117 protein-coding genes and 2 tRNA genes (2 of these 119 running past the window's edge) are annotated in these 111,198 nt (G+C 62.4%); 66 read left to right on the top strand and 53 right to left on the bottom strand.

Annotated elements, in window-relative coordinates; all coding sequences use genetic code 11:
- From P9217_RS22940 to P9217_RS22885, 12 genes are all read left to right on the top strand, one after another.
- On the top strand, positions 1–327 hold the 3' portion of the coding sequence (locus P9217_RS22940) for a PRC-barrel domain-containing protein (RefSeq protein ID WP_066989666.1). Its footprint begins 39 nt before the window's first position; only the last 327 of its 366 coding nucleotides appear in the window; its start codon lies beyond the left edge, outside the window; it ends in the stop codon at positions 325–327.
- Positions 328–718: 391 nt separating this feature from the next.
- Positions 719–1,993 carry a phosphopyruvate hydratase gene (gene eno / locus P9217_RS22935; RefSeq protein WP_066989668.1) on the top strand — a complete coding sequence of 425 codons (1,275 nt, stop codon included), beginning with the start codon at positions 719–721 and terminating at the stop codon, positions 1,991–1,993.
- A gap of 167 nt (positions 1,994–2,160) precedes the next feature.
- Positions 2,161–2,484, top strand: a complete 324-nt coding sequence (locus P9217_RS22930; RefSeq protein WP_066989670.1) for a septum formation initiator family protein — start codon at positions 2,161–2,163, stop codon at positions 2,482–2,484.
- A 178-nt stretch (positions 2,485–2,662) separates the two neighbouring features.
- On the top strand, positions 2,663–3,709 hold the full coding sequence (pdhA, locus tag P9217_RS22925) for a pyruvate dehydrogenase (acetyl-transferring) E1 component subunit alpha (protein ID WP_095800695.1): 1,047 nt from the start codon (positions 2,663–2,665) through the stop codon (positions 3,707–3,709).
- Positions 3,710–3,722: 13 nt separating this feature from the next.
- Positions 3,723–5,114, top strand: a complete 1,392-nt coding sequence (locus P9217_RS22920) for a pyruvate dehydrogenase complex E1 component subunit beta (RefSeq protein ID WP_067321383.1) — start codon at positions 3,723–3,725, stop codon at positions 5,112–5,114.
- Between the two features lie 18 nt (positions 5,115–5,132).
- On the top strand, positions 5,133–6,497 hold the full coding sequence (locus P9217_RS22915) for a pyruvate dehydrogenase complex dihydrolipoamide acetyltransferase (protein ID WP_278087598.1): 1,365 nt from the start codon (positions 5,133–5,135) through the stop codon (positions 6,495–6,497).
- A gap of 16 nt (positions 6,498–6,513) precedes the next feature.
- Entirely contained in the window at positions 6,514–6,933 is a 420-nt protein-coding gene (locus tag P9217_RS22910) for a hypothetical protein (protein ID WP_095825433.1), read from the top strand.
- Positions 6,930–7,568 (top strand): SGNH/GDSL hydrolase family protein, encoded by a 639-nt coding sequence (locus P9217_RS22905; RefSeq protein WP_127248196.1) that lies wholly within the window; start codon positions 6,930–6,932, stop codon positions 7,566–7,568. Before P9217_RS22910 ends, P9217_RS22905 begins: the two co-directional genes overlap by 4 nt.
- A 26-nt stretch (positions 7,569–7,594) precedes the next feature.
- Positions 7,595–9,040: a dihydrolipoyl dehydrogenase gene (gene lpdA / locus P9217_RS22900; RefSeq protein WP_278087597.1), complete on the top strand. Its 1,446-nt coding sequence runs from the start codon at positions 7,595–7,597 to the stop codon at positions 9,038–9,040.
- 102 nt (positions 9,041–9,142) lie between these two features.
- Positions 9,143–9,400, top strand: a complete 258-nt coding sequence (locus P9217_RS22895) for a GlsB/YeaQ/YmgE family stress response membrane protein (RefSeq protein ID WP_067321367.1) — start codon at positions 9,143–9,145, stop codon at positions 9,398–9,400.
- 130 nt (positions 9,401–9,530) lie between these two features.
- Positions 9,531–10,496 carry a lipoyl synthase gene (gene lipA, locus P9217_RS22890; RefSeq protein ID WP_066989925.1) on the top strand — a complete coding sequence of 322 codons (966 nt, stop codon included), beginning with the start codon at positions 9,531–9,533 and terminating at the stop codon, positions 10,494–10,496.
- Positions 10,497–10,503: 7 nt separating this feature from the next.
- A complete protein-coding gene (locus tag P9217_RS22885; RefSeq protein WP_066989693.1) occupies positions 10,504–10,980 on the top strand; it encodes a type II toxin-antitoxin system RatA family toxin in 477 nt (158 codons plus the stop codon).
- Here P9217_RS22885 and P9217_RS22880 read toward each other — a convergent pair.
- Positions 10,977–11,459 (bottom strand): CinA family protein, encoded by a 483-nt coding sequence (locus P9217_RS22880; RefSeq protein ID WP_278087596.1) that lies wholly within the window; start codon positions 11,457–11,459, stop codon positions 10,977–10,979. The two genes, P9217_RS22885 and P9217_RS22880, sit on opposite strands and share 4 nt — an antisense overlap.
- The gene (locus P9217_RS22875) at positions 11,456–12,673 is read right to left on the bottom strand and encodes a bifunctional 2-C-methyl-D-erythritol 4-phosphate cytidylyltransferase/2-C-methyl-D-erythritol 2,4-cyclodiphosphate synthase (protein ID WP_278087595.1); all 1,218 of its coding nucleotides are present in this window, start codon (positions 12,671–12,673) and stop codon (positions 11,456–11,458) included. The genes P9217_RS22880 and P9217_RS22875 overlap by 4 nt, the downstream gene beginning before the upstream one ends.
- A gap of 139 nt (positions 12,674–12,812) precedes the next feature.
- Here P9217_RS22875 and dusB point away from each other — a divergent pair, with 139 nt between their 5' ends.
- The 8 genes from dusB (at position 12,813) to hflX (ending at position 22,997) form a co-directional block, all read left to right on the top strand.
- Positions 12,813–13,841, top strand: a complete 1,029-nt coding sequence (gene dusB / locus P9217_RS22870; RefSeq protein ID WP_278087594.1) for a tRNA dihydrouridine synthase DusB — start codon at positions 12,813–12,815, stop codon at positions 13,839–13,841.
- Positions 13,838–14,980, top strand: a complete 1,143-nt coding sequence (locus tag P9217_RS22865; protein ID WP_066989706.1) for a nitrogen regulation protein NR(II) — start codon at positions 13,838–13,840, stop codon at positions 14,978–14,980. Before dusB ends, P9217_RS22865 begins: the two co-directional genes overlap by 4 nt.
- Positions 14,977–16,437, top strand: coding sequence for a nitrogen regulation protein NR(I) (ntrC, locus tag P9217_RS22860; RefSeq protein ID WP_066989709.1), 1,461 nt, complete (start codon positions 14,977–14,979; stop codon positions 16,435–16,437). The genes P9217_RS22865 and ntrC overlap by 4 nt, the downstream gene beginning before the upstream one ends.
- A 119-nt stretch (positions 16,438–16,556) precedes the next feature.
- The gene (locus P9217_RS22855; protein WP_127324963.1) at positions 16,557–18,848 is read left to right on the top strand and encodes a PAS domain-containing sensor histidine kinase; all 2,292 of its coding nucleotides are present in this window, start codon (positions 16,557–16,559) and stop codon (positions 18,846–18,848) included.
- A complete protein-coding gene (locus tag P9217_RS22850; protein ID WP_066989715.1) occupies positions 18,838–20,199 on the top strand; it encodes a sigma-54 dependent transcriptional regulator in 1,362 nt (453 codons plus the stop codon). Before P9217_RS22855 ends, P9217_RS22850 begins: the two co-directional genes overlap by 11 nt.
- Positions 20,200–20,355: 156 nt before the next feature.
- Positions 20,356–21,219 carry a D-amino-acid transaminase gene (locus tag P9217_RS22845; RefSeq protein WP_278087593.1) on the top strand — a complete coding sequence of 288 codons (864 nt, stop codon included), beginning with the start codon at positions 20,356–20,358 and terminating at the stop codon, positions 21,217–21,219.
- Positions 21,220–21,362: 143 nt separating this feature from the next.
- Positions 21,363–21,608 carry an RNA chaperone Hfq gene (gene hfq / locus P9217_RS22840; protein WP_066989720.1) on the top strand — a complete coding sequence of 82 codons (246 nt, stop codon included), beginning with the start codon at positions 21,363–21,365 and terminating at the stop codon, positions 21,606–21,608.
- Positions 21,609–22,997, top strand: coding sequence for a GTPase HflX (hflX, locus tag P9217_RS22835; protein WP_278087592.1), 1,389 nt, complete (start codon positions 21,609–21,611; stop codon positions 22,995–22,997).
- An 8-nt stretch (positions 22,998–23,005) separates the two neighbouring features.
- On the opposite strand, the gene mazG is transcribed toward hflX, so the two are convergent.
- On the bottom strand, positions 23,006–23,830 hold the full coding sequence (mazG, locus tag P9217_RS22830) for a nucleoside triphosphate pyrophosphohydrolase (protein WP_278087591.1): 825 nt from the start codon (positions 23,828–23,830) through the stop codon (positions 23,006–23,008).
- An 82-nt stretch (positions 23,831–23,912) separates the two neighbouring features.
- Positions 23,913–25,097, bottom strand: a complete 1,185-nt coding sequence (locus tag P9217_RS22825; protein ID WP_278087590.1) for an amino acid aminotransferase — start codon at positions 25,095–25,097, stop codon at positions 23,913–23,915.
- A 187-nt stretch (positions 25,098–25,284) separates the two neighbouring features.
- Here P9217_RS22825 and P9217_RS22820 point away from each other — a divergent pair, with 187 nt between their 5' ends.
- The 6 genes from P9217_RS22820 (at position 25,285) to P9217_RS22795 (ending at position 29,353) form a co-directional block, all read left to right on the top strand.
- Entirely contained in the window at positions 25,285–25,806 is a 522-nt protein-coding gene (locus P9217_RS22820; RefSeq protein WP_245430608.1) for a sigma-70 family RNA polymerase sigma factor, read from the top strand.
- On the top strand, positions 25,803–26,576 hold the full coding sequence (locus P9217_RS22815) for an anti-sigma factor (protein ID WP_278087589.1): 774 nt from the start codon (positions 25,803–25,805) through the stop codon (positions 26,574–26,576). The genes P9217_RS22820 and P9217_RS22815 overlap by 4 nt, the downstream gene beginning before the upstream one ends.
- Positions 26,577–26,614: 38 nt before the next feature.
- Complete coding sequence (locus tag P9217_RS22810; RefSeq protein ID WP_067321335.1) at positions 26,615–27,331, top strand: Bax inhibitor-1/YccA family protein; 717 nt, start codon at positions 26,615–26,617, stop codon at positions 27,329–27,331.
- A 203-nt stretch (positions 27,332–27,534) separates the two neighbouring features.
- Positions 27,535–28,410: an aldose 1-epimerase family protein gene (locus P9217_RS22805; protein ID WP_278087588.1), complete on the top strand. Its 876-nt coding sequence runs from the start codon at positions 27,535–27,537 to the stop codon at positions 28,408–28,410.
- Between the two features lie 3 nt (positions 28,411–28,413).
- The gene (locus tag P9217_RS22800; RefSeq protein ID WP_127240453.1) at positions 28,414–28,824 is read left to right on the top strand and encodes a hypothetical protein; all 411 of its coding nucleotides are present in this window, start codon (positions 28,414–28,416) and stop codon (positions 28,822–28,824) included.
- A gap of 136 nt (positions 28,825–28,960) precedes the next feature.
- Positions 28,961–29,353: a GFA family protein gene (locus tag P9217_RS22795; protein ID WP_095825420.1), complete on the top strand. Its 393-nt coding sequence runs from the start codon at positions 28,961–28,963 to the stop codon at positions 29,351–29,353.
- 23 nt (positions 29,354–29,376) lie between these two features.
- Here P9217_RS22795 and P9217_RS22790 read toward each other — a convergent pair whose 3' ends face one another.
- Positions 29,377–30,894 carry a winged helix-turn-helix domain-containing protein gene (locus P9217_RS22790; RefSeq protein WP_245430610.1) on the bottom strand — a complete coding sequence of 506 codons (1,518 nt, stop codon included), beginning with the start codon at positions 30,892–30,894 and terminating at the stop codon, positions 29,377–29,379.
- A 202-nt stretch (positions 30,895–31,096) separates the two neighbouring features.
- Here P9217_RS22790 and P9217_RS22785 point away from each other — a divergent pair, with 202 nt between their 5' ends.
- Positions 31,097–31,333: a DUF1127 domain-containing protein gene (locus P9217_RS22785; protein WP_278087587.1), complete on the top strand. Its 237-nt coding sequence runs from the start codon at positions 31,097–31,099 to the stop codon at positions 31,331–31,333.
- 127 nt (positions 31,334–31,460) lie between these two features.
- Here the strand turns inward: P9217_RS22785 and P9217_RS22780 are convergent, their stop codons facing one another.
- From P9217_RS22780 to P9217_RS22740, 9 genes are all read right to left on the bottom strand, one after another.
- Positions 31,461–32,309, bottom strand: a complete 849-nt coding sequence (locus P9217_RS22780; RefSeq protein WP_278087586.1) for an agmatinase — start codon at positions 32,307–32,309, stop codon at positions 31,461–31,463.
- Between the two features lie 201 nt (positions 32,310–32,510).
- On the bottom strand, positions 32,511–33,119 hold the full coding sequence (locus tag P9217_RS22775) for a chloramphenicol phosphotransferase (RefSeq protein ID WP_278087585.1): 609 nt from the start codon (positions 33,117–33,119) through the stop codon (positions 32,511–32,513).
- Positions 33,120–33,185: 66 nt separating this feature from the next.
- Entirely contained in the window at positions 33,186–34,007 is an 822-nt protein-coding gene (locus P9217_RS22770) for an MBL fold metallo-hydrolase (protein WP_278087584.1), read from the bottom strand.
- Between the two features lies 1 nt (position 34,008).
- A complete protein-coding gene (locus P9217_RS22765; RefSeq protein WP_278087583.1) occupies positions 34,009–34,803 on the bottom strand; it encodes a TatD family hydrolase in 795 nt (264 codons plus the stop codon).
- Complete coding sequence (gene metG, locus P9217_RS22760) at positions 34,803–36,350, bottom strand: methionine--tRNA ligase (RefSeq protein ID WP_278087582.1); 1,548 nt, start codon at positions 36,348–36,350, stop codon at positions 34,803–34,805. Before metG ends, P9217_RS22765 begins: the two co-directional genes overlap by 1 nt.
- A 134-nt stretch (positions 36,351–36,484) precedes the next feature.
- A complete protein-coding gene (locus tag P9217_RS22755) occupies positions 36,485–37,540 on the bottom strand; it encodes a DNA polymerase III subunit delta' (protein ID WP_278087581.1) in 1,056 nt (351 codons plus the stop codon).
- A complete protein-coding gene (tmk, locus tag P9217_RS22750) occupies positions 37,537–38,211 on the bottom strand; it encodes a dTMP kinase (RefSeq protein WP_278087580.1) in 675 nt (224 codons plus the stop codon). Before tmk ends, P9217_RS22755 begins: the two co-directional genes overlap by 4 nt.
- 71 nt (positions 38,212–38,282) lie before the next feature.
- Positions 38,283–39,461, bottom strand: coding sequence for a D-alanyl-D-alanine carboxypeptidase family protein (locus P9217_RS22745; RefSeq protein ID WP_278088312.1), 1,179 nt, complete (start codon positions 39,459–39,461; stop codon positions 38,283–38,285).
- Positions 39,462–39,544: 83 nt separating this feature from the next.
- On the bottom strand, positions 39,545–40,813 hold the full coding sequence (locus P9217_RS22740; protein ID WP_127241294.1) for a septal ring lytic transglycosylase RlpA family protein: 1,269 nt from the start codon (positions 40,811–40,813) through the stop codon (positions 39,545–39,547).
- A 795-nt stretch (positions 40,814–41,608) separates the two neighbouring features.
- On the opposite strand from P9217_RS22740, the gene P9217_RS22735 reads away from it, so the two are divergent.
- Positions 41,609–41,698 (top strand) — tRNA-Ser (locus tag P9217_RS22735).
- A gap of 879 nt (positions 41,699–42,577) precedes the next feature.
- On the opposite strand, the gene P9217_RS22730 is transcribed toward P9217_RS22735, so the two are convergent.
- On the bottom strand, positions 42,578–42,832 hold the full coding sequence (locus tag P9217_RS22730) for a hypothetical protein (RefSeq protein ID WP_278087579.1): 255 nt from the start codon (positions 42,830–42,832) through the stop codon (positions 42,578–42,580).
- A complete protein-coding gene (locus tag P9217_RS22725) occupies positions 42,829–43,242 on the bottom strand; it encodes a hypothetical protein (protein WP_278087578.1) in 414 nt (137 codons plus the stop codon). Before P9217_RS22725 ends, P9217_RS22730 begins: the two co-directional genes overlap by 4 nt.
- Before the next feature lie 126 nt (positions 43,243–43,368).
- On the opposite strand from P9217_RS22725, the gene P9217_RS22720 reads away from it, so the two are divergent.
- Positions 43,369–43,614, top strand: a complete 246-nt coding sequence (locus P9217_RS22720) for a helix-turn-helix transcriptional regulator (protein ID WP_278087577.1) — start codon at positions 43,369–43,371, stop codon at positions 43,612–43,614.
- Here P9217_RS22720 and P9217_RS22715 read toward each other — a convergent pair.
- Positions 43,611–44,162: a hypothetical protein gene (locus tag P9217_RS22715; protein ID WP_278088311.1), complete on the bottom strand. Its 552-nt coding sequence runs from the start codon at positions 44,160–44,162 to the stop codon at positions 43,611–43,613. The genes P9217_RS22720 and P9217_RS22715 overlap by 4 nt on opposite strands.
- A gap of 59 nt (positions 44,163–44,221) precedes the next feature.
- The gene (locus P9217_RS22710; protein WP_278087575.1) at positions 44,222–44,473 is read right to left on the bottom strand and encodes a hypothetical protein; all 252 of its coding nucleotides are present in this window, start codon (positions 44,471–44,473) and stop codon (positions 44,222–44,224) included.
- An 85-nt stretch (positions 44,474–44,558) separates the two neighbouring features.
- On the opposite strand from P9217_RS22710, the gene P9217_RS22705 reads away from it, so the two are divergent.
- Both P9217_RS22705 and P9217_RS22700 read left to right on the top strand, forming a co-directional pair.
- Entirely contained in the window at positions 44,559–44,939 is a 381-nt protein-coding gene (locus P9217_RS22705; RefSeq protein WP_278055101.1) for a MucR family transcriptional regulator, read from the top strand.
- A gap of 386 nt (positions 44,940–45,325) precedes the next feature.
- On the top strand, positions 45,326–46,558 hold the full coding sequence (locus P9217_RS22700) for a pilus assembly protein TadG-related protein (protein WP_347404370.1): 1,233 nt from the start codon (positions 45,326–45,328) through the stop codon (positions 46,556–46,558).
- A gap of 876 nt (positions 46,559–47,434) precedes the next feature.
- Here the strand turns inward: P9217_RS22700 and P9217_RS22695 are convergent.
- Positions 47,435–47,860 (bottom strand): hypothetical protein, encoded by a 426-nt coding sequence (locus P9217_RS22695; protein WP_278087574.1) that lies wholly within the window; start codon positions 47,858–47,860, stop codon positions 47,435–47,437.
- Positions 47,861–48,224: 364 nt separating this feature from the next.
- On the opposite strand from P9217_RS22695, the gene P9217_RS22690 reads away from it, so the two are divergent.
- On the top strand, positions 48,225–48,428 hold the full coding sequence (locus tag P9217_RS22690; protein ID WP_278087573.1) for a hypothetical protein: 204 nt from the start codon (positions 48,225–48,227) through the stop codon (positions 48,426–48,428).
- A gap of 4 nt (positions 48,429–48,432) precedes the next feature.
- Here P9217_RS22690 and P9217_RS22685 read toward each other — a convergent pair whose 3' ends face one another.
- The gene (locus P9217_RS22685) at positions 48,433–49,320 is read right to left on the bottom strand and encodes an RNA ligase family protein (protein WP_278087572.1); all 888 of its coding nucleotides are present in this window, start codon (positions 49,318–49,320) and stop codon (positions 48,433–48,435) included.
- Between the two features lie 166 nt (positions 49,321–49,486).
- Here P9217_RS22685 and P9217_RS22680 point away from each other — a divergent pair, with 166 nt between their 5' ends.
- From P9217_RS22680 to P9217_RS22670, 3 genes are all read left to right on the top strand, one after another.
- Positions 49,487–49,780, top strand: a complete 294-nt coding sequence (locus P9217_RS22680) for a hypothetical protein (protein WP_278087571.1) — start codon at positions 49,487–49,489, stop codon at positions 49,778–49,780.
- Positions 49,781–49,806: 26 nt separating this feature from the next.
- A complete protein-coding gene (locus P9217_RS22675; protein ID WP_278087570.1) occupies positions 49,807–50,136 on the top strand; it encodes a hypothetical protein in 330 nt (109 codons plus the stop codon).
- Between the two features lie 66 nt (positions 50,137–50,202).
- A complete protein-coding gene (locus P9217_RS22670) occupies positions 50,203–50,877 on the top strand; it encodes a hypothetical protein (protein WP_278087569.1) in 675 nt (224 codons plus the stop codon).
- A 153-nt stretch (positions 50,878–51,030) separates the two neighbouring features.
- On the opposite strand, the gene P9217_RS22665 is transcribed toward P9217_RS22670, so the two are convergent.
- Positions 51,031–51,300 carry a hypothetical protein gene (locus tag P9217_RS22665; protein WP_278087568.1) on the bottom strand — a complete coding sequence of 90 codons (270 nt, stop codon included), beginning with the start codon at positions 51,298–51,300 and terminating at the stop codon, positions 51,031–51,033.
- Between the two features lie 101 nt (positions 51,301–51,401).
- On the opposite strand from P9217_RS22665, the gene P9217_RS22660 reads away from it, so the two are divergent.
- The 4 genes from P9217_RS22660 (at position 51,402) to P9217_RS22645 (ending at position 53,572) form a co-directional block, all read left to right on the top strand.
- Positions 51,402–51,587, top strand: coding sequence for a hypothetical protein (locus tag P9217_RS22660; RefSeq protein ID WP_278087567.1), 186 nt, complete (start codon positions 51,402–51,404; stop codon positions 51,585–51,587).
- A 346-nt stretch (positions 51,588–51,933) separates the two neighbouring features.
- Positions 51,934–52,239, top strand: coding sequence for a hypothetical protein (locus tag P9217_RS22655; RefSeq protein WP_278087566.1), 306 nt, complete (start codon positions 51,934–51,936; stop codon positions 52,237–52,239).
- 258 nt (positions 52,240–52,497) lie between these two features.
- Positions 52,498–52,656 carry a hypothetical protein gene (locus P9217_RS22650; protein ID WP_278087565.1) on the top strand — a complete coding sequence of 53 codons (159 nt, stop codon included), beginning with the start codon at positions 52,498–52,500 and terminating at the stop codon, positions 52,654–52,656.
- A gap of 229 nt (positions 52,657–52,885) precedes the next feature.
- Positions 52,886–53,572 carry a hypothetical protein gene (locus P9217_RS22645; protein WP_278087564.1) on the top strand — a complete coding sequence of 229 codons (687 nt, stop codon included), beginning with the start codon at positions 52,886–52,888 and terminating at the stop codon, positions 53,570–53,572.
- A gap of 57 nt (positions 53,573–53,629) precedes the next feature.
- Here P9217_RS22645 and P9217_RS22640 read toward each other — a convergent pair whose 3' ends face one another.
- The 7 genes from P9217_RS22640 to P9217_RS22610 all read right to left on the bottom strand — a co-directional run bounded on the left by P9217_RS22640 (position 53,630) and on the right by P9217_RS22610 (position 59,265).
- Positions 53,630–55,174 (bottom strand): Ig domain-containing protein, encoded by a 1,545-nt coding sequence (locus P9217_RS22640; protein ID WP_278087563.1) that lies wholly within the window; start codon positions 55,172–55,174, stop codon positions 53,630–53,632.
- 13 nt (positions 55,175–55,187) lie between these two features.
- Positions 55,188–55,805, bottom strand: a complete 618-nt coding sequence (locus P9217_RS22635) for a hypothetical protein (RefSeq protein WP_278087562.1) — start codon at positions 55,803–55,805, stop codon at positions 55,188–55,190.
- An 83-nt stretch (positions 55,806–55,888) separates the two neighbouring features.
- A complete protein-coding gene (locus tag P9217_RS22630; RefSeq protein ID WP_278087561.1) occupies positions 55,889–56,143 on the bottom strand; it encodes a hypothetical protein in 255 nt (84 codons plus the stop codon).
- 67 nt (positions 56,144–56,210) lie between these two features.
- Positions 56,211–56,621 carry a hypothetical protein gene (locus P9217_RS22625; protein ID WP_278087560.1) on the bottom strand — a complete coding sequence of 137 codons (411 nt, stop codon included), beginning with the start codon at positions 56,619–56,621 and terminating at the stop codon, positions 56,211–56,213.
- Positions 56,622–56,639: 18 nt separating this feature from the next.
- Positions 56,640–57,257 carry a hypothetical protein gene (locus P9217_RS22620; RefSeq protein ID WP_278087559.1) on the bottom strand — a complete coding sequence of 206 codons (618 nt, stop codon included), beginning with the start codon at positions 57,255–57,257 and terminating at the stop codon, positions 56,640–56,642.
- Positions 57,258–57,685: 428 nt separating this feature from the next.
- A complete protein-coding gene (locus tag P9217_RS22615) occupies positions 57,686–58,846 on the bottom strand; it encodes a hypothetical protein (RefSeq protein WP_278087558.1) in 1,161 nt (386 codons plus the stop codon).
- Between the two features lie 98 nt (positions 58,847–58,944).
- Positions 58,945–59,265, bottom strand: coding sequence for a hypothetical protein (locus P9217_RS22610; RefSeq protein ID WP_278087557.1), 321 nt, complete (start codon positions 59,263–59,265; stop codon positions 58,945–58,947).
- Between the two features lie 317 nt (positions 59,266–59,582).
- Here P9217_RS22610 and P9217_RS22605 point away from each other — a divergent pair, with 317 nt between their 5' ends.
- Positions 59,583–59,804, top strand: a complete 222-nt coding sequence (locus tag P9217_RS22605) for a hypothetical protein (protein ID WP_278087556.1) — start codon at positions 59,583–59,585, stop codon at positions 59,802–59,804.
- 260 nt (positions 59,805–60,064) lie between these two features.
- Here P9217_RS22605 and P9217_RS22600 read toward each other — a convergent pair whose 3' ends face one another.
- From P9217_RS22600 to P9217_RS22575, 6 genes are all read right to left on the bottom strand, one after another.
- Positions 60,065–60,583, bottom strand: a complete 519-nt coding sequence (locus P9217_RS22600; RefSeq protein ID WP_278087555.1) for a hypothetical protein — start codon at positions 60,581–60,583, stop codon at positions 60,065–60,067.
- Positions 60,573–60,785, bottom strand: a complete 213-nt coding sequence (locus P9217_RS22595; protein WP_278087554.1) for a hypothetical protein — start codon at positions 60,783–60,785, stop codon at positions 60,573–60,575. Before P9217_RS22595 ends, P9217_RS22600 begins: the two co-directional genes overlap by 11 nt.
- 192 nt (positions 60,786–60,977) lie before the next feature.
- Positions 60,978–61,274 carry a GIY-YIG nuclease family protein gene (locus P9217_RS22590; protein ID WP_278087553.1) on the bottom strand — a complete coding sequence of 99 codons (297 nt, stop codon included), beginning with the start codon at positions 61,272–61,274 and terminating at the stop codon, positions 60,978–60,980.
- Positions 61,274–61,474: an AlpA family phage regulatory protein gene (locus tag P9217_RS22585; RefSeq protein ID WP_278087552.1), complete on the bottom strand. Its 201-nt coding sequence runs from the start codon at positions 61,472–61,474 to the stop codon at positions 61,274–61,276. The genes P9217_RS22590 and P9217_RS22585 overlap by 1 nt, the downstream gene beginning before the upstream one ends.
- Positions 61,475–61,580: 106 nt before the next feature.
- Positions 61,581–62,333 carry a hypothetical protein gene (locus P9217_RS22580; protein ID WP_278087551.1) on the bottom strand — a complete coding sequence of 251 codons (753 nt, stop codon included), beginning with the start codon at positions 62,331–62,333 and terminating at the stop codon, positions 61,581–61,583.
- 3 nt (positions 62,334–62,336) lie between these two features.
- Positions 62,337–63,521: a site-specific integrase gene (locus P9217_RS22575; RefSeq protein ID WP_278087550.1), complete on the bottom strand. Its 1,185-nt coding sequence runs from the start codon at positions 63,519–63,521 to the stop codon at positions 62,337–62,339.
- Between the two features lie 271 nt (positions 63,522–63,792).
- On the opposite strand from P9217_RS22575, the gene P9217_RS22570 reads away from it, so the two are divergent.
- From P9217_RS22570 to rimO, 4 genes are all read left to right on the top strand, one after another.
- Positions 63,793–64,191 (top strand): hypothetical protein, encoded by a 399-nt coding sequence (locus P9217_RS22570; protein WP_127216839.1) that lies wholly within the window; start codon positions 63,793–63,795, stop codon positions 64,189–64,191.
- 1,643 nt (positions 64,192–65,834) lie between these two features.
- Positions 65,835–66,242: a DUF930 domain-containing protein gene (locus tag P9217_RS22565; protein ID WP_066989790.1), complete on the top strand. Its 408-nt coding sequence runs from the start codon at positions 65,835–65,837 to the stop codon at positions 66,240–66,242.
- Positions 66,243–66,518: 276 nt separating this feature from the next.
- Positions 66,519–67,178, top strand: a complete 660-nt coding sequence (locus P9217_RS22560) for a TerC family protein (RefSeq protein WP_067320072.1) — start codon at positions 66,519–66,521, stop codon at positions 67,176–67,178.
- A 139-nt stretch (positions 67,179–67,317) separates the two neighbouring features.
- Positions 67,318–68,631: a 30S ribosomal protein S12 methylthiotransferase RimO gene (gene rimO, locus P9217_RS22555; protein ID WP_278087549.1), complete on the top strand. Its 1,314-nt coding sequence runs from the start codon at positions 67,318–67,320 to the stop codon at positions 68,629–68,631.
- Positions 68,632–68,701: 70 nt separating this feature from the next.
- Here the strand turns inward: rimO and P9217_RS22550 are convergent, their stop codons facing one another.
- The 8 genes from P9217_RS22550 to P9217_RS22515 all read right to left on the bottom strand — a co-directional run bounded on the left by P9217_RS22550 (position 68,702) and on the right by P9217_RS22515 (position 76,990).
- The gene (locus tag P9217_RS22550) at positions 68,702–69,769 is read right to left on the bottom strand and encodes a BMP family ABC transporter substrate-binding protein (RefSeq protein ID WP_066989795.1); all 1,068 of its coding nucleotides are present in this window, start codon (positions 69,767–69,769) and stop codon (positions 68,702–68,704) included.
- Positions 69,770–69,820: 51 nt separating this feature from the next.
- The gene (locus P9217_RS22545; protein ID WP_127403538.1) at positions 69,821–70,741 is read right to left on the bottom strand and encodes an ABC transporter permease; all 921 of its coding nucleotides are present in this window, start codon (positions 70,739–70,741) and stop codon (positions 69,821–69,823) included.
- Positions 70,741–71,853 carry an ABC transporter permease gene (locus tag P9217_RS22540; RefSeq protein WP_127248240.1) on the bottom strand — a complete coding sequence of 371 codons (1,113 nt, stop codon included), beginning with the start codon at positions 71,851–71,853 and terminating at the stop codon, positions 70,741–70,743. Before P9217_RS22540 ends, P9217_RS22545 begins: the two co-directional genes overlap by 1 nt.
- The gene (locus P9217_RS22535) at positions 71,850–73,427 is read right to left on the bottom strand and encodes an ABC transporter ATP-binding protein (protein WP_164763833.1); all 1,578 of its coding nucleotides are present in this window, start codon (positions 73,425–73,427) and stop codon (positions 71,850–71,852) included. Before P9217_RS22535 ends, P9217_RS22540 begins: the two co-directional genes overlap by 4 nt.
- A 215-nt stretch (positions 73,428–73,642) precedes the next feature.
- Positions 73,643–74,620, bottom strand: coding sequence for a quinone oxidoreductase (locus P9217_RS22530; protein WP_278087548.1), 978 nt, complete (start codon positions 74,618–74,620; stop codon positions 73,643–73,645).
- A 41-nt stretch (positions 74,621–74,661) separates the two neighbouring features.
- Positions 74,662–75,480: a phosphatidylcholine synthase gene (gene pcsA, locus P9217_RS22525; protein WP_066989933.1), complete on the bottom strand. Its 819-nt coding sequence runs from the start codon at positions 75,478–75,480 to the stop codon at positions 74,662–74,664.
- Positions 75,477–76,091, bottom strand: coding sequence for a DUF1326 domain-containing protein (locus P9217_RS22520; RefSeq protein WP_066989810.1), 615 nt, complete (start codon positions 76,089–76,091; stop codon positions 75,477–75,479). Before P9217_RS22520 ends, pcsA begins: the two co-directional genes overlap by 4 nt.
- A gap of 11 nt (positions 76,092–76,102) precedes the next feature.
- Positions 76,103–76,990, bottom strand: a complete 888-nt coding sequence (locus tag P9217_RS22515) for a DUF2182 domain-containing protein (protein ID WP_278087547.1) — start codon at positions 76,988–76,990, stop codon at positions 76,103–76,105.
- 98 nt (positions 76,991–77,088) lie between these two features.
- On the opposite strand from P9217_RS22515, the gene P9217_RS22510 reads away from it, so the two are divergent.
- The gene (locus tag P9217_RS22510; RefSeq protein WP_164749303.1) at positions 77,089–78,300 is read left to right on the top strand and encodes a UbiH/UbiF family hydroxylase; all 1,212 of its coding nucleotides are present in this window, start codon (positions 77,089–77,091) and stop codon (positions 78,298–78,300) included.
- 225 nt (positions 78,301–78,525) lie between these two features.
- The gene (hspQ, locus tag P9217_RS22505; RefSeq protein ID WP_066989816.1) at positions 78,526–78,849 is read left to right on the top strand and encodes a heat shock protein HspQ; all 324 of its coding nucleotides are present in this window, start codon (positions 78,526–78,528) and stop codon (positions 78,847–78,849) included.
- Between the two features lie 78 nt (positions 78,850–78,927).
- Here the strand turns inward: hspQ and P9217_RS22500 are convergent, their stop codons facing one another.
- Positions 78,928–79,557, bottom strand: coding sequence for an invasion associated locus B family protein (locus tag P9217_RS22500; RefSeq protein ID WP_095777677.1), 630 nt, complete (start codon positions 79,555–79,557; stop codon positions 78,928–78,930).
- A gap of 284 nt (positions 79,558–79,841) precedes the next feature.
- On the opposite strand from P9217_RS22500, the gene P9217_RS22495 reads away from it, so the two are divergent.
- From P9217_RS22495 to mgtE, 4 genes are all read left to right on the top strand, one after another.
- Positions 79,842–81,662, top strand: a complete 1,821-nt coding sequence (locus P9217_RS22495) for an extracellular solute-binding protein (RefSeq protein WP_278087546.1) — start codon at positions 79,842–79,844, stop codon at positions 81,660–81,662.
- 41 nt (positions 81,663–81,703) lie between these two features.
- Entirely contained in the window at positions 81,704–82,384 is a 681-nt protein-coding gene (locus tag P9217_RS22490; RefSeq protein ID WP_278054413.1) for a DsbA family protein, read from the top strand.
- Positions 82,385–82,884: 500 nt separating this feature from the next.
- Positions 82,885–84,774, top strand: coding sequence for an ABC transporter ATP-binding protein/permease (locus tag P9217_RS22485; RefSeq protein ID WP_164746761.1), 1,890 nt, complete (start codon positions 82,885–82,887; stop codon positions 84,772–84,774).
- A gap of 376 nt (positions 84,775–85,150) precedes the next feature.
- On the top strand, positions 85,151–86,515 hold the full coding sequence (mgtE, locus tag P9217_RS22480) for a magnesium transporter (RefSeq protein WP_278087545.1): 1,365 nt from the start codon (positions 85,151–85,153) through the stop codon (positions 86,513–86,515).
- 52 nt (positions 86,516–86,567) lie between these two features.
- Here mgtE and gor read toward each other — a convergent pair whose 3' ends face one another.
- From gor to rpiA, 3 genes are all read right to left on the bottom strand, one after another.
- Positions 86,568–87,956 (bottom strand): glutathione-disulfide reductase, encoded by a 1,389-nt coding sequence (gene gor / locus P9217_RS22475; protein WP_278087544.1) that lies wholly within the window; start codon positions 87,954–87,956, stop codon positions 86,568–86,570.
- A gap of 115 nt (positions 87,957–88,071) precedes the next feature.
- Positions 88,072–88,689 (bottom strand): DUF2059 domain-containing protein, encoded by a 618-nt coding sequence (locus P9217_RS22470; RefSeq protein WP_278087543.1) that lies wholly within the window; start codon positions 88,687–88,689, stop codon positions 88,072–88,074.
- Positions 88,676–89,407, bottom strand: coding sequence for a ribose-5-phosphate isomerase RpiA (gene rpiA, locus P9217_RS22465; RefSeq protein WP_278087618.1), 732 nt, complete (start codon positions 89,405–89,407; stop codon positions 88,676–88,678). The genes P9217_RS22470 and rpiA overlap by 14 nt, the downstream gene beginning before the upstream one ends.
- A 153-nt stretch (positions 89,408–89,560) precedes the next feature.
- Between rpiA and P9217_RS22460 the strand changes: the two genes are divergently transcribed.
- Together P9217_RS22460 and P9217_RS22455 are read left to right on the top strand one after the other, a co-directional pair.
- The gene (locus P9217_RS22460) at positions 89,561–90,241 is read left to right on the top strand and encodes a phosphoglycolate phosphatase (protein ID WP_278087542.1); all 681 of its coding nucleotides are present in this window, start codon (positions 89,561–89,563) and stop codon (positions 90,239–90,241) included.
- 126 nt (positions 90,242–90,367) lie between these two features.
- Positions 90,368–90,442, top strand: a tRNA-Val gene (locus tag P9217_RS22455).
- Positions 90,443–90,527: 85 nt separating this feature from the next.
- Here the strand turns inward: P9217_RS22455 and P9217_RS22450 are convergent.
- Positions 90,528–90,698, bottom strand: coding sequence for a hypothetical protein (locus P9217_RS22450; RefSeq protein ID WP_164750822.1), 171 nt, complete (start codon positions 90,696–90,698; stop codon positions 90,528–90,530).
- Between the two features lie 643 nt (positions 90,699–91,341).
- On the opposite strand from P9217_RS22450, the gene P9217_RS22445 reads away from it, so the two are divergent.
- Positions 91,342–92,028, top strand: a complete 687-nt coding sequence (locus tag P9217_RS22445) for a Crp/Fnr family transcriptional regulator (RefSeq protein ID WP_095830188.1) — start codon at positions 91,342–91,344, stop codon at positions 92,026–92,028.
- 16 nt (positions 92,029–92,044) lie between these two features.
- On the opposite strand, the gene P9217_RS22440 is transcribed toward P9217_RS22445, so the two are convergent.
- Positions 92,045–96,319, bottom strand: a complete 4,275-nt coding sequence (locus P9217_RS22440) for a cytochrome P450 (RefSeq protein ID WP_278087541.1) — start codon at positions 96,317–96,319, stop codon at positions 92,045–92,047.
- Between the two features lie 119 nt (positions 96,320–96,438).
- The gene (locus tag P9217_RS22435; RefSeq protein WP_067320029.1) at positions 96,439–98,223 is read right to left on the bottom strand and encodes an adenylate/guanylate cyclase domain-containing protein; all 1,785 of its coding nucleotides are present in this window, start codon (positions 98,221–98,223) and stop codon (positions 96,439–96,441) included.
- Between the two features lie 409 nt (positions 98,224–98,632).
- On the opposite strand from P9217_RS22435, the gene P9217_RS22430 reads away from it, so the two are divergent.
- Both P9217_RS22430 and P9217_RS22425 read left to right on the top strand, forming a co-directional pair.
- The gene (locus tag P9217_RS22430; RefSeq protein ID WP_066989847.1) at positions 98,633–98,890 is read left to right on the top strand and encodes a PepSY domain-containing protein; all 258 of its coding nucleotides are present in this window, start codon (positions 98,633–98,635) and stop codon (positions 98,888–98,890) included.
- A 113-nt stretch (positions 98,891–99,003) separates the two neighbouring features.
- Complete coding sequence (locus P9217_RS22425; RefSeq protein ID WP_127248248.1) at positions 99,004–99,474, top strand: hypothetical protein; 471 nt, start codon at positions 99,004–99,006, stop codon at positions 99,472–99,474.
- Here P9217_RS22425 and P9217_RS22420 read toward each other — a convergent pair.
- Positions 99,466–101,340, bottom strand: coding sequence for a murein L,D-transpeptidase (locus tag P9217_RS22420; protein ID WP_278087540.1), 1,875 nt, complete (start codon positions 101,338–101,340; stop codon positions 99,466–99,468). The two genes, P9217_RS22425 and P9217_RS22420, sit on opposite strands and share 9 nt — an antisense overlap.
- A gap of 344 nt (positions 101,341–101,684) precedes the next feature.
- Here P9217_RS22420 and P9217_RS22415 point away from each other — a divergent pair, with 344 nt between their 5' ends.
- A complete protein-coding gene (locus P9217_RS22415; RefSeq protein ID WP_066989852.1) occupies positions 101,685–102,086 on the top strand; it encodes a rhodanese-like domain-containing protein in 402 nt (133 codons plus the stop codon).
- Positions 102,087–102,139: 53 nt separating this feature from the next.
- On the opposite strand, the gene P9217_RS22410 is transcribed toward P9217_RS22415, so the two are convergent.
- On the bottom strand, positions 102,140–103,048 hold the full coding sequence (locus tag P9217_RS22410; protein WP_127325324.1) for an alpha/beta hydrolase: 909 nt from the start codon (positions 103,046–103,048) through the stop codon (positions 102,140–102,142).
- A gap of 47 nt (positions 103,049–103,095) precedes the next feature.
- Between P9217_RS22410 and P9217_RS22405 the strand changes: the two genes are divergently transcribed.
- Positions 103,096–103,548 (top strand): MarR family transcriptional regulator, encoded by a 453-nt coding sequence (locus P9217_RS22405; RefSeq protein ID WP_067320018.1) that lies wholly within the window; start codon positions 103,096–103,098, stop codon positions 103,546–103,548.
- Between the two features lie 19 nt (positions 103,549–103,567).
- Here the strand turns inward: P9217_RS22405 and P9217_RS22400 are convergent, their stop codons facing one another.
- Together P9217_RS22400 and P9217_RS22395 are read right to left on the bottom strand one after the other, a co-directional pair.
- Complete coding sequence (locus tag P9217_RS22400) at positions 103,568–104,179, bottom strand: pyridoxamine 5'-phosphate oxidase family protein (RefSeq protein ID WP_278054402.1); 612 nt, start codon at positions 104,177–104,179, stop codon at positions 103,568–103,570.
- Positions 104,180–104,263: 84 nt separating this feature from the next.
- Positions 104,264–104,617 carry a DUF971 domain-containing protein gene (locus P9217_RS22395; protein WP_278087539.1) on the bottom strand — a complete coding sequence of 118 codons (354 nt, stop codon included), beginning with the start codon at positions 104,615–104,617 and terminating at the stop codon, positions 104,264–104,266.
- Between the two features lie 193 nt (positions 104,618–104,810).
- On the opposite strand from P9217_RS22395, the gene moaA reads away from it, so the two are divergent.
- From moaA to P9217_RS22350, 9 genes are all read left to right on the top strand, one after another.
- Positions 104,811–105,806 carry a GTP 3',8-cyclase MoaA gene (gene moaA, locus P9217_RS22390; RefSeq protein WP_095825398.1) on the top strand — a complete coding sequence of 332 codons (996 nt, stop codon included), beginning with the start codon at positions 104,811–104,813 and terminating at the stop codon, positions 105,804–105,806.
- Positions 105,807–105,860: 54 nt separating this feature from the next.
- Positions 105,861–106,355 (top strand): hypothetical protein, encoded by a 495-nt coding sequence (locus P9217_RS22385; RefSeq protein WP_278087538.1) that lies wholly within the window; start codon positions 105,861–105,863, stop codon positions 106,353–106,355.
- A 113-nt stretch (positions 106,356–106,468) separates the two neighbouring features.
- Entirely contained in the window at positions 106,469–106,825 is a 357-nt protein-coding gene (locus P9217_RS22380) for a hypothetical protein (RefSeq protein ID WP_067320009.1), read from the top strand.
- 122 nt (positions 106,826–106,947) lie between these two features.
- Positions 106,948–107,868: a DMT family transporter gene (locus P9217_RS22375; RefSeq protein ID WP_278088310.1), complete on the top strand. Its 921-nt coding sequence runs from the start codon at positions 106,948–106,950 to the stop codon at positions 107,866–107,868.
- Positions 107,869–107,873: 5 nt separating this feature from the next.
- A complete protein-coding gene (gene mobA, locus P9217_RS22370; RefSeq protein WP_278087536.1) occupies positions 107,874–108,506 on the top strand; it encodes a molybdenum cofactor guanylyltransferase MobA in 633 nt (210 codons plus the stop codon).
- On the top strand, positions 108,503–109,018 hold the full coding sequence (mobB, locus tag P9217_RS22365; RefSeq protein WP_278087535.1) for a molybdopterin-guanine dinucleotide biosynthesis protein B: 516 nt from the start codon (positions 108,503–108,505) through the stop codon (positions 109,016–109,018). Before mobA ends, mobB begins: the two co-directional genes overlap by 4 nt.
- A 153-nt stretch (positions 109,019–109,171) precedes the next feature.
- Positions 109,172–109,957: an ABC transporter substrate-binding protein gene (locus tag P9217_RS22360; RefSeq protein ID WP_066992755.1), complete on the top strand. Its 786-nt coding sequence runs from the start codon at positions 109,172–109,174 to the stop codon at positions 109,955–109,957.
- Positions 109,958–110,036: 79 nt separating this feature from the next.
- A complete protein-coding gene (locus tag P9217_RS22355; RefSeq protein ID WP_066992752.1) occupies positions 110,037–110,753 on the top strand; it encodes an ABC transporter permease in 717 nt (238 codons plus the stop codon).
- Positions 110,750–111,198 carry the 5' portion of an ABC transporter permease gene (locus P9217_RS22350; RefSeq protein ID WP_066992749.1) on the top strand. 376 nt of this gene lie beyond the right edge of the window, so only the first 449 of its 825 coding nucleotides appear in the window; the start codon lies at positions 110,750–110,752; the stop codon falls past the right edge of the window. The genes P9217_RS22355 and P9217_RS22350 overlap by 4 nt, the downstream gene beginning before the upstream one ends.

Genomic DNA, 111,198 nt, shown 5'->3' with positions numbered 1-111,198 from the left:
TCACGCGTCATCGGCACCTCGGTCTACAACACCGCCGGCGACAGCATCGGCAGCATTGAGGACGTGATGCTCGACAAGATGTCGAACGGGATCATGTTCGCGGTTATCGGCTTCGGCGGCTTCCTCGGCATGGGCGAGAAGTATCACGCCATTCCGTGGGCAAGCCTCGACTATGATGAAAACATGGGCGGCTACGTCGTGCCTTTCACGAAGGAACAGCTCAAGGCGGCACCGGCCTACTCGATCGAGGAATTGACCGGCGCCGATGGTGAAGCGGCCCGCGACGCATCCTTCGAATACTACCACGTGAAGCCTTACTGGCACTGATCGGCCTGAGCGGCTGCTTCCAGAATCGAGAAGGCCCCCGGGTCCGGGGGCCTTCGAGCGTTGAGGAACCTATTCAGCGGTCCGAAGGGTGGATAGCTCCGTGGAGTTCTGCTGAGGCTTCTGGGTTTCGCAGGACGTTAGGAACGCCGCCGCGATCAGGAACAAACTCACGATACCGCTCAACTGAGACATGGCGAAACTCCTCGTGTTTCGCCCCGCGCAAACACGACCATAAATCAGAAGGGCGAGTCGCGCGCATGACTAATGATGACAAAGATTTGCGCTTCGTGAATCTTGTCGCCGGCAATTATTACGGACCGCCCAATTGCCTTTTGCCGGGCTTTGGCTAAGAGGGGCGCGACGCTTCAATCGATCAATCGGGGACATCGCAATGACCGCCATCATCGACATTGTCGGGCGTGAAATCCTGGACAGCCGTGGAAATCCGACCGTCGAGGTCGACGTGGTGCTGGAAGACGGCTCGATGGGCCGCGCCGCCGTTCCGTCGGGCGCCTCGACCGGCGCGCATGAGGCGGTCGAGCTGCGCGACGGCGGGCCGCGCTATCTCGGCAAGGGAGTCCAGGGCGCCGTCGAGGCGGTGAACGGCGAGTTATTCGAGGCGATCGGCGGCATGGAAGCCGAGAACCAGATCCATATCGACCAGACGATGATCGAGCTCGACGGCACTCCGAACAAGAGCCGGCTCGGCGCCAACGCCATCCTCGGCGTGTCGCTGGCGGTGGCCAAGGCCGCCGCCGAGGCCGCCGGGCTGCCGCTCTACCGCTATGTCGGCGGCGCCAAGGCGCACATCCTGCCGGTGCCGATGATGAACATCATCAATGGCGGCGCTCATGCCGACAACCCGATCGACTTTCAGGAATTCATGATCCTGCCGGTCGGCGCGCCGACGCTGCGCGACGGCGTGCGTTGGGGCTCTGAAATCTTCCATACGCTGAGAAAGAAGCTGAAGGATGCCGGCCACAACACCAATGTCGGCGACGAGGGCGGTTTCGCCCCCAACCTGAAGAGCGCGCCGTCGGCCCTCGATTTCATCATGGAATCGATCGAGAAGGCCGGCTTCAAGCCGGGCGAGGACGTGGCGCTCGGCCTCGACTGCGCGGCGACCGAGTTCTTCAAGGACGGCAACTACGTCTATGAGGGCGAGAAGAAGACCCGCGATCCGAAGGCGCAGGCCAAATACCTCGCCAAGCTCGCTTCCGATTATCCGATCGTCACCATCGAGGACGGCCTTGCCGAGGACGATTGGGAGGGCTGGAAATACCTGACCGATCTGATCGGCAAGAAGACCCAATTGGTCGGCGACGATCTGTTCGTCACCAACACGGCGCGACTGCGCGACGGTATCCGCATGGGCGTCGCCAACTCGATCCTGGTCAAGGTCAACCAGATCGGCTCGCTCACCGAAACGCTCGACGCGGTCGAGACCGCGCACAAGGCCGGCTACACCGCCGTCATGTCGCACCGCTCGGGCGAGACCGAGGATTCGACCATTGCCGACCTCGCCGTCGCCACCAACTGCGGGCAGATCAAGACCGGCTCGCTGTCGCGCTCAGACCGCATGGCCAAGTACAACCAGCTCATCCGGATCGAGGAAGAGCTCGGCCGGCAGGCGCGCTACGCCGGCAAGTCGGTGGTCAAGGGCTGATCCGGACAAACTGTCTTGGTTGTTGAAAGAGGCGGAGAGGCGGGTTTCCCCGCCTCTTTTTGTTTCGGCAGGTCTCAGTCCAGCCAGCCGTAACCGTCCATTAAGCACAATCGGGCAAAAAAAGACTCGAACAGCCGCTTGCGCTCGCGGCCGAAAGGGGTCGGGTCATGTGGACACGTCAGCACAAGCAGAGAAACACCGGCAAGCTGATCGTTCCGTCGCTCTGCGTGCTGTTTCTCGCCTATTTCGGCTTCCATGCCTATCACGGTGAGTTCGGCATCTACTCCAAATATCGGCTGCAGGCCCAGGCGGCCGAACTCCAGACTCAGCTCGACGCGGTCAAGGCGCGCCGGATCGACTTCGAACGTCGTGTCCAGCTCATGCATGAAGGCACGCTGGAAAAGGACATGCTTGACGAGCAGGCCCGAAAGGCGCTCAATCTGTCCCATCCAGACGAAATCACCATCATGCTGCCGGCTTCGGCAAAATAACCGAATTTCGGTTAATCAAACTTATTTGCAATGATTCTAATCGCTTAGGATGCATGTCAGCCATGCATTTTTCAGCATGGCGCATTGCACTCTTGCGTGTTAGCCTCGCTCAAATCGGTGGGGAGACGGGTCGCTCTCCCTTGAATGTCCGCGAAGAGACGCCAACAGGGAGTGATGTATGGCCACCGCCGCCAGAAAAGCGCCTGCCAAGTCCAAATCCAGATCCGAGGGCAAATCGTCGGCCCTTTCCACCCCCAAGCCAGCCGACTTCACCAAAGAAGAAGAGCTCTCCGCCTACCGGCACATGCTGCTCATTCGCCGCTTCGAGGAGAAGGCGGGCCAGCTTTACGGCATGGGCTTTATCGGCGGCTTCTGCCACCTCTATATCGGCCAGGAGGCCGTCGTTACCGGCATGAAGATGGCGCTGATCGAGGGCGACCAGATGATCACCGCCTATCGCGACCATGGCCACATGCTGGCGATGGATCTGTCGCCGCGCGGCGTCATGGCCGAGCTCACCGGGCGCCGTGGCGGCCTGTCGAAAGGCAAGGGCGGCTCCATGCACATGTTCTCCAAGGAGAAGCATTTCTATGGCGGCCACGGCATCGTGGGCGCGCAGGTGTCGCTGGGCACAGGCCTGGCCTTCGCCAACCGCTACCGCGACAACAAGAATGTCTCGCTGACCTATTTCGGCGACGGCGCCGCCAACCAGGGCCAGGTCTATGAAAGCTTCAACATGGCCTCGCTGTGGAAGCTGCCGGTAATCTACATCATCGAGAACAATCGCTACGCCATGGGCACATCGGTGTCGCGCTCATCCGCCGAGACCGACTTCTCCAACCGCGGCGCTTCCTTCAAGATTCCCGGCATGCAGGTCGACGGCATGGACGTTCGCGCGGTCAAGGCAGCCGGCGACGTCGCCGCCGAATGGTGCCGCGCCGGCAACGGCCCGCTGATCCTCGAGATGCAGACCTATCGCTATCGCGGGCATTCGATGTCCGACCCGGCGAAGTATCGCTCCAAGGAAGAAGTGCAGAAGATGCGCTCGGAGCACGACCCAATCGAACAGGTCAAGGCGCGCCTGATCGATAAGAGGTGGGCGAGCGAAGACGATCTCAAGGCCATCGACAAGGAGGTCCGCGACATCGTCGCCGACGCCGCCGAATTTGCCCAGCACGACGCCGAGCCGGATCCGTCCGAGCTCTGGACCGACATCGTACTCTAAGGAGGGCACGGACATGCCGATCGAAATTCTCATGCCCGCTCTCTCGCCGACGATGGAAGAGGGCAATCTTTCCAAGTGGTTGAAGAACGAAGGCGACAAGGTCGTCGCCGGCGACGTCATCGCCGAGATCGAGACCGACAAGGCGACGATGGAGGTCGAAGCCGTCGATGAAGGCACGCTCGCCAAGATCGTGGTTCCGGCCGGCACCGAAGGCGTCAAGGTCAACGCGTTGATCGCCGTGCTTGCGGTCGACGGCGAAGACGTCGACAAGGCCGGCGAAGGCATCGGCGAAGAAGAGCCCAAGGCTGAAGCGGCCGCGCCGGCACCGGCGCCCGCCGCGGCCAAAAGCGAGGCGGCTGCGCCTGTCGCCGCCGCGCCGAAGGCGGAAGTCGCGGCCGATCCGGACATCCCTGCCGGCACCGAAATGGTCTCGACCACGGTGCGCGAGGCGCTGCGTGACGCGATGGCCGAGGAAATGCGCCGCGACGGCGATGTCTTCGTCATGGGCGAGGAAGTTGCCGAATACCAGGGCGCCTACAAGATCACGCAAGGCCTGCTGCAGGAGTTCGGGCCGCGCCGCGTCGTCGATACCCCGATCACCGAGCATGGCTTTGCCGGCGTCGGTGTGGGCGCGGCGATGGCAGGCCTGAAGCCGATCGTCGAGTTCATGACCTTCAACTTCGCCATGCAGGCGATCGATCAGATCATCAATTCGGCCGCCAAGACACTCTATATGTCCGGCGGCCAGATGGGCGCGCCGATCGTCTTCCGCGGCCCGAACGGCGCCGCGGCCCGTGTCGCCGCCCAGCACTCGCAGTGCTACGCCGCCTGGTACAGCCACATCCCCGGCCTGAAAGTGGTGATGCCTTACACGGCCGCCGACGCCAAGGGCCTGCTCAAGGCCGCGATCCGCGATCCGAACCCGGTCATCTTCCTCGAGAACGAGATTCTCTACGGCCAGTCCTTCGACGTGCCGAAGCTCGACGATTTCGTGCTGCCGATCGGCAAGGCGCGTGTGCACAAGCAGGGCAGGGACGTCACCCTCGTCTCCTTCGGCATCGGCATGACCTATGCGGTCAAGGCCGAGGCCGAACTGCGCGGCATGGGCCTTGACGCCGAGATCATCGATTTGAGAACCGTCCGTCCGCTCGACTTCGATACCATCATCGCCTCGGTCAAGAAGACCAACCGGCTGGTCGTGGTGGAGGAAGGCTTCCCGCAGAGCTCGGTCGGCGACCACATCGCCAGCCAGGTCTCGCAGCGCGCCTTCGACTTCCTCGATGCGCCGGTCATCACCATCGCCGGCAAGGATGTGCCGATGCCTTACGCGGCGAACCTCGAAAAGCTGGCGTTGCCCAATGTCGGCGAGGTCGTCGAGGCGGTCAAAGCCGTCACCTATCGCTGAGCCGGTCGGGAGGACAACATGCCAATCAACATCACCATGCCGGCTCTCTCGCCCACCATGGAAGAGGGCAATCTCGCCAAGTGGCTGGTCAAGGAAGGCGATCATGTTGCGCCCGGTGACGTGATCGCGGAGATCGAGACCGACAAGGCGACGATGGAAGTCGAAGCGGTCGATGAGGGCACAGTCGCTAAGCTGGTCGTTCCGGCAGGCACCGAAGGCGTCAAGGTCAATGCGGTGATCGCCATTCTGGCAGGCGAAGGCGAGGACGCCGGTGCTGCCGCAAAGAGCGATGGCGGTGCGGCGCCCAAGGCGGAGGCTCCGAAAGCGGACCCTGCGAAGGCCGAGGCGCCCAAGGAAGCGCCGAAGACGGCGGCCGCGCCGGCGAAGGCCGAGCCTGCACCGGTCGCCAACGGCCACGCCGGAGGCGAGCGCGTGTTTGCCTCGCCGCTCGCCCGCCGCATCGCGAAGGATGCCGGCGTCGACGTTTCAGCGCTGGCCGGTTCCGGCCCGCATGGCCGCGTGGTGAAGGCCGATGTCGAGGCGGCGATCGCCTCGGGCGGCGCCAAGGCTGCGCCTGCCGCCAAGGCTCCTGCCGGTGCGCCCGCAGGCGCTCCTGCCCCCGCGCCGAAGCCGATGTCAGACGATCAGGTGCTGAAGCTGTTCGCGGAAGGCTCTTACGAACTCGTTCCGCACGACAATATGCGCAAGACCATTGCGCGCCGGCTGGTCGAGGCCAAGAGCACCATTCCGCATTTCTATCTGACGCTCGACTGCGAGCTCGATGCGCTGCTCGCGCTGCGCACGCAGCTCAACGCCGCGGCCCCAATGCGGAAAACCGAGAAGGGCGAGGTCCCGGCCTACAAGCTCTCGGTCAACGACATGGTGATCAAGGCGATGGCGATGGCGCTGATGGCGGTGCCGGACGCCAACGCCTCCTGGACCGAAAACGCCATGGTCAAGCACAAGCACGCCGATGTCGGCGTCGCCGTGTCGATACCCGGCGGCCTGATCACGCCGATCATCCGCCATGCCGACGAAAAGACGCTGTCCGTCATCTCCAACGAGATGAAGGATCTGGCAAGCCGCGCACGCGGCCGCAAACTGAAGCCCGAAGAGTACCAGGGCGGCACCACGGCCGTGTCCAATCTCGGCATGTTCGGCGTCAAGGATTTTGCCGCCGTTATCAACCCGCCGCACGCCACGATCCTTGCGGTCGGCGCCGGCGAGGAGCGCGCCATCGTGAAGAAAGGCGAGATCAAGATCGCGACCATAATGTCGGTGACGCTGTCGACCGATCACCGCGCCGTCGACGGCGCGCTCGGTGCGGAGCTGCTCAGCGCCTTCAAGCGCATGATCGAAAACCCGATGGGCATGCTGGTGTAAGGAAGGGAAAAAGGCGGTGCGGAATTTCTTCACCAGCCTTTTCGCCTTCATTCTTTCCGGTCTGGCCGGCGTACTTGTCGTTCAAGAGCTGGCGGTCATCACCGGCGCGACAGAGGAATGCATTCTGGTCTTCGCGGCCACGGTGATGATCGTCGTTGTGGTCACGGTCGCCTTCTTCCTCGTTCAATTCCGAGGCAAGCCGGTGCGGGCGCTCGATGGGATGCTGTGGCTGCTGCTTGCGCTTTTCTGTCTCGGGCTGCTGGCGCTGGTGGGCTGGACGTTTTCGGTGCCGGCCGAGAGCCGGGCGACCGCAAATGACCTTTCGATCGTTGCCGGGCTGATCCTGCCGGGCGCAGCGGCGATCATCGTGCAATGGCCGCGCTGGCAACTCAAGCGCTCGTCGGCGGGGTTCGGCAGGGGTGGGGCAAGCGCATGAAGACTATTCTCTGTTACGGCGACTCGCTGACCTGGGGCTACGACGCTGGCAGCCTCGGGCGCCTTGCGCTGGAGGACCGCTGGCCAAGCGTGCTCAAGACGGCGCTGGGCGACGGCATCGAGGTCATCGCCGAAGGGCTGAACGGCCGCACCACTGCCTTTGACGATCACCTCGCCGGTGCCGACCGCAACGGCGCGAGAATGCTGCCGACGATCCTCACGACGCACGCGCCGCTCGACCTGATCATCATCATGTTGGGCGCCAACGACATGAAGCCGTGGATCCACGGCAATCCCGTTGCCGCCAAGCAGGGCATGCAGCGCCTGATCGATATCGTGCGCGGTCACGACTATCCGTTCGACTGGCCGGCTCCGCAGATACTCATTGTCGCGCCGCCCGCGGTGACGCGCACCGAGAATGCCGAATTCAAGGAAATGTTCGCCGGCGGCGATGACGCCTCGAAGCGGCTGGCGCCGCAATATTCCTCGCTTGCCGACGAGGCCGGCTGCGGCTTCTTCGACGCCGGCTCCGTCGCCGTCACCACGCCGCTCGACGGCGTCCATCTCGATGCCGAAAACACGCGGCGGATCGGTCAGGCGCTGGCGCCCCTCGTGCGTGTGATGCTTTCCTTCTAACCCCGAGAAAAATCAGGGAGAAACCCGTGGCTGAGAACTACGACGTCATTATCATCGGCTCAGGCCCCGGCGGCTATGTCACCGCTGTGCGTTCCGCCCAGCTCGGCTTCAAGACGGCGATCGTCGAGCGCGAGCATCTCGGCGGCATCTGCCTCAACTGGGGTTGCATCCCGACCAAGGCGCTGCTGCGCTCGGCGGAGATCATGCACTATTCCGATCACCTCAAGGATTACGGCCTTAAGCTCGACGGCAAGGTCAGCCCCGACACCGCAGCCGTCGTCGACCGCTCGCGAAAGGTGTCTCTCAGGCTGAATGGCGGTGTCGCCTTCCTGATGAAGAAGAACAAGGTCGACGTCATCTGGGGTGAGGCGAAGCTTTCCAAGCCCGGCGAGGTCGTCGTCGCCAAGACCGCCAAGAAGCCGATGGAGCCGCAGCCGCCGGTGCCGAAAGGCGTCAAGAGCGAGGGAACCTATACCGCCAAGCACATTATCCTGGCGACCGGCGCCAGGCCGCGTGCGCTGCCCGGCATCGAGCCGGACGGCAAGCTGATCTGGACCTATTTCGAGGCGATGGTTCCTAAGGAGATGCCGAAATCGCTGCTGGTGATGGGCTCAGGGGCCATCGGCATAGAGTTCGCCTCCTTCTACCGCACCATGGGCGCCGATGTGACCGTGGTCGAGCTTTTGCCGGCGGTGATGCCGGTCGAGGATGCCGAGGTCTCGAAATTCGCGCAGAAACAGTTCGAGAAGCAGGGCATGAAGATCATCCTGGAAGCCAAGGTGACCAAGGTCGAGAAATCAGCCAATTCGGTCACCGCGCATGTCGAGATGAAGGACGGCAAGGTCGAGAAGATCACCGTCGACCGCATGATCTCGGCCGTCGGCGTGCAAGGCAATATCGAGGGCCTCGGCCTCGAGGCGCTTGGCGTCAAGACGGATCGCGGCTGTGTCGTGGTCGACGGCTACGGCAGGACGAACGTGCCGGGCATCTACGCCATCGGCGATGTGGCCGGGCCGCCGATGCTCGCCCACAAGGCCGAGCACGAGGGCGTGATCTGCGTCGAGAAGATCGCCAATATCCCGGGCGTGCACGCCATCGACAAGCTAAAGATCCCGGGCTGCACCTATTGCAGCCCGCAGGTCGCCTCGGTCGGCCTGACCGAAGCGAAGGCCAAGGCCGAGGGCAAGGACATCCGCGTCGGCCGCTTCCAGTTCGGCGCCAACGGCAAAGCCATCGCGCTCGGCGAGGACCAGGGCTTCATCAAGACCATCTTCGACAAGAAGACCGGGCAACTGCTGGGCGCGCATATGATCGGCGCCGAGGTGACCGAGCTCATCCAGGGTTTCGTCGTGGCGATGAACCTGGAGACCACAGAGGAAGAGCTGATGCACACGATCTTCCCGCATCCGACCCTGTCGGAGATGATGAAGGAAAGCGTGCTCGACGCCTATGGCCGCGCTTTGAACGCATGATAGACTGCTCGCGCGAGACTCAGACGCGGCAGCCGGAGGATTCTGAGGGCAAAGCAGTTCGTATCCGGATGCATTTTCACCTGATCAAGGAGGAATTGGCATATGGACGTGAATGGCGTGGGCTGGATAGCAGCCATCATCATCGGAGGCTTGGCCGGATGGCTCGCCGAAATGGTCATGAAGAGCAACACCGGCATCTTCATGAACATCATTTTGGGTATCGTCGGCGCGATCGTTCTGAATGCGATCTTACAGGCTCTCAACATCCAGTCCTTCGGCGCCGGCTGGTTCGCCTATCTCATCACCGGTTTCATCGGCGCCTGCCTGCTGATCTTTGTCGGCCGGCTGGTACGGCGCTGAGCCCCAGCGAAGTCCGTTATGCGAAAATGGCCGTGGCGGCATGCGCCGGCGTAGCCTTTTTCTTTATTCCGAAAAGTCCTAGATGACGCAGACAGGCGGCCGCGACGCGGGCGGCCGCGAAGGGTTCGAAATGGTCACTGTTCTCGACACGATCGCCAATGCGCCGCGCCCGCGGCATCCCGAAAAGGCGCACAGGCCGGACCAGGAAGTGCTGCGCAAGCCGGACTGGATCCGCGTCAAGGCGCCGGTTTCGAAGGGTTACGCCGAGACCCGCGAGATCGTGAAGTCGCACAAGCTGGTAACGGTGTGCGAGGAGGCCGGATGTCCGAACATCGGTGAATGCTGGGACAAGAAGCACGCCACCTTCATGATCATGGGCGAGATCTGCACGCGCGCCTGCGCCTTCTGCAATGTCGCCACCGGCATCCCGACCGCCCTCGACGCGGACGAGCCGGCGCGTGTCGCCCATGCGGTCAAGCAGATGGGCCTCAGCCACGTCGTCATCACATCGGTCGACCGCGACGACCTCGACGACGGCGGCGCGCAGCATTTCGCCGACGTCATCCACGCCATCCGCGCCGCCGCGCCTTCAACGACGATCGAGATCCTGACGCCCGACTTCCTGCGCAAGGACGGCGCGCTTGAGATCGTCGTTGCCGCCAAGCCCGACGTCTTCAACCACAATCTGGAAACCGTGCCGTCGAATTACCTGACGGTGCGGCCCGGCGCCCGCTACTTCCACTCGATCCGGCTGCTGCAGCGCGTGAAAGAACTCGATCCGTCGATCTTCACCAAGTCCGGCATCATGGTTGGCCTCGGCGAGGAGCGGAACGAAGTGCTGCAGCTCATGGATGACCTGCGTTCGGCAAATGTCGACTTCATGACCATCGGCCAATACCTGCAGCCTTCGAAGAAGCACCATCCGGTGATCCGCTTCATCACGCCGGACGAGTTCAAGTCCTTTGAGACGATCGGCAAGACGAAGGGCTTCCTGCTGGTCGCTTCGAGCCCGCTGACGCGCTCCTCGCATCATGCCGGCGAGGATTTCGCCAGGCTGCGCGCGGCGCGCGAGGCGCAGCTCAAGAAGGCCAGCTGACGCTTTCATGCCGAAATTCGAAGCCACCCGCCGCGTCGCCTACACGCCGGAACAGATGTTCGCGCTGGTGGCGGATATCGAGACCTATCCGCAATTCCTGCCGCTCTGCGAGGCGCTGACGGTGCGCTCGCGCAAGGAGCGCGACGGCCGCACCATCCTCGTCGCCGACATGAGCATCGGCTACAAGGCGATCCGCGAGACCTTTACGACCCAGGTGCTGCTCAAGCCCGACGAGAACGCCATCGACGTCAAATACATCGACGGCCCGTTCAAATATCTCAGCAACATCTGGCGCTTCGATCCGGCCGATGGCGGCTGCGAAGTGCATTTCTTCATCGACTACGAATTCAAGAGCCGCATTCTCGGCGCGCTGATGGGCACGATGTTCGATCGCGCCTTCCGCATGTTTTCCGAAGCATTCGAGAAGCGAGCGAACGTGATCTACGGCGCGGCGCAAGGCACGCCTGATCCGCGGATAGCCTAGTCCAGCGCTCGCAGGCCAAGCTGCAGCGCGTGCCGGACCGTCTGGTGGCGGATAAATTCCCGCCCCTTATGACCAAACAGCTGGCGCTCGACGACGACCGGCTGGCCGGCAAATGCTATCCCGAACCAGACGAGACCCACCGGCTTTTCCGACGAGCCGCCGCTCGGGCCGGCAATTCCGGTGACGGCAAGGGAGAGGCTCGCGCGCGAATGCGTCAGCGCGCCCGCCGCCATCTCCCTGACCGTCTCACCAGAGACCGCGCCATGCGCCTCAAGCGTCGCCGCGGAGACGCCGAGCATCTCCATCTTGGCTTCGTTGGAGTAGGTGATGAAACCGCGATCGACCACCGCGGAAGAGCCGGCAATGTCGGTCAGTGCTGCAATGATCAGACCGCCGGTGCAGCTCTCGGCCGTAGCCAGCATGATGCTGCGCTGCTGACAAGCCTGGAGCAGGGCGTTGACTAATTCCGCGTTGCTCATGCCGGCACGTCTCCCGGATAGACGACGCTGGCGGTCGCGATCGCCGCAATGCCTTCGCCGCGCCCGACAAAGCCGAGCTTCTCGTTGGTCGTCGCTTTGATGGAAACGCGTTCCGGCGCAATCCCGAGCATCGCCGCCAGCGCCGCCGTCATCGCCTCGCGATGCGGCCCCACCCGCGGCGCCTCGCAGATCAGCGTGATATCGGCATTGGCGATGCGCCCGCCGCGCTCGCGCACCAGCGTCGCCGCATGCTCGACGAAGATTTTCGAGGCAACGCCCTTCCATTGCGGGTCCGACGGCGGGAAATGCGTGCCGATGTCGCCGGCGCCGCAGGTGGCGAGCAACGCATCGGTGAGCGCATGAAGCCCGACATCGGCGTCCGAATGGCCGGAGAGTTTCCGGTCATAGGGGATAGTGACCCCGCACAGAGTGACATGGTCGCCCGCTTCGAACGCGTGCACATCGTAGCCATTGCCGGTGCGGATGTCCGGAAAGCGCGGCAGCGCATTTGAGAGCCGCTGGTCGGCCATCGCGATATCCCTTGCCCAGGTGAGCTTGATGTTGTCCGGCGAGCCCTGGATGATCTTGACCGGAATATGCGCCCATTCGGCGATCGCCGCGTCGTCGGTGAACTCGCTTTTGCCGAGATGATGCGCCTTCTCGTGCGCGGCCAGCAACGGCCAGAACGGGAAGCCTTGCGGTGTCTGCGCCGCGTGCAGGCCGGCCCTTGACACCGTCTCCTCGATCATGCCCTCGGCCGATTCCCGCTTGAGCGTGTCGGCGACGGGCAGCGCCGGCAGGGCGCCCTGGCGCTCGCCGATGGCCTCGATGGTTCGGTCGATGAGCCCATGATCGACGAACGGGCGCACCGCGTCATGCACCAGCACCTTTGCCGGCCCCTGCTCCCTCAGAGCCAAAAGTCCCAGCCGGACGGAAGCCTGGCGGGACGGACCGCCCGTGACGACGAGGGCGCGCGCGGCATTACCTCTTGCCGCGCGCTCGAACAGCTCGCGGTCGTCGGCATGGATCGCCACCACCACTGGCCCGACGGCTGGATGGGACAGGAATCTTTCCAGCGTATGCGCAATGACGGCGCGTCCGCCGATGCGCTGATACTGCTTCGGCCCCTCGGCCTGTCCGGCACGGGCGCCGCGGCCGGCGGCGACAATGACCACGCCGACCTTGCCGTCCGGTTTTTCACTTGTGTCAGTCATGGCGAGAGGCTTAGTCGCGGCTGGCAGGGAAGGCCAGCATTTTCCAAAATGCGCCTTAATGTGACGTCATTGCGCGTTGCACAATGGCTTGCTTCTGGCTACACAATGTGCAGCAATCGAACATGCTTGGTTTTTGTGCATGCCTGAATTGACCACATTGGCTTCGCCGCTCGACGTCGGCGGCGTAAGGATACGCAACCGCGTGTTCCTGGCGCCGATGTCCGGCATCACCGACGAGCCGTTCCGTCGGCGTGCGCATGCGCATGGTGCCGGGCTGGTGGTGTCGGAAATGGTGGCGAGCGGCGAACTGGCCAAGGGCAGGGCCGGCTGCGATCTGCGCATCCGCCATTCCGGACTGCCCGTCCATATGGTGCAGCTTGCTGGCCGCGAGGCAGCGCACATGGCCGAGGGCGCGCGAATCGCGGCGGGCGAGGGCGCCGACATCATCGACATCAACATGGGCTGCCCGGCAAAGAAGGTGACGGGCGGCTATGCCGGCTCCGCGCTGATGCGCGATCTCGATCACGCGCTCTCGCTGATCGAGGCGGTGGTCGGTGCGGTCTCGGTGCCGGTGACGGTCAAGATGCGGCTCGGCTGGGACGAAAGCGCGCTCAACGCGCCGATGTTGGCGCGCCGCGCCGAGCTGGCTGGCGTGCGCATGGTGACCGTCCACGGCCGCACGCGCTGCCAGTTCTATCAGGGTAAGGCCGATTGGCGTGCCATTGCGCGCGTCAAGGAAGCGGTCTCGATCCCGGTGGTGGCCAATGGCGATGTCGGCTCGCCGGAAGCGGCTGCGACGATCCTGGATCAATCAGGCGCCGACGCGGTGATGATCGGCCGTGCCCATTACGGCGCGCCGTGGACCGCCGGCAGCATCGCGGCAGCCGCCGCTGGCATGTCTGCAACCGATATTCCCGAAACGTCCAAGAGGCTTGCTGACTACGTGGTTGCGCATTACGAGGACATGCTCTCGCTCTACGGCGTCGAAAGCGGGCTCCGCCAGGCGCGCAAGCATCTCGGCTGGTATCTGGACAGGCACGCGACTCGTGCTTCGGCGGAACGGCGCAAGCACATCCTCACTTCCTTCGAGCCGGCTGAAGTGATCGCCGGGCTGCGCCAAACCTTTACCGAAAGCGCGGCATCGCCAGAATTGCGGAGCGCGGCATGAATACGAACCTCCCACAGCCGGCCGACACCGCGGATGCCGCCAATATCGTGCTGAACACCATTCGCCGCCCGGTGATCATGGTCGATGCCGACGGCTTCATCACCTTCGCCAACGCGGATGCAGAGGATTTCTTCCGCTCCAGCGCGACCATGCTGGCGCGCAACACGTTGTCCAAGCTGGTCCCGTTCGGCAGTCCGCTGCTCACCTTGGTCGACCAGGTGCGCGAGCGCCGCGCGCCGGTCAACGAATACCGCGTCGACGTCTCTTCGCCGCGCCTCGGCATCGAGAAGATGGTCGACCTCTACGTCGCCCCGGTGCCGGAGTTTCCCGGCTCGGTCGTGGTGATGTTCCAGGAACGGTCGATGGCCGACAAGATCGACCGGCAGATGACACATCGGGGTGCCGCCCGTTCTGTCACCGGCCTGGCGGCCATGCTGGCGCATGAGATAAAGAACCCGCTCTCCGGCATCCGCGGCGCGGCGCAACTGCTCGAGCTCTCGGCCTCCGACGAGGACCGTGCCCTCACCCGGTTGATAACCGACGAGACCGACCGCATCGTGTCGCTGGTCGACCGCATGGAAGTGTTTTCCGACGAGCGGCCGATCGAGCGCTTTCCCGTCAACATCCATGTCGTTCTGGATCATGTGAAAGCGATCGCCAAGAACGGCTTTGCAAAAAAAATCAAGATCTTGGAGGAATATGATCCATCGCTTCCTCCAGTCTATGCGAACCGTGACCAGCTGATCCAGGTGTTCCTCAACCTAGTCAAGAACGCCGCGGAGGCGATCGGCGCCGACCCGCAGGGCGAGATCGTGCTGTCGACGGCTTTCCGGCCCGGCATCCGCGTTTCCGTGCCGGGAACGCAAGACCGCGTCTCGCTGCCGCTGGAATTCTGCGTGCACGACAACGGCCCCGGTGTTTCCGAGGACATCCTGCCGATCCTCTTCGATCCGTTCATCACCACCAAACCGAACGGCTCGGGCCTCGGGCTGGCGCTGGTCGCCAAAATTGTCGGCGAGCACGGCGGCATCATCGAATGCGATTCGACGCAGCGTGGAACCACTTTCCGCGTCTTGATGCCGGCCTGGAAGGACACTTTGCCCAACGCCGGCGACGAAGCTGAAGGAGACCGCAAATGACCGTTCGCGGCAATATCCTCGTCGCCGACGACGATGCGGCGATCCGAACCGTGCTCAACCAGGCGCTGTCGCGCGTCGGCCATGAAGTGCGCGTGACTTCGAACGCCTCGACGCTGTGGCGCTGGGTGGCTGCCGGCGAGGGCGACCTCGTCATCACCGATGTGGTGATGCCGGACGAGAACGCCTTCGACATGCTGCCGCGCATCAAGAAGGCGCGACCCGAGCTGCCGGTCATCGTCATGAGCGCGCAGAACACTTTCATGACCGCCATCCGCGCCTCCGAGACCGGCGCCTACGAGTATCTGCCGAAGCCCTTCGATCTGACCGAGCTGCTCAACATCGTCAACCGCGCGCTTGCAGAGCCGAAGCGGCCGAAGCTGGATTCCCGCGCCGACGATCAGCCGGAGACGATGCCGCTGGTCGGCCGCTCGGCCGCCATGCAGGACATCTACCGCATGCTGGCCCGCATGATGCAGACCGACCTGACGGTGATGATCAGCGGCGAATCCGGCACCGGCAAGGAGCTGGTAGCGCGCGCGCTGCACGAATACGGCCGCCGCCGCGGCGGGCCTTTCGTGGCCATCAACATGGCCGCGATCCCGCGCGACCTGATCGAATCGGAACTGTTCGGCCATGAGAAGGGCGCCTTCACCGGCGCGCAGAACCGCTCCACCGGCCGCTTCGAGCAGGCCGAAGGCGGCACGCTGTTCCTCGACGAGATCGGCGACATGCCGATGGAGGCGCAGACGCGCCTGCTGCGCGTGCTACAGCAGGGCGAATACACGACCGTCGGCGGCCGCACGCCGATCAAGACCGACGTGCGCATCGTCGCCGCCACCAACAAGGATTTGCGGACCTTGATCAACCAGGGCCTGTTCCGCGAGGACCTGTTCTACCGCCTGAACGTCGTGCCGCTGCGACTTCCGGCGTTGCGAGAGCGTTCTGAAGACGTGCCTGACCTTGTCCGGCATTTCTTCAAGCAGGGCGCCAGCGAAGGCCTGCAGACCAAGCGCATTTCCGCCGGTGGCATCGAGCTGATGAAGCGCTATCCCTGGCCCGGCAATGTGCGCGAGCTGGAAAATCTGGTGCGCAGGCTCGCCGCGCTCTATTCGCAGGACGAGATTTCGGCCGAGATCATCGAGGCCGAACTGAAGACCGGCGAGCGATCTGTCGTGCCGGACGGCGGCGCGCTGATCCCCGACGACCTGTCGATCGGCCAGGCGGTCGAGCATTTCCTGCAGCGCTATTTCGCGTCCTTCGCCGGCGACCTGCCGCCCTCCGGGCTCTACCAGCGCATCCTCGCCGAGGTCGAATATCCGCTGGTGCTGGCTTCGATGACCGCGACACGCGGCAACCAGATCAAGGCGGCCGAGCTTCTGGGCCTCAACCGCAACACGCTGCGCAAGAAGATCCGCGAGCTTGGCGTCAACGTCTACAAGGCCGCCAGGCAGCCCTGACTTTGCCTTCACTTTTGGGGATTAAGTCGGGGAAAGATTTCCGTCCCGGCCACACTTGTTGCATAATCGCCACAATGCGTTGCATACATCCGACGCAATGACCGACTCTAGACGGCGATATGGCTGCTGAGGCTCCGACACTGAACCAACCGCTTTTCAGCCGGGCCGGCGTTCGCGACGGCCGCCGGCTGCTGGCGTTGCCCGGCGTGGTCGCGATCGTCGGCGCCATGATCACCGCAGCGATCTCGTTTGCAATCCTTGTCGGTGCGACCCCGATCGCGCCGAATGCAAACGCCACCTGGGCGTTGATCGCGCTCAACGCCGTCTTCGTCCTCTTCCTGATCGCTCTGATCAGCCGCGAGATCCGCCGCATCGTCATGGCCCGCAGGCACGGCCGTGCAGCATCGCGGCTGCATGTGCGCATCGTCGCCATGTTCGCGCTGGTCGCCGCGATCCCGGCGATCATGGTCGCGATAATCGCCTCGATCACGCTCGATATCGGCCTCGACCGCTGGTTCGAGATCCGCACCAAAACGATCGTCAATTCGTCGCTGTCGATCGCCGATGCCTATGTCCAGGAAAATGCCCGCAACCTGCAGGGCACGACCCTGTCGATGGCCTACGATCTCGATGCCTCGCGCACGCTCTACGGGCTCGACCGCACCGGCTTCCTCGACCTCATGAACAAGGAGGCCGTCGGCCGCGGACTGGCGCATGCGGCGCTGATCAAGCCTGACGGCTCCTTCGTCATGAGCGCCAAAACCGACGCCGACTTCGCCATGCCGGAGCCGCCCCCTGGCGCGGTCAACACGGCCGCCGACGGCAAGCCGGTGCTGATCGAGCCGCGCACCCGCAACATCATGGGCGCCATTGTCAAGTTGCGCGAGATCGAAGGTCTTTATCTCTACACGATCCGGCTCGTCGACCCGGACGTTATCAAGGCGCGGCAGATCGTTCGGTCGAACACCGACGAGTATCGCGGACTGGAAGAGAACCGTCGCACTTCGCAAGTCGCGTTCGCGCTGCCCTATCTGTCGCTGACCCTGATCGTCATCCTGTCGGCGATCTGGACCGGCATCGCCGTGGCGGATCGAATTGTCCGGCCGATCCGCCAGCTGATCGGCGCGGCCGACGAGGTGGCGACGGGCAATCTCGACGTCGCCGTCCCCGTGCGTCAATCGGACGGCGACGTCGCTTCGCTCGGCGAGACCTTCAACAACATGATCCTCGAGCTCAAATCGCAGCGCAACGAGCTGCTGTCGGCCAAAGACCTGATCGACGAGCGGCGGCGGTTCTCGGAGGCGGTGCTGGCCGGCGTGACCGCAGGGGTCATCGGCGTTGATCCCTACGGCGTCATTACCATCGCCAATCGCTCGGCCGAAACGATGCTGGCGATCTCGGCGAGTGCCGCGCTCGGACAGAACCTCTCCGCCATCCTGCCGCATGTCGGTCGCGTCTTCGAGATCGGGCGCCAATCCGGCAAGCCGGTCTATCGCGAGCAGGTGACTTTCTTCCGCGCCGGCATGGAACGGACTTTCAATGTCCAGGTCACCGTCGAGGCCGGAGACGACGGCTCGGAGGAAAAATCCTATGTCGTCACCATCGACGACATCACCGATCTCGTGCAGGCGCAGCGGTCCTCGGCCTGGGCCGATGTGGCGCGGCGCATTGCCCATGAGATCAAGAATCCACTGACGCCCATCCAGCTCTCGGCCGAGCGCATCAGGCGCCGTTACGGCAAGGTCATCACCGAGGACCGTGAAGTCTTCGATCAGTGCACCGACACCATCATCCGTCAGGTCGAGGACATCGGCCGCATGGTCGACGAATTCTCGGCCTTCGCCCGCATGCCGAAGCCGGAGATGAAGGTGATAGACCTGCGCGAGTCGCTGCGCGAGGCTTCGTTCCTGGTGGAAGTCAGCCGCTCCGACATTGCTTTCCAGCGTGATTTCGGCAACGAGCCGCTCAAGGGAACGTTCGACAGCCGCCTGATGGCGCAGGCCTTCGGCAACGTCATCAAAAACGCCGCCGAGGCCATCGACGGACTTGATGCGCAAGACCGTTCCGACGGCACAATCCGGATTCAAGCCGGGCGCCAAGATGGCGCCATAAGAATCGATGTTATCGACAACGGCAAAGGGCTGCCGCGCGAGAATCGGCAGCGACTGCTCGAGCCCTACATGACGACGCGCGAAAAAGGCACTGGCCTTGGCCTCGCTATCGTCAAGAAGATCGTGGAGGACCATGGCGGCCGGCTCGAATTGCACGACGCGCCGCCCGATTTCCACGGCGGCCGGGGCGCGATGATCTCGATCATCCTGCCGCCGGCGGCGGTCGTCGCCGCGCCGCCACGCGGCGAAGGCCGCGACGAACACGAACGAGAAACTGAAAAGGTCGGTAATGGCGTCTGACATTCTCATCGTCGATGACGAGGAAGACATCCGCGAACTGGTCGCCGGTATCCTGAGCGACGAAGGTCACGAAACCCGCACGGCACACGATGCCGACAGCGCGCTGGCGGCGATTGCCGATCGCGCGCCACGGCTGATTTTCCTCGACATCTGGCTGCAGGGCTCGCGCCTCGACGGCCTGGCGCTGCTCGACGAGATCAAGACGATGCATCCGAACATGCCGGTGGTGATGATCTCCGGCCACGGCAACATCGAAACGGCGGTGTCGGCCATCCGGCGTGGCGCCTATGATTTCATCGAGAAGCCGTTCAAGGCCGACCGTCTCATCCTGATCGCCGAGCGCGCGCTGGAAACTTCGAAATTGCGGCGCGAGGTCTCCGACCTCAAGCTGCGCAGCGGCGAGACCTTCGACCTGATCGGCATGTCGTCAGCGATGAGCCAACTGCGGCAGACCATCGAGCGTGTCGCACCCACCAACAGCCGCATCATGATCATCGGTCCGTCGGGTTCCGGCAAGGAACTGACGGCGCGCGCCATCCACGCGCTGTCGGCGCGCAAGAACGGGCCGTTCGTGACGCTGAGCGCCGCCACCATCACGCCGGAACGTATGGAGATCGAGCTGTTCGGCACCGAATCGAACGGCACCGAACGCAAGGTCGGCGCGCTGGAGGAGGCGCATCGCGGCATCCTCTACATCGACGAGGTCGCCGACATGCCGCGCGAGACGCAGAACAAGATTCTGCGCGTGCTGGTCGAGCAGCAGTTCGAGCGGGTAGGGGGCACAAAGCGGGTCAAGGTCGACGTCCGCATCATCTCCTCCACAGCGCAAAACCTGGAGGCCATGATTGCCGATGGCCGCTTCCGCGAGGACCTCTATCATCGCTTGGCGGTGGTCCCCGTCACTGTGCCGGGTCTCGCCGAACGGCGAGAGGATATTCCGTATCTCGTCGACAATTTCATGAAGCAGATCGCGCGTCAGGCCGGTATCAAGCCGCGCCGCATCGGTGACGACGCGCTGGCCGTGCTGCAGGCACACAACTGGCCGGGGAACGTGCGCCAGCTGCGCAACAATGTCGAGCGGCTGATGATCCTGGCGCGAGGCGGAGACGTCGACGCCCCGATCACCGCTGACCTTCTGCCCTCCGAGATCGGCGACGTCATGCCGCGCACCCCCAACCAGTCGGACCAGCACATCATGGCGCTGCCGCTGCGCGAGGCGCGCGAGCAATTCGAGAAGGACTATCTGATCGCCCAGATCAACCGCTTCGGCGGCAACATCTCGAAGACGGCCGAGTTCATCGGCATGGAGCGATCAGCCTTGCACCGCAAGCTGAAGTCGCTGGGCGTGTAAAGGCAATCCAGGAAAAGTGTGCAGCGCCGGTTGGGGTCGGCGGCTTCGCCGTACCATTCCGTCTGGAATTGCCCAACGCCGGCTGGCCCACGCGATTGTTCATTACGGCAGCGGCGGAATCGCTTAAGAGAGCCGGACATTTCCCTGAGGTAGCCCATGCCGCGCATTGCCTATGTGAACGGGCGCTACGTTGCCCATGCCGAAGCCCGCGTCCATATCGAGGATCGCGGCTATCAGTTCGCTGACGGCGTCTATGAGGTCTGCGAGGTGGCGCGCGGCTTTATCGTCGACATGCCGCGCCATCTGGCCCGGCTCAAGCGCTCGCTCAAGGAATTGTCGATCGTATGGCCCGTCTCGGAAGGCGTCCTGCCGATGCTGCTGCGCGAGGTGGTGCGCCGCAACAACGTCGTCAACGGCCTCGTCTATCTCCAGGTGACGCGCGGCGTCGCCAGCCGTGAATTCGTCTTTCCGGCAGCCGGCACCCGTCCGTCCTTGGTTATAACCGCCCGGAAGGCCGACCCCTCTGCTGCCGCCAAGCGGGTTGAGACCGGCATTAAGGTCATCACCGTCCCGGAGAATCGCTGGGACCGTGTCGACATCAAGAGCACCGGCCTGCTTGCCAATGTGCTCGCCAAGCAGAAGGCCAAGGAAGCCGGCGCCCAGGAGGCCTGGTTCGTCGACTCCGACGGCACGGTCAAGGAGGGCGGCTCGTCCAATGCCTGGATCGTCACCCGCGACGGCGTCCTGGTGACGCGGCCGGCCGAACACGGCATCCTGCGCGGCATCACCCGCACGACACTGTTCGACGTCGCCGAAAAGCTCGGTCTGAAGATCGAGGAGCGTGGGTTTTCGATCGCCGAAGCCAAGGCAGCGCGCGAGGCTTTCATCAGTTCCGCGACCACGATCGCCATGCCGGTAGTCGAAATCGACGGCGCGCCGATCGCAAACGGCCACCCCGGTTCCATGACACTTTCGTTGCGGCAGGCATTTTTTGACATTGCGGAAAAAAGTCCAGCCTGATAACCGCAAAGGTGGAATGAATCTCAACTATCTCGTTCTGCTTGTCGTTTAGGCGGCAAGAGGGGGTTTGCGCGCTTGACAGGCGCCTCGTAATTTGGCGCATTGGCCTGCAGACCGAAGGGGATCGGCGAAAGACAAAAACAATGGCGGAACGATCGCAAAACCTTCAGGACCTGTTCCTGAATTCAGTTCGCAAGAGCAAAAATCCACTTACCATCTTTCTCATCAACGGTGTGAAGCTGACCGGCGTGGTCACTTCGTTCGACAATTTCTGTGTGTTGTTGCGGCGCGACGGGCATTCCCAGCTCGTCTACAAGCACGCCATTTCCACGATCATGCCGAGCCAGCCGGTTCAGATGTTTGATGGCGAGGAAGGCCAGGGCGCCTGATTGGCACGTGAGCAGGACGCGGACCGCAGAGTTCGCGGGAAACAAGGACATCAACTCGGGCCGGAAGCCAAGGATCCGACCCGGGCGGTTGTCATTGTGCCGGTGCTTGCGCGCCAGCCGCGCGGCGATGAGGATTCGAGCCGCCCGCGCCTGAGCCGCTCGGCGGATGCCCGCCACGACGAGGCGGTCGGGCTTGCCAGCGCCATCGACTTGGACCCGGTCCACACCGCAGTGGTGACGGTCACCGATCCCCGCCCGGCAACGCTGCTCGGCAGCGGCAAAGTGGCCGAATTCGCCGACATCGTGAAGGGACGCAAGGCGGAATTGGTCATCGTCGACCATCCGCTCACGCCGGTGCAGCAGCGCAATCTCGAGAAGGAACTGAACGCCAAGGTGCTCGACCGCACCGGGCTTATCCTCGAGATCTTCGGTGAGCGCGCCAGGACCAAGGAAGGCACCCTGCAGGTCGAGCTGGCGCATCTCAACTATCAGAAGGGTCGGCTGGTGCGCAGTTGGACCCACCTCGAACGGCAGCGCGGCGGCGCGGGTTTCCTGGGCGGTCCCGGCGAAACGCAGATCGAATCCGACCGGCGGATCCTGCAGGACAAGATCACCAAGCTCAAACATGAGCTGGAAACGGTTCGCCGCACCCGCGACCTGCACCGCGCAAAACGCAAGAAGGTGCCATTTCCGGTAGTTGCGATCGTCGGCTACACCAATGCCGGAAAGTCGACGCTGTTCAACCGGCTGACCGGGGCAGGGGTGCTGGCGGAGGACATGCTGTTCGCCACGCTCGATCCGACGCTGCGCCGCGTGCGCCTGCCGCACGGCACGCCGATCATCCTGTCGGACACGGTCGGCTTCATCTCGGACTTGCCGACTCATCTGGTCGCGGCCTTCCGGGCGACGCTGGAAGAGGTCGTCGAGGCCGATCTCGTGCTGCATCTGCGCGATATCTCTGATCCGGATACGGCAGCGCAGGCCGAGGATGTCGAGCGCATCCTTGGCGATCTCGGCGTCGATGCCGCGGACACCAGCCGCGTGATCGAGGTGTGGAACAAGATCGACCTGCTCGACGAAGGCAATCGCGAGCGCCTGCTTGCCGAGAGCGCCGGCGGCAAGGCGCCGCCGATCGCGATATCGGCAGCGACCGGCGAGGGGATCGATGCGCTCAAGGCGCTAATCGAGGCCAGAGTGTCGGGCGAGCTGGAAACGATGACGGTGACGTTGAGCCCGGCTGAGCTCGGCCAGGTCGACTGGCTCTATCGCAATGGCGATGTCGTCTCGCGGAGCGACAATGAGGACGGCAGCGTCACCATCTCACTGACGGCCACGCACAGCACCCGCCAGGAGATCGAGACCCGGCTGAACCGCAGGAACCACGGCTAGACCGCTGCTTATCTTGCGTTTTTGGCCTGCTGCCAGAGGGTTTCCATCTCGTCCAAAGTCGCCTGTTCCAACGACCTCCCGGAAGCCTCCAACTCCCGCTCGACATAATGGAAGCGCGACCGGAACTTCTCGTTGGTGCCGCTCAGCGCGGCTTCGGCATCAAGTCTCAAATGGCGGCCGAGATTGACGACTGCAAACAGCATGTCGCCGAACTCATCCTTGATGGGTGCCGCGTCGCCCGTGGCCAGCGCCTCGCGCAGCTCGCCGATCTCTTCCTCTATCTTGTCGAGGATGGGTGCTGCCTCGCTCCAGTCGAAGCCGACGCGCGCAGCCTTCTCCTGCAGCTTCAACGCGCGGGTCAGCGCAGGGAGCGCAACCGGCACGCTATCGAGATAGCCCTTGCCGTGATCTTCCGGGTCGAGGCCGCGCGCGATGCGGGCGTTGCGCTTGTCGGCCTTCTCCACCGTCTTGATCTTCTCCCACATGCCCTTGGCCATGCCGGCGCCGCGCGCCTTCTCGTCGCCGAAGACATGCGGGTGACGGCGGATCATCTTGGTGGTGATCGCCTCGACAACGTCGCCGAACGCGAACTCGCCAATCTCCTGCGCCATCTGCGCGTGGTAGACGACCTGCAGCAGAAGGTCGCCCAGCTCCTCGCGCAGATCGTCGAAGTCGCCGCGCGCGATCGCATCCGCCACTTCATAGGCTTCCTCGATCGTGTAGGGGGCGATGGTGGAAAAGTTCTGCTCGATGTCCCAGGGGCAGCCGGTCTTCGGCGCTCTGAGTGCCGCCATGATCTCGATCAGACGGGAGATGTCTTTGGAGGGTTTCACGCAACAAACCCTAGCGCGCGCCGCGGCGGGCGACCAATCCCGCCGGCTGGCAAAAGCCGATTGTCCACAGTTGCGCCGGCACTCAGTCGAGCACCGAAACGATCGCCTTGGCGAGCTCGTCCATGCCGTCCTCAGGCAGACCTGCCACATTGATGCGGCTGTCACCTACCATATAGACGGCGTGCTCGGTGCGCAGACGCTCAACCTGCGCTTCGGTGAGCCCCAGGCGGGAGAACATGCCGCGATGGCTGGCGACGAAATCGAAGCGATCGGAGTTGGATTGCCGGCGCAACGCCTCGGCGAAGGCGACACGCAGCCTGAGCATGCGCAGCCGCATCTCCTCGAGTTCCGTCTCCCAGACCTTCTTCAGATCGGCGTCTTCCAGCACCATGCGTACGGCCGCAGCGCCATGGTCCGGCGGCATCGAATAGAGCGCTCTCGCCGCTGCCAGCATCTGGCTCATCGCCACGTCGGCCTGTGCGCCGTCCTTGGCCATGATCATGGCGGCACCGACGCGGTCGCGATAGACGGCGAAATTTTTCGAGCAGCTCGAGGCGACGACCATCTCGGGCACCTTGCCGGCGAGCAGCCGCAGGCCGGCGGCATCGGCGTCGAGCCCTTCGCCAAAGCCCTGATAGGCGATGTCGACGAAAGGCAGCAGGCCGCGCTCAAGCAGAACGTCGGCAATCTTCGCCCATTGCGCAGCATCCAGATTGGCGCCGGTCGGGTTATGGCAGCAGCCATGCAGCAGCACGACATCCCCGCTAGTGGCGGTCTTGAGCGCCGCCAGCATGTCGTCGAAACGGACAGCGCCGGAAACAGCGTCGAAATAAGGATAGTCGCGCACCTGTAGGCCGGCAGCGCGCATCACCGGCAGGTGGTTCGGCCAGGTCGGATCGGAGAGCCACACCGTCGCGCCTGGGCGCGTGCGCTGCAGAAGCTCGACCACCAGCCTGAGCGCGCCCGATCCGCCCGGCGCCTGCGCTGCGCGGATGCGCGAATGATCGGCCTTCTCGCCGAAGGCAAGCTTGATCATGGCGGCGTTGAAGCCGGTGTCGCCGGCGAGGCCGAGATAGGTCTTGGTGTCCTGGCCCGCGAGCAGCCGCTTCTCGGCCTCGCGCACGGCCCGCATCACCGGCGTCCTGCCGTCACGATCCTTGTAGACGCCGACACCGAGGTCGACTTTGCCGGGGCGCGTGTCGGCGCGGTAAAGGCCGATCAACGCAAGGATCTTGTCGGCGGGCGCGGGCTGCAGGGTCTCGAACATCGATAGGGCTCCAGTGGCGGCGGAGTGATACGCAAATCGGCCGCGCTTCGCCAGCGGTTTCCTCCGTTTGCCCGCTCGTTCCTGGCTCTCCCGAGGCCGGCGCAACTCCTCGCGGGAATCGCAGAAAGAAACGGCAGCCAGGGATTAAAATCCCCACATGCTCCGTAAACAGGGCATGAAACGGTCGATGGCACGCTTCGATATCGTCGGGCAGTTGGGCTCCCTGCGGCGCTACGCACGCTCGCTGACGCGCGACAGCGCCGATGCCGAGGATCTGGTCCACGACGCGCTGGTGCGCGCCTATGAGCGGCGCGGCACCTTTCGTTCGGGCGGCAACCCGCGCGCCTGGCTGCTGGCGATCCTGCACAACATCTTCATCGACCGCATGCGCTCGCGGCGGTCCGAGGCAGCGCGCATCGAGCAGGCAGGCCGTCTCGCCGAGCAAAACATGCCGGCGTCCCAGGACCATTCGGTGCGCCTTTCGCAGGTGCGCGAAGCCTTCCTGTCGCTGCCGGAAGAGCAGCGCGCCGCGCTGCATCTCGTCGCCATCGAAGGGTTGAGCTACGCGGAGGCCGCCGACGTCAGTGGCGTCCCGCTCGGAACCCTGATGTCGCGCATCGGCCGCGCTCGTGCGGCGCTGCGCGAGATGGAGGAGGGCGCTCCGGCCCGCGGCAAAAATCACCTGAGGATCGTGGGAGGTGAATCATGACCGCCATCGTCGATCCGGTGACCGATGCCGATCTCGACGCCTATGTCGACGATCAGCTCGACGTCGCCCGCCGCATCGAGGTCGAGGCGTTCCTGTCCGCTCGTCCCGAAGTGGCTGCGCGTGTGATGTCGGATCTCAGAACGCGCGACGAGTTGCGCGTGGCGCTGGCCGGGCCAGGCGCAATGGCGCGCCCGGCGACGACCGACGCGGCGCGTCGGCTGGAGAGGGTGCTTGTCAGGGACCGTGCCTTTTCCGTGCTGCAGCGCGCCGCGGCCGCCGCCGTGCTGGTGGCGGCAGGGTGGCTTGCGAACGGCGTCTTCGGGCCGATCGCTGTCAGCAAGGTGGTCGCGTCGACGCAGCCGCCCGCCTATGTCGAGGAAGCGGTGAGCGCGCACCGGACGACGCTGGTGCGTGAGACGATGCCGTCCCAGGCCGAAGCGCCAAATTACAATGCCGACGAGATCCGCGCCGCGACCGCGATCGTCATGCCGTCCTTGCCCGACGACTGGCGGATCCGCGATGTTCAGATCTATCCGTCGCGGTTCGGGCCGAGCGTCGAGATGGCACTCGAAACGAAGGACCTCGGGCTGGTGTCGCTGTTTGCGATCAGGCCAGGCACGTTCGACGTCGTGAAGCCCACCGTCGCGCCCTTGGGCGATATTTCGTCCGCCTATTTCCAGATCGGCGAGGTCGCTTACGCCGTCGTCGGACAAGGCGATGCCGGCGATCTCGACCGGGCCGCCGAAAAGCTCGCCCGCACTCTCTATTGAAACAGCCAATCGAACCGACCAAACCAAGGAGAAACGAAATGAACAGCCCTAATCTTGGATACCGAATGGGCACCGGCGTTCGGGCCGGTGCCGTCTATGACGAGGGCCTGCGCCGGCACATGCTGCGCGTCTACAACTATATGGGCCTCGGGCTCGTCGTCACCGGCCTCGTCGCCCTTGTTGTGGCCTCGACGCCGGCGCTCTACGTCCCGATCTTCTCCACGCCGCTGAAATGGGTGGTGATGCTGGCGCCGCTCGCCTTCGTCATGTTCTTCTCCTTCAAGATGCAGACGATGTCAGCGGCGAGCGCGCAGGCGATGTTCTGGGCCTTTTGCGCGGTCATGGGCCTGTCGCTGGCTTCCGTGTTCCTGGTGTTCACCGGCACCAGCATCGCGCGCACCTTCTTCATCGCCGCCACCATGTTCGGCGCCACCAGCCTCTACGGCTACACGACCAAGCGCGACCTGACGCAGTTCTCGTCCTTCCTGATCATGGGCCTGATCGGCGTGGTGATCGCGAGCCTCGTCAACCTGTTCCTCGGCTCGACCGCGCTGCAGTTCGCCATCTCCGTGATCGGCATCGCCGTCTTCATCGGCCTGACCGCCTGGGACACGCAGACGATCAAGGAGCAGTATGCCGAGAATTTCGACGCCGAATCGCAACAGAAGCTCGCCGTCTTCGGCGCCTTCTCGCTGTATCTGAACTTCATCAACATCTTCCAGCTGTTGCTGAATTTTACCGGCGAGCGCGAATAGTCCGGACCGTAGCAGGCAACAGCTTCGAACCGTGGCCGACGGGTAAACCGCTGGCCACGGTTTGTCTTTTGGCGTTGCATCTGGCGTGGCAGTGCTGGTCGTTCACGGCGGCTGCTTGAGGGGCTGCCGCACTGCCTGCTGCCTTGAGTTCAGGGGAGGCCTTTTGCTAGCCTGTCGGCCCGACCAGCCAGTCGCGAGGACGCATGGACCAGCTGACGCTTGACGGTGATGGCATCTCGGCGACCATCGTCGGGCAGGGGGCCGAGCTGGTTTCGTTGCGGAATGCCGAAGGCGCGGAACTTCTGTGGCAGGCGGGGCCTGAATGGCGGCGTCATTCGCCGGTGCTGTTTCCGATAGTCGGCCGGCTGAAAGGCGACCAGTTGCGCCATCGCGGCAAAGCCTATCCAATGACGCAGCATGGCTTCGCCCGCGACAGGCGCTTTGCCTGGGCGAAGCAGGGGCCTTCCTCTTGCACGCTGGTCCTGACCGATGACACCGAGACCCGCACCCGCTACCCATTCGCCTTTCGGCTGGCCATAAGCTACAGCCTCGGCCCCCGCCAGCTTGGCGTGACCTTCGAGGTCGCCAACACAGGCGACGAGGTGCAGCCGGCCTCGGTCGGCGCCCACCCGGCCTTCAACTGGCCTTTGCTGCCGGAATTGCCCAAGGAAGCCTACCGGCTGACCTTTGCCGACGATGAACCCGCTCCGATACGGCGCCTGAAGGACGGGCTCATGCTGGCGACGCCGCAGCCAACGCCCGTCGAGGGCAAGACGCTTGCCCTCTCCGAGCGGCTGTTCGATGACGACGCCGTCATTCTGGACCGGCCCGCCAGCACCAGCGTGCGCTATGCCGCCGGGCGGGGGCCGGCGATCGAAATGTCGTGGCAGGGATTCAACGAATTGGGCATCTGGTCCAAGCCCGGCGGCGCGCCGTTCCTCTGCATCGAGCCCTGGCATGGCGTTGCAAGCCCGGTCGATTTCGACGGCGAATTCGCCGACAAGCCGGGCGTGATGCTGATCCCGCCAGGCGCCAAGCGCAAGTTGACCTACCGGATCACCATCAGCCGGGATGCGTGAGGCATGGCGTTCGCGATCAAGGCCGAGGTCAAGGATCCGCTGGCCGAGACATTCTCATTCGCGGCGCAGAAAACCATGTATGGCGGCAAGCATATCGCCGAAGGCGACACGATCTTTGTGTTCGCCAGCGAAAACGAAGCCGGACAGGGGCTGGTCGCACGGGGCGTTGTCACGTCATCCGAGGCCATTCCCAAAAGATCCGACCGCGAACGGCAGACGCCGCGCGTCAGTGTTGCCATCCGCCGCACCGCATTGGCAACGCGGCGATTGGGTCGGGACGAGCTCAAGCGGTTCAAGGACTGGAGCGATGGCAGGCCTGAGACCGAGCTAAACTTCAAATTCTATCGCCAGGCGACGAACAAGATCGTCAGCCTCTCGCATGGGACGGCGGCTTTTCTCGATGGGTTTTTCTAAGACGGCAAGCCACGGATCAAATCGATCTCTGTGGAATCCGGCTTTTGAGAGCCACGCAAGCGAGACGTCTCAGCCTTGGACGCCTGGGCGAGTTCGCTGCTAACGTTCCACCGCACGGCTTTGAAGGAGACGCAACATGGACCGATTCACCGGCGGCTGCCTGTGTCGCAATGTCCGACTTGTGGCGTCGGGCCGCCCATACAGGGTCTGCATCTGCCATTGTCTCGATTGCCGCAAACATCATGGCGCGCTCTTTTATGCTTCGGCGGTATTCCCTCAGGACGCGGTTACGATCGACGGTGAGACGCGCGACTATGCCGGGCGGTTTTTCTGTCCGCGCTGCGGTTCGTCCGTTTTCGCACGCACCGCGGACGAGATCGAAGTGCATCTCGGGACCCTGGACGCCCCAGACCAGCTAGCCCCGACCTACGAAAGCTGGATCATCCGTCGCGAGTCGTGGCTGCCGCCGTTTCCAGTCAGCAAGCGATACGAGCGCGATCGCGAGGCGACGAGCCGCTTCGAAGAATAGGTCGCGCCATTCCTTTCTGGCCGTCAGTCCGGAAGCCCGGCCTTGCGGAACCCGTCAACGAAATGCTCGAGCATCGCGTCGTCGCGGAACGGCTCGGTCCAGACCCAGTGGCTGGTCGTGAAATGCGGGTTGGCGATAAGGAACATCTCGACCTCCGCGCGCGCCTCTTCGAACCGGCCGAGCTGCGCAAGGCTTGCCGCCAGGAAACGGCGTGAGCTGGTCCGATAGGTCTCGTCCCGGCGCAGCGTCTCGATGGCGGCTTCATAGTCGCGGGCCGCATATTGCGCGGCGCCGAGCGTGAGATAGTACCAACTCGGCGGAAACGGGTTCAGCCGGAACGCCTTGCGAATATGCTCAAGGCCCTCTTCGATCCGCCCGGCTAGGACCTCGATGTCGGACAATGTCGCCCAGGCGTCGGCCTCGTTCGGATCGAGCTCGAACGCTTTGGCGAATTCGGCATCCGCCTCGCCGAAGCGATGCTCATAGGCAAGCAGGTTGGCAAGCACCCAGCGGCAGCCGGCGTCGTTTGGGTCGATTGTCACGGCTTTGCGGGCCAACTCCAAGGCAATGCTCCGGTTGGGGTCGACAGGCTCGCCCCAATGCACCCATCCCATCCAATGGTTCATGGCGAGCCAGCGATAGGCTTCGGCATACTCCGGATCGAGCGAGACCGCGCGCGTCAGCATCAGATGCGCCTCCCGCGCCGTCTGAGGCGAGTCGTCGATCAGTTTTCGCGCCCGCACGCACAGATCGTAGGCCTCGAGATTCTTGGGCCGATTGCGCGGCGGCTGCGTGCGCAGCCGGCCGAGCAGCGCCTCCACGATCTTGGCCGTTACCTCGTCCTGGACCGCAAAAATATCTTCCAGACTGCGATCGAAGCGTTCCGCCCACAGATGTTCACCGCTCACCGCGTCGACAAGCTGCGCGTTGATACGTACACGCCCCGCGGCGCGCCTTGCGCTCCCCTCAAGCAGGTAACGCACGCCAAGGTCCTCGGCGATCGCGCGCACATCCATCGGCTTTCCCTTGTAGACGAAGACCGAGTTGCGCGCGATGACGAACAGTCCCGCGTTCCTGGACAGGTCAGTGATCAGGTCTTCGGTCAACCCGTCCGCGAAGGATTCCTGCTCGGGATCATTGCCGAAATTGACGAAGGGCAGCACGGCTATCGAAGGCTTGCCGGGCAGTGGCAAAGGTTTTCGTTTCGTCTCGCCAAGCTGTTCGATGACCCCCGTGAAGCGATAGCCGACGCGCGGCACCGTAGCGATCCATTCACCGCCGTCGGCGGCGGGGCCGAGCAGCTTTCTGAGCTGCGCGATCTGGACGGTGAGGTTGCCTTCCTCGACGGCCGTGCCCGGCCATGCCGCGTCCATCAGCTCGGCCTTGGCCAGGATTTCGCCGGGACGTTCCACGAGCGCGGCAAGCAGCTTCAGCCCCCGATAGCCGGCGGCCACGGGGACATCGTTCCGAAGCAACGTTCCCGCAGCTGAATCAAGCACGTACGGGCCGAAGGCAAAGCGCGATCCCTGCATGCGGCGCATCTATAGAGCAATTCCAGGAAAAGTGTGAGACGGGTAGAGCAGTTCGTCATGTCCGATGAACCGCTCAGGCCGATTTGGAAGTTTTGAGAACTATTTGGATGCGCTTAATTACGGCGCAGCCCGCATCCTGCAGAATCCAACCTCATTCAGGTGGAAGGCCCCAACTCGAAAAGCATGGGGCCGCAAACCATAGGAGGTTGCCATGAACGACACGTTTGCATCGATCCCGCAGCTGGCAACGCTGGTCGGGCAGGCATCGCGCCGGCGCTACAGCCTGCAGACCCTGCGAGGCATGATCGCAGCCCAGCGCGAGCAGATACGGTTTCGCTGGGATCTGAAGCGGATATCAGAGGCCAACCCGCATCTGATCGACGATATCGGACTGACGAAAGAGCAGGCCGAGGAAGAGATCGCCAAGCTGCCCTTCTGGCAAAGATAAACGCGGATGTGGCGTCAACGCTGATGCCGGCAGCGCAGTCCCACGGGGTAGGGAGGTCCTGCATGAGCTCGAAGCGACATCGGTCGGTCATAACGGGGAATCTCGTCGGGGCATCAGGCCATCTGAGTTAAACCTGCCGGACGACAGTGCCGATGACATTGACGAGAAGCCGGGCTGCAGTCAGCGCCGACAGGCCGTCAAGGTCGGCAGGCGGATAGAATTCGACCAGATCAAATCCTGCGATCCTGGCCCGCTTGCCGAGGCCGGCGATCAGGTCGATCGCCTGGGTGTAGGTGAGGCCGCCTGGCGTGCGCGCCGCCACGCCCGGCATGATGCTGGGATCGAGGCCGTCGCAGTCGAAGCTCACGACGACGCGCGCGCCGTCCGGAATGTGGCTGAGAGCTGCGTCGACGCCCTGGGCATGAAGCTCGCGGGCAGTCACAAAGCGGCTGCCATAGCGCCGCGCCGCTTCGATTTCAGCCAGGCGTGCGCTGCCGACGCTGCGCAGGCCGACTTGCACGAGGCCGGCGATATGCGGCATCTCGCTCGCCCGGCGCATCGGGCTCGAATAGCCGTAGCGTTCGCCATCGACCTCGTCGCGCCAGTCGATATGCGCGTCGATCTGCAGGATCCAGACCGGCCCGTGACCGGCAAAGCCGGCGAGAAAGGGAATTGCCACGGAATCGTCACCGCCGAGCAGGATCGGCACGGCCGACGCGGCCAGGACCTCGCGCGTCTTCGCTTCGATCCGCGCCCGGTTTCCCTCATTGTCGTGCATGACCGTCGAGATGTTGCCGGCATCGACGCAGCAGACCGGCTTGCCGTCGAACAATGGACCGCCGAGATCGAAATCCCAATGCTCGACCAGCGGCGCATCGTCCTGGCTCGCAGCGCGGATGGCGTCGGCGGCCAGAGCATGGCCGCTGCTGTCCTTTCCCGGATAGGTGCTGCCATGACCGGCACCGTAGATCACCATGCGAGGCGCGCGGCCTCCGGCGAGGCAATCGGGAAAGCCAAGAAAGGAAGATGAAGAGGTCCTTGTTCAATAGTCCGAATCTGAGCTCTCGCGGCGAGGGGCACGTCGATAGGATCGCTTTATCGCCTCTACGTGATCCATATCAGGAAGTCGCATAAGATAGATTATGGAACTTACGTATGTAGCACGAAGCTGGTTTTGCTACGCCTCTGAAGCGCGCACGGAAAGCCCAGGAGAACCGTCAACGCGGTCCTTGATGTGTTCGTGAATCCTTGTAGCCGCCTCCGCCGCGCTGATCGCTGTTACGTCGATCGTCAGGCTGTTCGGGTGCTTCGGGTCAAGGACAGCGACTGTCCGGCTGCGGCGGCGCGCCGCTTCCGGATCGATAGACTTGAGACGGTCACGTCGAGTTGGCGACATCACGCGACGAACCAGTTCGGCCTCTTCGCAAAGCAAGCGCACAGGCACGAAGTGAGCGCCTCGTCGATCCGACGCATCTTTCATCTGCTGGTAGGACGCGAGGCTCCTCGCGTCTCCTTGGATGCCGGAGTTCGTGAAGATGAAGTTGGCGGCGGGAGGACAAAGTGTTGCCACGGTGTCCAACACAGCCTGACGGACCTTGGCGGTCTGCTCCCAGACGGCATCAGGCAATGTGCGGCGACCGTCATCGGCAAGCAGTGCCAAAATAGGATTGTTGATCCAGTGATTGTCGATGACCTGGCCGGAAAGTGCCGTTACGAGTTCCCGTGCGATCGTCAGCTTGCCGACGCCAGGGAAACCGAGCAGCAGAACAAACACATTCTGAACCATCGATCAGTTTCCGAAGCACCAAAGAGAATCGGATTGACGACTAAGCGCCAAAGTGAACAGGCGTCTTTATCGCTCTGATTCACAAGGAATTTCGATCGTCATGCCGTCATAGGCCGGCACCACGTGGTCCGGCGTCTCGGCCATCACGGCGGCATAGTCCAGCGGCACATGCATATGCGTCAGCACCGCGTTTTTCGGCGAGAGCTTCTCGATCCAGCCCAGTGCCTCGGCAAGCGACAGATGGCTCGGATGGCTGTTGTACTGCAGCGCGTCGATAACCAGCACGTCAAGGTCTTCAAGGCGTCCCGCGGTGGCAGCTGGAAAGTCGCTGATATCGGGGCAATAGGCGATCCCGCCAATGCGGAAACCGAGCGAAATGATGTCGCCATGGACCTGCGGCAGCGGCTCAAGGGTGAGGGGACCCCCCTCGCCTTCGATCACCACCGGCCTGGCATGGTCTATGAGATGCGGCCTTACGATCGGTGGATAGGAACTGCCCGGGGGCGTCTCGAAGCAGTAGCCGAACGCCTGGCGCAGCCGCAGCATGGTCGGCTGGTCGGCATGGATATCGATACGACGGCGTTGCTCGAGCACGAAGCCGCGCAGATCATCGATGCCGTGAATGTGGTCGGCATGCGGATGGGTATAAACCACCGCGTTGATGTGCTTGACCGAAGCAAGCAGCATCTGGGCACGGAAATCCGGTCCGGTGTCGATGACGACGGTGGTGCGGACGCCATTGCCTGCGATCCGCTCGACAAGAGCAGCCGTGCGCATGCGGCGGTTCTTCGGATTGGCCGGATCGCAATTGCCCCAGTCGCCGGTGATGCGCGGCGTACCGGGCGACGAGCCGCAGCCGAGAATGGTGAGGCGCAGCTGGTCGCTCATGTCAGGCCGCCGTCACGTCCGGTCGCGGCATCTTGGCAAACAGCCGGAAGACATTCTCGGTGGTGATGTCGGCGATCTCCGCCTCGCTGACGCCGATCGTCTCGGCCAGCACCTTCGCCGTATTCGCGACATAGGCGGGCTCATTGCGTTTTCCCCGATGCGGGATTGGCGCAAGATAAGGCGCGTCGGTCTCGACCAGCAGCCGTTCGCGCGGCACATCTGCGGCAATCGCGCGCAACTCGGTCGAGTTCTTGAAGGTCAGGATGCCTGAGAAGGAGACATAGCCGCCCAGCGCCACGCCGACTTCCGCCAGCCGACGCCCGGACGAAAAACAATGCAGGATGAAGGGGAAAGCGCCCTTCCCTGTCTCCTCCTCGAGAATCGCCGCCATGTCGCCGTCGGCGTCGCGCGAATGGATGACCAGCGGCAGGCCGGTCCGGCGCGCGGCGGCGATGTGAGTGCGGAAGCCTTGCGCCTGTGCCTCGCGCGGCGCACGGTCGTAGAAATAGTCCAGGCCGGCTTCGCCGATCGCCACCACCTTGGGATGGTCGGAAAGCCGTACCAGCTCCTCTGCGGTCACATCGAGCTCTTCCGCCGCATTGTGCGGATGAGTACCAACTGAGCAATAGACCTCTCTAAAAGCTTCAGCGATTTCAAGGAGTTGCTGAAAACGCTTCACGCGCGTTGAGATCGTCACCATGCGGCCGATCCCGGCTGCGAGAGCGCGGGCGACGATAGCCGCCCGCTCCTCGGCGAAATCCGGAAAATCGAGATGGCAGTGACTGTCGACAAGCATCAGGCTTTGGTGTCCTGCTCGACGTAGCGGGGAAACACGCCCTCAGGCACCGGCAGCGCCGTGCCGGGCACCAGCGCATGGTCTGCGTGGACATGCGCGAAATTGCGCTTGTCCGCCGGCACCGCCAGCAGGTCGAGCAGCCTCGCTGCCGATCCGGGAATGAATGGCTGGCAAAGCACCGTCACGCGCCGGACAAGCTCGGCCGTCGTCCACAGCACCGTCTCCATGCGCTCCGGATCGGTCTTGCGCAGCGCCCAGGGCTCCTGCGACGCGAAGTAGCGGTCGGCGTCGGCCACCACGCCGAAGATCGCCGCCAGCGCCAGATGGATGCCCTGCTCCGCCATGGCTCTGCGTGCCACCGCAAGCGCCTCCACCGCCTGGTCGAGGATCGCCGCGTCGGCTTCGGTGAGCTCGCCGCGCTTCGGCACCGCCCCGCCGCAGTTCTTGGCAATCATCGACAGCGAGCGCTGCGCCAGATTGCCGAGACCGTTGGCGAGATCGGCATTGGTGCGGTTGACGATCGCTTCGTGACTGTAGCTGCCGTCCTGCCCGAACGGCACCTCGCGCAGGAAGAAATAGCGTACCTGGTCGAGGCCGTAATGCTCGATCATTGCGAACGGATCGACGACATTGCCGACCGATTTGGACATCTTCTCGCCGCGGTTGAACAGGAAGCCGTGGGCGAAGACGCGCTTCGGCAATTCTATGCCGGCCGACATCAGGAAGGCCGGCCAGTAGACCGCGTGGAAGCGCACGATGTCCTTGCCGATGATATGCGTCGCCGGCCAGTAGTGCCATTGCTCGGATTTGGTGTCGGGATAGCCAGCGGCCGTGATGTAGTTGGTCAATGCGTCGACCCAGACATACATCACATGCTTGTCGTTGCCCGGTACAGGCACGCCCCATTTGAACGTGGTGCGCGAGATCGACAGGTCCTTCAAGCCGGACTTGACGAAGCTGATCACTTCGTTACGGCGCTCCGCTGGACCGATGAAGTCTGGCCGGCTCTCATAAAGTGCCAGCAATTTGTCCTGATAGGCGGAAAGCCGGAAGAAGTAGCTTTCCTCCTCGTTCCATTCAACCGGCGAGCCAAGCGGCTCGCGGCGCACGCCGTCGTCGCCGAGCGTGGTTTCGCTCTCGTCGAAATAGGCTTCCTGGCGGACCGAATACCAGCCGCTGTAGCGATCAAGATAGATGTCGCCATTGGCGGCCATCGCCTTCCAGATCGCTTGGCAGGATTCGTAGTGACGTTGTTCGGTCGTGCGGATGAATTCGTCGTTTGAGCCCCCGACTGTCTCGGTCATCGAGCGGAAGATTGCCGAATTGCGGTCGGCGAGCGTTATCGGCGCGATGCCTTCCTTCTCGGCTGTCTGCTGCATCTTGAGGCCATGCTCGTCGGTGCCCGTGAGGAAGAACACTTCCTTGCCGTCGAGACGCTGGAAGCGGGCCAGCGCGTCGCTGGCGATGACCGTATAGGCGTGGCCGATATGTGGCTTGCCATTCGGATAGAAAATCGGCGTGGTCAGGTAGGATTTTTCGCGTGACATGAATGAACCGTCATGAAGGTCTGAATGTGAGTTGTGGCGGTGGATAAACTATCGGCATGGCGATTGCCATCCCGATGCATGCCGCCCAAAAGTGGTGCCCGGTTTTGGGGCAGCGGCATGCACTAAGAAAACCGTCACATTCGCATCACAGAATTCAGGCGGTCGATCATGGTCAGGGCGTGCTGCTTCTTGTCGAGATTGTAGGTCTCTGCCTCAGATATCGTGTTCAAGGCCTCGTGCCAAGCGTCGGACAGCGTTTTGGCCCTGGCGAGGTCGCCGGCTAAGGCCGCTTCGCTGGCGGCGGCCGACAGCAGATCGAGCGCGCGGCGGTTGAAGATATCGAATTGGATCGCCTGGTCGCGGCCGGCAACGGCTTCGGCAAGCCGATGGGCAGCGGCAATGTCCGGCTTTTGCGCCGCCACCAGCGCGTCGAGCGCGCCGGCGATTTCCAGCCCGCCATAGTGGGTAAGCAGGATCGCGTTGCGCGCGCTGCCCCCTGCCCGCTCGGCCAAAGCCGCGCGCGCCGACGGGTCGACCGGCGGCGGCGGCTCGATGCCTTCCAGCACAGCCATCAATTCGTCCGGCGCAAGCGGCGTCAGCCGCACCATCTGACACCGCGACCGGATCGTCGGCAAGAGGCTGCCCGGCGCATGGACGATGAGGATGAACAGGGTGCGCGCCGGAGGCTCTTCAAGATTCTTGAGCAAGGCATTGGCGGCATTGGTGTTCATGTCGTCGGCCGGATCGACGATGACGACGCGGTAGCTGCCGTCATGCGAGGTCATCGACAGGAAGCGGCTGACCTTGCGTATCTCGTCGACGGTTAGCACCGTCTTGAAGCTTTTGGTCTTGTCGTTGGCCGGACGGGTGAGATGCAGCACCGAAGGATGCGCGCCGGTAGCGATCTGGCGAAACAGCGACGAGGCCGGGTCTGGAACGGCCAGCGCTTCGGGCGCAGCCGCAAAATTGGGATGTCTGAAAAGGTGGTGCGCCAGGTGGAAGGCGAGCGTGGCCTTGCCGATGCCGTGCGGCCCGGCGAGGATCAGCGCATGCGGCAGCTTGCCGGCGCGGTAAGCGGTGGCAAGCATGCCCGCCGTCTGCGCGTGGCCGATCAGCCGCGAAGTTTCCGATGGCTCGGGAACGCCGTCCAACGTGTCGTGCTGTTCGGGGGCGATGCGTTCGAAGATCATGCAGGCGCCGTCTGCTTCCTTTGCACCGGCATCCGCTTTTCCAGCACCGCGAACACGGCCGCGGTGACGACGTTTTCCACCGTTTCGGGATCGGCCGACGCATCGATCACTATGCAGCGATCCGGCTCCGCCTCGGCGATCGCCAGGAAAGCCTCCCGCCGGCGCTGGTGGATGGCCAAAGTCTCCTTCTCGAAGCGATCGGCGCTGTCGCCGGCGCCACGCCGTGCCGCCGCGCGCTTCAGACCTTCGGCCGGATCGATGTCGAAGATCAGCGTCATGTCGGGGACCATGCCGTTGATGGCGACCGCCTCCAGCGCTTCCATGAAATCCGGATCGAGCCCGCCGGTAACCCCCTGATAGACGCGCGAGGAATCGATGAAACGGTCGCAAAGCACGATCGTGCCGCGTTCGACCGCCGGCCGGATCACCTGCTCGACATGATCGGAGCGTGCGGCGGCGAAGAGGATCGCCTCCATCTTCGGGCCGAAAGGCTCGGCGGCGCCGGACAGAAGCACATGTCTCACCGCCTCGGCGCCCGGCGAGCCGCCTGGCTCGCGTGTCACCAGAACCTCGTATTTCTTGGCGCGCATGCGCCGTGCCAGCCGCTTGATCTGCGTCGACTTGCCGGCTCCTTCGCCGCCTTCGAAGGTGATGAAAAATCCGCTCGCCAATCGTGAATGCCTTCGCCCGTGCTGCCGCTGTCATAGCTCCCGTCCGGCAAAAGGTCCACGAGCCTGCCCGATCACAAATGTTTCTGACGCAGCCAGCCGACAGCCAGTTCCTTGGCGGCGTCAAGCGCACGCTGCGGCAGCGTCCCGACCTTCACCGCCTCGGCGGCGAAAAGTGGCGTTCGCTGGCTGAGCGTGTCGCCTATCCAAACGCGCAGCTCCCCGACCGGTTGCCCCTCCTCGACCGGCGCTGCCACCGGGCCGTCATAGACAATCCTGGCGGTCAGCTTGTCGCGGTTGGTTATCGGCAGAAAGATGTCCACCGGGCCCTTGGCTTTCAAGGCCACGCCGGATTTGGCGCCGCCGAACACTTCGGCTTCGCCGACGACCTCGTCCTTGGCGAAGATCTCCGTCTTCTGGAAGGAGCGCGACCCCCAGTCTAGCAGCTTGCGCGCCTCCTCGGAGCGTTCCCGGTCGCTTGGCAGGCCGCTCAGCGCCGCGATCACACGAATGCCGTTGTGGCTGACCGTGCCGACAATGCCGAAGCCGGCGGACTCGCTCGCCCCGGCCACGAAGCCGTCGGCATCGATCCCCATGGCCAAAAGCGGATTGCGGTTCCGCTGGGAGATCTTGTTCCAGGTGAAGTCGGGCTGGCCGTAATAGTGGAAGAACTCGGGATAGTCGCGCCAGATGTGCAGCGCCAGCATCGTGAGCTCCCGCACTGTCGTCTGCTGGCCATCTGCCGGCAGCCCGGTCGAATTGACGAAGGTCGATTTCGAGAGACCAAGCTCGCGGGCACGCTCGGTCATCTGCGCGGCGAAATTCGCCTCCGAGCCCGCGATGCCTTCGGCAAGCACGATGCAGCCGTCATTGGCGGCCTGCACGGTCACGCCCTGGATCAGATCCTCGACACGGACCGCCGATTTGAGCTTGGCGAACATCGTCGAGGTGCCCGACGGCGCGCCGCCGGTGCGCCAGGCGTTTTCGCTGACCACGAACGTATCGTCGAGCGTGATCCGCTTCGATTTGATGGCGTTGAAGACCACCTCCATCGTCATAAGCTTGGCCATCGAAGCCGGCGGGATCGGCTTGTCGGCATCCTTGGCGAAAAGCACCGTGCCGGTATCGGCGTCGATCATGAAGGCCTGGGCCGCCTTGGTCTCGAAAAGCTGCGCGCCGGCCGGGGCTGCCCAAAGCAGTATCAGCGCCAGGCCTAGTAATCCGGCGAAAGGCTGAAAGATGCGGAACTGCATGAAAAATCGACCCACTTAGCCGTGCTGGCGTCGACAAGCTATCAGGGTTCTTTCCGCTGGATCAACGGCGGGCGCGAAATTGATCAGTTTCGCACAACCAATGCGTCCGGCGCGCCGTGCGACCAGGCCGCCTGCAGCAGGTCGTCGATGCTGCTATGGCCATCCGGATAGACGTTGACCGCGTACCAGTCGTTGCCGTCGAGCTCGGTGCGCTGGATTTCAGTCCTGCCGAACGGCTCGAGCGCCGCCGCCACTCGGTTTGCCTGCGCCGCATTGTCAAAAGAGCCGGCGGCCACATAATCGGAGGCCGGCGCCTGTTCCTGGCCGTTCGACTTCTTCCACGACTGGAGGATGTCGGCCGGCGACATGCCGCTGCCGTCGAGGGCGGCAAAGACGTCGGCGTGATTGACGCGCTCATCCGCGTAGGACAGCGACGCCATGGCAAAAGGCGAGTTCGGCGGCAGCCTGAACTGCGGCCGCTCGGGCACGATCGGCCCGAAATCCGGCAGCACTACATCGCTGGCGCCCTGCGCTTGCCCCGACGTCGCCGGTTGCGCGGTCGGCTGCTCCGACAGACCGGGCTGCGTGCCAAAAGCCTGCCCAGAACTGGTCAACTGGCCGGGGAACGGCACGGCCGCTGGAGGTGCATCGCTCATCGACAAGCTGGGCGACGGGCCGTTCATGGCCACCATCACGCCCGTCGGCAGGCCGTCGGACGGATCGGGCCGCCTGTTGCCGGGACGGTAGGAAGCCATCAGATACTGGTCGTCATTGCCGTCGAGCGGCGCCCGACCGACATATTCGACCTTCACCCTTGCCGTGCCGACCTTGCCATAGTCGAGCATTTGCGCGGCACGTTCCGAGACGTCGATGATGCGGCCCTCATGATATGGGCCGCGGTCGTTGACGCGGACGATAATCGAACTGCCGGTCTCGAGATTGGTGACGCGTGCATAGCTCGGCAGCGGCATTGTCGGGTGCGCCGCCGTCAGTTGCATCGTGTCATAGACTTCGCCATTGGCGGTCAGCCGGCCGTGGAAGGCATCGCCATACCAGGAAGCCAGGCCAACCTTGGCGTACTTCTTATCTTCCCTGGGATAGTACCACTTGCCGCGCACCTGGTACGGCTTGCCGAGCTGGTCGCGGCCGCCGCCGCGCCGCATGAAGGCAACGCGCGGGCTCGCCTTCACGCCATATTCGGACTCGGCGAAATATTCCTTGGAGCGCGGCCGCTTGTCGACCATGCCTTTCGGTTGCGGCGTCGACGTACAGCCGGCAAGCAGCACCGCCGAGAGGGCGCACAGCACGAAGGCAGGAGCGCGACGAAGACGCGGGCGCGCCGAGGTCTGCATGTTTTCGATTGTCCCCTACAGTCTCGCCGCCATCAATCGGAGCCAAGCGCCCCGAACGCAGCAACACCTTGATCCCCAATCTCTTTGTGCACAGGAAATGTTTATTACGATGTTAATCGATTATGGCCGGAACCGGGCGAGATTATGGCGGGGAAAAAACTGCCACCGAGGGTGAGCCTTGCGTGGGATGAGCGCCGGATGGAGGGGCAGCTTTTTGGAGGGGGACTTCCATTTCCAACCGGCGCTCACAGCGCTGGACTTGCCCGCGCCAACCAGGAGTTTAGCATGGGCGTCCGCAAGGCCTGTCTAGATCGAACGGATGAACTCGGCTCATCCATATGAGCAGTGGTTTCACGGATCAGTTGGGAGACGCTTTCGCGCCTAGCCGGAGGCGTTGCCGTCGGGCTGGACAAGAAGACGCCCACCACGTTCTCCGTAGCGGGCGCTAGTTCGGGAGGAAGTGAGAGACGCTTGCGGTCTGGGTCGTCCCCTTGCCCGCTAAGGACGGTACGCCTCGTTTGGCTGGATAATAAGCGCGCCAGGGTTGAGCCGCCGCATATTCTGGTTGCGTGACATTTTCGCCACAGACATAAAAGTGCCCGGCCAACCGGGCAGCCGGGCAATGCATCGTCTGTCCCGACCGCAGGAAGGCACGTCGCGGTGGTTGACGCAGCCCTGACCGCCGCACTACAGCAATGAAGCGCTAACCGGTCGCAAATGCCTCGGCGTCAATTTTGCGCCGACCATTGAAAATTGACCGATAGCGACGATCGTAAGTGGTTGAAAGACCATGCTGGAGGGATGGCCGAGCGGTTTAAGGCACCGGTCTTGAAAACCGGCGTGGGCGCAAGCTCACCGTGGGTTCGAATCCCACTCCCTCCGCCACAAGCCTAGGAACATCAAGCGGTTAGGTGGCAATCCGAGGTCTTGCCATAACCGTTGACGCACCCAAAAAAGGCCCGAAGGTCGCTCCCGAAACAAATTCCGGTCGAGACCGTTTCGTTGAAAGACTGTCCAACGGGTCCCAGGCCGCATGCCCATCTATCACTTCCACGTCGACAACGGCACCTTCATTCCCGATCCTGCCGGCACTGACCTGCCCCAACTTAGACGCCGCTCAGGTCGAGGCAGTGCGTGCCGCTGGCGAAATGATAAACGATACCAAGCAGTCCTTTTGGACCCACAAGACGCCCTGGATCATGCATGTGACGGATGACAGAAACCGCCTCTTGTTCTCACTTCAGTTTGCGGCGAAGGTCCCTTCGGGCGATGCCTTGTATATCCCAAGAACCGAAGACAGTTCCGCCGGCCAAAAGGAAAGCCCCGCCACCTAAAGGCAGCGGCCAAGCATATTCAAGCTGCGTGACTTTTCTGCCACCAGACAGGAATGAGCGCCGGCCCGCTGGCAAATTGCCGCCGTCGCCCTAGCTATCCGTGGATGACTTACGATAAACGGCGCGCCGCGAAGCACGAGGCCACCACTGAATCCGCTCGGGCGATAATCGATAGCGAAGCGGCCCAGAGGAATGCAAAAACTGACAGACTTCGCGCGGCCAGGATGGCGCAGCAGCCACCCGTCAAAGAAAAGGCCCGGAAGCGCAAGCCGCCGGGCCAAGAGAGCCCCTAAGAAAGCTCAGGTGTGACGTATTTCAACTGTATCCTCGAATCCGGTTGAGCGCCACAAACGTGGGGTTGCCGCACCCATTAGAACAGCCCGGCCAACCGAAGTAGCCGGGCCATCAACTGTCCGAAGGGCAATTGATCTCAGCTCAGGGCCGAGTGTGTCTGGCCCATAAGCCGACGAGCCATTTCCTGAAATCCGGTGGCGTTCGCCATCGCGACCATGGTGTCGGCTGTCACGATGAACTTGGCCACGCAGACGCGCTCCTGGCTGCCATCGTAGCCGCGCTGATGGGCATAGTAGGACACGCGGAACAGATTGGCTGAGATCTCCTCGACGCGTCCCACGCCCTGCACGAAGGTGTCGAGGATGACGATCGGTTCAATGAGTTCGCTCATGCCGCACCGCCGTTCAATGCCGCCGCCGCTTTTTTCCAATAGGCGTCAATTTGGCGGGCCCGATAGGCTCCCGCAGAGGCGGCAAAGGCCACCATCTGGAGAAACCCGACCTCGATCCCCGTGAATTCTCGCGGCATGTCAGAAACGATAAAGCCCAGGATCCCATGTCCCTCGCGATCGGCTTCCTCAAAGGCGAGATATAGAAGGGCTAAGCTCCCTCCTGTTTTGCAGTCGGCAACATAATTACCGCTAGGCTGCACTCTCCAGAAATGACGACGCAAGTTGCCTGATTCATCTTTCTTTCGCCGACCGATGAACGGAAGCTCTTCGATCTTCGGAGCGGCGCGGCGGTTGAGGTTGGCTGCAGGCAAAGCTCCGCCGTCCGCCGGAGCGGTGATATTCTCAGACATTTGGTTGCCCCCCTTGGGCTTGCGGCTTGATTGCCGCAAAGGCAAGCGTGGCAAAACCATTCATAACTTGTCAATGCATTTTACGTAGTTCTAGGCAAATAGCTTGGGATAGGGTAAAAGAGGGGTATGATCGAAATGACACCAACACAGTGTCGAGCGGCGCGCGCGCTCGTGTCGTGGACGCAACAGCAGCTTGCCGACGCGGCGAGGGTCGGTCTGGCAACGCTCCAGAATTTCGAGACAGGGGTATCGACGCCCCGGAATGCCACCTTAGAAGTGCTAGAACGCGCTCTGCGCGATGCGGGCGTGGTTTTCCTTGAGGAAGGGGAAATGATCGATGGCGGGGCCGGTGTGAGGCTCAAGAAGCCCTAAGAACCACTCCCGGTGCCGGCCTGCTTCGTTGTCGCTGTTCCAGCGTCGAGAGGCGGCCGGTGAATATGCTTCGGCCATGGAATAGCAACGCTAGGCTTGGGCGTTCCCAACTGGAACTCCAACCAGATCAGGCATTTTCGAGTGTATTCGAAATAGAGTTCCTGCTTTTCCAGAACGTCGAGCGAGAGCGTCGACCATCGGATCGAATCCTTGTCGCGCCAATTGATGTTGTCGGTCCGCGTGAAGGACAGCTTCCCGTCGACGCGCATCCACTGAGCATGTGCATATTGATTGCGGATCTTGCGGCAAAGATTTATCGCGCCGACCGCCTCGCCGAATTTGGTGCCGAAGCCCCTCGCTTCCAGGATGTGCTTGGCCAGGCTGTTCGCTATCTCAATCCGCGCCTGTTCGCTGGAAACCTTGTTGAGCGCTTCCAGCACTGCAAACTTATCGCCCACCGCTAGGCCACAAACATGGCCCAAGCAGATGTCAAGCTCGCCGTAGCCGGCAACGAGCAGGCCAACAAGCGCTGCTTCCTTCGGAAACATGTGAAGCGCGGGATTGAACATTCCCGAGGGGATAGCAGATTCGATGCGCTGCTAGGGGATCACGGTGACGACAGTTTCTTCGGGCTGGTATCAGGCGAATAGGTCAGCGTGACACGCTTGCCTCCGCAGACCGCGCATTTCATCTTCGGCCGCAGATCCCATTCCATTGCTGGAGCATCAGCGCCGAAGCGGTCGCGGAGCGCCGGCAGATCGAGCTTTTGATGCCGATGGCAATCGAGGCAGCCGCCCTTTACGGACATGCCCGCGTCGATCAGCGTTTGAAGTGTCCAGCCGGCGGGTTCGCGATTCAAGTCGTGCTTCGGCCTTTTGGCTGGATTTCATTTTATTAGCAGATGCGCTCAAATAGAGAGGTCTGTCAGACAAAAGAGATTTCGCATGTCACTAGTGGACCTCACCGCCGACATCGTCTCCGCTTATGTTAGCAATAATCTCGTCTCGGTAACCGACTTGGCGGATTTGATCGCGTCGGTTTATTACTCGCTCACTGGCGCAGCCCTGCTGCCAAAGCAGGAGCCTGCCGTCGACCCGGAGCGCTCGGTCTTCCCCGATCACATCATCTGCCTGGAGGACGGCAAGGAGTTCAAGTCGCTCAAGCGGCACCTGAGGACCGATCACGGTCTTACACCAAAGCAGTATCGCGCGAAATGGAACCTGCCGGCAGACCATCCGATGGTGGCGCCGAACTATGCGGAGCGGCGATCGGAATTGGCGAAGGCGTTGGGCTTTCAGCGGAAGCCTGCAGATCTCCGAAAATGAGATCGCCGCACCAGCGAGGATTATATTCCAAGAGGCGTGAAATGAGGATACGGAAAGGCAGAGCCCACTCGCTTTGAGGGGGGACGAGCGGGCTCCGGGGGGTGGACCCTACGACGTTGCCTAAAAGCCGCGCCGTGAAACCTAACCTGCCGACGGTCGGAATGTTCCCCGATGCGACCGAAGTCGCACCCGCTGACGCTTTGGTCCCGCTGAAACCATCGCCCCGCTACATCATTTGCTAGAGCCGGCGAACATGTGTCCCTTCGTTCGGCGGCATGAGAGAGTGGATAGATGCCCGCCATCCCGTTGCCTGGGTGACGGGCATTCTGTTCGGATCTCAGCCCGCTTTAACCGTTGTTTAATGTATGAGCGCCTACTAATACGCGGTGGTCAACATCCTCACACGCATTCGGCAACTGACGCGCGCGATAGGTCGGGACACGGCTGGAAACGTTGCCGTTATCTTCGCGCTCACCCTGCCGATCGTAGTCGGTGGGGCGGGACTCGGCGTCGAGACGTCCTACTGGTATTATTCGAGCCTCAAGCTGCAGGCCACGGCCGACGCAGCCGCCTATGCCGGCGCGTTGGAAAAGGTTGCGGGTTCCAGCACCGCAGCGATCACGACGGCCGCCACGCAATCGGCGACCGACAACGGCCTCGCCAATGTAACAATCACCGTCCACACGCCGCCCACCTCGGGGTCGCACATGACCAACAAGGCGGTCGAGGTGATCCTCAATCAGAGCCTCGACCGGATGTTCACGGCCATCTTCTCCGAGAGCAAAGTGCCGGAGCGGACAAGGGCGGTGGCGCTGATCACCGACGCCTCCAAGGCATGCGTATTGGCGCTCAATCCGTCGGCCTATCAGGCAGCGCTCTTCTCGGGCAACACCAGCGTCAAGCTGACGGGCTGCTCGGTCATGTCCAATTCGGCACAGGCCGATGCCGTTAAAGTGCAGGGGTCGGCGGCCCTTCAGGCCGATTGTCTGATCGCGGTCGGCGGCGTCTCGCTCGGCAACCCGGTGACCACAGTCTGCAAGTCTCCGATCACCCAGGCCTTGCCGGCGTCGGACCCCTTCTCCAACCTTCCAGCGCCAGCGGCTGGCAACCCGTGCAAGACCGTCAACGGGAGCAAAACATCGCAAACGCTCCAGCCCGGAACTTACTGCAGCGGCATGGACCTCAAGGGCAATGTCACGCTCCAGCCCGGCACCTATGTCGTCCAGGGCAGTCTGAAGATCAACGCCAATGCGGCCGTCTCCGGAACCGGTGTGACCATCTTCATGTCCGGCAGCAACACCGTCAGCATGAATGGCAACGCCACTGTGACGAGCGCGCCGACCTCGGGCACCTATTCCGGCGTGCTGTTCTACGGCGACCGGACCGGCACCAGCACATCAAGTACCTTTAACGGCACTGCGAGCTCGCTTTTGACCGGTGCCATCTATTTCCCCAAGCAGCAGGTCAACTATCTAGGCAACTTCTCCGGGAGCGGCGGCTGCACCCAGGTCGTCGCCGACAAGATACAGTGGTCCGGCAGCACGACCATCAAACAGAACTGCTCGAGTCTCGGGATGAAGGACATCCCATCGGCGCAGTCGGTTGCAATCGTCGAGTAAGAACGCCATTACCCTTTCCCAGCTCATCTAGGCAACGGCGGCTACACCACCTTCCCCCGAAAGCGTGTTTGCCATTTCCGCCCGCCTACCTCGGCGAACAAGAGGTCTGTAGAGAGTAACGACTCGTTCACCATATCACGGCATCGTAGTTGAAGGCGCCCACCCTGCGCCTATTCTAGCCCCGCGTCGGTGACGACGCGCCCCCGCCCAAAGCACGGGCGGCCGACGGTTTCACGTAACCCAACTCCCCCACCAGTATGCGTCGGCCGCCCGTGCCGATCTCCCAAGTGGTCCGCCGCGCGGCCGGGCCGATTGGTCAGTTCGTGGTCCGCCGCTCTCGGTGTCTCGTTTCAGGACGGGAATGCTGGCACCGGGCTTGCATCGAAGAGATTGCCGGTCTCACACCGGACTCCTGATTGGGCATCAGGGGTAACTGCGCCGGGCTTGAGGATTTGGGGTTCCTCGCCCGGCGATCTCTTTCAGCGCAGTCGCTAAGAACTGGTGTTAGATCGAAACGGATTCGCTGTGAATCCCCCATCTTCTGGTGCGAACTCTTGGCATGGACGCGATCTTCGATGATATCGCCCCTGCCCTCGGTCCGGCTTCTTCACCGGCATCGCCGTCGGCATTGGCTTTACGATTGTGCACGCTTTCGCTGGCTGAACCCAAACAACAAGTTGCCATCGTCTGCCGCGACGCTATGGTTAACGCCGTCCGGGGTGTTGGCTACCCCAGTCCCGGACCACCTAGGCCCGGCGGCGCGTGGACCACTTCCCCCGAAGCAAGATGGCTGCCGGGCCGCTCCCCTCCCGTGTCATGGATATGTTCAACGCCGCTTTTGGCCTGGAAGGCGCCAGTTCCCGGGCCGCGTCTGACTTATGCGACCTTCAGGTTAATGACGCGCATCACCGCGACCACTGTTCCATTGTTCGTAGCAGCCTCTTTCGTACTGCCCTTGCCGCAGCTCCAAACGTCGCCTTCCTTGGCCGTGAACTTCATATCGCCGGCCGTAACTTCCAGTTCGCCTTCGGTGACCGTGCAGACCATGTCGTCTGCCATCACATCCCCCAGCGGGCTAGTTCCTTTCGGCTGATAAATCACGTCTTCCATGACGATTTTCTTATATCCCTTGATATGGGAGTCTCGTGTCCCCCGCTCGACTAGCCGAACGCCAGGAAAAATTTCCTTGCCCTCAGTCGGGCCATAGGTCTTGGCCGCTACCGGGGTGAACTTTGCGGCCGTTAGCGGGGCGGCCATCGAGGTGGCAGCAAGGGCGAGAGCATTACGTCGATTCATCTTCATAACATCCTCCCTGAGTTGGTCCGCCCGGTTGGGCGAACCTGATATTTTACGCGCCCGACAAGCCAAATAGTCAAAACACAATTGGGGGTCCGCCCGGCAATCACCGGGCTAGGTGTAAAGAGCGAAACGGGAACTAGAACGGCAAGGAGCCCGCTCGCTGAGGGGACGAGCGGCGCTCCAGGGGTCTCTGCTACCCCAACGGCGCGACCTCTCTCTGCTGGCATCGCGCCGCGAGCCCAAACTAGCAGGCTGTTGGAATGTTCCCCGATGCGAGAGCAACTGACGCTTTTTTTGGTCCCTGCGCTGAACCTTCGCCTTACTGCATCATTTGATAGAGCCGGCGAGCATGAAGCAGAGGTCGCACATGAAGACCTATCGGGTGGAAGAAGTGGACGGGGACAGCGTTGTGGCGGGTCGTAGCATCAACGCCAATACTCCATGGGTGGCAGCGGAAATGGCTACAGGCAGTGAAGTCACGAACGCACGCGGTGACGAACAGCGCTGGATCCGGGTCACGAATGAGGCAGACGGGGTTGTTAACAGGTACGCGTTCAAGGACCGGCGGTGACCTTCTATTCCTCTCGAAAGTCCTGCAGCGTCGCATGGCGTAGCGTGTGCTCCCCGCGAAGGAATCTTACCCGGCCGGTGATGCCCGGTTTGACCCACTCGACATCATCGGCAAAGGCGCTCGGCACCCGCTGCGCCGGCTTGGACGCCTTGGCTGCCTGCACACGCTGCCACAGCCGTTCCCTGAGGCCGCTGGGCAGCGTTATGAACGCGGTGCCAGCATATCGGCCACCCCGCGCCATGATCGCCGCAGCGGGCTTCCCAAGCTCGCGCTTGATGCCGAGAAGCTCGAACTCTCCTAGATCCCAGCACTTGGTTTTTACCCAGGAATCGACCTTCCCGCTTCGATAGGGGCTTTCCCGCCGTTTCGAGACCATGCCTTCGAGGCCCATCTTCTCGACCTGCTCGAAGAAAGCAGCGCCATTGCCTTCGACGTGATCGCTGTATTGGATAATACCCTTCGCCGGCTTCACCAGTTCCCAGAGTTTGGCCTTGCGCTCGATCAGCGGCAATGATCGAAGATCCTCGCCGTCAAGGTGCAGGAGATCGAAGGCGACAAAGGCGAGTTGCTCGGCATTCCACACCATGCGCGAATGCATCCGGTGGAAGTTCGGCCGGCCATCGGGATCGGGCGCGATCATCTCCCCGTCAATGATGAAGGCCTTGGCCGTCAGCTTCTCGGCTTCAGCAACGATGGGCCAGTATCGCTGTGACCAATCGTGCCCATTTCGAGAGAAGGCGCGCGCGCCAGCCCAGTCGAGAATAAGCTGAGTTCTGTAGCCGTCGTATTTGATGTCGTGCAGCCAATCGGCGCTGACCGGCGGTGTTTCGACCTGGATCGGCTCAAGAGGCCTGATAAAGGACAACCGGGCTCTGTCGGCAGGCTTACTCATACGATCCCCAACGAGAAACTCGAATTTGATTTAATATCACACAACCGTAAGTGTTCCGTTAGCTGTAGCTGAAAAAGACCAGATGCGAACGGCGGCCCCGGTTCATTCTTAGGGTGCTTTATAATGGAGGCTCCACGTGATACTTTGCAGCAGCCGACAGGAGACCTTGGCAGTGAAGCTTGGGGTGCTCTTTCTGATCGCTTGCCTCGGACTAGGCAATGCAGCGCTTGCCTATGGCGCCGAAGGGCTCAACGAAACTCGCGACCCGAATCGAGGAGGCGGCGGAGGTCACAAACGCCTCAAGCCGGACGAAAATCCTAACTGCAACAAAGCAGAATTGAAGCAATGCAGGGACGAACGTCGGAAAGAGTTGGACAATTGTCCAGGCAACTTTGTTGTTAAATGCAAGGACTTAGCCAACGTGAACTATTCTGACTGCAAGGCAGAAGCTGGATGTTAAGACATTGTGCCGTTGTCGCAAGTTCGATGCTTTGGATAGCACCTGCCTATTGCCAGTTCAATTGCAGCGCTCTGGACGCTCGATCCGATTGGAGCAAGGCCGTTGAGCTTGAAAATCTAGCCTTTAGCTACAACTGGAATGCGATGAATAGCAACGATCCGGTTGAACAATGCGATGATCTGAATTCGGCCGTCGATGCTTTGAAAGAAGCTTATGAAATTTTCAACGCCTGCCGTCCATCGAGCGGAGTAAAGACGTTGGGCCTCATCAGGGTTTATAACCGTTCTCGCAGTGACTACTGCGCCGAGGCTAAGAAAATAGAGAGAGACAACGAACCAACAGAAGAAGGCGAATAAGCACTCGATCGCATATTCCCGAGATTATGCTCGAAAGCACGCCCATTTACAAAGCGGGGTTTCCCGATGCGCTATTTCTTTGCTGCTCTCGTTTTCTTGCTGCCCACACCTAGCGAGGCGTTCGAGGCTGTTTGCCATGACTATACTAGGATTTATACTGAACCAGCTTCGAGCAGCCAATCTTGGATTATTCGTGAGGGGGATCCATTTCTGGTAGGCTTGGAAGTAGAAGCCACCGCTGGTGGTGGTGTTTTTAACCGCGCAAGAGACGTGTATGGTCGCCTTGGGTACATCAACCCTGTTGATTTGCAGGGGTGCAATCATAGTGTCGCTACAGGGACGTATTACCCACAACTTGGCATAAATGACACGCTCAGATACATTCAAAATGAGGCAAATGTTGCAAGGAGATCACCAGATGACTTGTTTAGCATCCGCGTGAAAGATGGACGTCTTGTCCACGTCATATCCAAAACTAACGATTACAATTCGGATTTTTATATAGATTTTCGGTACATAGATGAGATTAGCACTGGTTTCGAGGAAAAGACATACGCATTTATACATTTCGATTGTAGCAGAGCGTGTGTTGTTCATCCTGATAACACAAGGAGCGATCGAGAGTTGCTCACAATTAGTGCGTTTTCTGCCAATGAAGTTAAAAAGCTTTCACTGGCATTCAAGCATTTGAGTAGCTTTTTCCAAGGAACCCGTTCGAAGGATCCATTCGAGATAAAATAATCAAGGGCCGGTCTTTGGCTCGCCTATTCACGTCAGCAAACAAAAAAGCCCCGCTGCCGGCCATCCCGACGCGTCGCTTGCATAGCGCCGCCTATCTATCGAACTTCGCCAAGGAGCGAAGGTTCCCGGCGTTAGTTCCGTCCCGCTTGTCGCTTATTGGGGTCTTTCGGGCTGGGTGTCGGGCGTATACGTCAGCGTGACACGCTTGCCGCCGCACACGCCGCATTTCAACCTCGGTTTGAGGTCCCATTCCATAGCCGGAGCATCAGCGCTGAAGCTGTCGCGTAGCGCGGTCAGATCAAGCGAGCAGCCGCCTGTGACGGACATCCCGGCGTCGATTAGTGCCTGAAACTCCAGCCGGTGGTGCCCATGGCAGGCGATATATTCAGCGACGATTGATACCGCCAGAACTGCAAGGAGCAAGCCGGATTTTCACCCACTTATGACTCGCGAAATACGCTGTACGGGCTAAAATCCGGCATGGCGGGGATTGTTTCGCCCCGCACACATTTGGGGGCGTCAAGATGACGAAAAAGTCCATATCCGCTATGGATATTGACATTATCCGATCCGCACTTCAGGCCGCGATCTACGAAAACAAACTTCCGGAGAGCGAGTGGCGAGAACAGGCCATCAAGCTGATCCAGGTATTTACCGGCTCCAACACTGCGGTTGATCAAGAATTGCTGGACTGGATTGTGCGAAAGTAGGGAACGCAAAGAGCCCGCCGCCTTGAGGGATGGCGAACGGGCTCCGGGGTCTGCGCAACCCAACGGCGCGACGTCGGGCAGACCGCGCCGTGAAACCTAACCTGCCGACTTGTGGAATGTTCCCCGATGATGCGACCGAAGTCGGACAGGCTGACGCTTTGGTCCCGCTGAAACCATCGCCCCGCTACATCATTTGCTAGAGCCGGCGAACATGTGTCCCTTCGTTCGGCGGCATGAGAGAGTGGATAGATGCCCGCCATCCCGTTGCCTGGGTGACGGGCATCGTCTTGACCGGACATTAGCATCTGCTTGAAGAACCTATTGGCCACGTTTGAGTTGTATCGGCATGGCAAGGGGCATCAACATTGGCGACGAGGTCGCCATCACTGCGAAGGTTCGCAGGCGCGTCACCGAGGATAGGGTGAGCGTCTCGATTCCCTCCTACGGCCAGCCTCACTCGATTGTCGATCGGATCTCGAAGGTTAAGCAGGGTCAGGAGATCGAGCTTCGAGGCGATGTTACCCGCGTTGATGAAGGCAAGGTGACCATCAACCTAGGTGTGCCCGTCACGGTGGATGCCGATACCGTTAGGCCGGTCACACCCTACAAGCCGCCGACAAGGAAGACGCCACTGGTGGACAAGCCGACATGACGAAGCTGTCCGATCTCGGGCCGCCAATCATCGGCCGGCGCCACAGCAAGGAATATTCCAACGAGCGCGACCATTTCCACAGGTGCCTGGTCTGCGGACAAGCGGTCGATTGGCGCGATCTACGGCAAGTGATCTGGCATGAACAGCCGGGCCATAAGCCGCTTGAGATAGACTCTTAAAAGGGTGCCCGTGACTGGCGCGAACACGCTATGCGAAGGGGGATTCACAGCGAATCCATTTCGATTTAAGATTCAACCCATGGACGCGATCTTCGATGACCTTTCACTCGCCCTCAGAGAGCCCCGCGCAGACGTTTGGGGCAAGGTCCGCACTGTCGCCCTAGACACTGCCGGCAAGTTTTTCACCGGCATCGCCATCGGCATCGGCTTCGCCATCGTTCACGCCTTTGCGGGCTGACCAAAACAACAATTGCCATCGGCTGCCGTGACGCTATGGTAACGCCCGTCATAGCCTTGGCTATGTAATTTTGCCTGTCGCCAGAACGGAAAAAGAACAGTCGCGTGGTAACGCCCAATAAGCCGCCGACGAGGTTGGTCGACGAGGCAACCTGACGCTGCTGAAGCGACCGATTAGCCAATTGCCCAATCCGCTTGAAAGCTCCCAGTCCTGATTTAAGTTCCGGCCTATGACGACACGTACAGCGGCTGAAACGCGAGCAGATTATGAACGGGCTATGGGTCCAGACCTCGGCGCGACTTTCGCCGCGATTGACCAAGAGCTTTCCCACATCCATCTTGTTTGGGGTCAATACAAGATCCTTTTTGGGACGAAAGAATCACGCGTGGCCCTTCTCAACGAGGCGTCAGGCAGCTTCTTTCGCATTGTGCAGGACGGTCTGTTCGAAAATGTTCTATTGGCGATTTCCCGCCTTACCGACAGGCCAGCGATCGCTGGCCATCAGACTCTTACCGTGCAGCGACTAGCTGATCTGATACCTGATGCCACGCTCGCGGCGCAGGTCAGGGCTAAGGTCGCTATCGCACTCCAGGCGGAGGATTTTTGCCGAGACTGGCGCAACAACAGGATTGGCCATAACAATCTTCAGCATCGCCTGAACCCGACAGCGAAGCCGCTCAAAGAAGCCACGAGGCTAAAGGTAGAGGCGGTTCTGGCCGCGCTGGCACAGGTCGTGAATACGGTTGCCTTGCATTATACAAACGGAACAACAGCCTACAGTCACGTCCTCCCAAGCCACCCAGATGCCGAGGGGCTGCTCTACGTCATCCATGACGGACTAAAGGCTGAAAAAGAGCGTCGGAAGCGGTTCGATGGTGGCGATTTCAGTATAGACGACCATCCCTACGACCTCTGATCAGTTTTCAGTGCAGCAAGCAGCGCGGCGATGACGGCCACAGAAGCGTGCGGCACCTCAGAGACCTGGGAAGGACACGACAGCCAGGGCCGCGCCAGTGGTGCCTGACGTGTCGGCCGTGACAGAAAGCGTGGTCGACGTGCTGTCCATCAGCGCGGCGGTGGAACTGCGCTCGTTGGCAGCTCCGGCAGGATCGAAATCAGTCATCTCGGTCAGCCCTGTCCATGTTACATCGACCGTCTTGACGTTGGCGCAGAGTGCAGCCAGCACGATCCCATTGGCATCGGTGTCGAGCGATACGTTGAAGCTGTCATTACTCCCGCTGGAGTCGACCAGGCTGTCGCTATCAAAGATGCTGGCATCGACCCCATAGAGCGCGAACACTGTGAACTCGACAAAAATGTTGATGGCCGAGACGGTGACGTCGACATCGCCGCTGGTGCCGGACGGATCCGCGAAATAGATCGCGGCGGAACGGTCATTGATGGTCTTCTGGCCGCTCGCGGCATCGCCGCCTATGGTCATGGCGTCGACGCTGTGCGAGACCCCAGCCCCCGTTGCGACGATGGCGATGGCGCTTCGGCCGGTGGCCGGGCCGAAATTCACGCCAGTGAGCGTGAATGTCGCTGCGCCCATGTTGTTTTTCTGATCCACCAGCCGGACGAGCGTGTTGCGCACGGTGATGGTGAAGGACGGCAGGTCGTCGGTGCTGCCGTCGGCATCGGTGACGCGAAGGACGATGCCGGAAGACACGCCCGTCCCGCTCGGCGTGCCGGATATCTCGCCTGTCGATGAATTGATGCTGAGGCCGCTCGGAAGCGTGCCAGAGGCGATCGAGAAGGTGTAAGGCACCGTGCCGCCCGTCGCGCTCATCTGGGCGCTATAGGCAAGGCCAACCATTGCATCCGGCACCGGCGTGCCGGCGGCCAGTAGTGGTGTCGCCTGCGGTGGATAGAGGATAATCGAGCGGACCAGGGTATTGTCTAGAACATATGATTCATCGCCATCATGACCGATCAGGATCGTGTCCACCGGCGAGAAGGGATCATAGCTGACCGTTTGGGTGACGAAGGCGCCACCATCGACGGAGACAGCATATTCGCGGCTGCCGTCCCCATTGTCGCGGTTGAGGGTGGCCGTGACAATGTGGGTGCCGGTCGAGGAAAGATCGCCGCCGGTGAAGAAGACGTCGGAAAAATCCTCGACATAGGCCGTCATTGACCCCGCGCCGAAGTCGACGTCGTTCGAGGCGAGATCCTGCGAGGCGGCGTCGAGCCACATCAGATATGGACCGTCCGGGACGTTCTGGTGGTTGGCTTCGACCACGACGGTGCAGCCTGCGGCCAAGCCGGCGGCGAGGTCGGAAAACAGCGCTCCGATCGCCTTCGGGCGGTTGCTGTTTTCATAGGCGATCAGCATGCCGCCGTCGAAGATTTGGCCGGCATCGAACCCGCCACCCAGGATGCTTGCAACATTCCGCGACTGCCCTCCGGCGTAATAATGGCCGTTGACGAAGTCGAGGAAGGCGGTTGCGTCCTCGGGCACCCATTCGGGCCGGTAGGGCGCGATCCGCGGGCGTTGTGACAGTGTTCCGAGCATCATCGCCAGAGTTCCCTTAGGTTGCCGGCTGCTTTTTCAGCAGCACGGAAAGCGTGCCGGTGTTGAATTCGAGCTGATCGGTAACCTTGATGCCGATCGGCAAATAGGTCCGGTCTTTGTAGGTCGCCGAGAGGCCCGCCATATCGAGCGAGAAGGTGGATTGTTGTGCCAGGGTCGGGTTGAAGGTCGCCCAGAGCGGAACATCGCCCGCGAAAGGTGCCGGTAGCGGCTCGCTGATGATGTCCTGGGCCACAACTTCGCCATGCGCGATCTTGATTGCAACAAAACTTCTGGCGCCGGGCCATTTGACATCAGGCGGAGAGCCGCTCGGCGCGATCCATCTGATGAAGGGAGAATAGAGGCCATTCACTGGAACATTGACGCCCTGGACCTTCCATGCATCCCACGTCGAGGCAGCCGGAGCGTCGGGGATACCGGCTAGCGATACCTCCGATGTCGGAACGTTTTCGAAGCCGCTGCCTTTGGACACCTTCACGCTCGGCTGCGATGGATTGTATTCTGGCGTCGCTTCGGTGACGAAGCCTTCCGTAAACGGTTCGACAAAGGGAAATCCCGGCCCGACGCCACGCTCTCCCTGCGGCGTCGACGTCATCTTCATGCCGAAGGAGACCATGAGGAAGGTACCGGCCCAATGGACCTCGGTAAGCCATGTGAAAGGGTCGAGCGGGACCGGATTGTCGATCGAGCCGTAGCCAGTCATGAGCTTTGGCCAATCTGATTGATGAGGTCACGAAACATCGCCTCGGAACTCTCGTGAAACTCGCGGACCGCCTCCAGACCGAGCAGCAGCGTTTTCAATTGGCCGCGCCGCTCGACGTCGGCGACAATCTGTTTCCGCTTCTCCGCCGCCGCGGTGCTCCAGGCTTCAGCTTGGGCCGTGAGGTGGTCGAGCTTTCCACCGGACAGGGCGGTGCGGAGTTGGGCGAGGTCTTCAAGATCCTGCTTCGTCATGTGACTCCTCAGTGCAGCAGCAGCGCGCCGACGACGGCGAGCGCGGCGATGAAGGCGAGAGCCGGCATCATGCCCCGAAGCCGTTCCGCCGATTGACCTTGGCGACGATCTCGTCCCAGCCATAATTCGGCTTGGCGGCCGGCATCGAAGCGATTTCAGCCTCGATCGCGGCGAGTTCCGGCGCCAACTGCTCAATGGTCGGCGCGGGCTTGTTCCCGGCATAGGCGCCGATATAGCGCGGAACCGACTCCCGTTCCTTGATGGCTTGTCGGCGCGCCGCCTCGTTCACAGCGGGGTAGCTGTCGCGGAGGTTCATGACGTGGCGCTTCTGGACGTCGGAAAGCTCGTCGAAGCAGCCGCCGATCATGCTCGTTACTCGGAAGAAGGCGATGAAATCGGCCTGGTTGGTGAAGCCGGAGGCGTCGCCTCGGTCGATCGCCCGAATCCAGTGGGCGGCGAATGTGCTGGGGATGGTCATGTTCAAGTTCCTCATTTTTCAGGACGGGAAGGCCGAGAAGGTCAGTTCCGCCAAATCGTCATAGAAATCGGCCCCACCGGGGAGGCCTTGATCTGCGCAGGTCCATTTCCCAGAACCAATGACTTCCTCATCGCCCCACGTTTGCAGGAGTTGCCGTGCGTCCTCGTCGGTGAACGATGGGAAGATTTCCGGCGCCAGACACTTGCGGTAGTCGGCTTCGCGCGCGTCGTCGTGATGCGACACAGCCAGGAATCCGATCAATTCCCTTAGGGTGAGCAAAGCGCGAGCCTGGTCGACCTCCTCGGCGCCGAGCACGGCCATGCCGTGCTGCATTGCCGTCGGCCACGCCCGCAACATGAAGTTCAAGATTGCTCTGACCTGCGGGTTGTAGCCCGTCTCATTTTTCCGCTTCCACAACGTCTCTCGACGGATTGCCCGATCGGCTCGGCCGCCATGTCCAAATCGTATGTTGGTATTTTCGCGCCTGGCTTTGTCAGCCGCCTCGCGATCGATCATCCGCCGGCCGTCAGCCAATTCCACTACGGGAATTGAGCCTTTCGTTACCGCTCGGGAGACCGTCGAGGCGTTTACCCCGATCGCGGCGGCATATTCAGCGAATGTCATCAATGCGGGCATGCGGACACCTATTGGTTACCTCTGCAATGCGCCGGAATGGCGAGCGCCCAATGGGTTGGAGGTCTTGCGCGTGGTCATGCGCAAGATTTGAAAGTCTGTGCCTAGAGTTGCTTGGCGCTGCGCCGACCCGCATTAGGCGAGCGGTTTTCCAAGGACCCAATCTCTGGCTGGAAATGCCGGTGCAGCCGAGACGGGCTCTGTACCGCCCCGGCTGCGACGCATAGCTGCCACCAGCAGCCGCGCCTTTCGCGAACGAATAAAAGGGCTCGACCTCAGGAAAGGAACAAGACCAAGGGCAAGCCAAGGGGGTTGTGAAGGAGCGGGCCCGGCCCCCGCTGTCCAGGCTGAGCCGGGCCCTATGCCTATGCCGGACTGACAGGAACGGCGAGGCAATTGGTGTTGGGTGCTTCACGACCACGTTTCCAGCCTCACAGACCATGAGGCCAGCGACCGTTCCGCGGCGATGGGGAGAAGCCATGATGTGAAGGCGAGACACCCTCTGCAGCCTCCGGAAGTCTGGGGGACGGGTGCGAAGGTTCGGCATCGACCCGAATGTGACCGGCGACCATCGCGGGATGGGCTTCCTCTTGCTGAGTGCCAGCCGATACCCTGCTGTGTGACGAGTTACGCGCGGCCTGCCTGTATGTCTCGCCTCCGCTGCTCTGTTCGGCTTCGAGATCGTCAGCTTGCTCGGCCGCCTTTGGATCCAGGTACTCGACCAGCACGTCAGCCGGATTGACCGCGGCGGCGGGCCGGGCCTCAGCGAGGCGCGCCAGGGTGGCTAGCACCGTGCGGGCATCAGTATAGGTTGGACCATCCCAGAATGCGGGATCACCGACCTTGAGACCTGGCAGGGCAACGGCCGTTAGCCGTGAGGGCAATACGTTGGTGGTTCGAGGGACACAAGTGCGGCGGATGAGGCGGCGCCGGGTAACGGTGGTAAAGCCGCCCGCACTGCCGGACGAGATGACTCCCTGGTTTGAGCCGCGATATTTCGCGTTCAGTTCAACCTGCTCGTCCTCGGGGAGAACTTGGATGTCTCGCGCATTCGAATAGCACCAGACATCGACGGTTTCTTCGCTGATTGTTTTCTCCGGCTCGCCGAGCTTGGCGCGCACCGCCACTTCTGGATCCTGCAGAGGCGTCGCGCCGTCGGGAAGGTTGCGATTAACTTCCTCAACAGCGAGCGAGGCCTCGGCCAGCACCTTTAGCAGAGAGGCGAAGCGTTTCCCGATCTCGGGATAGGCCTTTCGCAGTTCCTTGGCTGCGGCATCGGCTTGAGACTTTGCGGCCTCATATCGAGCGACCTTGACCTGCTCTGCCTCAACATTGCGGGCCTGCTCAATCCGGCGCTCAAGTTCCGCCTTGGCCGCATAGGCGCGCTCAACCTCACGGTTGGCGACCTCGATCTTGCGCTCGACCGCTTCGACATCCTTGTCGCTGCCATCGAGCAAGGTCTGGCGCCGATCGTCCTCCAGCTTTTCGGCATCGGCTTCGAGCCGCGGGATGTCGATCTGTGCCAGTGCGCGCTCCAGGTCGGCAACGCTCTTTGCCTGGCCGCGGATGGTCTTGAGGATGTTTTGGATCACGGCGCTCTCGCCTCGTTGGGTTTCGATGCCGTGAAGATGAGCTTCGAAACGTCCATCCCCAACTGGCGGAAACGTCCAAAACGTTCAAAGCGTACACGCTACTCAAAGCCCAGCGTTGCCCTCATGCCAGGGACCGACACGTACCAGCGGCCGACGACCTTCCACGACAATCGGTCGTCATCCCGGCATAACCTTCGCACCTTCGATTTGGAGATGTTGAATCGGCTTGCCGCTTCTCCTGCCTCGATCCAGTCCTTGCCGATCAGCTCAGGCCGCCGATCAGGCTCCGGGAATAGTGCCGACGGTTCCTCTTCTTCAACGATCGCGATCGGGTCGCGCCCGATGTAGCGGCGTAGGTCCGCCAGCGCGGCTTCTGCCGCAGCGACATAGGCTTCGAGTTGTGGATCTGGAGCCGTCATGCGGCCCTCCCAGCGCCAAGCCGGCAAATCGGAACCAATGCAGCAAATGAGGGTTTGCTAATGGAAGGGATTGCAATCCAGGACGCCGAGGAATGGTCGAACTTTTGAATCTGGAAATGGCGGTCGCCAGACAGCGTGCGAAGCGAGCCGAACTCTCCCTCGCGGAGGCAGAAACCCTGCTCAACGACAACCACGGCCTTGCTATCAGCGTCGCGCTTTGCTGCCGCATACGCGCCGGGCAAGCGCGAGCGAAAGCAGCCCGGCGGCGGCTGCTCAAGATAGCGCCGCCCACAAGCCCGCATTGAGGAGCCGGCACGATGACGACGATGCTGTTCGCGCCGCTTGATTCGCACTACGAAGAGCGGGCCGCTCTCCATCAAGCCGCTCGACTGGAGCTGCTGCACAATCGCCTCGTGAAGCGGCTGGCAAAGGTGAACCACCTGGCCGATGAAGTTGAGCGGGCCGCGGCCGAGTTGGTCGGCGTCACCCAGGGCTCCGCCATTGAAGCGTTCCGTGGGGCAATGTTGAGCAGTTCTTAGGTAGGCTTTCTTCGCCTCGAAGCGGGGGAGACTCTTGGGCTCTGACATTGGTGGAAGAGAGCCAGCATCGGCTCCGGGCTCCTCTTCCGTCCCATGCCAAGCGACGCTGGTGACGCTGGCCAACTTTTCCGGTTGGCGAAGGTCCAAGTTCTGTTTCTTTCTTTGTTTCAGTTCGGGTCTATGTTCCGGTCCGTGTTCTGTTCCTTCTCTGTCTCTGTATCTGTGTGTCGACACTCTCCAGACAGGCTCTCGACAGGCTCTCATCGACCGGCCCTCATCAGTCTTGAGTTGGCCAGCGCCGAAGTGATGGGCTGCACAACACGATCACTGTCGAACGGATGATTTCCGCTATTGTCGGTGTCCGGCGCGGGGAAGGTTTTTCTCCCCCACTCGGTCGCTAGGAAATCCGCCTCGGCAAGCTCTCTGATCTGATCGCTGTCGATGTTGGAGATGATTTTCATCGTCCCCTTGGCGTGGTCCTTGTTGGTCGGGATGTTGCCTTTGTGCTTGAACCACTTCTTGACGTAGGTCTCTTCGGTCCTGGGATCGTGCCGCACCAGGTCGGCGCCTATGACATTGGCGAGCGCCTCTCGATACTGCTGTGAAATCCAGCCCAGATCCGCCAGAGCGTATCCTTCTCGGATGCGGCAGCAGCCTGCGCTGGTCTGGTGCGGCGAAGAGATGAAGTAGAGGTGCAACTGCCGACCGTCGCCGTTGAGCGACAGGAAGCCCGGCGAGGTCCAGAGAGCTGGTGAGATGGGTGCGAAGTCACGGCTCATGTCGGCCTCCAAGCTGGGCCAGCTCAACGACGACGCGGGCTGTTGCCGCGGTAAGATGGCAACGAGCGGCGATGGTTGCCGTCGCAAAATCCATTGCTGATTGGCTGAACGTCGGATAAATTGCCTGGGTCAACTGCTTGGAATAGCCGCCGCTCCCGACCGGCATCGGGGCGGCGGCGATTTCGTTTTCAGGACGGCGCATTGGCGCCTCCCCGGTCTAGCCTCAGATTTGCGAGCCGTAGGACAGTAACCGCTTCCAGAGGCGAAATACCGAAGCGCCTTCTCAGCGCTGGAATGTGCGGCCGTTCGCAATTGTGGTGATTTGCAATGAACCAGGCGACAGCCTCTTCGAGGTGGCCGGCATCCTGATGGCAAAGCGTGGGGATTGTCTGCCTCATGCCGCCCACCTGATGTCTGTCGCGCAGTTGATGGCGATGAAGCGGCGAAGTTCGGGATTGTCGACGAACCATTCGCAGAGTGCGTGGCGCGAGGTCTTATACCGATAGAAAAGCGCATGAACGCCCGCTTCCTCTTTCAGTCCGCCCGGAATCGTTCCGAGCAGTTCGATCGGTCGCCGCCCGCCTGGCGCGGGTCTGATGTACTTCAACTGATTAAGTCGGCGAGGCAGGTTCGCGGAATAGCCGATCTTGATGGCCGCCCCGCTCTTGGCGAAGTAGACGACGCTGCCCATCACGCCGCCTCCAGATGACGCGCCGCGATGCGGTCACGGATCCACTGTTCGACCTCAGACTTGACGAAAGCGATGCGCTTTTCGCCAAGCTGAACCGCCGGGGGGAACATGCCCTGGCGACGCATGATGTTAATGGCGCCGCGAGACAACGATGTCAGCGCCGAAGCCTGCTTGATGCTGATAAGCGGATGGTCTTCCATAATGCCGTTCCTTCTGAATGGAACGGCATTGTTGAAATTGCCGCTCCCGTTGAACGGCTTCCTATTGATACGATTTCGCCTCGGAAGTCGTCCGAAGCAGCCCGCCCTATTTCTGGCCGCTGCTTCGGATAATTCGTTGATAGATGGTAGAAGCGTGCTTCCGGGCCTCTTCGGCTTCCTTATCGAGACCAAGCCGGCGGTAGTTGTTGGCAGCGATCTCCCATTGATGCGCTTCAGCATGGTCGCGCATAGCCGCGTGGAGTTTCGGCACAACCGCAGCTAGATCGTCTGGGATGCCTGGAGCTTTTGGACTGCCCGTTGCCCACTCCCAGCAAGCAACAACAAAGCGATGGAGCGGCCCCTCTTTTGTGGTTGCTAAAAGATCTGGCCGGCGTGCACCTACTATATGGACGATCTCCTCGACAAAGCGACGCTTCGGCGAGCCCATAAGCTTAGTGCCCAGATCGGCACCATTCGGATCAGGGTTATCGGGATCTCCGCTGCCGAGGTCTGCTACAATGGCTCCTCTGGCCGATCCGGCAGAGGTCGAGAGTCGCCGCAACCGTGACACCGTGTTGTCGTGCTCCAAAGCGTCTTCCAGAACATAGGGCGAGAATAGGCTCATCGCCTCGATGGGCATGGCTCTGTCTATGTCGTCGCGATATTGTTCGACGAGTTCAGCCAGACGTGCTGCTGCAGCCTCGATATCGTCTAGCTGCGCCGTCAGTGCGCGCACCGAAACCTTTTCGACAGAAAGGCTGTAATTGAGGCTTTCAGCGGCAAGGTTCAGCAGGTCCATAACTTCGGCGTCATCGGCGATACCGATCGCCTCCAGGGCTTCGGCTATCAGCTTCGCCATCGGTCAACCGCCCGCTTTTGCCGATGCCAAGTAGGACTCCCATGCCGTCATCAACTCGCGCCGCTTTTCTAACGCTGTGTTGCGCCGGTACGCGGCCTCCGTCTTGTCGCGGATCGTATGAGCCAGCGCGGCCTCTGCAACGTCACGTTCGAAACTGGTGCAATCGCCGCACCAGTCGCGGAAAGAGCTGCGAAGGCCGTGCAGGGTCGCGGCCTTGTCAGGCGAGGCAAGGCGCAGCGCCTTGGTCATCGCCGTATCAGAGATAGGACGATCCTCGGTGCCGCCGCCGAAAACAAGGTCAGACGTTGCACGCTGCCGCATGATTTCGACAAGGGCAAGCGCGCGATCGGTGAGCGGGACAACGTGCTCCTTTCCTGCCTTCATCCGCTCGGCCGGAATCGTCCAGGTTTTCGCCTTGGTGTCGATCTCCGGGAACTTGGCGCCGCGAACTTCGCCGGAGCGGGTTGCGGTCAGGGCCAGAAACTCGACGGCCCGCGCAGCCGTGCCGGTAGACTGGCGCAGCTTCGCCATCATCTTTGGCGTGTCAGCATATGCCAGCGCCGCATGGTGGCCCCGCGACAGCTTTTGGCGCTTCGGCATCACCTTATCCAGCAACCCGCGCCAGCGCGCCGGATTGCCGGCTGTGCGCCACCCGTGGGCAATGCCGTAGTCGATGACAGCCTGAATACGCGAACGGAGCCTGTCGGCCGTCTCCGGCCGTTTCTGCCAATGCGGTAGCAGGCATTCCTTGACATCGCCGAGGGCGATATCGGCGACAGGTAGGGCATGGAGCGGCTGCGCATATTCGCGCAGGGTCATTTCCCACTGCGCCTTATGCTTCGAGTTCTTCCAGTCCCCTGCCCTCGCCTTCAGCAGCTCGTCCATGCAGTGCTCGAAGGTGATAGTGCGAGGGCTCGGGTTTGGCTTCAACCCGAGTTCTTCGCCGCGCGCAAGGCGCTGCCTCAATGCCTCGGCCTTCTCACGCGCCAGAGCGAGCGAGACAGGCGCCGTTCCCTGCCCGTAGCCGCCTAGGCCGAGTTCGGTTCGTTTCCCTTCGCGTTTATAGATAAAAAACCATTGACGGCTGCCGCCCTTCCTGACGCGCAGGAATAAGCCGTCCCCGTCGCTGTAGATCCCGGCCTTGTCGATGCGCTTTAGACCAGCTTCCGAGAGCTTGTGCCGAGCCATTTCCCGAGTCTCGTTGCCATAACCGCAAACGTGACTTTATTGATTTTATTGGGCTTTACAATGGGTTATGAGCAGCAAAATCATCAAAAACGGCGGAACGGCGGGCACTCCCTCCGCCACAATTCCCAACCGAATCCGCATATCATCTCCTGCATGGCCACCGTTTCGCTGTAGACGGCTATCTGTCCCATCGTGCTTTATTGGTTCCGGCGAGCCTTGGTGCGTCTCGTGCCCATCCGATTGTGCTGCAAGATCCTGGCGAAGGAACGAGATGCCTGTTTTCGCGTTGTGCGCCATGTCTCTCGAAGACCACATCAGCATGGCGCAGCGTCATGTTCGACATGGCGAGCGGCACATTGCGCGTCAGCACGAGCGGATTGCCCGCTTGAGAACCAACAGGCTGCCGACAGTGGATGCGTTGAGGTTCCTGAGCCTGTTGGAAGAGGTTCACGCTTTGCAGCGGGAGCACCTGTCCCGACTGCTGTCGAAATCGGCCGGATCCAAAGTAGTCTCGGAGCTTTCGGCGAAGACGCAGGTGGCAGAGGGCGGGAGAGACGCGATTTCCATTCCGGACCCCATCGTCCGGCTCGCGCTGGAGCTCGAACAAGAGCTTAACAGCGTCAAATTGAAGTGGCTGACCGCCAAGCCTCCGAGGGGCAAGCTTCACTAGCTGGCTCCGGCAGGTTGGCGGCTCTGCCGCGTCCTTTCGTGCGCTGAGGCCCCTTTAGGCTACTACGCCATCAACTTCTTGATATGTACCGGCCACATCAGCACAAGCGTATGTTTATCGGCAGCCGGTGCTGTGTCTCGCCCCCGAGCCCACCGGTCAGGCCCGGCGTTTGCTGGCCTACCCCGTCAGCCTGCCGGGCCGCCCGGCGTCAGGCAATGGCGTCAAGGTTTCTTGTCCAGTGGAGAACACCGATCTCAGGAGCGCACCAGGCTCATGACCTCACGGTCGGCGGCTTGCGCCCCTCAGCCGCACGTTGCCGGGCGTGCGGCGGACACACCGCTGGAGGCAGCCGACACAAAGCGGCGGCACGCCGGCAAAATTCTATTAGCTTTAACTAATTGTAGACCCGCGCTGTCCTATTCTGGGACAGCGCGGGTAGCGCCCACTCCCGCGCCGGCGGCTCCGGCAGGCCCAGCACCCCCCGCCCTCTGTCGGGGCCGCCACCTGACTTTGCTTTATACCAGCGATGGTTGAATCAACCGTTACCACACGTGCCTACCAACGAGCTTTCGTGATCGTTAAATTTTGATGGATCGGAGGATTCCCATCTCACCAGAACTGATCTAGTCTTGCAGGTCGAAGAAATCGCGGGTGGCAACCTATGGAAGCGATGTTCGATGACCTTGCGGCTGCTGTCAGGCAGCCCCGAACAGATATTTATACGGCTGTGCGCGCGTTCGCCCTGGACTTCGCCAGCAAGCTCTTTTTAGGGGTCGCCGTGGGGGTTGGCATCGGTATCGGACTAGCTATCGCTCGCTAAGTCACCAGGAAAGTGCCGGCGGCTGCGCAAAGTCCGCGTAGCTCGCCCTGTTATCCGCTTGCTGTAGCCATACCGCGATCGGTGTAGGGTCACCCACTATATTAGCAATAGCCTCCAATCTGACACGAACTTACCATTGGACGTTTTCGGGCGCCGTGGGGAGTTCCAATGCGCATGATTCTTGCTCTGGCCGCACTCACGGCCTGTTTCTCCGTATGGGATCATCTTGCAAACCACGGAACCTATAGCGCTACCCTGCAGCGAAACATTTTTGGTAAAGTGCTTTCCGGCTAACGGCCTTCCCACCGGGGCCGGTTTCCATCGTCAGGCAGGTCGACACAGTTTTTATGTTCGCTTGCTCAGTTAAATGCTCTGCGCCCCTTTGCGTTAATCCAAGCAGCAGTCGGCCCGACAATTCCGCCGGAAGGTCGAAAAATACATCATAGACCATCCATTGGTCACACGGATCCGATAAGCAGGTAAACCTCATGACTGACGGTTCTTCGTTTTAGTATTCCAACGCAAATCTGTTCGGCGGCTGAGCCTGCGAAACCGGGCAGGATTGTGCTCCAGCACTTTGAAAGCACAATACTGCCGCCCGACGAGGAGAAAAAGAGGCTCTACAGTCCCTGCTCTATACGACCCAAGTCTGACAGGTTCTTGACAGTTCTTCGGCAGCGGAGATCGTTTCATCGCGGACCCCGGAACAATGGCAATAGCCCAGTCGCCGAAGCCCGAGATTGGCTTGTGCCGCATGGCTGGCCTGGCCGAGCCGGCACCCATGTCACAAGCGCGTGCGTTTGGTTGATTTCTCAGACAGAATATGCTGCTTGTCGCGCCCATGAAAAAGCTCTGCCTGATGGTTCTGGCGCCTCTGGCGCTGGCCTGGCCGGCCAAGGCGATGGACAACGCACTTCGTGCCGGCCTGCTGAAACTCGATCCGCAGACTCGTCTCGAACAGCGTTGCGACGCCGAGGTGCTCGACCGGATCAGCCACGACGATCGCAAATTCAAGGCCGACCGTGTGGTGGCCTATGCCTTCGCCACGCCCCAGATGAGCGCCGACGCGATCAGGAGCCCCGGCGCCGCCTTTCGCAGCAAGGGTCAATGGTTCCGGCTGAAGTTCAAGTGCCAGACTGCGCCCGACCACATGCAGGTGCTGCAGTTGCTCTACAAGATCGGTGACGAGATCCCGGAAACCGACTGGGCAAAATACAATCTTTACGATTGACCGACTGCCGCGGTCGGTTGCGCGCAAATCGGCCTTTCGAGTGCAAACTCATTTGAACCCAATGGAACCAGACGAGCGGCAACCGCTTGTTTCGTGAGTTCTCTTGACGTGCAGGAACCATGCACGTAGAGCAATTCCAGGAAAGGCGCGCAGCCGTTTTTCCCGCCGGAATTGCGTGAAAACAAAGGCTTAGAACGCGATCGCATCAATCGGTGAATCGCTCCGGCGTTAGAACACTCGAAGATCGACATTTCGCAAACAGGAAGGCTCCAGACGATGGATATTTTCAGCGCCGCAAGCCTGACTGCCCTTGTCCAGGTCATCGCGATCGACCTGGTGCTTGCGGGCGACAATGCCATCGTCATTGGACTGGCGGCCGCCGGCCTGCCGACGGAGCAGCGCAAAAAGGCCATTCTGATCGGCGTGGTAGCAGCGACGGTGCTGCGCATCCTGTTCGCGGCGGTTACCGTCAAGTTGCTTGCAATCGTCGGACTGTTGCTCGCCGGTGGCATCCTGCTGTTATGGGTATGCTGGAAGATGTATCGCGAGCTGCGCACCTCCCATGCCGACGAGCACGAGGCGACGGAGGCGCTCGCCAATTCCGATCTCGACAGCGACAAGGCGGTTGCCGGCAAGGCGCCGCGCAAGACGCTTGGCCAGGCGGCGCTCCAGATCGTCGTCGCAGACGTGTCGATGTCGCTGGACAACGTGCTGGCCGTCGCCGGCGCCGCGCGTGATCATTTCTGGGTGCTGATCGTCGGGCTCGTGCTGTCGATCGGCTTGATGGGCCTTGCCGCCAGCTTCATTGCGCGGCTGCTGCACCGTTACCGTTGGATTGCCTATATCGGCCTGCTGATCATCCTCTATGTCGCGCTAGACATGGTCTACAGGGGCACGATGGAAATCTGGCCGCATGTCAACAACGCGGTGAGCTGACTGCCGCCACCTGACGCGGGCTTTGGCCGGCCACTGATCTGGCCTCGCATTCCGTTTTGCCGCAACAAGGACCAGCCCATACCAATGCCGCAATTAGTGTGGTATGGCGCCGCCGATCCCGAAAAACCTGGAAAAGCTTATGTCTGCCCCTCGTGTCAGTTTCGTCAGCCTTGGATGCCCGAAGGCGCTCGTCGATTCCGAGCGCATCATCACGCGGCTCCGCGCTGAAGGCTACGAGATCGCCCGCAAGCATGATGGCGCCGACCTCGTTGTCGTCAACACATGCGGCTTTCTCGACTCCGCGCGCGACGAGTCGCTCGACGCCATCGGCTCCGCCCTTTCCGAAAACGGTCGCGTCATCGTCACCGGCTGCCTCGGCGCCGAGCCGGAAGTCATTCGCGAGAAGCATCCCAATGTGCTGGCGATCACCGGCCCGCAGGCCTATGAGAGCGTGATGGCGGCGGTGCATGAAGCGGCTCCCCCCAGCCATGATCCCTACATCGATCTTCTGCCGCCCCAGGGCGTGAAGCTGACGCCGCGGCATTACGCCTATCTGAAGATTTCCGAAGGCTGCAACAATTGCTGCACCTTCTGCATCATCCCGGCGCTGCGCGGCGATCTCGTCTCGCGGCCGGCGGCCGACGTGTTGCGCGAGGCCGAAAAGCTCGCCAAGGCCGGCGTCAAGGAGATCCTCGTCATCTCGCAGGACACCAGCGCCTATGGCATCGACATCAAATACCAGACGAGCATGTTCGGCGACCGCGAGGTGCGAGCGAAGTTCCTCGACCTTGCAGAGGAGCTCGGCAAGCTCGGCATCTGGGTTCGCATGCACTATGTGTACCCCTACCCGCATGTTGCCGACGTCATTCCGCTGATGGCCGAGGGAAAGATCCTTCCCTATCTGGACATCCCCTTCCAGCACGCCTCTCCGCAGGTGCTGAAGAACATGCGCCGTCCCGCTCATGGCGAAAAGACGCTGGAGCGGATCCGCGGTTGGCGCGAGGTCTGCCCGGATCTCGCCATCCGCTCAACCTTCATCGTCGGTTTCCCCGGCGAGACGGAAGACGACTTCCAGATGCTGCTCGACTGGCTGGACGAGGCGAAGATCGATCGTGCCGGCTGCTTCAAATATGAGCCGGTCAAGGGCGCGCGCTCCAACGACCTCGGCCTGGAACAAGTGCCGCAGGAGATCAAGGAAGCCCGCTGGCACCGCTTCATGCAGCGCCAGCAGAAGATCTCGGCGACGCAGCTGGCCAGGAAGGTCGGCAAGCGGCTGCCGGTGCTGATCGACGAGGCGCATGGCACCTCGGCCAAGGGCCGCACCAAATATGACGCCCCCGAGATCGACGGCTCCGTGCATATCCAGTCGCGTCGGCCGCTGCGCGCCGGTGAGATCGTCACGGTCAAGGTCGAGCGCGCCGACGCCTACGATCTCTACGGCTCGGCCGTTTGACAAGCGGGATTGGCTGAAAATGAAAGGGCGCCGGTGGGGCGCCCTTTTTGTTTTGATGCCAGGCTGCTGTTTACTGCGGCAGCTTGTCGTCGATGCCCTTGACGTAGAAATTCATGCCGAGCAGCGTGGCGTCGTCGGCGACCTCGCCGTCCTTCAGCCAAGGCGAGCCGTCCTGCTTCGCCACCGGGCCGGTGAAGGGGTTCCAGCCATCGGCGATCTTCTTGGTGGTCGCCTCCGCCATTGCCTTCACGTCGTCAGGCATGTTGGTGAAGGGCGCGAGCTTGACGGCGCCATCCTTGATGCCAAGCCACACATTGTCCGGCTTCCAGGTGCCGTCGAGGGCAGCCTGCACGCGGCTGATGTAATACGGGCCCCACTCGTCGGTGAGCGAGGTCAGCTGCGCGTTCGGCGCGAATTTGATCATGTCCGACGACTGGCCGAACCCATGCAGCTTCCGCTCCTCGGCGACCTGCAGGGGAGCGGTCGAGTCGGTGTGCTGGACGATGATGTCGGCGCCCTGGTCGAACAGCGCCTTGGCGGCGTCGGCTTCCTTGCCCGGATCGAACCAGGTATTGACCCACACGATCTTCACCTTGAAGTCCGGATTGATCGACTGCGCGCCGAGCATGAAGGAGTTGATGCCCATTACCACTTCCGGGATCGGGAAGGAGACGATGTAGCCGGCAAGACCCTTCTTCGATTCCTTGGCCGCGATCTGGCCGAGCACATAGCGGCCTTCATAGAAGCGCGCGTTGTAAATGCCGAGATTGTCGCCCGTCTTGTAGCCGGTGGCGTGCTCGAACATCACCTTCGGGAACTTCTTGGCGACCTTAACCTCGGCGTCCATGAAGCCGAACGATGTGCCGAAGATGATCTTGCATTTCTCGCGCGCCAGGCGCTCAAAGGCGCGGTCGGCGTCCGGGCCTTCCGAGACGTTCTCGAGATAGGCGGTCTCGACCTTGTCGCCGAGCGCTTTCTCCACCTCGAGGCGACCCTGGTCGTGCTGATAGGAATAGCCGAAGTCGCCGATCGGCCCCGTATAAACCCAGCAGGCCTTCAGCTTGTCGGCCGCCTCGGCGGTTGCCGCCAGCGACAGGGCCGCGGCCGTGGTCATCAGCGCAATAAGCAGTTTCTTCATCGTGTTACCTCTCTGAGTTAAGCCTTGGAGCTTCCCGTCTTTTTGTTGTCGTCAACGATCCGGAACAAATGGCTGCCCCAACGAAGCCGGCGTGTTCATCATCGTCAGCCGCTTATTCCGCGAGATTAGAACGAGAACCACGATGGTTGCCAGATAGGGCAGCGAAGAAAGAAACTGGGACGGTACAGGAATGCCGAAAGCCTGTGCATGAAGCTGGCCGATCCACACCGCGCCGAAGATGTAAGCGCCGGCCAGCACCCGCCACGGACGCCAGGACGCAAAGACCACCAGCGCCAGCGCGATCCAGCCGCGTCCCGCGCTCATGTTCTCGACCCATTGCGGCGTGTAGACGAGCGACAGGTGGCCGCCGGCAAGCCCGGCGCAAGCGCCGCCGAAGATCACGGCGAGGTAACGGTAGCGGATGACCTTGATGCCGAGCGCATGCGCCGACGTATGGCTGTCGCCGATCGAGCGCAGCGTGAGGCCAGTGCGCGTCCTGAACAGAAACCACATCACGGCGGCGGTGAGCCCGATCGAGACGTAGAACAACGGATCCTGGCCGAAGATCAGCTTGCCGACGACCGGTATCGAGCTCAGGCCGGGGATGTCGAGGTTCGGCAGCCTGACGCCAGGCTGGCCGACGAAGCTGGTGCCGATCATGCCGGAGAGGCCAAGCCCGAGCAGCGTAAGCGACAGGCCGGTCGCCACCTGGTTGGTCGCCAGGGAAAGCGTCATGACGGCGAAGAGCAGCGAAAACAGCGCGCCGACGACGATTGCGGCAAGCAGCCCGATCCAGGGAGATCCGGTAAGATAGCCCGCGCCGAAGCCGCCGACGGCGCCCATGATCATCATGCCCTCGACGCCGAGGTTGAGCACGCCGGAGCGTTCCACCACCAGCTCGCCGATCGCCGCGATCAAGAGCGGCGTCGCCGCGGTCGCGATGGTCAAAAGGATGTTGACGGTGATGTCCATCAGCGTGCCTCCTCCAGCTTGGGCGCGGCCTCGAGTTGTGGCGCGGCAAAGCCGATCAGACGAATGCGATAATGAATGAGCGTGTCGCAGCCGAGCACGAAGAACAAAAGCATGCCCTGGAACACGCGCGCCACCTTGTCGGAGATGCCGAGCGCGCTCTGCACCGCCTCTCCGCCGAGATAGGTCAGCGCCAGCACCAGGCCTGCCGCGACGATGCCGAGCGGATTGAGCCGCCCGAGGAAGGCGACGATGATGGCGGTGAAGCCATAGCCGGGCGAGATCACCGGCTGTAGCTGGCCGATGGCGCCCGAGACTTCCGAGATACCGGCAAGCCCAGCCAATGCACCGGACAGCAGGAAAGTAAAGAAGACCATCTTGCTGAGGCCGAAGCCGGCGAAGCGCCCTGCCCTCGGGCTCGAGCCCAGCACGCGGACCTCGAAACCTTTCAGCATGCGGCTCATCATCAGCCAGACCGTGACAGCGGCGACCAGCGCGAAGACGAAGCCCCAATTGGCGCGGCCGGCATCCGGCATCAATTCCGGCAGGACGGCCGAGTCGCCGAACTGGATGGTCTGCGGGAAGCCGTGGCCCTGCGGGTCGCGCCACGGTCCGCGCACCAGCCAGTCGAGGAAAAGCTGCGCCACATAGACCAGCATCAGGCTGGTCAGGATCTCGTTGGTGCTGAAGCGGGTTTTCAGCAGCGCCGGGATGGCCGCATAAAGGGCGCCGCCGACCATGCCGAGCAAGAGCATCAGCGGCAGCACCAGCGGACCTTCGAATTCGGGGAACAGCACCGGGATGATCGAGCCGAAGATGCCGCCCAGAATGAACTGACCTTCGGCGCCGATGTTCCAGATGTTGGCCTTGTAGCAAACCGACAGGCCGACGGCGATCAGGATCAGCGGCGCCGCCTTGATGGCCAGTTCATGCAGTTGCCAGACCTCGCTGATCGGCTGAACAAAGTAGACATTGAACGCATTGAGCGGATTGACGCCGAGCAACGCGAACATGATGGCGCCGGCAATCATCGTCAGCGCGAAGGCGATGAAGGGCGAGAGCACCGAAAACAGCGCCGAGCGCTGCGGGCGTTTGACCAGTTCGAGGCGCATCATGCCGTCTCCATGCTGTGTTCGGCGTGGCCGGGCTCGGCGCCGCCCATCAACAGGCCAATCCTCTCGAAGGTGGCTTCGGCGATCGGCAGCGGCGCGGACAATTCGCCGTTGTGCATGACCGCGATCGCGTCCGACAGCTCGAACAATTCGTCGAGGTCCTGGCTGATGACCAGAACCGCCGAGCCGCTGCGGGCAAGCTCGATCAGCGCCTGGCGGATATGGGCGGCGGCACCGGCGTCGACGCCCCAGGTCGGCTGGTTGACGACCATCACGCTCGGCTTGCGGTCGAGCTCGCGGCCGACGATGAACTTCTGCAGATTGCCGCCGGACAGCGCCGCGGCCTCCGGATCGGGGGCGCTCTTGCGCACGTCCATCGCGGCAATGATGCGCTGGGCGGCGCTGTAGACGGAAGCGTTCCTGACCATGCCGCCGGAGCCGACGAAGGACTTGCCGTCGGTGGCATGGCGCGACAGCAAAAGGTTCTCCGAAAGCTTCATCCGCGGCGCCGCGCCGTGACCGAGCCGTTCCTCCGGCACGAAGGCGGCGCCCATCAGCCGCCGGCCGGTGATCGACACGCCGCCCGCATCCTTGCCGCGGATCCGCACGGAACCGGGATCCAGCTGCAGCACCTCACCGGAGACGGATTCGAAAAACTCGCCCTGGCCGTTGCCGGCGACACCGGCGATGCCGATCACCTCGCCGGCACGTACCGAAAGATTGATGTTCTTGAGCGGAATGGCGAACGGCGTCGCCGGCTTGCGGGTAAGCCCGCGGATCTCCAGCAACGCCGGCGCGGTCTCGATGCCCTCGGCCGGCGCGCGCACCACTGCCTTGACCTCATTGCCGACCATCATGCGGGCTAGCGACGCGGCCGTCTCCTGGCGCGGGTTGCAGTGGCCGACGACCTTGCCGTGGCGCAGCACCGTGGCGCGATCGCAGATGCGTTTGACCTCTTCCAGCCGGTGCGAGATGTAAAGGATCGACTTGCCTTCAGCGCGAAGCCGCTCCAGCGTTTCGAACAGCTTGTCGGCTTCCTGAGGCGTCAGCACCGAAGTCGGCTCGTCGAGGATGATGAGTTGGGGCGTCTGTAAGAGGCAACGGATGATCTCGATGCGCTGGCGCTCGCCGACGGAAAGATCGCCGACCAGCGATTCCGGATCGAGCGGCAGGCCGTAGCTGTAGGAGAGCGCCCGCGCCTTCGCGGCAATCGCGCTGATCGGCGAGCCGTCGTTCAGCGAAAGCGCGATGTTCTCGGCCGCCGTCAGCGCCTCGAAAAGCGAGAAATGCTGGAACACCATGCCGATGCCAAGCTTCTTGGCGAGGCCGGGGCTGGTGATCCTGACGGCTTGGCCGTTCCAGAAAATTTCACCCGAATTCGGTTCCAGCGAGCCGAACAGCATCTTCACCAGCGTCGACTTGCCGGCGCCGTTCTCGCCGAGCAGGGCGTGGATCTCGCCCTTCGCGATGTTGAGGTCGATATGGTTGCACGCCGTCAGCGTGCCGAAAATCTTCGTAAGGCCACGAACCTCCAGCAGGTTCGCCCTGTCATGATTTGCACTCACAGTGCCTCCCATCCAGTTACCCGGATATGTTCTGTGTTCCCGCTGGTATCGTATGCGCGGCCGGCTTCGGTCGGAAAGCGGCACGCAACTTGAAAGAGCTTCAAGAATTCCAGCGGAAACTCAAGGGGTAAGATAGGCCTGTTCAGGGCAAGAGGGAAACCAGTAAGCTTGTCGGGGAAACCACTGCCTTGAGGCGCGGCAAGGCGCTGAAAAACAAGGCAGCCGGCTTAGGGGATGAGGATGGTTGTGCCCGTCGTCTTGCGGCCCTCGAGATCGGACTGCGCTTGTGCCGCGTCCTTCAGCGCGTAGCGCTGGTTGATCTTGATCTCGACGGCGCCGCTCAGCACTACCTCGAACAGCGCTTGCGCCGAGGCCACAAGGTCCTCGCGTTTGGCGTTGTAGACGAAGATTGTCGGGCGGGTCGCGTAGAGCGAGCCTTTCTGCGCCAGAAGCGACATCGGGAAAGGCGGGATCGGCCCGGACGACTGGCCGAAGCTGACAAACATGCCAAGCGGCCTCAGGCAGTCGAGCGAAGCGGGAAAAGTGTCGTTGCCGACGGAATCATAGACGACGTCGCACTTTTTGCCGCCGGTAATGGCGGCGACGCCGGCGACGAAATCCTGCTCCTTGTAATTGATGACATGGTCGAAGCCATGTGCCTTGGCGAGCTCGACCTTGCCGACGGAGCTCGCCGTGCCGATCACCGTCGCGCCGAGATGCTTTGCCCATTGGCCCAGGATCAGGCCGACACCGCCGGCCGCGGCATGGTAGAGGATCGTGTCGCCCGCCCTCACCTTAAAGGTGCGGCGCAGCAGATATTCGGCCGTCATGCCTTTCAGCATCATGGCCGCCGCCTGCTCGTCGCTGATGCCGTCCGGCACCTTTACCACGCGGTCGGCGGCGATCACGCGTTCTTCCGAATAGGCGCCGACATTGACTGCATAGGCGATGCGATCGCCGGGCTGCAGCCAGTCGACGCCGGCGCCAACGGCCAGCACCACGCCCGCCGCCTCGCCGCCCGGGACCAGCGGAAAGCCGCCGGGCGGCGCGTAGAGGCCCGAGCGATGGTAGATGTCGATGAAGTTGAGTCCGATCGCGGTATGCCTGATCAGAATCTGGCCGGCGCCTGGCTGGCCGGGATCTGAATCCTCATAGGTCAGGACCTCGGGGCCGCCATGGGCGTGAATGCGGATCGCTTTGGACATTGCTCAACTTTCTCGGAAAAGGACGGAAGGTGGATATCGAGTCAGGATTTCCTGGCGCCAAGATTGGGGAACATCTGCATGATGCCCCCGATGCAGGCGAGATAGAGCCCGGTAACCGTAATGCCGGCCTTGGTGAAGATGCTGACCTGCTCGCTCAGAACCCCGATCTTGTCATAGAACGAGGCAAGTGCGGCCTGTGCCAATGCAAGCGCGCCGAAGGCGCACCATAACAGCGTCATGCCGAGATTGATCGGCCTGAGCCGCACCACCCGTACCGGATGGATGAAGTTGATCGGCAGGAAGGTGAGAATACCGGCGACCACGACCACGGCGAAGGAAACCCACTGCCCCGGCTCGATGACAAAGAGCGTGAACACCACCATGTTCCAGACGACCGGGAACCCCTTGAAGAAGTTCTCCTTCGTCTTCATGCCGGTGTCGGCGTAGTAGATCGCGCTGGAGACGACGATGATCGCCGCCGACAGGAACGACAGGTTCTCGCCCATCAAGCCGCGCTGGTAGAGCGCGAAGGCCGGAATAAGCACGTAGGTCACGTAGTCGATGATGTTGTCGAGGAGCTCGCCCGACCATGTCGGCAGGATCTCCTTGACTTCGAGCTTCCTGGCGATCGGGCCGTCGATGCCGTCGACGAAGAGCGCCAGCCCGAGCCACCAGAACATTGCCGTCCAACGTCCCTCGCTCGCCGCCACCAGCGACAGGAAGGCGAGGAACGAGCCGGACGCAGTCAGCAGGTGCACGGAAAAAGCCCGCGCCTGCGGCCACGTCACTTTCTTCTTCGGCCGCGGAATCCGCTCCGCGATTTTCTTGGCCGCATTCCGGGCCGCTGTGTTCTTGCTCACGGGCCTCGCCAATCCAGCTTGCATATCTCGGCCGAACGGCCGGCGAAATTCCAATTGCGGCCGAAGGCGCGCATCTTGCTCTTGTCCGACTTCGCCACGATGATTTCCGGTGCGATCCAGTATTCGGAATTGGTAATGACGGTGTCTTTGTCACGGTCCTTGCCGGGTATCGGCGTCACCGCGCCGTCGATAATCCGCGGTATCTGGAAAACGCGCGTCCTATCACGCGTCTCATAGGTGATCGGCACCTGTTCCACGCCAAGGAAGTTTCCAACAAGAATCGACAGTAGCGAAGTGGTCCCGCCCGCCTTCCCGGTGAAGATTTTTGTCAGGGCCTTCACGGCATAGATGGAGGCGCGCTTGTCGATGAACAGGCCGGCGCTCCAGTTGCCGCGGCTCATATAGCCCGGGATTTCCATGACCAGACCAAGATTAAGGCCGGAAAGATCGACCTCGCCGAAATGGCCGGCGTCGATGCGGAACCCGGCCCACGTCTGGCAATAGCCTTCGGTCGGCGGATGGCTGCCGAGCGACAGAACGCAGGGGCAGAAAACCGTGCAATTGCAGGAGAGTACCAGCTCTCCCTTCATCGCCCAGCTCTGATCGGCCATCGAAATCTCCCTCACGCGGAAACTAATAGCAGGGCGGCGGCCCACACAAGCAGTATCGCACCGGAAACCCGACTGGCCACCCTGCCCGCGGTCTGTTTCTCGATCAAAGCGAACAGGCCGATCAGCGCCGTCCAGAAGATGTTCATCGCGCCCACGGCGAACATGACCAGCATCAGCGCCCAGCAACAGCCGAGACACCAGACGCCCTGCTCCACTCCCAGGCGAAAGACACGCCCCGGCTTCGCGCTCCAGTTGGCGAACAGGATCGAGAACGGGTTGCGGCACCTCTTGAGGCACGCCTGCTTCAAGCCGCTGAACTGATAGAGGCCGGCAATCGCCAAGGCGGCGGCCCCGGCAACCCCGACGACAGGATCGAGCACCTGTCCCGCGGCGACAAAGCCATAGATTATGAGCGTCAGCGCGGCGAACGCCACTGAGGCGGCAAGCCAAGTCGCGAGAAATCCCATCACCAGAACCAGCGGATGGGCGACGGGCTCTCCCTTGATCCGAGCGGTATCGGCAATCTCGCAATAGGTGCGGATCATCGGCGCCGCCGAAGGCAGCATCGTCGCCACCGCCATTATGAACCACATCAGGACGAGCGCCGACGCCGCCAACGAGCCTGAAAGCGGCGCCGGCGCAAGGCACAAAGCGAAGAACCGGTCGAGGAAATCCGGCAGCGGCAATGGCGGCAGGTTCTTCAGCAGCGCATCGCCCGGAGCGCCGCCGGCAACGCGGCTTTCGGCGCCGCGAATAGCCATGGCAGCGAGGATCCACCAGGCAAGCACGACGCCCGCACCGATAGTGAGCATCACGGCAAGGCGGGGGCTGCGCGCCAGTCCCGCCGTGGCGCGGCCGGCGCGGTCGAGATGGCGGAAATCGTGCTCCTGGGCGCTCATGCCAATCGAATGGGCCGAATCGCCGCGTTGATCAAGTCCGCCGATCTGCCCTATACCGCATGCAGGCCGACGGGCCGCCATCAACATGGAAGCCTGGCGTGGAGCAGAGTGACAAAGCCCGCATATTGATCGCCGGCAGCGGCCCGGCCGGCCTGATCGCGGCACTCGGCTTTGCCGAGGCAGGCTTTGCCGTGACGTTGGCTGGCCCCGAGGCCGCCGGCGGCGATGGCCGCACCACCGCCCTTATGAACCCTGCTCTCAAGGTGCTCGACCACCTGGGCGTGCTGGACGAACTCAGACCGCAGGCGGCGCCGCTGAAAATGATGCGCATCGTCGACGCAACGCGCCGGCTGATCCGCAGCCCGACCGTCACCTTCCGCGCCAGCGAAATCGGCGAGGAGCAGTTCGGGCTCAACCTGCCGAACAAAATCCTGATCCCGGTGCTTGCCAAGAAGGTCGCCGCAAATCCCGGCATCGAGTGGCGAAAGTCGATGGTCGATGCCTGGCGGCTCGACGCCGACCACGCACATGCGAGCCTCGCCGATGGCAGTGAGGTCTCGGCATCGCTGGCGGTTGCCGCCGACGGGCGCCTCTCGCCGGCGCGCGAGGCCGCCGGCATCAAAGCCTCCGCCCGACCCTATCCTCAGTCGGCGCTCGTTCTCAATTTCAGCCATCGCAGCGAGCATGGCTTCATCTCGACCGAATTCCATACCGAGACCGGGCCGTTCACGCAGGTGCCGCTGCCGGGCAAGCGCTCCAGTCTCGTCTGGGTGGTGAAGCCGGAAACGGCACAGGAACTGGCCACGCTCGACGATGCCACGCTGTCTGTCCGGGTCGAAGGGCAAATGCAGTCCATGCTCGGCCGGGTCTCGGTCGAGCCCGGCCGCCAAGTCTACCCGCTTTCGGCGGCCTCGCCCGGTCGGTTCGCGCAAAACCGTGTGGCGCTTGTCGGCGAGGCTGCTCATGTCTTCCCGCCGATCGGGGCACAAGGCCTCAATCTCGGCATCAGGGATATCGACGATCTGATTGGAATCGCCAGCGAAAATCGCGACGATCCCGGGTCGAGGCTGAGCCTTGCCGCCTACGACACGCGGCGCCGTCCGGACATCCTGGCGCGCAGCAGTGCGGTGAACTTGCTCAACATGTCGCTGCTATCCGACATGCTCCCGGCGCAGCTTGCGCGCAGCGCCGGCCTCAACGTGCTGGGCAGCTTCGCGCCGCTGCGCGCCTTCTTCATGCGCGAAGGCCTGCGGCCGGGAAGCGGTTTTCGGGCGCTCGCCGGCGGCTTCAGGAAACAGGCCGCGCGCTGAGGCACATTTGCAAACTACCGCTTTCGGCCGAGGATTGCGCCTGCCGATAGGTAGCTTGGTGGCCAGGGCGTCGGTAAAGCATTGCATTGGAGCAACGTCTGCGCCAAATCGTACCAAGCCGAAAGTCGGGGTCGATTTTTGAGCGCGTGACGTGTAGATTCAAGACCTTAGGCGCCCTGTGCGCGCAAGCCGCTGCGGCGCCTCGGGACCGAAGTGGTGAGTGCGATGAAGACGGCCAAATTCGCGATCGGACAAGTTGTTCGCCACCGGCTGTTTCCGTTCCGTGGCGTGATCTTCGACGTCGATCCGCAATTCGCCAACACCGAAGAATGGTATGAAGCGATCCCGGCGGACATGCGTCCAAGCAAGGACCAGCCTTTCTATCACCTTCTCGCCGAGAACTCCGAGACAGAGTACATCGCTTATGTATCCGAGCAGAACCTGCTCGAGGACCGGTCGGGCGAGCCGGTGCGGCACCCGCAGATCGGCGAGATGTTCGACAAGCTGCCCGACGGGCGCTACGAGCCGAAAGGTCACTCGAAACACTGAGGGCTGAACAAGCGACAATAAAAAAGCGGGGCGCCTGCCCCGCTCGCTTTTTAGCATGCTGGAGAAACGCTCCAACAATCAGTTGGCGGTCTTCGCCTTGTCCTGCTCTTCCTTAAGCTTCTTGGCGAAGTCCTGGTTGTTCTTGGCGACAAAGTCCTGCAGTTTCTTTTGGCGGTCCTCGATGTCCGACTGCTGCAGCGGCGGGCCGTCATAGGCGCCGCTGAAGCCCGTCAGCGCAACCTTGATCGGGTTCGGCTGGTTTTGGAAATTGACCGAGGTGAGCGTGATCTGCTGGCCCTTCTTGAAGGACGCGACAAGCTGGTCGGTCAGCGGCACTTCGGCCACGCAGCGATCCGGGAAGCAGATCACATAGTCGAGCTTCTGCGCCTTGCCGGAATCGATCTGCAGGCCGATGCCCGGAGGAACGAGACGGCCGGTCGGCACCGTCACCTGGAACACCTTACGGTTCACTTTGCCCTTGAGCTCGATCAGGCTGACGCCGGTGACGAGCTGGCCATTGCCGGCTGTGACGATGTTCTGCACGTTGCAGATATCGACGTCTTCCTGCTTGGTGCAGGCCTTGAACCAGCCCTGCGGAATCTGCGGCGGCTGCTGGGCGGAAGCGGTGAAAAGCCCGGCGCCCAGAACGCCGACCACGCCTGCGGCCAGCACCGAAAGGCGATACGCGTTGCTCGTCATATGGTGCACTTTCCTCTCAAATGATCCCGGGGACCGGCTTCTTCCTGCCGTGTGGTCCCGCTACCTGTTGCCCAAATGAGGCAACAGCATGACTTCGGAGCGCGTGTTACACTGCCAGCGGCGCTGAATCCAGCCCGGTTTCCGCGTTTTCTTGCCGCTTCTCCTGCCCTGGACGAACCTCCATCGGCGATGCACCGACTGAACCAAGCGACAGGCGTGCGCCGATTCAATCGGGGAGCGAAATGCTCTAGGGTGCATGTCGAATCACCAAGCTGCCCGGCAAGGAGACGGTCATGGACCGCGTTCTCGTTCGGCTGATCGCCGCGACCTCGTTTCTGGCCCTCTCGCTGCTTCCGGCTTTGTCGGAACCGAAGCACGGCATCGCCATGCAGGGCGAGCCGGCGCTGCCTGCGGACTATACGCATTTCGACTACGTCAATCCCGATGCGCCGAAGGGCGGCAGCGTCACCTATTGCGTCGTCGGCAGTTTCGACAATCTCAACCCCTTCATCCTGAAGAGCCTGCGCACCACCGCGCGCGGCATGATCGACACGGTCTACGGCAACCTGGTCTTCGAGCCGTTGATGCAGCGCAACTACAACGAGCCCTTCAGCCTCTACGGCCTGCTCGCCGACAGCGCCGACATGGACCCGGGTCGCAAGAGCATCGAGTTCCACCTCGATCCCAAGGCCAAATGGTCGGACGGCCAGCCTGTGACGCCGGAGGACGTGCTGTTCACCTACGATGTCTTCAAGGACAAGGGCCGCCCGCCTTACAGCGATCGCATGAGCATGATTGCCAGGCTGGAGAAGACCGGCGACCACAGCGTGAAGTTCACCTTCAACGAAAAGGCCAATCGCGAATTTCCGCTGATCGTCGCGCTGACGCCGATCATCCCCAAGCACGCCTTCGACAAGGAGACTTTCGACAAGACCACGCTGAAGCCGCTGATCGGCAGCGGCCCCTATACCGTGGACAAGGTGCAGCCTGGGCAGCGCATCGTGTTCAAGCGCAATCCCAATTATTGGGGCAAGGACATCTCATCGAAGCGCGGCTTCGACAATTTCGACCAGATCACCATTGAGTATTTTCTCAATGCCAACGCCAAGACGGAAGCGTTCAAGAAAGGCATCTGCGCCCTCGACGACGAGACCGATCCGGTCAAGCGCGACCGCGATATCGACTTCCCGGCCTTTCGCAAGGGTGATGTGAAGCAGGAATATTTCGACACCGGTATTCCTCCCGTGGTGACGGGCTTCCTGTTCAACACCAGGCTGCCGAAGTTTTCCAATCCGGTCGTGCGGCGCGCCCTCGGCATGCTCTACGACTTCGAATGGGCCAACAAAAACCTGTTCGCCGGCAAGTTCAATCGCACCATGAGCTTCTGGCAGAACTCCGAGCTGTCCGCGCTCGGCCATCCCGCCGACGAGCGGGAGAAGGCGCTGCTTGCCCCCTACCCCGGCCGCGTCCCTGCCGAGGTGATGGACGGCACCTGGCGGCCGCCGGTCACCGACGGCTCCGGCCAGGACCGCAAGGTGCTGCGAGCGGCTTTCGAGCTCCTGAAAAGCGCTGGCTATCACGTAGAGGACGGCCGGATGGTCGACCCTGAAGGCAATCCCTTCGGCTTCGAGATCATGACGTCATCGCAGGACGAGGAGCGGCTTGCGGCTCTCTATCAGCGCACGCTGGAGAAGATCGGCATCGATGTAACCATCCGCGGCCTCGACGGCGATCAAATCCAGTCGCGCAAGCAGCGCTTCGACTTCGAGGTGCTGATCGGCACAAGCGGTTTCAACAATTCGCTCTCGCCCGGCAGCGAGCAGGTGGGGCGCTGGGGATCCGTCGCCGCCAAGCAGGAGGGTTCATTCAACCTGGCCGGCGTCGCCGATCCCGCGGTCGACGCGGCGATCAACGCGATGCTGAATGCCCGCACGAAGGAAGACTATGTCGCTGCGGTGCGCGTTCTCGATCGGCTGCTGATATCGGGCAACTACATGGTGCCCATGCAATACAACACGCAGCAGTGGCTGGCTTACTGGAGCTACCTGGAACATCCGCAAAAGACGCCCATATTCGGCTATCAGCTGCCGACATGGTGGCGAAAGCCCAACTGACGCGATCCCCCGCCTGACACCGACCAAGCAAGGAGACGAGCATGAGCGCGGAGAACTCGATCACAATCGATGTGGTGTCGGATGTTGTCTGTCCCTGGTGCTTCATCGGCCAGAAGCGGCTGGACAGGGCGATCGCCGCTGCCGCCGATATCGACGTGCACGTGCGCTGGCGGCCGTTCCAGCTCGATCCGACCATTCCGCAAGGCGGCATGGGTCGCCGCGAATACATGCTGGGCAAATTCGGCAGCGAGGAACGCATCCATCAGATCCATGCGCGCATTGAGCCGCTCGGCGAGGCGGAAGGCATCCATTTCGCCTTCGGCGCCATCAAGGTCGCTCCCAACACGCTGGACGCCCACCGCGTTATCCGTTGGGCGGGGCCTGCCGGCGAGGACGTGCAGAACCGGCTAGTGCGACGCCTCTTCCAGCTGAATTTCGAGGAAGGCGCCAATCTCGGCGACCATGCCGTCCTAACCGAAGCCGCCCGCGAAGCCGGCATGGACGGCTCCGTGGTCCAGACGCTGCTGCCGACGGATGCCGATGTCGAGGCGGTGCGCAACGAAATCGCCACCGCCTCGCGCATGGGCATCACCGGCGTGCCCTGTTTCCTGCTCGAAGCCAAATATGCCGTGATGGGCGCGCAGGATGCCGACACGCTGGCCGATGCAATCCGCCAGGTCGCTGCGGCCAAGGCGCGCGGTGAGCTCGAAACGGCGGGCTAGACTAGACCAAGTTCGCACCACCCCTCCGCCTAGCCGACGCGGAAGCCCGTGATGACTGCTGAGAGAGATTCCCGCGGTCTACCGCGGTTGATTCGAGGTAGCCCAGGTCTCCTGAAGGGACTTTTCGAGCCCCTCAACCCGTGGACCAGCCGAGCATCGGGCTGAATATCCCTTCACAAAACCGTGTTTTTGGCTTCCCCTAGGGAAAGTCCTTTCCAGCCGAAACTCTGTTCCCAAACGGCTGAAACAAAATACGAATTCCCCTCCGATAGATATCAGCCGGCAAAGCTTTTCTGTTGCCTTCATGCCACGGCCGGTAACCCTGTTCCCATTCGGAGGAAGAAAATTAATGGAAAATGATCAATTGGTGTTACCATGTGTAACAAAACAGGAAAGGTTCGGGCGGGATCGTGATTCGGGTCGGTAGACCGCGACGTACAGTACCGGAGCAAACATCCAGCGAGGCGGCAAGGCCCTCGCCCCTGACGCCGGTATCGTCGATGCGCACATTCTGGGGGCTGATGCGAGCCTACTGGTTCTCCGACCGGTGGAAGGAAGCCTGGACCCTTACCCTCGTCATCGCGCTGCTGACAGCGCTCTCCAGCAAGGCCGGCGTGTGGTTTGCCATGGCATCGGGCGAGCTGGTGAATTCGATCGCCTTCTTCCACGACGCCGCCAATATCAATCCGCTCCAGACGCTTCTGACCAATGCCGGCATATTGGTGCTGTTGGTCGTGCTCAAGGACGCCGGCTTCACCGGAGTACGCAATCTCGTTTCCGCAACCTTGCATCGCAAATGGCGGGGCTGGCTGAACAGCCAATTCAACCGGGCGCTGCTCGACGGCAACCATACCCATTTCCATGCCCAGCATGGCTCGGTTGCCGGCGGTATCGTCGCTCCCGACAACATCGACCAGCGCATCCAGGAATCGATCAAGGACATGACGGGCGGCGCCATCGGCCTCGCCATGGGCGTGCTGGGCGTGGCGACGTCGCTTTATTTCGTCGGCGAGAATTTGATCGGGGCCTCGGTGGAGGTCAAAGGGCTGGAGTTCCTCGGCAGCTACGGCAGTGCCGTGCTGGCCTTTCTGGCGGTCGCGACCTACGTGCCGCTCAACACCTGGATTGCGGTGAAGCTCGGCGGCCTGCTCGAACGTCTCAACATCCGCATGCAACAGGCCGAAGGCAGTTATCGCAGCGAATTGACGACCTTCCTGCGCCGCAGCTTCCACGTCGCCGCCTCACACGGCGAGGATGTGCAGAAGACGATGCACGACAAGCTCTATGTCGACATCGACAAGACCTGGGGGCGGCTGAACGTCGTCAACACCAGCTACATGTCGTTCGAGCTGATCTACAATTTCATCGGCGCCCGCATCGTTTCCTACGGACCCGGTCTCGTGCCGTTCATTCACAACGGCTTCGATCTCAAGGGCTACATAACCGGCTCTGAAATGGTCGCGCAGCTGATCAGCCAGTGTTCGTGGTTCATCCATGTCATGCCCGCGATCGCCACGCTTAGGGCCAACAGCCAGCGTGTAACCGAGCTCGCCAGCGCCATCGAGAACGTCCAGCAGCCGCAGGAGTTCTATCGCCAGACCGGCCGCTCGGACTTCAGCTATGCCACGCAAAATCCCGTCTTCGGCCTGACCATCCAGAAGCTGGAGCTGGCGCATCAGGGCGAGGACGCAACGCCCTTCCTGAGCGCCGCCAACCTGCGCTTCCGCCGCGCCGAGTGGACATTCCTCAAGGGTGAGTCCGGCTGCGGCAAGACCTCGCTGATCAAGGCAATCAATGGTCTGTGGCCCTATGGCCGCGGCACCATCGTGTTCCCGGAAGGGGTGACGAGCTTCTATGCCGCCCAGGAGGTCAAGCTGCAGCAGGTCTCGCTGAAGCAGCTCGTCTGTCTGCCGGGTTCGGAAAACGATCACACCGACGTGCTGGTAGCGGCCGCCCTGCACAAGGCCGGGCTCGGCGAATTCATCGGCCACCTGGCCGATGAGAGCCGCGAAGGCAAGCTCTGGGATCAGGTTCTGTCAGGCGGGCAGAAGCAGAAGCTGGTGGTAGCCCGCATCATCCTGCAGCAGCCGGGACTGCTCTTCCTCGACGAAGCGACCGGCGCTCTCGACCCCGAAGGCAAGATCGCCTTCCACGAAGCGATCAAGGTCAATTGCCCGGATGTAACCGTGATCAGCGTGATGCACGAGGCCGTTCCGCCGCGGTCGCTTTCCGGAGAGGAATTCTATCATAGCGTCGTGGCGATCTCCGATGGCGTCGCGACCAAGAAGCCGCTCGCTCCCGCTCTGCCGCGCGAGCTCACGACGATCCTCGCGCAGCCCCGGCCGGCCGAGGACAAATGGTTGCGCTTCCGGCGGCTCAAGCAGAAATAGCAATCAGTCCAGCCCTGGTCCGTCGCCTCGGCAGCGGCCACTGTCGATCACAGTCTCGCGATCCGGCAATGCTTCGCTCATTTTCAGCGCTCGTCGCGATTGACTCGGCAAAACGCGCTCCTATGTTGCGCCCGCTCGCAGATTTGAAACCTACAGCGCCACGCGCCCTTCGGACGCGTAAGGGACGCTGTAGAATCTTAGAATTGCGCATGATCCTTTCGAAAATCGGAGCCGATTTTTCGGGGAGTCATGCGCTACCCCGCGAGCAGAAAGGTCAAACCCGCCATGCCTGGCGACAGTCACAGTCGAACGCAACCGCCGTCCGCCTTGACGTGACCTGACGGCTCACGTCCTGCCGGACGGCAAGGAGTGAGCCATGAATGAATTCGCATCCGTATTGGACGACGAAGCGGTCGCCGTTGCCCGCGTTCTTGCCAATGACCACGCCGCCGACGTCGTCGAAGCCCTCAACCGCGAGCCTCGCGAGACCGCCATCGAGCTGCTCTGCGCGGTGCCGTTCGAGCGGCTGGTCGAAATCTTCGACCAGCCGGAGCTCGAAAGCGCGCCGGAACTCGCAGCAGCGCTGCCGCGCGCTAAAGCAGGCAAGCTGCTCACCGCCATGTCGGTCGACCGCGCAGCCGACATCCTGCGCGAGCTCGATGAGCCACCGCGCTCGGAACTGCTTGGCGCGCTTGCCCCACCGCTGCGCGCGACGCTGCTTTCGATTCTCGGTTATCCCGAAAGCAGCGCCGCCTCGATCATGACGACCGAGTTCGTCAGCGTGCCTTCGGACTGGACCGTCGGCCGCACGCTCGACCACATCCGCAAAGTCGAGCGCACGCGCGAGACCGTCTATGCGATTTACATCACCGACAAGGAGACGCAGCTCCTGCTGCGGGCGACGGGCTTGCGCCGGCTGATCACCGGCGAGCCTCTGGACTCGATCCTGTCGGTGGCGCCGGATCGCATGCCGGTCACGGTCACGCCGCTGACCGATCGCGAAACGCTGGCGCAGACGATCTCCAAATACGATCTGCTCGCCCTGCCGGTTGTGGATCACGGCAAGATCCTCGGCATCGTCACCATCGACGACATCATCGACACCATGGTCGAGGAAACGACCGAAGACGTTCATCGTTTCGGCGGCATGGAGGCGCTGGACGAGCCCTATATGAAGATGGGCTTTCTCGCCATGATCCAGAAGCGGGCCGGCTGGCTATGCGCACTGTTCCTCAGCGAGATGCTCACGGCGAACGCCATGCAGAGCTACGAGGGCGAGTTGGAGAAGGCGATCGTGCTCACCCTCTTCATCCCGCTGATCATGAGCTCGGGCGGCAATTCCGGCTCGCAGGCGACCTCGCTCGTCATCCGCGCGCTGGCACTGCGCGAGATCGGCCTTCGCGATTGGTGGCGTGTCGCCTTGCGCGAGCTGCCGACCGGTTTGGTGCTCGGCTCGATCCTCGGCATAGTCGGCATCTGCCGCATCGCGCTCTGGCAGTATTTCGGCTTCTACGACTATGGCCCGCATTGGATGCTGATCGCGGCAACGGTGGGCGCGGCGCTGGTCGGCATCGTGACCTTCGGCTCGCTGTCGGGATCGATGCTGCCTTTCGCGCTGAAGCGCATCGGCTTCGATCCGGCAAGCGCCTCGGCACCGTTCGTCGCCACGCTGGTCGATGTCACCGGGCTGGTGATCTATTTCTCGGTGGCTCTGGTGATCCTGCGCGGCACGCTCCTCTAGCCAAGAAGCTTCGCGCCGCCGGCATGGCCGGCGGCGCCTTCCCGGCTTGGCTTCAAACGCGCTCGCCGTTCTTCACGCGATAGGTCGGCTTGTACATGGTGACCAGCTCCTCCGCCGCTGTCGGGTGAACGGCCATGGTGCGGTCGAAATCGTCCTTGGTCAGCCCCGCCTTCAGCGGAATGCCGAGCAGCTGCGCCATCTCGCCGGCGTCAGGTCCCAGGATATGGGCGCCGAGCACTTTCCGCGACGCGCCGTCGACCACCAGCTTCATCAGCATCTTTTCGTCGCGGCCCGACAGCGTGTGCCGCATGGGACGGAAAGACGCGCGATAGATCTCGATGTCGGGGAAGCGCTTGACCGCCTCGTCCTCGGATAGGCCAACGGTGCCGATCTCGGGCTGCGAAAACACGGCCGTCGGAATGGTATCATGGTCTGGCGCTGTCGGATTGCCTTTGAAGGCTGTCTCGATGAAACACATCGCTTCGTGGATGGCCACCGGCGTCAGTTGCACGCGGTGGGTGACGTCGCCGATCGCCCAGATATTGTCGATGCTGGTGCGGGAAAATTCATCGACGATGATCGCGCCGGTCTTGCCGAGCTCCACGCCGATGCCTTCGAGTCCCATATTCTCCGTGTTCGGGATGCGGCCGATCGCCAGCATGACCTGGTCGACGGTCAGCGTCTGGCCACTGGAGAGCAGCACGTCCAGTCTGCCCTCAGCGGTCTTGCGCACCCATTCCGAGATCGAACGGCAGAGGATCCTGATCCCCTTCTTCTCCATTGTCTCGTGCAGCGAGCGGCGAAGGTCCATATCGAAGCGCGAAAGAATTTCTTGGCCACGGTAGACCAGCGTGGTGTCGACGCCCAGTCCATGAAAGATGTTGGCGAATTCGACGGCGATATAGCCGCCGCCCTCGATCATGATCGCCTTCGGCAATTCCTTGAGGTCGAAGGCTTCGTTGGAGAAGATGCAATATTCGTGGCCGGAAAGCGCCGGGTGCGGAGCCGGACGGCCGCCCGTGGCGATCAGGATCTGGTCGGCGCTGACGGTGCGGTCTTCGGCAGTGAGATAGACGGAATGCGGATCGACCAGCACGGCGCGCGAGTGGAAGGCCTCGCCGCCCGCACCTTCGACATTCCTCTTGTAGATCGCCTCCAGCCTGGCGATCTCCTTGTCCTTGTTGGCGACCAGCGTCGGCCAGTCGAAGCTTGCCTCGGGCACCATCCAGCCATAGCCGGCGGCATCGGCGAAATGTTCGGGGAATTGCGAGGCATAGACATAAAGTTTCTTCGGCACGCAGCCGCGGATGACGCAAGTACCGCCATAGCGATACGCCTCGGCAATGGCGACGCGCTTGCCGAGCGAGGCAGCCACACGGGCCGCCCTCACCCCGCCGGAGCCGCCGCCGATGACGAAGAGATCATAGTCGTAACCGGCCATCGAAAGGACTCCTGCGCAATGGAAGTGTGTCACAGGTAGGCGGACAGCAGGCAAAAGAAAAGCCCGGAAATCCGGGCTCTTCTGGTCCAGTCGGCCGTCGGCCGCTTGAAACGGATCAGTTCTGCGAATTGTCGGCAGGGGCCGAGTTGTCGGCAGGAGCCTGGTCGTCTGCAGGCGCCGAATTATCGGCAGGAGCGGTCGCATCCTTCGCAGGCTTGGCCGGAGCCGCGGCCTTTGCGGCGGCGGCGAGCGTTTCGCCGACCTGCTGGGCGAGGTCGCGGGCGACCCCGTTCTGCCAAATGTCGGCCGCCTTCACCAGGTCGCGCGTGACCGCCGGGCCGCTGTCGAGCAGCTTCTTGCCGGCTTCCGAGCTGTAGAAAGTGGCGATATCGTTGAGGTCCTTTTCGGAAAACACCTTGGCGTAGGCGAGCGCCGCCTCCTTCTCCAGGTCGGCGCGGCGCGCCGCCAAGCCCATGGCCTTTTCGGTGACCGTCTTGCCGATCAGTTCCTGCATGTCGGGGTTCTTCTGGATCAGCTGGTTCTCAAGCGCGGCCGCCGCCTGCGGCAGGATATTGTCGAACGGGTCGGTGGCGTGGATAGCCGCAACTGCGGCCCGTGCGGCCTTCAGATGCGATTCGCTGATATCCTGCGAAAACGCCGGCGAGGACAGCGCAAGCACCGCTGAGGCCGCCAGAATGGTCGAAAGGCGGCGAACCCGTTTATGCAACATCATGGTCGATAGAACTCCCTGGTTTTCGGGCGGCATGGACGGTTTGGATGCCGTCGCCGCCGGCGATGACGGCGGTTGACGCCAGCCCGATGAATAGACCGTGCTCGACAACGCCTGGAATGGCGAAGAGAGCATTCGAAAGCGCTCTTGTATCCGGAATGCGGCCAAAAGATGCATCGAGGATAAAGTGGCCGCCGTCTGTAACAAATGGCTGCCCCCCCGTCATCCTCAATGTCACCGGGCCGGCAAGGCCGAGGCTTGCCGCCGCCGCGCCGACCGCGATCTCGGTGGCGCGCAGGCCGAACTTGTTGACCTCGATCGGCAGCGGGAAACGGCCGAGCGTCTCGACCATCTTGGACCGGTCGGCAATCACGATCATGCGCTGCGACGCCGCCGCGACGATCTTTTCGCGCAGCAGCGCCCCGCCGCCGCCCTTGATCAACGTCAGCGCGGGATCGATCTCGTCGGCGCCGTCAATGGTGAGGTCGAGCTCCGGCGTTTCCTCGAGCGTCGACAGCGGCACGGCAAGCTCGCGGCAGAGTGCCGCGGTGCGCTCGGATGTGGGCACGCCGATGACGCTGAGGCCGGTCGCGACCTTTTCGGCGAGCAGCCGGACGAACTCGTCGGCGGTCGTGCCCGTGCCGATGCCGAGCCGCATGCCGCTGCTGACATGGGCGAGCGCCGCACGCGCGGCCTCGACCTTCAACTGCCTTGCGTCCATGCCGCTCCTGTCCCCGGTTTCCATGGTTTGGCGCGCCTCCTAGCATTTTTGCCTTTCCCGTCAAAGGCTCTGCCTGTGGACCGACGGAGGCGGCTTGCTTGACCACCGCGCAGCTTGTATCGGCTGCGGAACCTCAATCATTCAGGACTGGCCATGACCCGACCGATCATCGTGTTCGACCTCGACGGGACGCTCATCGACACCGCGCCGGATCTGCTCGACAGCCTCAACCACAGCCTGGCGGCCGCGGAGCTTGCCGCGGTCGACCAAGCCGGCTTCAAGCGCTACGTCGGCCATGGCGGCCGCGTGATGATCGAACGCGCGCATGCGGCGCAAAACAAGGCGCTGATGGCGGAAGAGCACGACCGGCTGCTGAAGCTTTTCCTCGACCACTACACGATCAACATTCCAGGCAAATCCCGCCCCTATCCCGGCGTGGTCGCGGCTCTCGACCACTTCCAGACCGCCGGTTATCTGATGGCGGTTTGCACCAACAAGTATGAAGCGAATTCGGCGACGCTGATCGGCGCGCTCGGTCTCGACAAATACTTTGCCGCGATCTGCGGCCAGGACACTTTTGCCTTCCGCAAACCCGACCCGCGCCATCTGACCGAAACCATCAAACTGGCTGGCGGCGATCCGCACAACGCCCTGATGGTCGGCGATTCGCAGACCGACATCGACACCGCCAAGGCGGCCGGTATTCCGGTGGTGGCGGTCGATTTCGGCTATACGGATCGTCATGTGCGCGAGTTCGAACCGACGCTGGTGATCTCGCATTTCGACACGCTGACGCCGGAATTGGCCCAGCGTCTGATCGCGGGGGCGCGCTGAGCGCCTGCCCAGATCGAGCCGGCAGGAACCCGAAATCGGTCCGCAGGATAACGTCGGCACATTGCCTTGACTTCGCGCACCCGCCTCCCTTATATCGCGGCTCGCTTCGGCCTTCGGGCAACGAGCGGGCGATTAGCTCAGCGGGAGAGCACACCCTTCACACGGGTGGGGTCGCAGGTTCAATCCCTGCATCGCCCACCATCCAACTTCCCGAAAGTTGGATGATCCGGCCGCGATGAACCTCTTCAATTTCGTGCAGCGGGGCAGCTCGCGTCCGGGAGGCCGCTTAGATCAGGCCTCGGCGCACATTCAAATGCGTTACTCCCGTCACCAGAATGGCGCCGGTCATGAAGTAGAGCGTGGCTATGATGTTGCCCTGTTGGAAATGCAGCCCGGCAAACAGCAGGGCCATAACCACGGCAAGAAATGCGATTACACGCGAGAAGTTATCGGGCATGGGGCAGCGAACCTATGCAAATAGGATGGATAGCCGCCCTCAATCAGCCGCGTGCTCCATAGATCGGTTTTCGATTTTCCGCAATTGCCTTTTGAAGCACTGCCGCAGTGTGGTGCCTGCTGCGGGCGGTGTCGACAGCCGGGCCGCTGCCCTTGTCGCCGACATTGCATTCGAAGGCGCTGAGTTCGATCGGGGTCGTCGGCCTGGTCCATGCAGGGTGGCGGCAAGCCGCTGCTGGACAATAGCGACGCTTCTGTGATCGCCTTCACATACGCCGCGGAGGCATCGCGCACAGATATCGCACCGGGTGGCACTGATGCATGGGCTCCAACGGCCTCCGGGCCTGAAAGCTCGGCAGGGAGTTTCGATCACCTAGCCATTTTCAGATTTGCTGTTCGCGCGCGTCGGTCGCCTCCCGCCACGCGCGCGAACGGCGTTTCGTAGTTCGGTCCGCGTCCGCCAGCGCGCTCCGGTTTCCCGCTGCAAGGGACAGTTGCCGGACAATTTGATGCCGGCAGCGCACGTCTGGCGCCCGATCTACAAAGGCCGTCGTGTGTTGCCGCAATCGCACCAAAGGAGACAGGCCTTGATCGAGCATGCACTTGTCATACAATTTCCGCTCAACGAGAGGCGGAACCGCATCATGTCCACAGCCAGCGCAGACGACAGGAGCACCCTGCCGCGTCTGGCGCGGATCGATCCGCGCCAGTTCGATTTGCTGTTCGGCGGCTGCAAGGTCGAACGTTATGCCGCCGGTCAGCACCTGTTCGTCCAGGAGGACGCATCCGACCGCATCTACGGCGTGATGAGCGGCACGGTCGAGATTTCGCTCTATTCACCGGGCGGGCAGAAGCTGGTGGCCAATATCGAGCTGTCGCGCAGCCTGATCGGCGAGATCGGCGCGCTCGACGGACGCCCGCGCACGGCTACCGCCATCTGCCTCACCGCATGCGAGCTGGTTTCCCTCAGTCGCGCGCAACTCTTTGATCGCATTGAAAAAAATCCACCGCTGGCGCGCGCCATGATCGAGCTGTTGTGCACGCGGCTGCGCTGGGTCAGCGGCGAACTCGGCGACCAGGCCTTCTTCGGCATCGAGGCCCGGCTGGCGAAACGGCTGGTGTTCCTCAGCGGCGTCATGGCCGACCCCGCCGGCTGGATCCCGATTTCGCAATCGGAACTCGGCGAATTCCTCGGCGCGACGCGCGAGTCGGTCAACAAGACGCTCAACGACTGGCGCAACCGGCACATGATCGACATCAAACGCGGCGGGCTGCGCATCACCAATGCCGCCGCGCTGAACCACATCGCCGCTTCGCAGGACGACGACTGAACGATTCTGACCCGAATCAGAGCCGCGAAATCAGGTAGCGCAGCGCGGACCGGCTCGGCATGAAGAAGTAGCCGCCGCCTTTCGTGGTGACGAATTGCGGCATGTCCCTGAGCACCGTCACCTTTTCCCAGGACGGAATCGAGAACCGGCCGCCGCCGTCGCGCGCGCCGATCGTCGGATCCTTTTCGCCGACAAGGCCTTGGAACGAGCTCGACGAGACCCAGGTCTGCTGAATGAACTCGTATTGGCGTTCGATGTCGGCGTTGAGGCACATGAAGAGAAGCCCCTTCTCGACCTTCCCGCTGCGGTCCTTCTTCACATAGGTGCGGCCGACGCGCAGGATGCGGTGGCGCTTGCCGATCCTGATCTGCGTCTCGCGATCCTCGCCAAGCGAGTCGCGCGGATTGGAACGGCGTATATGGGAGCCGATCGGACAGCGATGCCCCTGCGGGTCCTCGGCGCCGAGCGCGAAGTCGTTGTCGACGCCACGACCCGGGCGGCCATCGGGGTTGCGCACCAGCGAACTGCCGTCCTGCCAGCGGCCGAGCATCTTGGCCGCGACCCAGCGCGGCGTGATGGCGTTGTCGCCGGTCTCGCGCGCAGCCCGCGCGGCGGCATGCTTGCAATAGTCATCGAACAACTCGACATGCTGCTCGAACTGGCGCACGACCAGGAACGAGCCGTTGCGGCCGAAATCGCGCGGCGGCGGGGGCTGACCGGGGATCTGCCGGTTGCGCCGCACCTGAGACAGGATGCCGGTCCGATCCTGTGCTGCCCGGACGGAGGGCGAGGCTGGATAGAACCCATGCTCGTCGCGATAGCCGAACAGGAACTCGCCCGGCGCGACCAGGTGCATCGGCGCGGCACCCTTGCTGGCGCGCGACGTACCCCTGACGATCGGCTGCGAGACGCCGTCGGCAAAGCCGAAATGCTCGTAGGCGCGGGCGCGCTCCGGCTTGCCGTCGTTGCCAGCATGTTGCGTTGTCCCACCGTCCTTCTTTGGCTCGCGGTTCACGACAAGCGGCAATTCGGCAACGATCTTCATCCCTGCGCCTGTCGTCCTTCGCTTCGCGGCCGCAACCTCCCCCTTCAGTACCGCCGGCTCCGCGGCGTAGCAGATGACGACTGCGTCGACCGGCGCCGTGGCCGAACCCCACTGCCATTTGTCAGGCGCATCGGGGCCGGTGTCGTCGAGGATGCGGCTGCGCTCTGGATTGCCCATGCCGTGGCGAAAGGCAGCTGGGAATGTGTCCAGCGGATCGTCGTCGACGCCGCCCTTGAGCCCAAGACGGCGCAAACCGTCGGGACCGAAGGCCACCGTCATGGCGCGTCCGGCCGGCACGCCGTCGCCGAAACTGGTCTTGTCGATGACGAAGTCCAGCCACGCTCTGCGTTGCATGGCCGGCAGTTCTTCCGGCACCCAGATCGCCAGCATATGCGCGTGGCCAAGCGCGCCGAACGGGCCGAAGAAAATGGATTGGATCTCGCCGGCTTCCAGTTCTTCCGCGGGCGAAGGCGCCGGTTCACGGCCGACGGTTGCAGCCGGCCTTGCCTGCGGCCGCTGCAGCGAGCCGAACAGGCTCACCCAGTTGCGGGCCTCGCTGCCGGTGGCGGAAGCAATGCCGCGCCGGATCCTGGAGTTGATACGGATGCGAGTGGTGTTGAGATGCGGATAGGCAGAGTACCAGAACAGCGTCGGCACCTGCTGACGCCGCGCCCAGCGCTTGAAGCGGTCCCCGTCGCGCGCGCCGTCGAGGAAGAGCCAACGCGTGCGCGGGTAGCCTTCCGTGTTGCTCCATACGCCGGTCAGGCCCTCGGAGGCCTTGGCGATGAAGTCCTCGAGATAGCTTTCCCAGCTGCCGCCATAGTTGGAGAAGAACATCAGCTTGTCGGTGCCCGGCAGCAGCACCCAGCGGGCGAAGTGAATGGTGTTTATGGTGGCGAGGAACCCCGGCTTGAACACCTTCTGCGCCGATATCGAGATCAGGTAGAAGGAAAGCCTTAGCGCCAGCCGCCGCAAGGTGCCGGCCTTCATCGTCGATATCGCGGTGAGATGGTTTTGCGCGCAGTGGTCCTCATTGGCGAGGATCCTGTCCAGCGCGCCGAGATCGATCGGCGTGCTCTGCGGCCGGTCCTTGTCCTCAAGGCGCCGCAGGCTGAGGAAGCACAAGCCGATGAACAGCAGGGCTATCGCGAGCAGCCCCAGCACCGCCAGCAGAAGCGCGGTGCCGGCAATTGCGACGTTGGTGAAGGTGACACCGTGCGGATTGCCGAACACGAGCACATAGGTCATGCGCCAGCAGGCAAGTATGACGATCGCGACGGTGGCGAGCACAGCCGGCGCAAGCAGCGTCGTCGTCAAGGCTCGCCACCAGCGGCCCGGAGGCCGCTCCAGCAGGCTCTCAGCCGGCTCGAAGGCCCAGCCGAACTTTCCTAGCGACTGGGCATGCCGGCGCGCCTCGGTGAGCACAGCAAGGGCGTTGCCAATACCCGCTCGCGGCTTTTCGACGATCTCGCGCACGCTGTCGGCGAGCTCTGCCTCGGCCAGGATGCGGCGCACCGAATGGCCAGGCGTTCCGGAAAAAACCAGCCCTGCCGTGCTGCCGAAGGACGGCGAGATCTCGATGTGATGCTTCTTCAGGAAGTCCTGCAGCGAAGAGTCGTCGGGCAGACCGCACACGGCCCTTAAGATCGGCCGCAGGCGGTGGCCTATGGCCTGCGTGATGGCACCGATGACATCGTCGGTGCTGCCGTCGCCGGAGATTTCGAGTACGAGCGCGCCCGTCTCGAGGTCCGATTTCTCGTCCCTGCCGGTGGCGGCGACAGCCAGGCTGGCGAAGTGGACCGTGCCGACATTGTCGAGCGCATTGCCCACCTCGTCGATCGCCGGGTTGCCAAGTGCGCCGACCTTGTCGCGCACGGCATCCAGCGGCACCGCACGCCTGATCGGGCAAACCACGGTGACCATCGACTGGTCGACCGTGCGGCAAAGCGGCGAGCGCTCGAAATCGACCTTGAGGCTGGCCGGATAGGCGCCGACATTGACCATCTTGCCGGCTCTGCCGCGCGCGCGGCGGAGCTTGGGCTTGCTGAACAGGGCGCGAATGCATTCGCCGATCTGAATGCGAGCGATCTCGGCCCCGATGCACAGATGAATGCCGTGGCCGAACACCATGTAATCGCGATAAGGCCGCGAGGTGTCGAATTGGTTTGGCCTTTGCACGATTTCCGGATCGAACATGGCGGAAAGCGTCGCCGGCATGACGACCGTTCCGGCCTTCACAAGGCGCTCTCGCCGCGTGCCTTGGCCGATGACCGCGTTACGGGCGGTGTAGCGCCACGGACCAACCCAGATCGGCTTGAAGCGCATGGCTTCCAGGATCGCCCGATCGAGTTTGCCGGTACCGCCCGCTGCAATGGCTGCGTCGACAGCCTGCCTTGCATCTGACCGCGACAGGATGACGTCCAGGCAATTGCCGCCGGCAAGCACATTGGTCGGAACGAAGCCGGCAATCATGCCGAGCATGATCGAATGGATGTCCGGCTGCGATAGGCGCCCTTGATCCATGAGCGCGACGAGGCGCGCCAGCGGCCGTTCGTCCTTCCCTCCCCTGTCCCTGATCGCGGCAATCGAGCGGTCGATGACCTTGATCAGACGATCGCCGCCGACGATCGCGAGCTGACGTGTCGTTGGGCTCGCTGTCGGATCGGAAAAGAACAGCGCGCTGAGCGCGATCGACCAGTCGGCGAATTCGGTTTCATCGTCGATCTCGAGGCCGAAATAGTCGCGACAGATGCGTACCGGAACGATCTTCATCAGCCCGCCGATGGCGTCGAAGCCGGGGCTGGCCCGGGTCATGATGTCGCGCGAATGACGCTCGGCGATCGGCCTGACGGCGGCTTCGACTTCCGCCGGCGGAAAGGCGCTCAGCACGGCCGATTTCATTTGCCGGTAGGCGGCCCCGTCCTGCATGCCGAGGATGAAGTTCGATCCCCTGGCCAGTTCCGCCATTTCCGGTCCGTACGGCGTCTCGAACTCGTCGCCGCGCTCCAAAATGTCGCGCACATCGACGCCTTTGGTGACAAGCAGGAAATTGCCGAAGGCCAGGTTCGGCCAGAAGCGGCGCAGCAGCGCCAGCAGCCAGCGCGGGTCGTTGAAAAGGAAGCCGGCGATACGGGACGCAAGCCCCTTGGCGCGGAGCCGGTCGATATCGAAGGGCGGCATTTCGGCGACAGGGCGCTGGCTCTTCTGGGCAGCGCGGACAGCAGCGAAATACTTCAACTTGATCATGCGCGTTCGAGCCCCCCGGCTGTGCACGTCACTGCGATGCCGGCTATTGTCTGGCCTAGGTTTGGTTCGGTCCGGCGTATGTGATTTTTTTCACAATCATCGGTGTTCGGTTCCAGCAATCATGCGATGGACTTGGCCTGGCCGAAATTCGCGATCAGGAAGTTGTTCTTCGCAGGATCGACGAACGGAATCCAGCGAATCCGCTGCTCAGAAAAATCGGGATGCCTGGTTGCCAGAATGGCGCGTTCGCGTTCGGCCTCCTCAAGACGGCCGCTCCGCATCAAGGCGCCGATTTTGAGGAACCTGGCGTAGAAATAGCCCGGCGAAAGGTTGAGCGAGCGATCGGCAACCGCAATTGCGGCCGGCCAGTCCTCGACCAAACAGTATGCGGCAGCCAGCTCGCCCAGATTGTGAAAGCGGTAGAGGTCGAACGGGCTCAGCCGCTCGGTATCCAGGAAGAACGGGATCGCGCCGGCGGCATCGCCAAGCAGCAGCCGCGCGCTGCCCATTGCCGAGCGGGCGAAGGCAAAGCTCGGATTGATGTGAATCGCCTCGGCCAGATGCTCCGCCGCCGATGCCGGCTGGCCGCGCATGATGTCGGCCGCCCCGAGATAGGCGTGCGGCCGCGCGTCGAGGCTGTCCATCAAGAGCGACTTGCGCGCAAATTCTTCGACCTTGGCCAGGTCGTCGCTGTCGCCGAAGCGCAGCCATGCCCGCCAGAAATACCACCATGCCAGCTCGTTCAGCACGGCGCTGGAATTCGGATCTTCTTGGTAAGCCTTCTCGAAGAATTCGAGCGCGATCTCGGTGTCTTTGCGCGTGCGCCTGTTCATGTGCCAGCGGCCTCGCCGCACCAGTTGCCAGGTCTCGAGGCTTTCCCACGGCACCTGGAAGGTGCGCACCTGCTCGGCTCGGTCGACCTCCTTGTCGAGGATCGAAACGATCTCGCTGCCGATCTGGTCGCGCAGCCTGAAGATGTCGATGAGGTCGCGGTCGAAGCGCTGCGACCAGACCAGGCGCCCGTTCGACGTGTCGGTCAGCGAGGCGTTGAGGCGTATCTGCCCGCTGTGGCGCGCCAGCGTGCCGCCGACGATGTAGCGCGCGCCAAGCGCATTGCCGATGAGCCTGGTTCCGAGCTGGTCGTCGCGAAACTGGAAGCTGGAGCCCTTCGCGATCACCGAGAGCCAGCGGGTGTTGGACAGGCCGTAGATGATGTCTTCCGCAATGCCGTCGGCCATGTAGCCGACGTCAGGCTCGCCTCCGTTGCTGCCGTGAAACGGCAGCACCGCGATTGCCGGCGGGCCCTTCGATGCGAGTCTGTCATGGACGGGAGCGGTAGGGATGGCGGCCAGGGGCGCAGCAATCGCCGCGCCGTTGCCGCCGCGTCCGGCGATCAGCACACGTACAGGCAGGGCGATGTTCTTGAGCATGAACTCGCCAAGGTCGGTGAAAACCGCGGCCGTTTTGTCCTTCACGTGGTGCCAGGTCGTCTCTGAGATGGCTAGACCGTCATGCGGAGCGAATTCCTGCAGGCGCGCGGCAATGTTGACGTCGTCGCCATAGAGGCGGCCCTCGCGGACGATGACGTCTCCGGTGTTGATCCCGGCCCGGAACGGCATGCGCATCTCATCCGCGGCCGAGGCATTGAGCGCCATGATCCGGTCCTGGAAATCGAACGCCGCGCGCAAGGCTTCGATTGGATTGCCGAATTCGGCCATGATGCTATCGCCGGCAACGCCAAACGTGCGGCCGCCAAAGGCGCCGCAACTGTCGGTGATGATATCGCGCCTTTCCTCGAAGGCCGCGACGGCGCGCTCATCGTCGATGCCCATCAGCCGCGAAAAACCAACGGCGTCGATAGAAATGATTGTCGCAAGCTGACGGGTATAGTTCCGTTCAGCCATGGTTGAGCCCCCGGTCCCTGTTTTCGGTCCAGAACAGGCGACTTCCGCTCCAAAAAAACTTCGCCGTTTGCCGAAGGAAGATCCCCGGCAGGCTCGGCGCGCCGTTGCCACCCTGTTGGTCCGGGACTCTAACAGGGTCTGGCCAAAAGCTCTACCACGAACAGCTAATGGAAGGCGGTTTCGGCGCAAGCCATGGTTAGTCGTTCGTTACCTGAAGTCCGATGTTGCAGAAGCCTCCTTACTTGTTGGATTCACGCCGTTTTACTTATTTAAGCTTTCGCGAATAGAGGTCGCGCCGGCCGTGACGGACCAACTGTGGAGCAAGGCGTTGCGGCCCGTTGGCGGAACCAACGGGCCCGGATTCGAGTTGTCAGCGCGTTCATGCCACCACGAGAGATTGAGGGCAGTCATGCGCGGTGTTCTTTTGGCAAGCGGTATCGCGTTTTTCCTTGTCGGCGGGTCGGCTTTCGCGGCCGAAGCGCAAGCGCTGCCGCCGCAAAATGCCAAGAAGCTCTCGGAAATCCTGACCAAGGTCGAGAAGCGGAGCGACTTCCAATATATCAAGGAGGTCGGCTGGAGCAGCGACGGCTATACCGTTACCTATTACACGACCGACAAGGCCAAGGTCGAAATCACCTATGATCCGGTCACCGGCGAACCGAAGTAACGCCTGATACGGCCGCCCGCAGCTGGGCCGGCGCCTCCCTATCCGAGACTTGCGTCGATGCACGTTTGATGGCTGACTGCGCGCCATGATTGCGGGCACGGGTGTGCATGGGAATGGTTGGCTACGTTCTAAAGCGCATCCTGATGGTGCTCGCCGGCTATCTGATCGCGGTGCTCGTCGGATTGGTCGCGTTGGTCGCGATCTATGCAGCGCTGAGCTCGCTGCCCAACGCCCCAAGCTATTTCGAGCTGATGCAGTTCACGCCCGTCGCCGTGCTGGTCGTGCCGCCGCTTGGCATGTTCGTCTATTTCCTGACGATCGTGGCGACCGGCATGCAGACTCTGATCTTTGCGCTTATTGCCGAGGTCTTCTCGTTGCGGAGCTTCTGGCTGCATATGCTGTTCGGCGGCGTGGTTGCGGCCGCCGGTTTCATGCTGCTCTCGCCGGGCGCGCCGCACGATCCGGAACGCTGGGCCGACCTTGGCATCATCGTCGCGGCCGGGCTGGTGGCCGGTTTCGTTTATTGGCTCATTGCCGGACGTGATGCCGGTTTCAGGCGGCCGCTCATCGAGCGCTTAGGTTGACGGTGCGCGCACCGCTTCGGTCGCATCCAGCGCCTGCATCAGCTTCGAATCGCGATCGTAGACGTCGTCGAAATATTCGACCTTGCCGGACATGTCCGGCCAAGCGGTGAAATAGGCGACATAGACCGGGATGACGCGCGTGACATTCTCGGTCGAATGACCATGCTTCAGCTTCTCGGCGATGTCGTCGACCGACGTGCCGAGCACAGCGGCCGCCATGCCGCGCGGATCCTGCAGGCGTATGCAGCCATGGCTCAGCGCGCGCATGTCGCGCCCGAAGAACGACTTCTGCGGCGTGTCGTGCATGTAGATGGCGTGCTTGTTGGGGAAGAGGATCTTCAACTCGCCAAGCGCATTGGCCTCGCTCGGCTGCTGGCGCACGCTGAACGGGATTTTGGCACCGTAGGCGCCCCAGTCCACCGCCGCAGAGGGAACTCGCCTGCCGCTGAAATCCGTCACCTCATAGCCGGCGCGGTCCAGATAGCCCGGATCGCTGCGCAGCCTCGGCAGCATCTCGTTGACGATGATCGACTGCGGCACGCCCCAATAGGGGTGGAAGTCGACCTGCTTGATCTGGTTGTAGAAAAATGCGGTCTGGTTGGTGACCTTGCCGATGACCACGCGGGTCTTCAGCTTCTCCTCGCCGTTGTCGATGTAGCTTGCGGTGAAGGCCGGCTGGTTGATGAAGACGCGCGGGCTGCCAAGATCGGAGGGGAGCCAGCGCAGCTCTTCAAGCGCCGCCATGACCTTCTCGACCTTGTCCGCCTTGGACGTTCCGGCGAGCGAGGCGACGGTGCGCGGGCCGATGACGCCGTCGCCCTTCATGCCGGCCCGCTTCTGCACCGCCTTGATCACCGGCACCAGGTCAGGACCGTAAAGCTCGCTCTTGCCGAGCCGGGCGAGGGTCTCGCCAAAGTCACCGCCCATCTCGTCATCGAGGTTGCGCGCGATCAAAGTCAAAAGCTTGGGCAGTTCCGGGCTGCTTTCACCGGGCTTCAGGAGCAGCTTCGGATCGACGACGATCTCGTTCTCCTCGCTTGCCTGGAGCGACTCCAACTCGACGCGCAGCGCCTGATATTCAGGGTTCTGCGGGTGCCGCGATTCGAGATAGGTGCGCACCTCTTGCGTGTGCGCCAGCGTCTTCAGCACGCCTTCGAGATCGAGCGGCTTGCCCGGAAAATCGTAATAGCCGGTCATGCGGTTCGGATCGACTCGGCCGCTCTGGGCGTCATGGGCGTAGCGCAGCACGCGCGCCGATAGCGCCATCTCGAAGCGAACCAGTTCCTTGGTCCGCGCTTCGGGCAAGGCGGCATTCGTGGCCGCCGCAGGAACATCGACGGAATAATCGGCAGGCGTCAGGCCATAGCTCGCCGCTCCGCCAAGCACCCGCACGGCATCCTGCGCCCTGCTGTTGGGTGCATCCCCTGTCACCCAGATGAAATCCGGATTGGCCGAATAGTAGGCGATGAGCGCCTTGGCGATATCGGACTCGGCAAAGAGTTCATAATCGCTCAGGCCCGCCAGCGCGTCGCGGAACGCGCTTCCGGTTACGGAGGGCACAAAGGCAGCATCTTGCGCGGTCGCGGGCGGCGGAGCGGGCAGCAGCGACTTGAAGTCGACGCGCACAAGCTTGTCGGCCCTGTAGGTATTGTAGGTCGGGCTGCTGATCCTGACGCTACCGCCTGTGCCAGGCTGCACCTTGCGCGGCTTCGGCGGCGGCGGAAATTCTCCTTGGGAATTGTGCCGGATGCCGCCGCCGAACAGCATGTCGAACAGCCCCTGCGCGCTCGCCGGCTGCTGGCCGAAGGCAAGCGCCGTCGCGATCGCGATCGGCATGACGGCCATTTTGTTCCCGAGGATTTTCATGCTTCACCCGCACCGGTTGAAACCGGTTTCCCGTTCCGCGCCGCTAGACGGTCCCGCCCTCCGCATGGCGGATGTAATGCGCGACTGTACCGATTCATACTGATTCCGTTAAGCTTCCATAAATTTTCGCGACTGTGTTGCAGAACAGTTTCACATCCGTGTGAGACACAATGCGGCAGGGCGGCTCCCGGTTTCAGACGCCTCGGTAACAATCAGGCGTTGGCGCTGTGCGGCCTTGGCGACCATGGCCGACCTTCCCTCCTGACAAACATCGGCCCGTGACAAACAGCAGTCTTTGTGATCGAAATTCCGGCGGGCGCGAGCCATGGCCTGGAGGATGCGCAGTGAAGAAGGGATATCGCGAACTTCTCGACGAAGCGAATGCCGAGATCGAGGTGGTTTCGCCTGAGGAAGCGGCCGGGCTGCTGGAGGATGACGGCACCATCTTCGTCGATTTGCGCGACCCCCGCGAGGTCGAGCGCGACGGCAAAATTCCCGGCGCCAAGCATGTAACGCGCGGTATGCTCGAATTCTGGATCGACCCCGAAAGCCCTTACCACAAGCCGTTCTTCGCCTCCGGCAAGACCTTCGTCTTCTTCTGCGCCGGCGGCTGGCGTTCGGCGCTGGCGACCAAGACGGCGCAGGACATGGGTCTCGCGCCGGTCAAACACATCCTTGGCGGCTACACAGCCTGGAAGGCTGCCGGCCTGCCGGTCGAGCCAGGGCAGAAGAAGAAGGCCGACTGAGCCATTCGCAACTACGGACGGAAGACGCCAGCAGGCCCCTCCCGAATTAATTTTCAATGCAGCGCCGGTTGGCGTTCCTCGGCGACGAAGCCCACGGCGCGCGCGACCACGTCCTTGTCGGCAAGGATGCGGCGGTGGCCAAGCCCTTCGGCCCAATGCAAGCTCACATGATCGCCGGCTCCCGCATATCGTTTTGCGTGATCGGCATGGACTTCGCGGTCGTCCGGCGCATGAATGATCAGCGTCGGCACCGGAGCCTCGGCGAGCTGGCGGTCGCCCGTGAAATCGCTGAGCGGCCGTCCCGACAAATGCTTCACCCGATCCGCCATGGCGACCCGGGAGCGCGGCCCGACATTGAGCCGGTGGCTGAAATCGTCGAAGATCGCCGGCAGCGAGCTCGGCGCCGCGATTAGAACCAGTTTCTCGGCCGCAAGCGGCGGCATGCCTTTCACCGAAGCGGCAACCGCATTGGCGGCGACGGCGCCGCCGAAGGAATGGCCGACGGCAGCGGCAAACGGGCCGAACCATTCGCCTGCGACTCGCACGGCGTCGACCGCGGTCACCATATTGAGATGTCGCCCGAGCGAATGGCCGTGGCCCGGCAGGTCAAGCGAGACCACCTTGTAGCCGGCGTCGCGAAACCCATCGATCAGAGTTCGCATATATTCGGTGCGCGAGCGCCAGCCATGGATGACAAGCACGGTGCCGCGGGAGCCCCTGCCCGGCCCCGGCCGGAACTCATGCACCGCAACGCAATCCGCCTTCGTCTTCAGCCGGTGATGGCGCGCCTCGGCCATGAAACCCGCAGCGCGCTCGACTGCGCGGCGCTCGCCATCGCTCAAGGCCTTGACGTTTGCCGTGCGGCAGAACAATTCGAACGCGGCGCGGCCACTGAGACGCGGCGCGACATGCTCGGCCGCGCCGAAGACGCCTCGGATGACCTTCAATCCAAATGATGCCATAGTGTCGGTCCAACCATTCGTTCAAGCATGAACATAATAGTTCAAACATGAACATTAAGCAAGAGCTGCCCTGGGACAATCCGCGCTTTCGCAACTGGGTTGCGGTGGCGCGCGCCTGCCATGTGCTGGAGCGCACGCTGGCGGTGAAGCTCGCGCCGCTCGATCTCAAACCGGCGCAGCTCGACGTGCTGATGAACCTCTACCGTCATCCCGGGATGTCGCAGCACGACCTTGCCCGCAAGCTCTTGGTCGGCCGCTCGAACATCACGATGCTGTTGCCGCAACTGGAAGCCCGCGGCCTGTTGCGGCGCGAAGGCGACGAAAAGGACAAACGCGTGCTGCGGTTGAACCTCACCGAAGCCGGCGAGGCCCTGCTGATGCGGGCGCTGAAAGTACATATGGCGCTCATCGAGAAGGCGATGAGCCAGTCGACGCCGGAGCAGTGCGACATGATCGGCGAGCAGATGCGCAAGATCGCCGATGTCCTGAAGGAGGCCTGACCGGGCGCTCTCGAGGCCGCTACCACATGGTCTGCTTTGCCCGCTCCGGCCATTCCTTGTCATATGCGGCGCCATTGATATTTCTGCGGCTGGTGATCTCGAGGATCTGGCCGGGCGTCGGCAGCGACTTCGGGTCGACATGCTTTGCCGGGTTCCAGAGCTCCGAGCGCACGATGGCGCGTGCGCACTGGAAATAGACCGCGTCGACGGCGACAACGGTGACCGACCCAGCCGGCTTGCCATCGACCATGAAGGACGCGCAAAGCTCGGCATCGGCTGTGATATGGGCGCGGCCGTTGACGCGCAGCGTCGTGCCGGAGCCCGGCACAAGGAAGAGCAGCCCGACGCGCGGATCGCGAATGATGTTCTTTAGCGAATCGGCGCGGTTGTTGCCGCGCCTGTCGGGCATCATCAGCGTTTTTTCGTCCAGGAGGCGCACGAAGCCGGCGAGATCGCCGCGCGGCGAGCAGTCCAGCCCCTCCGGCCCGCAGGTCGCCAGCGCCACGAAAGGCGAGGCTTCAATGAAGGCTGCATATTCGGGGATCACATGGTCAAGCTCCTTGACGACCGAGGCCTCGCCAGGCAGGCCGTAGAGGGCTTCGAGCTGTTCGACCGATGTGATGAGCGACATCTTTTCAGCCTCCTGACCTTTTGCCGGCGCTACTCTATGTCCATGACGCTTTGACGACACCCAGTCAAACGTCTTGGCGCCAGGCTAGCGGTCGCGGCTGAGCCCCTTCTCGGCCAGCTCGGCGAGGTAGGCGTTCCAGCGCTCGTCCTTTTCATGCCCGAGCGTGTGAAGATAGTTCCAGGTGAAGATGCCGGTGTCGTGGAAATCGTCGAAGGTGATGCGCACCGCGTAATTGCCGACCGGCGCGATCTTAAGAATCGCGACATTGCGCTTGCCGGGCACAGTCACGCGCTGATCCGGCGAATGGCCCTGCACCTCGGCAGAAGGCGAGGCCACGCGCAAGAACTCCGCCGGCAGTTCGAACGGCTGATGCCCGGCAAAGGTCACGGTGAGCAGCTTGCGGTCCTTCGAGACCCTGAGTTCCTTCGGCGCCGTCATGTTTCTTCCTATATGCGTTGCGCCCTTCCCTACGCCGGTTCGCGCAGTGCGAAAAGGTGATAGAAGGCAGCCGACAGAGAATGTCGGTCGGGGAATGTTACCAAAGATCGAGAGCTTCTATCTTGAATGCGCGGTTGGATCGTATCACATAGCCGTATATAACGACGCTGCTCAGGCCACGGAAGCGCTTGCAATGGACATGATCGACCCCTTCGGTCGCACGATCAGCTATCTGCGCGTGTCGGTTACCGACCGCTGCGATTTCCGTTGCACCTATTGCATGGCCGAGGACATGACCTTTTTGCCCAAGAAGGATCTGCTCTCGCTCGAGGAGCTCGACCGGCTCTGCAGCGTTTTCATCGAAAAGGGCGTCAGGAAGCTGAGGCTGACCGGCGGCGAGCCGCTGGTGCGCAAGAACATCATGCACCTGGTTCGCCAGCTGTCGCGGCATCTTGAGAGCGGCGCGCTGGAAGAGCTGACGCTCACCACCAACGGCTCGCAGCTGTCGCGCTTTGCCGCCGAGCTCGCCGACTGCGGCGTGAAGCGCATCAACGTCTCGCTTGACACGCTCGACGCCGACAAATTCCGCCAGATCACCCGCTGGGGCAATCTCGGCAAGGTCATGGAAGGCATCGACGCCGCGCAAGCGGCGGGCCTGAAGGTCAAGCTCAATGCCGTGGCGCTGCGCGACTTCAACGACGCTGAAATACCGGAGATGCTGCGCTGGGCGCATGGTCGCGGCATGGATCTGACGGTCATCGAGACCATGCCGATGGGCGAGATCGACGCCGACCGCACGGACCAGTATCTGCCGCTGTCGCTGCTGCGCGCCTCGCTTGAGCGCCAGTTCACGCTGACCGACATTCCTTATAAGACCGGCGGCCCTGCCCGCTATGTCCAGGTCGCCGAGACCGGCGGTCGGCTCGGTTTCATCACCCCGATGACGCATAATTTCTGCGAAAGCTGCAACCGCGTCCGGCTGACTTGCACCGGCACGCTCTATATGTGCCTCGGCCAGGAGGACGCCGCCGACCTGAGAGCGCCGCTGCGCGCCTCCGAAGGCAATGAGCTGGTCGGCGAGGCCATAGACGAGGCGATCGGGCGCAAGCCGAAGGGCCATGATTTCGTCATCGACCGCCGCACCAGCCGACCCTCGGTATCGCGCCATATGAGCGTCACCGGCGGCTGATTTTTTCTCCGATTTGGTGCAGGATCACCCTCGGTCACGGACCTTGGGGGCATCATGAAGTGTGTTCATCTCGTCCAGGGCGCGCCTTTGGTGATCGCCTTCTCATTGCTGACGATTGCGACGACAGCGGCAATCGCAAAGCCGTTCACCTACGTCAATGCGCGCTTCGGCACGTCCTGCACCTTTCCCGACGAGATTTTCAGCGACCGCTTGCCCGAGCCAGAAAACGGCGATGGGCAGCAATGGAGCGCGCCCGACGGCGCCAGCCTGACCTGCTCGGGCATTTATAACATCGACAACGACACTCCGAAGGGCTTCGTCGCCGACGAAAAGGCAAACACCGGGCCGGGCTACAAGATCACTTACAGCAAGTCCGGGAAGAATTGGGCGGTGGTTTCTGGCGTCAAGGGCGACAAGGTCTTCTACGAACGGCGCCTGTTCGGAAAGGATGGTGTCATCCGCACCGTCTGGATCGAGTATCCTTCCTCGCTTAAGGCGAAATACGATCCGCTGACCGGGGCGATCGCCGCCAGCCTGCGCGGCCCTTGAGCTGCGCTCGGCGCACTGGAAATAAACCATCCGCGCCGACTTCCACCCGATTTACCGCCGACTTGTTCCGGCCTAGCCTCATGAAGCGATTTTCGCATTCAGGGGGAATTCTCATGCGCAAATTCTTGGCTTCGCTTGCAATGCTCGGGATTGCCTTGGTGCCTGCGGCCGCTCAGTCGATCGGTGGCACCTACACTGTCGCCGGCACCAATTTCGACGGATCGAAATATGGCGGCGAGGCAACCATCACACTGACCAGCGACACAACCTGCACGATCCATTGGGAAACCGGCGGCTCGTCCTCCGACGGCATTTGCATGCGCAACGATGATGCCTTTTCCGCCGGCTATGTGATGGGCAAGGAAATCGGCCTCGTCGTCTACAAGGTGGAGAAGGACGGCTCGTTGCACGGGCTGTGGACCATCGCCGGCCAGAACGGCAACGGCACCGAGACGCTGACACCGAAATAATCGCTCCGGGATTGCAGCCGATATTGAGGGCCGCAGGAACCTCCTGTGGCCCATTTCTTTGACGTTGCTGTCTTGCCGCTGGCTGTTAGACGCTTGCGAGAGAACATAACCCGGAAGCGCCCTTGCCTCTTTCGCCAAATCTTCGCGGCGCACTGTTCATGGTCGTGGCCATGATCGGCTTCACCTTGAACGACGCGATCACCAAATTCTCATCCGAATCGATGAACATGGCGCAGGTAATGCTGGTGCGTGGCGCCTTCGCCTCGCTCATCGTCGGTCTGCTCGCCTGGCGGCGCGGCGCGCTTGCTGATCCGCGCGCCATGCTGCAGCCGATGGTCGCGTTGCGCGTCGCCGGCGAAGCCGGCGCGACCGTGTCGTTCCTGATCGCCCTTGCCCATTTGCCGATCGCCAACGTCTCCGCCGTTCTGCAGGCGCTGCCGCTGGCCGTGACGATGGGCGCCGCACTGTTCTTCGGCGAGGGCGTCGGCTGGCGCCGCTGGCTCGCCATTGCCGTCGGCTTTGCCGGCGTGCTGATCATCGTGCGGCCGGGCTTCGAGGGTTTCAGCGCCTATTCGTTGCTGGCGCTGGCGAGCGTCGGCTGCTGCGCGGTGCGCGATCTCGCCACCAAGCGCATCCCGCAAGCGATCCCGACCATGCTGGTATCGACCGCGACTGCGCTGGCCATGACGATCCTGGGTGCGCTGCTGCTCCCGCCGATGGGCGGCTGGACGCCCATGACCGCCAAGGCGACGGCGCTGCTGGCGCTGGCCGCCGTGCTCGTGCTCATCGGCTATCAGTTCATCATCATGGCGATGCGCTCGGGCGACATCTCCTTCATCGCGCCCTTCCGCTATACGGCGCTGCTGTGGTCGATAGTGCTCGGCCTCGTCATCTTCGGCGATATCCCCGACCTGCCGATGATCGTCGGCGCCGCGATCATCATCGGCTCCGGCCTCTACGCGCTCTACCGCGAGCGTGTCGTCGGCAGGCGCCAGCCTGCCGCCGAAAGCGCTGGACCCCACATGGCGCCGGACGGCATATAGTCCCGATGGACCGAAGCGTTGCAGGCATCATCCTGGCGGGAGGCCAGTCGCGCCGGATGGGCGGCGGCGACAAGACGCTGCTTTCGCTGGGCAAGGTCAGGCTGATCGAGCATGTCGCCGCGCGTCTCACACTGCAGGTCGCCACGCTGGCGCTCAACGCCAACGGCGATCCGGCACGGTTTGCTGGCACCAACCTTCCGGTGCTTGCCGATACGATAGAGGGCCATGCCGGCCCGCTCGCCGGCATCCTCACCGGCCTTGAATGGGCGGCAGCGGACACGGGCTACCGGTCGCTGGTCAGTGCGGCCGGCGACACGCCGTTCTTCCCTGGCGATCTCGTCGAGCGATTGGCCGTTGCCGCTCGGGCACGGCCGGGCGCGATCGCGGTCGCCAGTTCCGACGGCAGGTGGCACCCGACCTTCGCACTCTGGCCGCTCGGCCTGCGCGATGCCCTGCGCCATTTCCTGGTTGAGGAGGAAAATCGACGGGTCTCGGCCTTCATGGAGCGGCATGTTTTTGTCGAGGTGGAGTTTCCGATGCTCGAAGCCGGAGGCGAGCGGATCGACCCGTTCTTCAACATCAACACGCCCGACGATCTTGCGGAGGCCGAGCGTCTGTTGCAAAGCCTTGAGCCATGAGACGCGTGTTCGGCATCACCGGCTGGAAGAACTCCGGCAAGACGACCCTGACCGAAAAGCTGGTCGCCGAACTGGTTCGGCGCGGCTGGACGGTCTCGACGGTCAAGCATGCCCATCATGACTTCGACATCGACAAGCCCGGCACAGACAGTTTCCGCCACCGCCAGGCCGGCGCGATGGAGGTCGCGGTCGTCTCCGGCCGGCGCTGGGCATTGATGCACGAACTGCGCAACCAGGACGAGCCGACGCTGGACGACATCCTGGCGCGGCTGGCGCCCTCGGACATCGTGCTGGTCGAAGGCTACAAGCGCGAAGCACACCAAAAGATCGAAGCGAGACGGCTGGAGGCCAAGGACCGGACGCCGCTTTCGATCAACGACCCGAACATCGTGGCTGTCGCCGCCGACTTTCCGGTCGAAGGCGAAAAGCTGCCCGTCTTCAACCTCGACGATACGAAATCGATAGCCGATTTTATCGAGCGCGCGACCGGTCTCGTCAGTCCAGCCAAGTAACGCAGCGGCACACGGCGATTGCCGTTTGCTGTTGTTTTTGCAGTTGCTTTTTTCTTGCAAAGAGTGGGAGTATCCCGCGCAGCGGGCGGTCAAAAAGGCTCCGCCCACAAGAGCCGCACGGGACAGCGGCCATGACAATATGAGAGGATTATCATGCGTATTGCACTGCGTATCGCGCTTGCCGCTTCGGCCGCGCTGCTGACACTTGGCGTTGCCCAGGCTCAGGAAAAGACCCTGAGGATCGGCACCGAAGGCGCGTACCCGCCCTTCAACAACCTGACCTCGGATGGCCAGCTGGTCGGCTTCGACATCGACATCGCCAAGGCCCTCTGCGACGAAATGAAGGTGAAGTGCACCTTCGTCGCGCAGGATTGGGACGGCATCATCCCGGCGCTCCAGGCCGGCAAGTTCGACGCCATCGTCGCTTCCATGTCGATCACGCCAGAGCGCCAGGAAAAGGTCGACTTCACCCACAAATATTACAACACGCCGTCGGCGATCGCCGTGCCGAAGGATTCGCCGCTCAAGGGCGTGACCAAGGAAGACCTCGCCGGCAAGACGATCGGCGTCGCCACCACGACGACCCACTTCAACTATGCCTCGAAGACCTACACCGACAGCACGATCAAGGGCTATCCGAGCAGCCCCGAGGAACAGGCCGACCTCGCCAATGGCCGTCTCGACGCCATCGAGGACGACATCGTCGTGCTGCAGCAGTGGCTGGATTCGCCCGACGGCGCCTGCTGCAAGATCCTCGGCCAGCCCTCGCCGCAGCCGGTCGAGATTTTCGGACCGGGCGCCGGCATTGCCGTGCGTAAGGGCGAGACCGACCTGGTCAACAAGCTGAATTCCGCGATCGACGCTATCCGCAAGAATGGAAAGTACAAGGAAATCAACGACAAGTACTTCAAGTTCGACGTCTACGGCGCCGAGTCCTGATCATTTGCGCTCAGGGCGGTGAGGATCACCTCGCCGCCCTTCCTCCATTCCGGGATCGCCACGGAGACACGCCCCGCCAATGCCAGCCCAAAGCATTTGGACACTTCTCAGTTGGGGACCGGATGGCTGGAGTGACGACATTGCGTCTGGTGTGCTGGTCACGGTTGCGCTGGCGCTTGCGACATTGCCGATAGGCCTGGCGATCGGGTTCTTCGTCGCCTTCGCCAAGCAGCACGAAGAGCCCGCGCTCCGGCTCGCGGCCAACATCTACACCACTGTTTTTCGCGGCCTGCCCGAACTGGTCACGCTGTTCCTGTTCTTCTTCGGCATGCCGCTGCTGCTGCAATATGTCGTCCGCCTGTTCGAGCCCGAGGCGACAATCGACGTGAACAGCTTCATTGCGGGCATGATCGTGCTGGCGCTGATCTTCTCCTCCTACGCCAGCGAAGTCTTTCTCTCCGCCTTTCGCGCCATTCCCAAGGGCCAGTATGAGGGCGGCTACGCCATTGGCCTTTCGAAATGGCAGACGATGCGCCTGGTGATCCTGCCGCAGCTGCTGCGCATCGCCTTCCCGGGTCTGGAGAATTGCTGGCTCAGCCTGCTCAAGGACACCTCGCTGGTGTCGGTCGTCAATCTAGCGGAAACCCTGCGCAATGCTGGTGTCGCGGCGCGCGTCACCAAGCATTCCTTCCTCTTCTACAGTGTCGCGGCGCTGGTCTTCCTTGTGCTGGCCATCCTGTCCTCGGTCGCCACCGGCTATATCCAGCGCTCGCTCGGGCGCAGGGAGGCTCGATGAGCGTCAGCCAGGCTATTGCGGTTGACAGGCCACCGCCCCGGGCTCGCGGCTGGCCGCGGGTGCGCATCATAGGCTACGCGCTGGTCGGCCTCTGGAGCCTTTTCGGCATCGGCATCGTGGCCTATCTGGTCCACGCCTGGAACGCCGATTTCTTCGCCAGATACGCGCCGGCCTATCTGCAGGGGCTCGCAACCACCCTGTCGCTGGTCTCCGTTTCGATGGTGGCGGGCGCTATTCTCTCGTTGCCGGTTGCCTACGGCCGGATGTCCAAGAACCGCATCCTTTCCGGATTGGCTTATTGCTACGTCTACTTCTTCCGCGGCACCCCGCTGCTCGTGCAGACCTACCTCGTCTATTACGGCATCGGCTCGTTCCGCCCCGAGCTGCAAACCGTCGGACTATGGTGGTTCTTCCGCGAGGCGTTCTACTGCGGCGTCTTTGCCTT

Source organism: Mesorhizobium sp. WSM4989 (genome assembly GCF_029625795.1).
GTDB lineage: Bacteria > Pseudomonadota > Alphaproteobacteria > Rhizobiales > Rhizobiaceae > Mesorhizobium.
This window is presented reverse-complemented; position numbering and strand designations above follow the sequence as displayed.

Excerpts from the sequence above, each read along its gene's own strand:
- eno (WP_066989668.1), top strand. The coding sequence starts at position 719 with ATGACCGCCATCATCGACATTGTCGGGCGTGAAATCCTGGACAGCCGT.
- P9217_RS22930 (WP_066989670.1), top strand. The coding sequence starts at position 2,161 with ATGTGGACACGTCAGCACAAGCAGAGAAACACCGGCAAGCTGATCGTT.
- pdhA (WP_095800695.1), top strand. The coding sequence starts at position 2,663 with ATGGCCACCGCCGCCAGAAAAGCGCCTGCCAAGTCCAAATCCAGATCC.
- P9217_RS22920 (WP_067321383.1), top strand. The coding sequence starts at position 3,723 with ATGCCGATCGAAATTCTCATGCCCGCTCTCTCGCCGACGATGGAAGAG.
- P9217_RS22915 (WP_278087598.1), top strand. The coding sequence starts at position 5,133 with ATGCCAATCAACATCACCATGCCGGCTCTCTCGCCCACCATGGAAGAG.
- P9217_RS22905 (WP_127248196.1), top strand. The coding sequence starts at position 6,930 with ATGAAGACTATTCTCTGTTACGGCGACTCGCTGACCTGGGGCTACGAC.
- P9217_RS22895 (WP_067321367.1), top strand. The coding sequence starts at position 9,143 with ATGGACGTGAATGGCGTGGGCTGGATAGCAGCCATCATCATCGGAGGC.
- lipA (WP_066989925.1), top strand. The coding sequence starts at position 9,531 with ATGGTCACTGTTCTCGACACGATCGCCAATGCGCCGCGCCCGCGGCAT.
- P9217_RS22885 (WP_066989693.1), top strand. The coding sequence starts at position 10,504 with ATGCCGAAATTCGAAGCCACCCGCCGCGTCGCCTACACGCCGGAACAG.
- P9217_RS22880 (WP_278087596.1), bottom strand. The coding sequence starts at position 11,459 with ATGAGCAACGCGGAATTAGTCAACGCCCTGCTCCAGGCTTGTCAGCAG.
- P9217_RS22875 (WP_278087595.1), bottom strand. The coding sequence starts at position 12,673 with ATGACTGACACAAGTGAAAAACCGGACGGCAAGGTCGGCGTGGTCATT.
- dusB (WP_278087594.1), top strand. The coding sequence starts at position 12,813 with ATGCCTGAATTGACCACATTGGCTTCGCCGCTCGACGTCGGCGGCGTA.
- P9217_RS22865 (WP_066989706.1), top strand. The coding sequence starts at position 13,838 with ATGAATACGAACCTCCCACAGCCGGCCGACACCGCGGATGCCGCCAAT.
- ntrC (WP_066989709.1), top strand. The coding sequence starts at position 14,977 with ATGACCGTTCGCGGCAATATCCTCGTCGCCGACGACGATGCGGCGATC.
- P9217_RS22855 (WP_127324963.1), top strand. The coding sequence starts at position 16,557 with ATGGCTGCTGAGGCTCCGACACTGAACCAACCGCTTTTCAGCCGGGCC.
- P9217_RS22850 (WP_066989715.1), top strand. The coding sequence starts at position 18,838 with ATGGCGTCTGACATTCTCATCGTCGATGACGAGGAAGACATCCGCGAA.
- P9217_RS22845 (WP_278087593.1), top strand. The coding sequence starts at position 20,356 with ATGCCGCGCATTGCCTATGTGAACGGGCGCTACGTTGCCCATGCCGAA.
- hfq (WP_066989720.1), top strand. The coding sequence starts at position 21,363 with ATGGCGGAACGATCGCAAAACCTTCAGGACCTGTTCCTGAATTCAGTT.
- P9217_RS22825 (WP_278087590.1), bottom strand. The coding sequence starts at position 25,097 with ATGTTCGAGACCCTGCAGCCCGCGCCCGCCGACAAGATCCTTGCGTTG.
- P9217_RS22820 (WP_245430608.1), top strand. The coding sequence starts at position 25,285 with ATGGCACGCTTCGATATCGTCGGGCAGTTGGGCTCCCTGCGGCGCTAC.
- P9217_RS22815 (WP_278087589.1), top strand. The coding sequence starts at position 25,803 with ATGACCGCCATCGTCGATCCGGTGACCGATGCCGATCTCGACGCCTAT.
- P9217_RS22810 (WP_067321335.1), top strand. The coding sequence starts at position 26,615 with ATGAACAGCCCTAATCTTGGATACCGAATGGGCACCGGCGTTCGGGCC.
- P9217_RS22805 (WP_278087588.1), top strand. The coding sequence starts at position 27,535 with ATGGACCAGCTGACGCTTGACGGTGATGGCATCTCGGCGACCATCGTC.
- P9217_RS22800 (WP_127240453.1), top strand. The coding sequence starts at position 28,414 with ATGGCGTTCGCGATCAAGGCCGAGGTCAAGGATCCGCTGGCCGAGACA.
- P9217_RS22795 (WP_095825420.1), top strand. The coding sequence starts at position 28,961 with ATGGACCGATTCACCGGCGGCTGCCTGTGTCGCAATGTCCGACTTGTG.
- P9217_RS22790 (WP_245430610.1), bottom strand. The coding sequence starts at position 30,894 with ATGCGCCGCATGCAGGGATCGCGCTTTGCCTTCGGCCCGTACGTGCTT.
- P9217_RS22785 (WP_278087587.1), top strand. The coding sequence starts at position 31,097 with ATGAACGACACGTTTGCATCGATCCCGCAGCTGGCAACGCTGGTCGGG.
- P9217_RS22780 (WP_278087586.1), bottom strand. The coding sequence starts at position 32,309 with ATGGTGATCTACGGTGCCGGTCATGGCAGCACCTATCCGGGAAAGGAC.
- P9217_RS22775 (WP_278087585.1), bottom strand. The coding sequence starts at position 33,119 with ATGGTTCAGAATGTGTTTGTTCTGCTGCTCGGTTTCCCTGGCGTCGGC.
- P9217_RS22770 (WP_278087584.1), bottom strand. The coding sequence starts at position 34,007 with ATGAGCGACCAGCTGCGCCTCACCATTCTCGGCTGCGGCTCGTCGCCC.
- P9217_RS22765 (WP_278087583.1), bottom strand. The coding sequence starts at position 34,803 with ATGCTTGTCGACAGTCACTGCCATCTCGATTTTCCGGATTTCGCCGAG.
- metG (WP_278087582.1), bottom strand. The coding sequence starts at position 36,350 with ATGTCACGCGAAAAATCCTACCTGACCACGCCGATTTTCTATCCGAAT.
- P9217_RS22755 (WP_278087581.1), bottom strand. The coding sequence starts at position 37,540 with ATGATCTTCGAACGCATCGCCCCCGAACAGCACGACACGTTGGACGGC.
- P9217_RS22745 (WP_278088312.1), bottom strand. The coding sequence starts at position 39,461 with ATGCAGTTCCGCATCTTTCAGCCTTTCGCCGGATTACTAGGCCTGGCG.
- P9217_RS22740 (WP_127241294.1), bottom strand. The coding sequence starts at position 40,813 with ATGCAGACCTCGGCGCGCCCGCGTCTTCGTCGCGCTCCTGCCTTCGTG.
- P9217_RS22730 (WP_278087579.1), bottom strand. The coding sequence starts at position 42,832 with ATGAGCGAACTCATTGAACCGATCGTCATCCTCGACACCTTCGTGCAG.
- P9217_RS22725 (WP_278087578.1), bottom strand. The coding sequence starts at position 43,242 with ATGTCTGAGAATATCACCGCTCCGGCGGACGGCGGAGCTTTGCCTGCA.
- P9217_RS22720 (WP_278087577.1), top strand. The coding sequence starts at position 43,369 with ATGATCGAAATGACACCAACACAGTGTCGAGCGGCGCGCGCGCTCGTG.
- P9217_RS22715 (WP_278088311.1), bottom strand. The coding sequence starts at position 44,162 with ATGTTTCCGAAGGAAGCAGCGCTTGTTGGCCTGCTCGTTGCCGGCTAC.
- P9217_RS22705 (WP_278055101.1), top strand. The coding sequence starts at position 44,559 with ATGTCACTAGTGGACCTCACCGCCGACATCGTCTCCGCTTATGTTAGC.
- P9217_RS22695 (WP_278087574.1), bottom strand. The coding sequence starts at position 47,860 with ATGAAGATGAATCGACGTAATGCTCTCGCCCTTGCTGCCACCTCGATG.
- P9217_RS22690 (WP_278087573.1), top strand. The coding sequence starts at position 48,225 with ATGAAGACCTATCGGGTGGAAGAAGTGGACGGGGACAGCGTTGTGGCG.
- P9217_RS22685 (WP_278087572.1), bottom strand. The coding sequence starts at position 49,320 with ATGAGTAAGCCTGCCGACAGAGCCCGGTTGTCCTTTATCAGGCCTCTT.
- P9217_RS22675 (WP_278087570.1), top strand. The coding sequence starts at position 49,807 with ATGCTTTGGATAGCACCTGCCTATTGCCAGTTCAATTGCAGCGCTCTG.
- P9217_RS22670 (WP_278087569.1), top strand. The coding sequence starts at position 50,203 with ATGCGCTATTTCTTTGCTGCTCTCGTTTTCTTGCTGCCCACACCTAGC.
- P9217_RS22660 (WP_278087567.1), top strand. The coding sequence starts at position 51,402 with ATGACGAAAAAGTCCATATCCGCTATGGATATTGACATTATCCGATCC.
- P9217_RS22655 (WP_278087566.1), top strand. The coding sequence starts at position 51,934 with ATGGCAAGGGGCATCAACATTGGCGACGAGGTCGCCATCACTGCGAAG.
- P9217_RS22650 (WP_278087565.1), top strand. The coding sequence starts at position 52,498 with ATGGACGCGATCTTCGATGACCTTTCACTCGCCCTCAGAGAGCCCCGC.
- P9217_RS22645 (WP_278087564.1), top strand. The coding sequence starts at position 52,886 with ATGACGACACGTACAGCGGCTGAAACGCGAGCAGATTATGAACGGGCT.
- P9217_RS22640 (WP_278087563.1), bottom strand. The coding sequence starts at position 55,174 with ATGATGCTCGGAACACTGTCACAACGCCCGCGGATCGCGCCCTACCGG.
- P9217_RS22635 (WP_278087562.1), bottom strand. The coding sequence starts at position 55,805 with ATGGTCTCCTTCGGCATGAAGATGACGTCGACGCCGCAGGGAGAGCGT.
- P9217_RS22630 (WP_278087561.1), bottom strand. The coding sequence starts at position 56,143 with ATGACGAAGCAGGATCTTGAAGACCTCGCCCAACTCCGCACCGCCCTG.
- P9217_RS22625 (WP_278087560.1), bottom strand. The coding sequence starts at position 56,621 with ATGACCATCCCCAGCACATTCGCCGCCCACTGGATTCGGGCGATCGAC.
- P9217_RS22620 (WP_278087559.1), bottom strand. The coding sequence starts at position 57,257 with ATGCCCGCATTGATGACATTCGCTGAATATGCCGCCGCGATCGGGGTA.
- P9217_RS22610 (WP_278087557.1), bottom strand. The coding sequence starts at position 59,265 with ATGACGGCTCCAGATCCACAACTCGAAGCCTATGTCGCTGCGGCAGAA.
- P9217_RS22605 (WP_278087556.1), top strand. The coding sequence starts at position 59,583 with ATGACGACGATGCTGTTCGCGCCGCTTGATTCGCACTACGAAGAGCGG.
- P9217_RS22600 (WP_278087555.1), bottom strand. The coding sequence starts at position 60,583 with ATGAGCCGTGACTTCGCACCCATCTCACCAGCTCTCTGGACCTCGCCG.
- P9217_RS22595 (WP_278087554.1), bottom strand. The coding sequence starts at position 60,785 with ATGCGCCGTCCTGAAAACGAAATCGCCGCCGCCCCGATGCCGGTCGGG.
- P9217_RS22590 (WP_278087553.1), bottom strand. The coding sequence starts at position 61,274 with ATGGGCAGCGTCGTCTACTTCGCCAAGAGCGGGGCGGCCATCAAGATC.
- P9217_RS22585 (WP_278087552.1), bottom strand. The coding sequence starts at position 61,474 with ATGGAAGACCATCCGCTTATCAGCATCAAGCAGGCTTCGGCGCTGACA.
- P9217_RS22580 (WP_278087551.1), bottom strand. The coding sequence starts at position 62,333 with ATGGCGAAGCTGATAGCCGAAGCCCTGGAGGCGATCGGTATCGCCGAT.
- P9217_RS22575 (WP_278087550.1), bottom strand. The coding sequence starts at position 63,521 with ATGGCTCGGCACAAGCTCTCGGAAGCTGGTCTAAAGCGCATCGACAAG.
- P9217_RS22570 (WP_127216839.1), top strand. The coding sequence starts at position 63,793 with ATGCCTGTTTTCGCGTTGTGCGCCATGTCTCTCGAAGACCACATCAGC.
- P9217_RS22565 (WP_066989790.1), top strand. The coding sequence starts at position 65,835 with ATGCTGCTTGTCGCGCCCATGAAAAAGCTCTGCCTGATGGTTCTGGCG.
- P9217_RS22560 (WP_067320072.1), top strand. The coding sequence starts at position 66,519 with ATGGATATTTTCAGCGCCGCAAGCCTGACTGCCCTTGTCCAGGTCATC.
- rimO (WP_278087549.1), top strand. The coding sequence starts at position 67,318 with ATGTCTGCCCCTCGTGTCAGTTTCGTCAGCCTTGGATGCCCGAAGGCG.
- P9217_RS22550 (WP_066989795.1), bottom strand. The coding sequence starts at position 69,769 with ATGAAGAAACTGCTTATTGCGCTGATGACCACGGCCGCGGCCCTGTCG.
- P9217_RS22545 (WP_127403538.1), bottom strand. The coding sequence starts at position 70,741 with ATGGACATCACCGTCAACATCCTTTTGACCATCGCGACCGCGGCGACG.
- P9217_RS22540 (WP_127248240.1), bottom strand. The coding sequence starts at position 71,853 with ATGATGCGCCTCGAACTGGTCAAACGCCCGCAGCGCTCGGCGCTGTTT.
- P9217_RS22535 (WP_164763833.1), bottom strand. The coding sequence starts at position 73,427 with ATGGGAGGCACTGTGAGTGCAAATCATGACAGGGCGAACCTGCTGGAG.
- P9217_RS22530 (WP_278087548.1), bottom strand. The coding sequence starts at position 74,620 with ATGTCCAAAGCGATCCGCATTCACGCCCATGGCGGCCCCGAGGTCCTG.
- P9217_RS22520 (WP_066989810.1), bottom strand. The coding sequence starts at position 76,091 with ATGGCCGATCAGAGCTGGGCGATGAAGGGAGAGCTGGTACTCTCCTGC.
- P9217_RS22515 (WP_278087547.1), bottom strand. The coding sequence starts at position 76,990 with ATGAGCGCCCAGGAGCACGATTTCCGCCATCTCGACCGCGCCGGCCGC.
- hspQ (WP_066989816.1), top strand. The coding sequence starts at position 78,526 with ATGAAGACGGCCAAATTCGCGATCGGACAAGTTGTTCGCCACCGGCTG.
- P9217_RS22495 (WP_278087546.1), top strand. The coding sequence starts at position 79,842 with ATGGACCGCGTTCTCGTTCGGCTGATCGCCGCGACCTCGTTTCTGGCC.
- P9217_RS22490 (WP_278054413.1), top strand. The coding sequence starts at position 81,704 with ATGAGCGCGGAGAACTCGATCACAATCGATGTGGTGTCGGATGTTGTC.
- P9217_RS22485 (WP_164746761.1), top strand. The coding sequence starts at position 82,885 with ATGCGCACATTCTGGGGGCTGATGCGAGCCTACTGGTTCTCCGACCGG.
- mgtE (WP_278087545.1), top strand. The coding sequence starts at position 85,151 with ATGAATGAATTCGCATCCGTATTGGACGACGAAGCGGTCGCCGTTGCC.
- gor (WP_278087544.1), bottom strand. The coding sequence starts at position 87,956 with ATGGCCGGTTACGACTATGATCTCTTCGTCATCGGCGGCGGCTCCGGC.
- P9217_RS22470 (WP_278087543.1), bottom strand. The coding sequence starts at position 88,689 with ATGATGTTGCATAAACGGGTTCGCCGCCTTTCGACCATTCTGGCGGCC.
- rpiA (WP_278087618.1), bottom strand. The coding sequence starts at position 89,407 with ATGGACGCAAGGCAGTTGAAGGTCGAGGCCGCGCGTGCGGCGCTCGCC.
- P9217_RS22460 (WP_278087542.1), top strand. The coding sequence starts at position 89,561 with ATGACCCGACCGATCATCGTGTTCGACCTCGACGGGACGCTCATCGAC.
- P9217_RS22450 (WP_164750822.1), bottom strand. The coding sequence starts at position 90,698 with ATGCCCGATAACTTCTCGCGTGTAATCGCATTTCTTGCCGTGGTTATG.
- P9217_RS22445 (WP_095830188.1), top strand. The coding sequence starts at position 91,342 with ATGTCCACAGCCAGCGCAGACGACAGGAGCACCCTGCCGCGTCTGGCG.
- P9217_RS22440 (WP_278087541.1), bottom strand. The coding sequence starts at position 96,319 with ATGATCAAGTTGAAGTATTTCGCTGCTGTCCGCGCTGCCCAGAAGAGC.
- P9217_RS22435 (WP_067320029.1), bottom strand. The coding sequence starts at position 98,223 with ATGGCTGAACGGAACTATACCCGTCAGCTTGCGACAATCATTTCTATC.
- P9217_RS22430 (WP_066989847.1), top strand. The coding sequence starts at position 98,633 with ATGCGCGGTGTTCTTTTGGCAAGCGGTATCGCGTTTTTCCTTGTCGGC.
- P9217_RS22425 (WP_127248248.1), top strand. The coding sequence starts at position 99,004 with ATGGTTGGCTACGTTCTAAAGCGCATCCTGATGGTGCTCGCCGGCTAT.
- P9217_RS22420 (WP_278087540.1), bottom strand. The coding sequence starts at position 101,340 with ATGAAAATCCTCGGGAACAAAATGGCCGTCATGCCGATCGCGATCGCG.
- P9217_RS22410 (WP_127325324.1), bottom strand. The coding sequence starts at position 103,048 with ATGGCATCATTTGGATTGAAGGTCATCCGAGGCGTCTTCGGCGCGGCC.
- P9217_RS22405 (WP_067320018.1), top strand. The coding sequence starts at position 103,096 with ATGAACATTAAGCAAGAGCTGCCCTGGGACAATCCGCGCTTTCGCAAC.
- P9217_RS22400 (WP_278054402.1), bottom strand. The coding sequence starts at position 104,179 with ATGTCGCTCATCACATCGGTCGAACAGCTCGAAGCCCTCTACGGCCTG.
- P9217_RS22395 (WP_278087539.1), bottom strand. The coding sequence starts at position 104,617 with ATGACGGCGCCGAAGGAACTCAGGGTCTCGAAGGACCGCAAGCTGCTC.
- moaA (WP_095825398.1), top strand. The coding sequence starts at position 104,811 with ATGGACATGATCGACCCCTTCGGTCGCACGATCAGCTATCTGCGCGTG.
- P9217_RS22385 (WP_278087538.1), top strand. The coding sequence starts at position 105,861 with ATGAAGTGTGTTCATCTCGTCCAGGGCGCGCCTTTGGTGATCGCCTTC.
- P9217_RS22380 (WP_067320009.1), top strand. The coding sequence starts at position 106,469 with ATGCGCAAATTCTTGGCTTCGCTTGCAATGCTCGGGATTGCCTTGGTG.
- mobA (WP_278087536.1), top strand. The coding sequence starts at position 107,874 with ATGGACCGAAGCGTTGCAGGCATCATCCTGGCGGGAGGCCAGTCGCGC.
- mobB (WP_278087535.1), top strand. The coding sequence starts at position 108,503 with ATGAGACGCGTGTTCGGCATCACCGGCTGGAAGAACTCCGGCAAGACG.
- P9217_RS22360 (WP_066992755.1), top strand. The coding sequence starts at position 109,172 with ATGCGTATTGCACTGCGTATCGCGCTTGCCGCTTCGGCCGCGCTGCTG.
- P9217_RS22355 (WP_066992752.1), top strand. The coding sequence starts at position 110,037 with ATGCCAGCCCAAAGCATTTGGACACTTCTCAGTTGGGGACCGGATGGC.